At 65.5% G+C, this 115343-nt stretch carries 98 protein-coding genes, 1 tRNA gene and 1 riboswitch (1 of these 100 running past the window's edge); of the genes, 43 read left to right on the top strand and 56 right to left on the bottom strand.

Translation table 11 applies throughout. The features are described 5' to 3' along the window. The 6 genes from AB0O58_RS07450 to AB0O58_RS07475 all read right to left on the bottom strand — a co-directional run. On the bottom strand, positions 1-2387 hold a 2387-nt coding region (locus tag AB0O58_RS07450; protein ID WP_366238081.1), incomplete at its 3' end, for a condensation domain-containing protein. A 636-nt stretch (positions 2388-3023) separates the two neighbouring features. Then, positions 3024-4601: an apolipoprotein N-acyltransferase gene (gene lnt / locus AB0O58_RS07455; RefSeq protein WP_032365823.1), complete on the bottom strand. Its 1578-nt coding sequence runs from the start codon at positions 4599-4601 to the stop codon at positions 3024-3026. Continuing rightward, positions 4591-6186, bottom strand: a complete 1596-nt coding sequence (locus AB0O58_RS07460; RefSeq protein WP_032400741.1) for an amidohydrolase — start codon at positions 6184-6186, stop codon at positions 4591-4593. Before AB0O58_RS07460 ends, lnt begins: the two co-directional genes overlap by 11 nt. Before the next feature lie 17 nt (positions 6187-6203). Then, on the bottom strand, positions 6204-6740 hold the full coding sequence (locus tag AB0O58_RS07465; protein ID WP_032400742.1) for an FxsA family protein: 537 nt from the start codon (positions 6738-6740) through the stop codon (positions 6204-6206). A gap of 81 nt (positions 6741-6821) precedes the next feature. Next, positions 6822-7478: a response regulator transcription factor gene (locus AB0O58_RS07470; protein WP_027497113.1), complete on the bottom strand. Its 657-nt coding sequence runs from the start codon at positions 7476-7478 to the stop codon at positions 6822-6824. 16 nt (positions 7479-7494) lie between these two features. Next, entirely contained in the window at positions 7495-8655 is a 1161-nt protein-coding gene (locus AB0O58_RS07475) for a sensor histidine kinase (RefSeq protein WP_032400743.1), read from the bottom strand. A 17-nt stretch (positions 8656-8672) separates the two neighbouring features. Between AB0O58_RS07475 and AB0O58_RS07480 the strand changes: the two genes are divergently transcribed. The 3 genes from AB0O58_RS07480 to AB0O58_RS07490 are packed head-to-tail and all read left to right on the top strand — an operon-like array spanning position 8673 to position 12335. After that, positions 8673-9440, top strand: a complete 768-nt coding sequence (locus AB0O58_RS07480) for a TSUP family transporter (RefSeq protein ID WP_032370548.1) — start codon at positions 8673-8675, stop codon at positions 9438-9440. 10 nt (positions 9441-9450) lie between these two features. Continuing rightward, entirely contained in the window at positions 9451-10977 is a 1527-nt protein-coding gene (locus AB0O58_RS07485) for a TldD/PmbA family protein (RefSeq protein WP_032382028.1), read from the top strand. Further along, positions 10974-12335, top strand: coding sequence for a metallopeptidase TldD-related protein (locus AB0O58_RS07490; RefSeq protein WP_032372417.1), 1362 nt, complete (start codon positions 10974-10976; stop codon positions 12333-12335). The genes AB0O58_RS07485 and AB0O58_RS07490 overlap by 4 nt, the downstream gene beginning before the upstream one ends. Positions 12336-12374: 39 nt before the next feature. On the opposite strand, the gene AB0O58_RS07495 is transcribed toward AB0O58_RS07490, so the two are convergent. The 3 genes from AB0O58_RS07495 to cobN all read right to left on the bottom strand — a co-directional run bounded on the left by AB0O58_RS07495 (position 12375) and on the right by cobN (position 16893). Then, positions 12375-12800 (bottom strand): VOC family protein, encoded by a 426-nt coding sequence (locus AB0O58_RS07495; RefSeq protein WP_027497108.1) that lies wholly within the window; start codon positions 12798-12800, stop codon positions 12375-12377. Positions 12801-12888: 88 nt separating this feature from the next. Beyond that, positions 12889-13269, bottom strand: coding sequence for a PPOX class F420-dependent oxidoreductase (locus AB0O58_RS07500; RefSeq protein WP_027497107.1), 381 nt, complete (start codon positions 13267-13269; stop codon positions 12889-12891). 18 nt (positions 13270-13287) lie between these two features. Further along, positions 13288-16893, bottom strand: coding sequence for a cobaltochelatase subunit CobN (gene cobN, locus AB0O58_RS07505; RefSeq protein WP_032372418.1), 3606 nt, complete (start codon positions 16891-16893; stop codon positions 13288-13290). A gap of 67 nt (positions 16894-16960) precedes the next feature. Next, positions 16961-17092, bottom strand: a riboswitch (cobalamin riboswitch). Positions 17093-17174: 82 nt separating this feature from the next. Here cobN and cobG point away from each other — a divergent pair. Genes cobG through AB0O58_RS07520 form a run of 3 tightly spaced genes read left to right on the top strand, consistent with a single transcriptional unit; the run spans position 17175 to position 20476 of the window. Beyond that, positions 17175-18305 carry a precorrin-3B synthase gene (gene cobG, locus AB0O58_RS07510; RefSeq protein ID WP_045841901.1) on the top strand — a complete coding sequence of 377 codons (1131 nt, stop codon included), beginning with the start codon at positions 17175-17177 and terminating at the stop codon, positions 18303-18305. A 54-nt stretch (positions 18306-18359) separates the two neighbouring features. After that, positions 18360-18986, top strand: coding sequence for a precorrin-8X methylmutase (locus tag AB0O58_RS07515; RefSeq protein ID WP_032372419.1), 627 nt, complete (start codon positions 18360-18362; stop codon positions 18984-18986). After that, positions 18983-20476, top strand: coding sequence for a precorrin-2 C(20)-methyltransferase (locus tag AB0O58_RS07520; RefSeq protein ID WP_032372420.1), 1494 nt, complete (start codon positions 18983-18985; stop codon positions 20474-20476). The genes AB0O58_RS07515 and AB0O58_RS07520 overlap by 4 nt, the downstream gene beginning before the upstream one ends. On the opposite strand, the gene AB0O58_RS07525 is transcribed toward AB0O58_RS07520, so the two are convergent. From AB0O58_RS07525 to AB0O58_RS07535, 3 genes are read right to left on the bottom strand one after another with little or no spacing between them, the layout of a single operon-like run. Continuing rightward, a complete protein-coding gene (locus tag AB0O58_RS07525; RefSeq protein WP_366238082.1) occupies positions 20459-21205 on the bottom strand; it encodes a cobalt-precorrin-6A reductase in 747 nt (248 codons plus the stop codon). The genes AB0O58_RS07520 and AB0O58_RS07525 overlap by 18 nt on opposite strands. Continuing rightward, positions 21202-22494: a precorrin-6y C5,15-methyltransferase (decarboxylating) subunit CbiE gene (gene cbiE / locus AB0O58_RS07530; protein WP_230591942.1), complete on the bottom strand. Its 1293-nt coding sequence runs from the start codon at positions 22492-22494 to the stop codon at positions 21202-21204. The genes AB0O58_RS07525 and cbiE overlap by 4 nt, the downstream gene beginning before the upstream one ends. After that, positions 22467-23225 carry an SDR family NAD(P)-dependent oxidoreductase gene (locus tag AB0O58_RS07535; protein ID WP_094622160.1) on the bottom strand — a complete coding sequence of 253 codons (759 nt, stop codon included), beginning with the start codon at positions 23223-23225 and terminating at the stop codon, positions 22467-22469. The genes cbiE and AB0O58_RS07535 overlap by 28 nt, the downstream gene beginning before the upstream one ends. 64 nt (positions 23226-23289) lie before the next feature. Between AB0O58_RS07535 and AB0O58_RS07540 the strand changes: the two genes are divergently transcribed. After that, on the top strand, positions 23290-23703 hold the full coding sequence (locus tag AB0O58_RS07540) for a TIGR03618 family F420-dependent PPOX class oxidoreductase (RefSeq protein ID WP_032365855.1): 414 nt from the start codon (positions 23290-23292) through the stop codon (positions 23701-23703). Here the strand turns inward: AB0O58_RS07540 and AB0O58_RS07545 are convergent. Then, positions 23700-24287 carry a nucleotidyltransferase family protein gene (locus AB0O58_RS07545; RefSeq protein ID WP_094622159.1) on the bottom strand — a complete coding sequence of 196 codons (588 nt, stop codon included), beginning with the start codon at positions 24285-24287 and terminating at the stop codon, positions 23700-23702. The genes AB0O58_RS07540 and AB0O58_RS07545 overlap by 4 nt on opposite strands. Then, a complete protein-coding gene (locus AB0O58_RS07550) occupies positions 24284-25414 on the bottom strand; it encodes a Xaa-Pro peptidase family protein (RefSeq protein ID WP_032365810.1) in 1131 nt (376 codons plus the stop codon). The genes AB0O58_RS07545 and AB0O58_RS07550 overlap by 4 nt, the downstream gene beginning before the upstream one ends. A gap of 27 nt (positions 25415-25441) precedes the next feature. Between AB0O58_RS07550 and AB0O58_RS07555 the strand changes: the two genes are divergently transcribed. Next, a complete protein-coding gene (locus AB0O58_RS07555) occupies positions 25442-26419 on the top strand; it encodes a 5'-3' exonuclease (protein WP_032400843.1) in 978 nt (325 codons plus the stop codon). Between the two features lie 6 nt (positions 26420-26425). Here AB0O58_RS07555 and AB0O58_RS07560 read toward each other — a convergent pair whose 3' ends face one another. From AB0O58_RS07560 to pafA, 7 genes are all read right to left on the bottom strand, one after another. Next, positions 26426-27352 carry a DUF4333 domain-containing protein gene (locus tag AB0O58_RS07560; RefSeq protein ID WP_366238083.1) on the bottom strand — a complete coding sequence of 309 codons (927 nt, stop codon included), beginning with the start codon at positions 27350-27352 and terminating at the stop codon, positions 26426-26428. 122 nt (positions 27353-27474) lie between these two features. Next, the gene (locus tag AB0O58_RS07565; RefSeq protein ID WP_045841756.1) at positions 27475-30249 is read right to left on the bottom strand and encodes a DEAD/DEAH box helicase; all 2775 of its coding nucleotides are present in this window, start codon (positions 30247-30249) and stop codon (positions 27475-27477) included. A gap of 27 nt (positions 30250-30276) precedes the next feature. Further along, the gene (tatC, locus tag AB0O58_RS07570) at positions 30277-31248 is read right to left on the bottom strand and encodes a twin-arginine translocase subunit TatC (RefSeq protein WP_027497094.1); all 972 of its coding nucleotides are present in this window, start codon (positions 31246-31248) and stop codon (positions 30277-30279) included. 109 nt (positions 31249-31357) lie between these two features. Further along, entirely contained in the window at positions 31358-31624 is a 267-nt protein-coding gene (gene tatA, locus AB0O58_RS07575; protein WP_027497093.1) for a Sec-independent protein translocase subunit TatA, read from the bottom strand. Between the two features lie 85 nt (positions 31625-31709). Next, entirely contained in the window at positions 31710-32705 is a 996-nt protein-coding gene (locus tag AB0O58_RS07580) for a YafY family protein (RefSeq protein ID WP_032372425.1), read from the bottom strand. After that, complete coding sequence (locus tag AB0O58_RS07585) at positions 32702-33694, bottom strand: YafY family protein (RefSeq protein ID WP_032372426.1); 993 nt, start codon at positions 33692-33694, stop codon at positions 32702-32704. The genes AB0O58_RS07580 and AB0O58_RS07585 overlap by 4 nt, the downstream gene beginning before the upstream one ends. A 93-nt stretch (positions 33695-33787) precedes the next feature. Then, positions 33788-35146, bottom strand: coding sequence for a Pup--protein ligase (gene pafA / locus AB0O58_RS07590; RefSeq protein ID WP_174557245.1), 1359 nt, complete (start codon positions 35144-35146; stop codon positions 33788-33790). A 76-nt stretch (positions 35147-35222) separates the two neighbouring features. Between pafA and AB0O58_RS07595 the strand changes: the two genes are divergently transcribed. Next, positions 35223-36692 (top strand): phosphatase PAP2 family protein, encoded by a 1470-nt coding sequence (locus AB0O58_RS07595; protein WP_366238084.1) that lies wholly within the window; start codon positions 35223-35225, stop codon positions 36690-36692. Between the two features lie 37 nt (positions 36693-36729). Here AB0O58_RS07595 and prcA read toward each other — a convergent pair whose 3' ends face one another. The 5 genes from prcA to arc all read right to left on the bottom strand — a co-directional run bounded on the left by prcA (position 36730) and on the right by arc (position 42172). Next, on the bottom strand, positions 36730-37503 hold the full coding sequence (gene prcA, locus AB0O58_RS07600; protein ID WP_027497088.1) for a proteasome subunit alpha: 774 nt from the start codon (positions 37501-37503) through the stop codon (positions 36730-36732). After that, complete coding sequence (gene prcB / locus AB0O58_RS07605; protein ID WP_027497087.1) at positions 37500-38441, bottom strand: proteasome subunit beta; 942 nt, start codon at positions 38439-38441, stop codon at positions 37500-37502. Before prcB ends, prcA begins: the two co-directional genes overlap by 4 nt. After that, a complete protein-coding gene (locus tag AB0O58_RS07610; RefSeq protein ID WP_027497086.1) occupies positions 38438-38632 on the bottom strand; it encodes a ubiquitin-like protein Pup in 195 nt (64 codons plus the stop codon). Before AB0O58_RS07610 ends, prcB begins: the two co-directional genes overlap by 4 nt. 195 nt (positions 38633-38827) lie before the next feature. After that, positions 38828-40327 carry a depupylase/deamidase Dop gene (gene dop, locus AB0O58_RS07615; RefSeq protein ID WP_027497085.1) on the bottom strand — a complete coding sequence of 500 codons (1500 nt, stop codon included), beginning with the start codon at positions 40325-40327 and terminating at the stop codon, positions 38828-38830. 81 nt (positions 40328-40408) lie between these two features. Next, positions 40409-42172 carry a proteasome ATPase gene (gene arc, locus AB0O58_RS07620; protein WP_032365854.1) on the bottom strand — a complete coding sequence of 588 codons (1764 nt, stop codon included), beginning with the start codon at positions 42170-42172 and terminating at the stop codon, positions 40409-40411. Between the two features lie 184 nt (positions 42173-42356). Between arc and AB0O58_RS07625 the strand changes: the two genes are divergently transcribed. Next, on the top strand, positions 42357-42842 hold the full coding sequence (locus AB0O58_RS07625) for a hypothetical protein (protein WP_032365805.1): 486 nt from the start codon (positions 42357-42359) through the stop codon (positions 42840-42842). A gap of 22 nt (positions 42843-42864) precedes the next feature. Here the strand turns inward: AB0O58_RS07625 and AB0O58_RS07630 are convergent, their stop codons facing one another. Further along, the gene (locus AB0O58_RS07630) at positions 42865-43914 is read right to left on the bottom strand and encodes a tRNA (adenine-N1)-methyltransferase (RefSeq protein ID WP_268987767.1); all 1050 of its coding nucleotides are present in this window, start codon (positions 43912-43914) and stop codon (positions 42865-42867) included. A gap of 225 nt (positions 43915-44139) precedes the next feature. Between AB0O58_RS07630 and AB0O58_RS07635 the strand changes: the two genes are divergently transcribed. Both AB0O58_RS07635 and AB0O58_RS07640 read left to right on the top strand, forming a co-directional pair. Continuing rightward, complete coding sequence (locus AB0O58_RS07635) at positions 44140-44946, top strand: RecB family exonuclease (RefSeq protein ID WP_045841904.1); 807 nt, start codon at positions 44140-44142, stop codon at positions 44944-44946. A 53-nt stretch (positions 44947-44999) separates the two neighbouring features. Beyond that, complete coding sequence (locus AB0O58_RS07640) at positions 45000-45755, top strand: thioesterase family protein (protein ID WP_230591947.1); 756 nt, start codon at positions 45000-45002, stop codon at positions 45753-45755. Positions 45756-45788: 33 nt separating this feature from the next. Here the strand turns inward: AB0O58_RS07640 and hisG are convergent, their stop codons facing one another. From hisG to metH, 4 genes are read right to left on the bottom strand one after another with little or no spacing between them, the layout of a single operon-like run. Continuing rightward, positions 45789-46640 (bottom strand): ATP phosphoribosyltransferase, encoded by an 852-nt coding sequence (hisG, locus tag AB0O58_RS07645; RefSeq protein ID WP_032372777.1) that lies wholly within the window; start codon positions 46638-46640, stop codon positions 45789-45791. A gap of 48 nt (positions 46641-46688) precedes the next feature. Continuing rightward, the gene (locus AB0O58_RS07650) at positions 46689-46970 is read right to left on the bottom strand and encodes a phosphoribosyl-ATP diphosphatase (protein ID WP_197077479.1); all 282 of its coding nucleotides are present in this window, start codon (positions 46968-46970) and stop codon (positions 46689-46691) included. 41 nt (positions 46971-47011) lie between these two features. Continuing rightward, on the bottom strand, positions 47012-47680 hold the full coding sequence (locus AB0O58_RS07655) for an HAD family phosphatase (RefSeq protein WP_032365803.1): 669 nt from the start codon (positions 47678-47680) through the stop codon (positions 47012-47014). After that, a complete protein-coding gene (gene metH, locus AB0O58_RS07660) occupies positions 47673-51242 on the bottom strand; it encodes a methionine synthase (RefSeq protein WP_032365802.1) in 3570 nt (1189 codons plus the stop codon). The genes AB0O58_RS07655 and metH overlap by 8 nt, the downstream gene beginning before the upstream one ends. A gap of 104 nt (positions 51243-51346) precedes the next feature. Between metH and AB0O58_RS07665 the strand changes: the two genes are divergently transcribed. The 8 genes from AB0O58_RS07665 (at position 51347) to AB0O58_RS07700 (ending at position 64088) form a co-directional block, all read left to right on the top strand. After that, on the top strand, positions 51347-52327 hold the full coding sequence (locus AB0O58_RS07665) for a PAC2 family protein (protein ID WP_228139408.1): 981 nt from the start codon (positions 51347-51349) through the stop codon (positions 52325-52327). Positions 52328-52428: 101 nt separating this feature from the next. Next, positions 52429-52776 (top strand): hypothetical protein, encoded by a 348-nt coding sequence (locus tag AB0O58_RS07670; protein WP_032365800.1) that lies wholly within the window; start codon positions 52429-52431, stop codon positions 52774-52776. Continuing rightward, positions 52776-55265 (top strand): nitrite reductase large subunit NirB, encoded by a 2490-nt coding sequence (gene nirB, locus AB0O58_RS07675; protein ID WP_032365799.1) that lies wholly within the window; start codon positions 52776-52778, stop codon positions 55263-55265. The genes AB0O58_RS07670 and nirB overlap by 1 nt, the downstream gene beginning before the upstream one ends. Continuing rightward, a complete protein-coding gene (locus AB0O58_RS07680) occupies positions 55262-55561 on the top strand; it encodes a Rieske 2Fe-2S domain-containing protein (RefSeq protein ID WP_032365798.1) in 300 nt (99 codons plus the stop codon). The genes nirB and AB0O58_RS07680 overlap by 4 nt, the downstream gene beginning before the upstream one ends. 222 nt (positions 55562-55783) lie before the next feature. Then, positions 55784-57259, top strand: a complete 1476-nt coding sequence (locus AB0O58_RS07685; protein WP_308051208.1) for a TIGR02677 family protein — start codon at positions 55784-55786, stop codon at positions 57257-57259. After that, positions 57256-58671: a DUF2398 family protein gene (locus tag AB0O58_RS07690; protein WP_032370531.1), complete on the top strand. Its 1416-nt coding sequence runs from the start codon at positions 57256-57258 to the stop codon at positions 58669-58671. The genes AB0O58_RS07685 and AB0O58_RS07690 overlap by 4 nt, the downstream gene beginning before the upstream one ends. A gap of 4 nt (positions 58672-58675) precedes the next feature. After that, a complete protein-coding gene (locus AB0O58_RS07695) occupies positions 58676-62860 on the top strand; it encodes a TIGR02680 family protein (RefSeq protein WP_032400756.1) in 4185 nt (1394 codons plus the stop codon). Beyond that, the gene (locus AB0O58_RS07700) at positions 62850-64088 is read left to right on the top strand and encodes a DUF2399 domain-containing protein (protein WP_230593496.1); all 1239 of its coding nucleotides are present in this window, start codon (positions 62850-62852) and stop codon (positions 64086-64088) included. The genes AB0O58_RS07695 and AB0O58_RS07700 overlap by 11 nt, the downstream gene beginning before the upstream one ends. On the opposite strand, the gene mshC is transcribed toward AB0O58_RS07700, so the two are convergent. The 5 genes from mshC to AB0O58_RS07725 all read right to left on the bottom strand — a co-directional run bounded on the left by mshC (position 64085) and on the right by AB0O58_RS07725 (position 68470). After that, positions 64085-65326 (bottom strand): cysteine--1-D-myo-inosityl 2-amino-2-deoxy-alpha-D-glucopyranoside ligase, encoded by a 1242-nt coding sequence (gene mshC / locus AB0O58_RS07705; protein WP_032365793.1) that lies wholly within the window; start codon positions 65324-65326, stop codon positions 64085-64087. The two genes, AB0O58_RS07700 and mshC, sit on opposite strands and share 4 nt — an antisense overlap. A gap of 24 nt (positions 65327-65350) precedes the next feature. Further along, entirely contained in the window at positions 65351-66124 is a 774-nt protein-coding gene (locus AB0O58_RS07710; RefSeq protein WP_169879440.1) for an SCO1664 family protein, read from the bottom strand. A 35-nt stretch (positions 66125-66159) separates the two neighbouring features. Then, a complete protein-coding gene (locus AB0O58_RS07715; protein WP_027497067.1) occupies positions 66160-66750 on the bottom strand; it encodes a DUF3090 domain-containing protein in 591 nt (196 codons plus the stop codon). A gap of 135 nt (positions 66751-66885) precedes the next feature. Beyond that, positions 66886-67605: a histidine phosphatase family protein gene (locus tag AB0O58_RS07720; protein WP_027497066.1), complete on the bottom strand. Its 720-nt coding sequence runs from the start codon at positions 67603-67605 to the stop codon at positions 66886-66888. Between the two features lie 25 nt (positions 67606-67630). Further along, on the bottom strand, positions 67631-68470 hold the full coding sequence (locus AB0O58_RS07725) for an undecaprenyl-diphosphate phosphatase (RefSeq protein ID WP_176457082.1): 840 nt from the start codon (positions 68468-68470) through the stop codon (positions 67631-67633). A 235-nt stretch (positions 68471-68705) separates the two neighbouring features. Between AB0O58_RS07725 and AB0O58_RS07730 the strand changes: the two genes are divergently transcribed. The 4 genes from AB0O58_RS07730 to AB0O58_RS07745 are packed head-to-tail and all read left to right on the top strand — an operon-like array spanning position 68706 to position 72602. After that, positions 68706-69638: an aldo/keto reductase gene (locus AB0O58_RS07730; protein ID WP_032372436.1), complete on the top strand. Its 933-nt coding sequence runs from the start codon at positions 68706-68708 to the stop codon at positions 69636-69638. A gap of 56 nt (positions 69639-69694) precedes the next feature. Beyond that, positions 69695-70708, top strand: a complete 1014-nt coding sequence (locus AB0O58_RS07735) for an ABC transporter substrate-binding protein (protein ID WP_032372437.1) — start codon at positions 69695-69697, stop codon at positions 70706-70708. Further along, a complete protein-coding gene (locus tag AB0O58_RS07740) occupies positions 70705-71772 on the top strand; it encodes an iron ABC transporter permease (protein WP_032372438.1) in 1068 nt (355 codons plus the stop codon). Before AB0O58_RS07735 ends, AB0O58_RS07740 begins: the two co-directional genes overlap by 4 nt. Further along, positions 71769-72602 carry a heme ABC transporter ATP-binding protein gene (locus tag AB0O58_RS07745; RefSeq protein WP_032372439.1) on the top strand — a complete coding sequence of 278 codons (834 nt, stop codon included), beginning with the start codon at positions 71769-71771 and terminating at the stop codon, positions 72600-72602. The genes AB0O58_RS07740 and AB0O58_RS07745 overlap by 4 nt, the downstream gene beginning before the upstream one ends. A gap of 21 nt (positions 72603-72623) precedes the next feature. On the opposite strand, the gene AB0O58_RS07750 is transcribed toward AB0O58_RS07745, so the two are convergent. Beyond that, positions 72624-73157, bottom strand: coding sequence for a hypothetical protein (locus tag AB0O58_RS07750; RefSeq protein ID WP_228139215.1), 534 nt, complete (start codon positions 73155-73157; stop codon positions 72624-72626). On the opposite strand from AB0O58_RS07750, the gene AB0O58_RS07755 reads away from it, so the two are divergent. The 3 genes from AB0O58_RS07755 (at position 73156) to AB0O58_RS07765 (ending at position 75665) form a co-directional block, all read left to right on the top strand. Then, the gene (locus AB0O58_RS07755; RefSeq protein ID WP_032365788.1) at positions 73156-74181 is read left to right on the top strand and encodes a YncE family protein; all 1026 of its coding nucleotides are present in this window, start codon (positions 73156-73158) and stop codon (positions 74179-74181) included. The genes AB0O58_RS07750 and AB0O58_RS07755 overlap by 2 nt on opposite strands. 81 nt (positions 74182-74262) lie before the next feature. Next, positions 74263-74502 carry a DUF5703 family protein gene (locus AB0O58_RS07760; protein ID WP_027497059.1) on the top strand — a complete coding sequence of 80 codons (240 nt, stop codon included), beginning with the start codon at positions 74263-74265 and terminating at the stop codon, positions 74500-74502. Positions 74503-74594: 92 nt separating this feature from the next. After that, complete coding sequence (locus AB0O58_RS07765; RefSeq protein WP_032372778.1) at positions 74595-75665, top strand: quinone-dependent dihydroorotate dehydrogenase; 1071 nt, start codon at positions 74595-74597, stop codon at positions 75663-75665. Between the two features lie 57 nt (positions 75666-75722). Here AB0O58_RS07765 and AB0O58_RS07770 read toward each other — a convergent pair whose 3' ends face one another. Both AB0O58_RS07770 and AB0O58_RS07775 read right to left on the bottom strand, forming a co-directional pair. Beyond that, the gene (locus AB0O58_RS07770; RefSeq protein WP_027497057.1) at positions 75723-76250 is read right to left on the bottom strand and encodes a YbhB/YbcL family Raf kinase inhibitor-like protein; all 528 of its coding nucleotides are present in this window, start codon (positions 76248-76250) and stop codon (positions 75723-75725) included. A gap of 16 nt (positions 76251-76266) precedes the next feature. Continuing rightward, positions 76267-77625, bottom strand: a complete 1359-nt coding sequence (locus AB0O58_RS07775; RefSeq protein WP_080729261.1) for a M20/M25/M40 family metallo-hydrolase — start codon at positions 77623-77625, stop codon at positions 76267-76269. A 193-nt stretch (positions 77626-77818) separates the two neighbouring features. Here AB0O58_RS07775 and AB0O58_RS07780 point away from each other — a divergent pair. From AB0O58_RS07780 to AB0O58_RS07800, 5 genes are all read left to right on the top strand, one after another. Beyond that, a tRNA-Leu gene (locus AB0O58_RS07780) sits at positions 77819-77904 on the top strand. Between the two features lie 142 nt (positions 77905-78046). Next, positions 78047-79510 carry an SDR family NAD(P)-dependent oxidoreductase gene (locus AB0O58_RS07785; protein ID WP_032372440.1) on the top strand — a complete coding sequence of 488 codons (1464 nt, stop codon included), beginning with the start codon at positions 78047-78049 and terminating at the stop codon, positions 79508-79510. A gap of 134 nt (positions 79511-79644) precedes the next feature. Beyond that, positions 79645-81141, top strand: a complete 1497-nt coding sequence (locus AB0O58_RS07790) for a glutamate-cysteine ligase family protein (RefSeq protein WP_032372441.1) — start codon at positions 79645-79647, stop codon at positions 81139-81141. 38 nt (positions 81142-81179) lie between these two features. Then, positions 81180-82445, top strand: a complete 1266-nt coding sequence (locus AB0O58_RS07795; protein WP_037219349.1) for a saccharopine dehydrogenase NADP-binding domain-containing protein — start codon at positions 81180-81182, stop codon at positions 82443-82445. 5 nt (positions 82446-82450) lie between these two features. After that, entirely contained in the window at positions 82451-83779 is a 1329-nt protein-coding gene (locus AB0O58_RS07800; protein ID WP_283348091.1) for a CoA transferase, read from the top strand. Here AB0O58_RS07800 and proP read toward each other — a convergent pair. Then, positions 83768-85303, bottom strand: coding sequence for a glycine betaine/L-proline transporter ProP (gene proP, locus AB0O58_RS07805; RefSeq protein WP_366238085.1), 1536 nt, complete (start codon positions 85301-85303; stop codon positions 83768-83770). The genes AB0O58_RS07800 and proP overlap by 12 nt on opposite strands. A 201-nt stretch (positions 85304-85504) precedes the next feature. Between proP and AB0O58_RS07810 the strand changes: the two genes are divergently transcribed. Together AB0O58_RS07810 and AB0O58_RS07815 are read left to right on the top strand one after the other, a co-directional pair. Then, positions 85505-85975: an OsmC family protein gene (locus tag AB0O58_RS07810; protein WP_032372444.1), complete on the top strand. Its 471-nt coding sequence runs from the start codon at positions 85505-85507 to the stop codon at positions 85973-85975. Then, the gene (locus AB0O58_RS07815; protein ID WP_366238086.1) at positions 85972-87009 is read left to right on the top strand and encodes a nucleoside hydrolase; all 1038 of its coding nucleotides are present in this window, start codon (positions 85972-85974) and stop codon (positions 87007-87009) included. The genes AB0O58_RS07810 and AB0O58_RS07815 overlap by 4 nt, the downstream gene beginning before the upstream one ends. Positions 87010-87021: 12 nt before the next feature. Here AB0O58_RS07815 and meaB read toward each other — a convergent pair whose 3' ends face one another. Genes meaB through mutA form a run of 3 tightly spaced genes read right to left on the bottom strand, consistent with a single transcriptional unit; the run spans position 87022 to position 92170 of the window. After that, complete coding sequence (meaB, locus tag AB0O58_RS07820) at positions 87022-88020, bottom strand: methylmalonyl Co-A mutase-associated GTPase MeaB (RefSeq protein WP_032365780.1); 999 nt, start codon at positions 88018-88020, stop codon at positions 87022-87024. 2 nt (positions 88021-88022) lie between these two features. Next, positions 88023-90293 (bottom strand): methylmalonyl-CoA mutase, encoded by a 2271-nt coding sequence (gene scpA, locus AB0O58_RS07825; RefSeq protein WP_032365779.1) that lies wholly within the window; start codon positions 90291-90293, stop codon positions 88023-88025. Then, positions 90290-92170, bottom strand: a complete 1881-nt coding sequence (gene mutA / locus AB0O58_RS07830; RefSeq protein ID WP_366238087.1) for a methylmalonyl-CoA mutase small subunit — start codon at positions 92168-92170, stop codon at positions 90290-90292. The genes scpA and mutA overlap by 4 nt, the downstream gene beginning before the upstream one ends. Positions 92171-92370: 200 nt before the next feature. Here mutA and AB0O58_RS07835 point away from each other — a divergent pair, with 200 nt between their 5' ends. The 3 genes from AB0O58_RS07835 to AB0O58_RS07845 are packed head-to-tail and all read left to right on the top strand — an operon-like array spanning position 92371 to position 94224. After that, a complete protein-coding gene (locus AB0O58_RS07835) occupies positions 92371-93087 on the top strand; it encodes a TVP38/TMEM64 family protein (RefSeq protein ID WP_032400764.1) in 717 nt (238 codons plus the stop codon). Between the two features lie 31 nt (positions 93088-93118). Continuing rightward, complete coding sequence (locus AB0O58_RS07840) at positions 93119-93718, top strand: hypothetical protein (RefSeq protein WP_206497537.1); 600 nt, start codon at positions 93119-93121, stop codon at positions 93716-93718. Then, complete coding sequence (locus AB0O58_RS07845; RefSeq protein ID WP_094715397.1) at positions 93715-94224, top strand: hypothetical protein; 510 nt, start codon at positions 93715-93717, stop codon at positions 94222-94224. The genes AB0O58_RS07840 and AB0O58_RS07845 overlap by 4 nt, the downstream gene beginning before the upstream one ends. On the opposite strand, the gene AB0O58_RS07850 is transcribed toward AB0O58_RS07845, so the two are convergent. The 3 genes from AB0O58_RS07850 to AB0O58_RS07860 are packed head-to-tail and all read right to left on the bottom strand — an operon-like array spanning position 94225 to position 96709. Beyond that, positions 94225-95409, bottom strand: coding sequence for an SPFH domain-containing protein (locus tag AB0O58_RS07850; protein ID WP_366238088.1), 1185 nt, complete (start codon positions 95407-95409; stop codon positions 94225-94227). A 5-nt stretch (positions 95410-95414) separates the two neighbouring features. Next, positions 95415-95846: an NfeD family protein gene (locus tag AB0O58_RS07855; protein WP_027497041.1), complete on the bottom strand. Its 432-nt coding sequence runs from the start codon at positions 95844-95846 to the stop codon at positions 95415-95417. 56 nt (positions 95847-95902) lie between these two features. Beyond that, positions 95903-96709: a DUF3097 domain-containing protein gene (locus tag AB0O58_RS07860; RefSeq protein ID WP_032365846.1), complete on the bottom strand. Its 807-nt coding sequence runs from the start codon at positions 96707-96709 to the stop codon at positions 95903-95905. Between the two features lie 76 nt (positions 96710-96785). Between AB0O58_RS07860 and AB0O58_RS07865 the strand changes: the two genes are divergently transcribed. After that, the gene (locus tag AB0O58_RS07865; protein WP_027497039.1) at positions 96786-97619 is read left to right on the top strand and encodes a hypothetical protein; all 834 of its coding nucleotides are present in this window, start codon (positions 96786-96788) and stop codon (positions 97617-97619) included. 83 nt (positions 97620-97702) lie between these two features. Here the strand turns inward: AB0O58_RS07865 and AB0O58_RS07870 are convergent, their stop codons facing one another. The 8 genes from AB0O58_RS07870 to AB0O58_RS07905 all read right to left on the bottom strand — a co-directional run bounded on the left by AB0O58_RS07870 (position 97703) and on the right by AB0O58_RS07905 (position 106619). Continuing rightward, positions 97703-98782: a ferrochelatase gene (locus AB0O58_RS07870; protein WP_366238089.1), complete on the bottom strand. Its 1080-nt coding sequence runs from the start codon at positions 98780-98782 to the stop codon at positions 97703-97705. A 102-nt stretch (positions 98783-98884) separates the two neighbouring features. Continuing rightward, positions 98885-99709: an NADH-dependent enoyl-ACP reductase InhA gene (inhA, locus tag AB0O58_RS07875; protein ID WP_027497037.1), complete on the bottom strand. Its 825-nt coding sequence runs from the start codon at positions 99707-99709 to the stop codon at positions 98885-98887. Between the two features lie 60 nt (positions 99710-99769). Further along, positions 99770-100492: a 3-oxoacyl-ACP reductase FabG1 gene (gene fabG1 / locus AB0O58_RS07880; protein WP_032365773.1), complete on the bottom strand. Its 723-nt coding sequence runs from the start codon at positions 100490-100492 to the stop codon at positions 99770-99772. A 66-nt stretch (positions 100493-100558) separates the two neighbouring features. Then, positions 100559-101557: a VWA domain-containing protein gene (locus tag AB0O58_RS07885; RefSeq protein ID WP_027497035.1), complete on the bottom strand. Its 999-nt coding sequence runs from the start codon at positions 101555-101557 to the stop codon at positions 100559-100561. Beyond that, a complete protein-coding gene (locus AB0O58_RS07890) occupies positions 101554-102540 on the bottom strand; it encodes a DUF58 domain-containing protein (RefSeq protein WP_032388402.1) in 987 nt (328 codons plus the stop codon). The genes AB0O58_RS07885 and AB0O58_RS07890 overlap by 4 nt, the downstream gene beginning before the upstream one ends. Next, positions 102537-103856, bottom strand: a complete 1320-nt coding sequence (locus AB0O58_RS07895; protein WP_032391432.1) for a MoxR family ATPase — start codon at positions 103854-103856, stop codon at positions 102537-102539. Before AB0O58_RS07895 ends, AB0O58_RS07890 begins: the two co-directional genes overlap by 4 nt. A gap of 266 nt (positions 103857-104122) precedes the next feature. Beyond that, positions 104123-105550 (bottom strand): NlpC/P60 family protein, encoded by a 1428-nt coding sequence (locus tag AB0O58_RS07900; RefSeq protein ID WP_366238121.1) that lies wholly within the window; start codon positions 105548-105550, stop codon positions 104123-104125. Positions 105551-106076: 526 nt separating this feature from the next. Continuing rightward, a complete protein-coding gene (locus tag AB0O58_RS07905; RefSeq protein ID WP_057474701.1) occupies positions 106077-106619 on the bottom strand; it encodes a DUF6676 family protein in 543 nt (180 codons plus the stop codon). Between the two features lie 347 nt (positions 106620-106966). On the opposite strand from AB0O58_RS07905, the gene AB0O58_RS07910 reads away from it, so the two are divergent. After that, entirely contained in the window at positions 106967-109777 is a 2811-nt protein-coding gene (locus AB0O58_RS07910; protein WP_027497032.1) for an aconitate hydratase, read from the top strand. 117 nt (positions 109778-109894) lie between these two features. Beyond that, positions 109895-110476 (top strand): TetR/AcrR family transcriptional regulator, encoded by a 582-nt coding sequence (locus AB0O58_RS07915; RefSeq protein ID WP_027497031.1) that lies wholly within the window; start codon positions 109895-109897, stop codon positions 110474-110476. On the opposite strand, the gene AB0O58_RS07920 is transcribed toward AB0O58_RS07915, so the two are convergent. Continuing rightward, the gene (locus AB0O58_RS07920; protein WP_027497030.1) at positions 110464-112095 is read right to left on the bottom strand and encodes an ABC-F family ATP-binding cassette domain-containing protein; all 1632 of its coding nucleotides are present in this window, start codon (positions 112093-112095) and stop codon (positions 110464-110466) included. The two genes, AB0O58_RS07915 and AB0O58_RS07920, sit on opposite strands and share 13 nt — an antisense overlap. 156 nt (positions 112096-112251) lie before the next feature. Between AB0O58_RS07920 and AB0O58_RS07925 the strand changes: the two genes are divergently transcribed. The 3 genes from AB0O58_RS07925 to AB0O58_RS07935 are packed head-to-tail and all read left to right on the top strand — an operon-like array spanning position 112252 to position 115187. Then, on the top strand, positions 112252-113040 hold the full coding sequence (locus tag AB0O58_RS07925) for an SDR family oxidoreductase (protein ID WP_045841762.1): 789 nt from the start codon (positions 112252-112254) through the stop codon (positions 113038-113040). Next, positions 113037-114179 (top strand): lycopene cyclase family protein, encoded by a 1143-nt coding sequence (locus AB0O58_RS07930; protein WP_366238090.1) that lies wholly within the window; start codon positions 113037-113039, stop codon positions 114177-114179. The genes AB0O58_RS07925 and AB0O58_RS07930 overlap by 4 nt, the downstream gene beginning before the upstream one ends. 51 nt (positions 114180-114230) lie before the next feature. Then, entirely contained in the window at positions 114231-115187 is a 957-nt protein-coding gene (locus tag AB0O58_RS07935; protein ID WP_206497533.1) for a Ku protein, read from the top strand. 21 nt (positions 115188-115208) lie between these two features. On the opposite strand, the gene AB0O58_RS07940 is transcribed toward AB0O58_RS07935, so the two are convergent. Beyond that, on the bottom strand, positions 115209-115343 hold the final stretch of the coding sequence (locus AB0O58_RS07940; protein ID WP_027497026.1) for a metal-sulfur cluster assembly factor. 246 nt of this gene lie beyond the right edge of the window; only the last 135 of its 381 coding nucleotides appear in the window; the start codon falls outside the window, past its right edge; its stop codon occupies positions 115209-115211.

Genomic DNA, 115343 nt, shown 5'->3' on the forward strand with positions numbered 1-115343 from the left:
TCGACCAACATGTGCTCGATCCGATCCACCGGATAATTCGGATCCACCGGCAAGAACGCACCACCGGCCTTCGCCACCGCCCACACCGCCACCACAGACTCCACCGACCGCGACAACGCCAACGCCACGAACGACCCCGGACCCACACCACACGACATCAACACCCGCGCCACACGCGACGACGCCGCATCCAACTCCCCATACGAAAGCACCCGCGAACCCGACACCACCGCAACACCACCGACACCAGCAACACCGACCGCACCAGCCAACAACTCCGGCAACACCACACCCGCAACAGAACGCGGACCACGAACCGGAGCGAGACGCGCACGTTCGGCGGCGGAGAGCAACTCCACGTCACCGACGGCACGCTGTGGGTCATTCGTCAGTGCGTCGACGATGCGCACCAGACGACGACCGATCTGAGCAACACTGCCGGCATCGAACAGTTCTGTGGCGTAATCGATGACGACATGCGGAGATTCGGACTCGTGAACCGTGACGACGAGATCGAAATCTATTCCGTCGCGCGGAAGCGGAGACTCCCCGAAGCGGAGCGCGACCTGGGCGAGGGGGTTGTGCGAGCCGGTTTCGGCCGAGCCGAGTGCTCGGGCTATCTCGGCGAAGGTGGCATCGGCGTGGGCGGACGCATCGACGAACTCTGCCGCGGTGGTGCCGACGAAGTCCGAGAACGACTGGCGGCCGTCGGGGCGAGTGCGCAGAACAACCGTCTCGCCGCGGCCGGAGGGTACTGCGATCGAGACGTCATCGGTGGATGCGAGACGCGAAAGAAGAACGGCCACAGCGGATTCGAGCACGACGAACGGGGTGGTCGAGCTGTCGTCGGCGAGTCGGCTCACGGCATCCCACGCTGCGGACCCGAGGGCAACCTCGTGCGATGCGCGAACATGCCCGATGCGCGAAGGCCGGGGGCGGTCGGTCGGCAGAGCGAGCAGGTCCGGCGCATCGGCCAGTCGATCGACCCAGTGGGCTACGTGCGCCGCAGCGCGGCGGCGGCGACGACCTTCGAGGGCGCTGTCCGGATGAACTTGCAGGACGGGCACGTCCGGGCCGGAGGCGATGAATTCGGTCACCATGTCGACGAAACTGGAGTGATGCGTCGTCAGGTCGTTGTCGTCGTAGCGGTTGGGGTTTGCCCGGAAATCGACGAATGTTCTTGCAGGAGTGCCACTTTGGTAAACGTTGACGAGGAGGTCCTCGACCGGGCCGGACGTGACGATGTTGAATTCGCCGACGATCGAGCCGAGCTGAATCTGCTGATGGAACAGCATCATGTTGACCATCGGGCCGGCGAGTTGTTTGTCGCTTCCCGTGGCTGCCAACTCGCGCCGGATATCTTCGATGCTGAACCTCTGGTGCCGCAACGCACCCATCAGCTCGAGTTGTACCTGCTGTACGAGTTCACCGACGGTGGCCTTCTCGGAGACGCGCATCGGAATGGGTGCGACGTTGACCAACATTCCGCCGGATCGACGGAGGAGGGCCGTGGTGCGCGCGGACACGGGGATGTTGACCAGGACGTCTTCGCGCCCGGTCATGCGCGAGAGGTAACAGCCGAATGCAGCGATGAACACCGCGGCGGCCGTCCCGCCCTTCGTCGAGTCCGACGCTTCGAGTTCGGTGACGACGTCATCGGGCAGTGCGACACTGCGCAGCTTGCTGGCCGCGATGGTATGACCGGGTGTGTTGGACAGCGTGGCACCGTCGTGGATGCCCGCGGCCCTCGATGTCCAGTACTCCTTGTCCGTCTCGAAACGAGTGGACGTCCGGTACTCCTGATCGAGGTCGTACAGTCGCCGAAGTTCGGCTGCCTTGTTCGGCTCGGGTTCGACATTCTCGACCGCTGCGGTGTAGAGCGCGGCGGTGCGCTGGACCAGTGTCATGGCACCGTAGCCGTCGAGGGCGACGTGGTGGATCTTGCTGTACCAGAGGTTGCGTTCGTCCTCGACCTGAAGAATCCAGCTGTCGACGAGCGGATCGTTCTCCATGTCGACCGGTTTGACGTAGTTCTCGTCTATCCACGCCAGCGCCGACGCCATCGGATCGTCTTCGCCGCGAAGATCCAGGTAGTGCACCGACTGATCTATGCCGTGGTCGACCGTCTGAACCGGCTCCCCGTCGACCTGGGCCAGGCGCAGGTAGGCCGACTGGAACTCGTGCCCGGCGCGGGCCGACGCCTCCTGGAGAACCGCTATGTCAAGTGGTCCGCGCAGATCGACGTATTGGGCGATACAGACAGCGACGTCAGGCGCGAGTTGTTGCGCAAACCACATTCCGCGCTGCGCCGAGGACAGCGGGAAGGAATTGTCGAACCCTGTTCCGGTCGGCGGGACCTGAGAGCCACCGGTGGTCACTGCGCGCATTCACTTGCCTTTCGGCGGGACGGAGGCACCGGCAAAAGCCGACGTCGAACCCGTGGAATCGGAGCCTTCGGCCTGGTGAGAGATCTCCGGCCGCGGCGGCGTCTGCGCGCGATTGAGCAATTCTGGCGTCCGTTCTGGTCTGCGTTCGTATCGGTCCACACACACTCGATGGCGGTTGTGGGGCGGTTTGGATTCGTCGCCTGGAGCTTGTCGGATTGAAACAGGGAAGAACCCCGTTTTCACCGGGCGGGCTGCATCGCGGGAACCTCACGCGAAGTAGAGCCGATCGACGGTGTCCGTGAACTCAGGAACACGGTTCCCCCTCCCTGTCAGGCGCTCGATCCGGACGCGGCATCGATGCCGATTGTTCGCTCCCCTGACATCGTGACCGAGGCGGCATTCGGGGGTACGACGGCGGCCGCATCCTGGACCTCCAACACCTCCAGCGGCTTACAAAGATACAACATCGGCGAAGTTCTTTTGTGCGGTAGTCCTAGTGGGCATCGATTGTTCGGAGAAGCTTGTTACAGGATCGCTTGTGTGCGCCACCCGACCGCCGTTTTTACATCGAACGAATGATAGTGATTCGGACCGTCGATGCGCCGAATACCGACCCGAACAAACTTGACGATTGTTTCATTCACGAAGCCGTCGACGTCGGACGTCGACGAGCGTCGCGATCAACCCCACTGCCGCGGCCAGAATCAGCGCCAGCTCCGCGCCGAAACCGATGCGTGTTGCGGGTGTGAGCGAGCTCCGCAGTTCGACCGTCGATACCAGTACATCCGGCTCGAACAGCGGGGTTTGTTGCAGGACGTTCCCCTCGGGTCCGACTACGGCACTGACGCCGCTCGTCGCCGCAACCACGACGGTGCGTCCGTGTTCGACGGCTCGCACCCGCGACATCGCCAGCTGTTGATACGTCATTTCGGTATCGCCGAACGTGGCGTTGTTGGTAGGGATCGCGATGAATTGCGCACCCGAACGAACGGACTCGTCGAGGGCTCGATCGAATGCGACTTCGTAGCACGTGGCTATTCCGGCCGCTATTCCTGCAGCGTGTACGACACCGTTTCCATTTCCAGGAACGAAATAACCCGCTCGATCGGCGTATTCCGAAAACAGTCGAAAAAAACTTCGGTACGGCAAGTATTCGCCGAAGGGCTGAATGATCTTCTTGTCGTGCCGCTCCCCTGGTCCTTCCGCACCGTTCCACGCGATGACGGAATTGGTGTTCGTGTTGTTCGCGTTGACCAGGACGGTGCCCACGAGGATCGGCGCACCGACGGCAACCGACGCCTGCGTGATGAGCGTCGCAGCGTCGGAGTTGCGCAGCGGGTCGATATCCGATGCGTTCTCCGGCCACACGACGAGATCCGGCGCGGGTTGCCTGCCCGCGTCGACATCGGCGGCCAGCGCCATCGTCTCGCGCACGTGGTTGTCCAGTACCGCGCGTCGCTGCGCGTTGAAGTCCAGCCCCAGGCGAGGAACACTGCCCTGAATGGCAGCGATCGTCGCCGTGCGATCGCCGTCCCCGGTGTCGTTCGTGTGCAGAGTCGGGATCAGCGACACCGCAGTGATCGATGCGATCGCCGTGGTCACGACCGGTCCGACGAGCGATCGGGCGGTGACGCGACGCGTGAGTGTCAGCACCAGCGCGGCCAGTCCGGTACCGGTGAGCGCGACCCCGAAACTGAGCAGCGGTGCGCCTCCGATGCTCGCCAACGGAAGCAACCAGCCCTCGGGTTGTCCGAACGCCAGCCGGCCCCACGGAAACCCTCCGAAAGGAACGCTCGACCGAAGCCACTCGGCGGCGCTCCACATCAGGGCCATCGACAGCGGCCACCACGCGCTCCGCGCAACCAGCACGGCCGTCATACCGAACAGACCGAGGAACACCGATTCGGCTGCGGCCAGCGCGAGCCACGGCACCGGGCCGACGTAGACGCCGATCCACGGGAGCAGAGGAACGAAGAAGGCGAGGCCGGCCACGTAGCCGTATCCGAATCCGCCTTTCAGCGACACCGATCGGCGGCCGCCGAACCCCGTCAGAACCAGTGCCAGTACTGCGATGCCGATGGGTGCCAGAAACCAGAGCGTTCGCGGCGGAAAACTGGCGAAGACGAGCGCGCCGGCAACGGCAGCCAGGACGGTCGACAGCGCAGGTCCGTACAGCCGGGTCAGTCGCGCGGTCGAGGGGTTCTCACTGCTCATGAACGACCCGTCCACGGTGCACCGTCATCGAGCAGCGGGGACCGACGGACGACGCCTCGAGGCTGGGCAGCGGTGCCACGCCCGCACGGGGGTCGGTCGACCACCGTTGAACGCTGTCCTTCGGTGCTCGCACGACGAGCTCGTCCACGTCCCACACCGCAAAGGACGCGGGGGCTCCCGGCACCAGTGTTCCGGCCAAACCGTCGCGCACTCCCCCCGCCCGCCATGCACCGCGCGTCGCAGCCGAGAACGCAGCACGGGGCGACACCGAGCTCCCCGGAGTGCGGTGGTTCGCCGCAGCGCGGACCGTCGCCCACGGATCGAGGGACGTCACCGGCGCATCGGAGCCGAACGCCAGCGAGACTCCCGCAGACGCCAGGCGTGCGAACGGATGGAGTTCGGCAGCGCGCTCGGCACCCAGACGCGCGGCGTAGAGGCCGTCGGCTCCGCCCCACGCCGCGTCGAACGCCGGCTGCATGCTGGCGATGACGCCCCACGACGCCAACAGGTCGGCTTGCTGCGCGGACACCATTGCCACGTGCTCGAGCCGGTGTCCGCAGGACGCGACGGCGGGTGTGCCCAGATCGGCGACCACCCGGCCGAATGCAGTGACGGCGGCCGACACAGCGGCGTCGCCGATGACGTGGAAGCCGGCCTGAATTCCGGCCGTCGTGCAGGCGGCGATGTGTGCAGCTATGGCGTCGACATCTGCGTACGACACACCGGTTCCGGGACCATCGGCGTACGGCGAGCTCAACCATGCGGTGTGCGACCCGAGGGATCCGTCGACGAAGATATCGCCTGCCAATCCGTGGGCACCGGTCTCTTCGAGCAACTCACGGGCGCGTTCGGCGGTATCTGCCAGCTCGCCCCAGTAGCCGCGTATTTCGACGCCGTGCTCGGTGTTCATGAGTTCGCGGAAATCGTCGATGCCCGACACCACCGGTCCCGCACATTCGTGAACCGCGACGATCCCGTGCGCCGCGGCGTCGTCCAGCGCAGCAGCCCTTGCTCGGCGTCGGGTGTCGGCGGTGAGCAGCGAGCGAGCGGTCTGCCGAGCACGATGGTGCGCGTCTGCGGTCAGTGGAGACTGTTCGGAGTAGCCGGAAGTGGCGTCGGCAGCGGACGCGGCGAACCGCAACCGGGTGGATACGGCGGCAGAATGCGAGTCGACTCGGGTGAGGTACACCGCTCGTCCGGGAGCAGCCGCATCGAGTTCGGCGGTGGTGGGAGGACGTTGTTCGGACCAGGTCGACTCGTCCCAACCGTGACCCCAGAGCAGTTCGTCTTCCGAGGATGCCGCATGTTCTCGCACCATGCGCAGGCACTCTTCGATCGACGTGGACCGGCTCAGGTCCAGGCCGATCAGCGACAGTCCGAGGTCGGTCACGTGAACGTGCGTGTCCACGAACGCCGGAGCAACGAAAGAACCGGCCAGATCGGTGATGGGAACGCCGGGGTGCAAGGCTCTTCCGGTGCGATCCTCACCGATCCAGCTGATGATTCCGTCGGTCACGGCCATGGCGGTGGCATCGGGAGCCGAAGGACTGTAGATCCGTCCGCCGCAGAACAATTCGGTGGTCACGAGCGACCAGTCTGCCCCTACCGGTGGGGCTTGGGGAAATCCCCGGCAGCGGGATCGACGCGGCCCGGGTCGATCACCTCACCCTCGAGAACGAGCGACGGCCCGGTGGTTCGTGGTCCGCGATTCTCGTCGGCCGTACGGTCGTCGAGTACCTCACCGTCGATGACCGTGGGGCGCATGCGCCGAGTGGACGCCGCGACTCGGGGCAGCCACCGCGCGGCCGCCCACAGCACGGCAGGCCGGAGCAGCCAGCGAGTCGGTGGGATCAACAGCAACAGGCCTACCACCGTGGTCACCAGGCCGGGCACGAACATGGCCACCGACCCTGCAGCGAAGAGTGCGCCGTCGGCCACGGCTCCCTCGGCCGAGCGTTCACCCTGCGATGCGCGTCGCAGGCCGTCCAGTACCCGCCGGCCTTGCGAACGGACCAGCAACGAACCGACCAACGATCCGGCGATGAGCAGCACCACGGTCCACAGCACACCGAGTGCACTGCCCACAGCGACCAGGGCTGCAACCTCGACCACGACGTAGAGCACGAACAGAGCGAGCATGACGGTCCTTTCTTCGCTTGGTCCGTACAACGTCCGGCACAGTCGTTTTTCTCCCGATGCGTCCTGTTTGCCTGGAGATTCTCAGGATCCGGGTCTGACGAGGCCGGATTCGTAGGCGAGTACGACGGCTTGCACTCGGTCACGTACTCCCAGTTTGGTCAGTATTCGGCCGATGTGGGTCTTGATGGTCGCCTCGGACAGGTGCAACACCGTCGCGATCTCGGCATTGGACAGCCCGGTTGCCAGGTGCGCCATGACCTCTCGCTCACGCCCGGTCAGGCCGTCCAGTACCGATGGGTCGACGGCCGGCTCGGTGCGCTCGACGAACCGCGACAACAGCCTCTTCGTGACTTTCGGTGATACGACGGCGTCACCCGCAGCCACGCTCCGAATCGCGGATACCAGATCCTCGGGCGGTGTGTCCTTGAGCAGAAATCCACTGGCTCCTGCCCTGAGCGCACCGAGTACGTGCTCGTCGAGATCGAACGTCGTCATGACCAGAACCCTGGTGTCCGATCCCGATTCGGTGATCGCTCGAGTGGCGGAGACCCCGTCGATCCCGGGCATGCGGACGTCCATCAAGACCACGGCGGGCGCCAACCGTGCCACGGCTTCGATGGCACCGGAGCCGTCGGACGCTTCACCGATCACCTCGATGTCGTCCTGGGCTTCGAGCACCATGTTCAGGCCCATTCGCATCAGTTCCTGGTCGTCCACGACGACAACGGTGATCGGCACCGACACAACCTAACGCCTACTCGATCGGCAGTCTCGCCCGCACGAGCCAGGAGCCCTGGGGTGTTCGACCGACCTGCAACGTGCCCTGCAACACCGCGACTCGCTCCCGCATCCCCACCAGTCCGTGTCCTCCGCCACGGGTCGGTGGCGCCGCACTGCCGGTGCCGTTGTCGGAGATCTCGACGGTGACGGTGTCTGCTTCGCGTGCGACCCGCACGACGGCTCGTGGGGCATGGCCGGCGTGCCGAAGAACGTTCGTCAGCGATTCCTGGACGAGTCGGTGTACGCCGAGACTGATCGCCGGACTGATGTCGTCGAGATTGCCCGTCTGTTCCAACTCGACGTTCAGGCCCGCTCGACTCATCATTTCCACGACGCGGGCCAGACCGGCCGTGCCGTACTCGGGCATGTCGTCCGCGTCGGGGGTCGTTCGCAGCAGTGCGACCGTTCTACGCAGTTCGGCCAGCGCCTGCCGGCCCGTCGCCGAGATGTTGGCCACCGCCTGCTCGGCACGTTCGGGGTTGCGCCGGATGGCATACGACGCCCCGTCGGCCTGGACCACCATCACGCTCACCCCGTGGGCGACGACATCGTGCAGCTCGCGCGCGATGCGTGTTCTTTCCATGAGCACGGCCTCCTCGGCGCGGCGATCCCGGTCGTACTCGGCCACGATCAGTCGGGCCTCCATCGCCTCGTCGTATGCGCGTCGGGCACCGAGGAATTCGGCAGCGACCCACGACAGTGCGTACAGCAGAGCGCTGAACAGCAGCGTCGTGAACAACGGCTGGTGGAAGAGCAACAACGACGACACCGAGTAGGCGGCCACACCGGCGGCGTAGACGGCCCCCTGTGCGCGGCCGACGTAGGCCACCAGGGTGTAGAGCATGATCGGCAACGCCAGTGCGGCCGGATGGCCGTTGGAGGTATCCCCGACCATGGCTCCCCACACGTCGGCGACGAACGTCGACACGAGCGCCACGGCCGCCACGGACCTGGGGAACCGACGCCGCCACGCGACGGGAACGGTCAGGACCACCGAGAAGGCCAGAAACAACGGCCCGTTCAGGCCGTCGGCCGAACTCACGAAAACGAGAATCTCGATGACGAAAAGCCCACTGGCGAGCAGTGCGTCGGCCACGAACGGTTGGCCACGGAGCCACAGGCTGAATCGACGCATGTGATTGAGTTTGCCGTATGACTGTCGCGGACTGGGGATTGTTGATGGCCGCCGCGACGGCAGCAGGATGGGTCGACGCCGTGGTCGGCGGCGGCGGTCTCATTCTGTTGCCGGCGATCTTGCTCGTGGCACCGCAACTGACACAGCAGGCAGCCCTCGCGACCAACAAGGCGACCGCAGTCTTCGGAACAGTCGCCGCCGTCGTCACGTTCGCCCGCAAGGTCTCGCTCGACTGGAAGGTGCTCGTTCCTGCCGGCGCGATCGCGGCGACGACCTCGGCGGCGGGCGCTGCCGCGGTGTCGTTGATCGACCGCGACCTCTTCGTGCCGATCATCATGGTCGTGCTGGTCGGCGTTGCGGTACTGGTGACCTGCCGACCGACCATCGGTCGTACCGCGGCACCGTCGCCCCCGACCCATCGCAAAGTTCTGATCGTGATCGGTCTCGCCGCAGCCGGCATCGGGTTCTACGACGGCATTCTCGGACCCGGCACCGGCACCTTCCTCATCATCGTCTTCGCGACGATGCTGGGCACCGAATTCGTCCGCAGCGCCGCGATGGCAAAGGTGATCAACGTCGGCTCCAATGTCGGTGCGCTGACCTACTTCGCATTCACCGGCAGTGTGTACTGGCAACTCGGTGCTGCGATGGCCGCCTGCAATGTCGTCGGTGCGGTACTCGGTTCGAGGACGGCGGTCGCCAGGGGTGCAGGCTTCGTCAGGATCGTGTTGCTCGTCGTCGTGATCGGCATGGTCCTACGCCTCGGCTGGCAACAATTCGGCTAGCGTCACAGTCGTGACGACACCATCGGACCGGTCGGTCGACGCCGATTTCCTCGCCCTCCCCCTGCGAGAACTTGCCGACGCGGCCCTGAGCGCGGCGCGCACGGCCGGAGCCTCGCATGCGGACTTCCGGGTGCAGCGGCTGACGACCCAGTCGATTTCACTGCGCGACGGCTCGGTGCAATCCGCCGTCGACGCGGGGGAAATCGGGTTGGCGGTGCGCGTGGTCGTCGACGGCACCTGGGGTTTCGCCTCTCACGCCGAGCTGAGTACCGACGCGGCTGCCACCACGGCGCGGCGTGCGGCCGAGGTGGCGACGGCGTTACGCGTGCTCAACCGCGAACGGGTCGAACTCGCGCCCGAACCGGTGTACTCGGACGCGGTCTGGGTCTCGCAGTACGAGATCGACCCGTTCGACGTTCCCACCACCGACAAAGTGGCGCTGCTGGCCGAGTACTCGGCCAGGTTGTCCGCCTCCGACGGCGTCGACCACGTCACGGCGTCGGTGCTGCAGGTCAAGGAACAGTCGTTCTATGCCGATTCGGCGGGCAGCTCGATCACTCAGCAACGGGTACGACTACACCCTCAGTTCGAGGCCACTGCCGTGGACCGAGCGGCCGGTGCGTTCGATTCGATGCGGACATTGGCACCGCCGGTCGGACGCGGCTGGGAATACCTCGGTGAACACAGCACGTGGGACTGGGCGGACGAACTCGCGCGCATCCCGGAGTGGCTGGCCGAGAAGGTCAAGGCCCCGTCGGTGGTGGCAGGTCCGACGGATCTCGTCATCGATCCCACCAACCTGTGGCTCACCATCCACGAATCCATCGGACACGCAACGGAATACGACCGAGCGATCGGGTACGAGGCCGCCTACGCCGGGACGTCCTTCGCCACACCCGATCAGCTCGGAACCTTGCGTTACGGCTCACCCATCATGCACGTCACCGCAGACCGGACCGAGGTGAACGGTCTCGCCAGTATCGGCTACGACGACGACGGCGTGGCCGCGCAGAAGTGGGATCTGGTTCGCGACGGAACACTCGTCGGCTACCAACTCGATCGGGTCTTCGCCCCGAGGCTCGGACTGGAACGGTCCAACGGATGCTCCTACGCCGACTCCGCACATCACGTTCCGATCCAACGCATGGCGAACGTGTCGTTGCAGCCCGATCCCGACACCGACCGGTCGACCGAGGAGGTCATCGCCGCGGTCGAGGACGGTATCTACGTGGTCGGCGACAAATCGTGGTCGATCGATATGCAGCGGTACAACTTCCAGTTCACCGGACAACGCTTCTACCGGATTCGAAACGGTGTGCTCGACGGCCAGGTGCGCGACGTCGCCTATCAAGCGACGACGACGGATTTCTGGGGTTCGATGGAACTGCTCGGAGGTCGCTCCACCTGGAAACTCGGTGGGGCATTCAACTGCGGCAAGGCCCAACCCGGTCAGGTCGCCGCGGTCAGTCACGGTTGCCCGGTCGCACTGTTCCGCGGGGTCAACGTCCTCAACACCCGATCGGAGGCAGGTCGATGATCGAGCCGCAGCAGGTGATCGAACGTGCGTTGGCGTGTGCGAACGTCGACGACACCGTCGTCCTCGTCACCGACTCCAGCGACGCGACGCTTCGGTGGGCGGGCAATTCGATGACCACGAACGGCGTCTCCACTTCGAGGCAGTGGGTGGTGGTGTCCATCGTCCGGAACGGGGACGTGGCGCGGGTGGGTTCGGTGTCGTCCACCAGTGTCGATCCGAGCGAGATCGCGGACGTCGTGCGTGCCAGTGAAGCAGCGGCCCGCGCCGCCGAGCCTGCGGACGACGCGATGCCGCTGCTGACCCCCGATTCCGAGCCGGACGGCTGGGATCGACACGCGCAGGCCACGTCGATCGACGTGTTCGGTTCGCTGGCAACGGAACTGAACGTCGGATTCGACGGCCGAGACACGTTGTACGGATTCGCCGAGCATCGCGTCGACAACGTGTGGCTCGGAACCTCGACCGGAGTGCGACGCACGTTCACACAGCCGACCGGGTCGATCGAAGTCAACGGAAAGCGGTCCGGGGCGAGTGCCTGGGTGGGAAAAGGTACAGCCGATTTTCGCGACGTGTCGGCGGCATCGATGCTCGGAGAATTGTCCACCAGGCTGGGCTGGGCGCAGAACACCGTGGAGCGTCCCGCCGGTCGGTACGACACGGTGTTGCCGCCCTCCGCCGTGGCCGATCTGATGATCTACCTGATGTGGACCATGGAGGGGCGCGGGGCCCAGGAGGGGCGCACCGCACTCTCGCGGGCCGGTGGCACCCGAGTCGGCGAGAAGCTCACCGAGCTGCCGCTGACGCTGCACTCCGACCCGCGCGAGCCCGGTCTCGGGTACGCGCCGTTCGTCGCGGCGGGCTCCTCCAGTGATGCGGTGTCGGTGTTCGACAACGGTCTCGGCATCGACCGGGTCGATTGGATCCGGGACGGCGCGATCGCAGCACTGGCCTATACACGCGCCGGAGCCCGGAAGTTCGAGGTACCCGTTGCCGTCCCCGGGGAGAATCTGATCCTCACCGGCGGCAGCGACACCGGGATCGACGCGATGGTCGCGTCGACCGAGCGCGGGCTGTTACTGACGACACTGTGGTACATCCGAGAGGTCGATCCGACCTCGTTGCTGCTCACGGGTCTCACCCGCGACGGTGTCTACGCCATCGAGGACGGCCGGATCATCGGAGCCGTCAACAACTTCCGGTTCAACGAGAGTCCTCTGGATCTGTTGCGACGTGTCACCGAGGCCGGACGGACCGAGGCGACACTGCCGCGCGAGTGGAAGGACTGGTTCACTCGCACGGCAATGCCGCCGCTGCGCATTCCGGACTTTCACATGTCCTCGGTCAGCGCCGCGCAATAGGGTCTGCGGGGTCGTTCCCGCAGGCCCTGCGTCCGACCGTTACTTGTCGGGTCCGGACAACTCGAGAGCGATGTTGTCGGGGTCGCGGAACTCCACGATGGACAGTCCGGGCCCTGCGTCCTTGATGCCCTCGTGCGCGATGCCGAGCTCATCGAGCGTCTTGACTGCATCCTCGAGCGCGGCACGGGTATCGACGGTGAAGCTGAGGTGGTCCAGCCCACAACGATCTTCGGCGAAGGTGTCGTCGCTCGGCGCGACCGGGCGCAGACCGAGCAAACCCCCGCCGAACTTGTAGATCACGCCGCCGAAGAGGAACCACAGGGCTTTCTTGGTCTCCTCGTCCGCGTCGGGATCCCAGGCGTAGGCCACCTCGAAGCCGAACACCGAGTCGTAGAACGATCGGGATCGGTCGATGTCACTGACGGTGAGTCGGACATGGTTGTAATCGGTCACTGCAATAGGCACGTGGTGCTCCGTTCCGGCAGCAGGGGAAGCCGCCTCATGAAGCATTCGGAACTGCGCATACCAACGATGGTGTCGTCGTGCAGACCGGTTACGCGGGAGTGATCGCGAGCCCGACCGAGCCGCTCTTGCCCCTTCGAAGAACGCTGCCCTTCACGGTGAGCCAGCCCAGGATGCCGTACTTCGACACTATCGCCGCGCGCGCTTTCTCGGTGCCGGCTGCATCGAGGATCTCGGCTGTCGCGTCGACCGCGTCGCCCTGGGGTTTGCCGCGCATGTCGCACGGTGCGAGCAGAACCTTCGAGTTACGGCGAATGCGCTTGACCTTCCACGAATCCGACACCGTCCACACGAGCAGACGATCACCGTCGAGCGCACCCCAGAGCGGGGTCGGTACGGCGGTGCCGTCCTTCTTGAACGTCGTCAGCAGTACGTACTTGCCCTTGGCAATGTCCTCGAAGGTGGCAGTCATACCGAGAAGGGTACGTCGCTACTCCCCCTCGAGCTCACCTTCGGTTTCCAGGTACACCTGGCGCAAGCCGTCGAGAACCTGCTTGTCCGGCTCGGCCCACATCTTGCGCTCCGCGGCCTCGAGCAGTCGTTCGGCAATACCGTGCAGTGCCCAGGGATTGGACTGTTGCATGAACTTCTGGTTCTGCTCGTCGAGCACATAGGTCTCGGCCAACTTCTCGTACATCCAGTCCTGCACCACATCGGTGGTGGCGTCGTAACCGAACAGGTAGTCCACGGTCGCCGCCATCTCGAACGCACCCTTGTAGCCGTGCCTGCGCATGGCTTCGAGCCACCGAGGGTTGACGACCCGAGCGCGGAAGACGCGGGCGGTTTCTTCCGAGAGTGTGCGCGTGCGAACCGATTCCGGCCGCGTGCTGTCACCGATGTATGCCTCGGGCGACTTTCCGGTCAGCGCGCGCACCGTCGCGACCATGCCTCCGTGGTACTGGAAGTAGTCGTCGGAATCGGCGATGTCGTGCTCACGTGTATCGGTGTTCTTGGCGGCCACGGCAATACGCTTGTACGCAGTGCGCATGTCGTCCGACGCGGGTACTCCGTCGAGTCCGCGGCCGTAGGCGAAGCCGCCCCAGGTGGTGTACACCTGAGCGAGGTCGTCGTCGCTGCGCCACGTCTTGCTGTCGATCAGCTGAAGCAACCCGGCGCCGTACGTTCCTGGCTTCGACCCGAAAATGCGTGTCGTAGAACGTCGTTCGTCACCGTGTTCGGCCAGATCGGCCTGCGCGTGTGCACGGACGTAGTTCTGCTCGGGCTCCTCGTCCAACGCAGCCACCATCCGAACCGCGTCGTCGAGAAGGGCGAGCACGTGCGGAAACGCGTCACGGAAGAATCCACTGATCCGAACCGTCACATCGATGCGAGGGCGGCCGAGCTCGTCGAGGTCGATCACCTCGAGGCGCGTCACCCGGCGCGAGGCCTCGTCCCACACCGGGGAGACTCCGAGCAGAGCGAACACCTCGGCGATGTCGTCGCCCGAGGTGCGCATGGCCGAGGTGCCCCACACCGAGAGACCGACGGATTTCGGCCACTCGCCGTGATCCTGGCGGTAGCGTGCGAGCAGGGATTCTGCCATCGCCTGACCGGTCTCCCACGCCAGTTTCGACGGCACGGCCTTCGGGTCGACCGAGTAGAAATTGCGGCCGGTAGGAAGCACGTTGATCAGGCCGCGCAGCGGTGAACCGCTCGGACCCGCCGCGATGAACCCGCCGTCGAGAGCGTGCAACACCTGCTCGATCTCGCGGGAAGTTCCGCGTAGACGCGGTACCACCTCGGCGGCGGCGAACCTCAGAATCTCTGCGACCACGTCACCGTGTTCGCCCGCAACCCGCTCGGCCTCGGCCGGTTTCCACTGCGTCGCTTGCATTGCCGCGACCAGTCCGTGCGCGACGGCCTCGATGCTGTCGACGCGCGTGCGTTCCTCGTCGCCGTCCTCGCTGAGCCCGAGAGCTTCGCGTAGACCGGGCACCGTCTGCTCGCCGCCCCACATCTGCCGAGCGCGCAGCATCGCCAGCACCAACTCGACCTCGGCATCGCCGACGGGCTCCTGGCCCAGGATGTGCAGCCCGTCGCGGATCTGCACGTCCTTGATCTCGCACAGCCATCCGTCGACGTGCAGCAGCATGTCGTCGAACACTTCCTCGTCGGGACGCTCGTCGAGTCCGAGGTCCTTGTGCATCTGTGCCGCGGTCATCAGTGTCCAGATCTGCTGGCGAATGGCCGGTAGCTTGGCCGGATCGAGAGCCGAAATGTTCGCGTGTTCGTCCAGCAGCTGTTCGAGCCGAGAGATGTCTCCGTAGCTCTCCGCTCGCGCCATCGGCGGGATGAGGTGATCGACGAGAGTGGCGTGGGCTCGCCGCTTGGCCTGTGTGCCCTCCCCCGGATCGTTGACCAGGAAGGGATAGATCAGCGGCAAGTCGCCCAATGCAGCGTCGGTGCCGCAGGAGGCGGACATGCCGAGGGTCTTGCCGGGGAGCCATTCCAGGTTTCCGTGCTTACCGAGATGAACCATCGCGTCGGCCCCGAAGCCGCCGTCCTCGCGGGCTGCGGAGATCCACCGGTAGGCGGCCAAATAGTGATGGCTCGGCGGCAGATCCGGGTCGTGATAGATCGCAACGGGCTTCTCACCGAATCCGCGCGGCGGCTGAACCATGATGACCACATTGCCGAATTGCATTGCTGCGATGACGATCTCACCGTCGGGATCAGCGGAACGATCGACGTAGAGATCACCCGGTGCCGGTCCCCAATGTTCGATCACACCCTCGCGAAGGTCGTCGGGAAGCTGCTCGAACCAGGTTCGATACCGGGCCGCCGAAATACGAATGGGATTGCCCTCGAGCTGGGCGTCGGTGAGCCAGTTGGGGTCCTGACCGCCACGGGCGATCAGGGCGTGGATCAGTGCGTCGCCGTCTCGGGCCGCCAGACCGGGCACCGAATCCGGGCCCTCGAGCGGTCCGAGGTCGTAGCCTGCCTCACGCATGTCCGACATCAACGCGATCGCGCTGGCGGGAGTGTCGAGGCCGACGGCATTGCCGATGCGGGCATGTTTGGTGGGATACGCCGAGAACATCAGGGCGATTCGGCGGTCGGCGGCCGGGATGTGTCGGAGCCGCGCATGGCGGACGGCGATGCCGGCAACGCGTGCTGCTCGCTCGTGGTCCGGAACGTAGGTGGTCAGGCCGTCGTCGTCGATCTCCTTGAACGAGAACGGAACCGTGATGAGGCGGCCGTCGAATTCCGGGACCGCGACCTGCGTGGCCACGTCGAGTGGGGAGAGTCCGTCGTCGTTCTCGGACCACGTCGCGCGGGAACTCGTCAGGCACAGACCCTGCAGGATCGGAACGTCGAGGGCGGCGAGTTCGGCGACATCCCAGGCTTCGTCGTCGCCGCCTGCCGAAGCACCGGCGGGTTTGGTGCCGCCCGCAGCCAGCACGGTCACGATCAAGGCATCCGCCGACTTCAGCGTCTCCAGCAAGTCGGCTTCCGCCGTGCGCAGTGACGCACAGTAGATCGGCAGTGCGTTCGCCCCGGCGTTCTCGACTGCGGCGGCGAGGGCATCGATGTAGGTGGTATTTCCGGCGAGATGCTGAGCGCGGTAGTACAGAATCGCCACGGTCGGGCCGTCGGAGTGCTGGGCGGAGTTCCGCTCGAGGTGGCCCCACGTCGGCAGGTGTCGAGGTGCGTCGAAACCGTGACCGGTGAGCAGCACTGTGTCGGACAGAAAGTTGTACAGCTGCCGCAGATTGCCCGAGCCGCCCTCGGCCAGATAGTTGTGCGCTTGGGCGGCGACGTTGGCGGGCACCGTGGAGATCTCCATCAGATCCGCATCCGGGGCCTGCTCGCCGCCCAGCACGACCACGGGCAAACCGGTGGCCAGGACGGCCTCGATTCCCGACTCCCACGAGCGACGCGATCCGAGAATGCGGACGATGATCAGCTCGGCCGATTCGGCCATCGACGGGATGTCTTCCGCCAGCAGGCGGGACGGGTTGCCCCACGTGAAATCGGCCCCACTGGCGCGGGCACTGAGCAGATCGGTGTCCGATGTGGACAGCAACAGAAACACGGGTAACGCCCTCCTCGGGGTTTCGCGCCCCTGGATCGGTGAATCGTCCGAGCTCGTCGGTGAGAGGGTCCGACTCCCGCCCCGTCCCGAAGGCACGATCCTCGAGAACAGGTCCCATGAACCATTCCCGACGGGCTGCTCTCGACGAACTACAGGGCGGTCACGGTGGCGCGACCGTACCGGGATTTCACCGGTTTCCTCTCGGCCGGAGCCGTGAACATCGAATGCTACCGGTGCCGGGACGAGATCGGGCCACCCGTGGCACTTGTAGCCTGGTGAACATGAGTTCGCCCAGTAGGTCCGTGCCCGACGGCTGCCCCGGAGCTCTGTCGACGCACCGAGCGGCGGACGGTCCGTTGGCCAGAATCCGGCTCCCGGGCGGCCTCGTGCTGCCGGAGCAGATGCAGGTCCTGGCCGAGGCCGCGGCCGAGCTCGGTGACGGCTCGCTCGAACTCACGTCGAGGGGCAACATCCAGGTTCGTGCGGTCTCGGACCCGGACGAGCTCGCGAACAGGTTGGCCGCGGCCGGGTTGCTGCCGTCTCCGACGCACGAGCGCGTGCGCAACATCCTCGCCTCGCCGCTGTCGGGCCGGGTCGGCGGACTCACCGACGTCCGCAGTCTCGTCGGCGAGCTCGACGCTGCCGTGTGCGCTCGCCCCGAGCTCGCCGAACTACCCGGCCGAACATTGTTCGCCCTGGACGACGGCCGTGGGGATCTGTGCGGACTCGAACCCGACTTCGGGGTGTACGCCCAGGCCGACGGGTCGTTTGCAGTGCTGTTGGCAGGACGCGACAGCGGTGTACGCGTCGACCGCGAGCACGTGGTCTCGACTCTGCTCGACTGCGCGGATGCCTTCGTCCGGTTGCGCCACAAGGAATGGCGACTGGCGGAACTGGACGGCGGTGCCGCGCGCATCGTCGACGTGCTCGGGTTGCAGGCCGGACCGGTACTGGCCATGCCCGCGCCGGTCGAGGTGCCACCGATCGGCTGGCTCGATCAGGACGACGGCCACGTTGCGCTCGGCGCAGGTCTGGCCAACGGCGTCCTCGGCGCGCGGTTGGCCGAATTCCTCGCGGCCGTCGATCGTCCGCTGATCGTGACGCCGTGGCGATCGCTGATCGTGGGTGATCTGGACGAGGAACCGGCCGAACAGGTCGTTCGAGTTCTCGCACCCATGGGCCTGATCTTCGACGCCGCGTCACCGTGGATCCGAGTCAGTGCCTGTACCGGATCGCCCGGCTGCGAGAAGTCCCTCGCCGACGTCCGAGCCGACCTCGCGGCCGCGGTCGACGCGCGGATGACGCCACGGGACGAGCGGCAGCATTGGTCCGGTTGCGAGCGTCGATGCGGCCGACCCAAAGGCGAGGTGACCGACGTCATTGCGACGGGAATCGGCTACCAGGTGTCCTGAGCACCTGGAGACCGGCTTCCGGCTGAGGGGTCCCTCTCCCCTATCGTGACACGCATGCACGACTACATCCGTGACGGCGCGGAGATCTACCGCCAGTCTTTCGCAACCATCCGTGCCGAAGCGGATCTGTCTCGGTTCACCCCGGACGTCGCCCAGGTCGTCGTGCGCATGATTCACGCTGTCGGTGAGATCGACCTGACCGAGACGATCGGCTTCACGCCCGACGTGGTGGAGTCCGCCCGAACTGCTCTGCGCGCAGGGGCACCCGTGTTGTGCGACGCCAACATGGTTGCCGCCGGTATCACTCGTCGCCGTCTGCCGGCCGACAACGAGGTGCTGTGCACCCTGTCCGATCCTCGGGTACCGGATTTGGCTCGGAGTATGGGCACCACGAGAACCGCTGCAGCGCTGGAGTTGTGGGGTGACAAGCTGGGCGGTGCCGTCGTCGCGATCGGAAACGCGCCGACCGCCCTGTTCCACCTCATGGAAATGCTCGCGGCCGGGGCTCCGAAGCCCGCAGCCATCGTCGGCGGCCCGGTCGGATTCATCGGCGCGGCGGAGTCGAAGGAAGATCTGATCGCCGCCGAACTCGGCGTGGAGTATCTGGTCGTCCGGGGCAGACGCGGTGGCAGCCCCATCACCGTCGCCGCGGTCAATGCCATTGCGAGCGAACAAGAATGAGCTCCAGCGGAAAGTTGTGGGGAGTGGGCGTCGGCCCGGGCGACCCGGAGTTGTTGACCGTCAAGGCCGCTCGCGTGATCGGCGAGGCCGACGTCGTCGCCTTCCACAGTGCTCGGCACGGTCGCAGCATCTCGCGCGCCCTCGCGGCCGGTTACATGCGCGACGGGCAGATCGAGGAACACCTGGTGTATCCGGTGACCACGGAGGCGACGGCTCATCCCGGTGGGTATCAGGGGGCCATCGACGAGTTCTACGAGTCCGCTGCCGCACGGCTCGCCGCTCATCTCGACGCCGGCCGATCGGTTGTGCTTCTGGCCGAGGGCGATCCACTGTTCTACAGCTCGTACATGCACATGCACAAACGCCTGGCACACCGGTTCGAGGTCGAGGTGGTTCCCGGCGTGACCTCGGTGAGTGCTGCATCGGCCGCCCTGGCGACTCCACTGGTGGAGCGCGACGAGGTTTTCACCGTCCTCCCCGGCACCTTGCCGGTGAACGAGCTCACTCGCCGACTCCGCGGCACCGACGCCGCGGTCATCATGAAACTCGGTCGAACCTATCCGACCGTGCTCGATGCACTGGAACGATCCGGCAGGCTCGACGAAGCGCGGTACGTCGAGCGGGCCAGTACAGCCGAGCAACGCGTCCTCGATGCCGCCGACGCGGACAACGTGCCGTACTTCTCGATGATCGTCGTGCCGAGTCCGTCGAATCGAACCGAACTTCCCACCAGTACGGGCGAAGTGGTCGTGGTCGGTCTCGGTCCGGGCGACGACGTGTGGACGACGGACGAAGTGCGAGCCGAACTCGCGGCAGCAACCGATCTGGTCGGATACATCACCTACATCGATCGAGTTCCTCAGCGACCCGGCCAGATTCGGCATGCGAGCGACAACAAGGTCGAATCCGAGCGCGCGGCATTCGCCCTCGACCTCGCCAAACAGGGTCGCCGCGTCGCTGTGGTGTCCTCGGGTGATCCGGGTGTGTTCGCGATGGCGACAGCGGTCATCGAGGTTGCAGCCGAACAGCAGTGGAGTTCGGTACCGGTACGCGTGGTCCCGGGAATGACGGCAGCCAATGCTGTTGCCAGCCGCGTCGGCGCGCCGCTCGGGCACGATTACGCCGTCATCTCCCTCTCCGACCGCCTCAAGCCCTGGGACGTGGTGGCCCGACGGCTCTCGGCAGTGGCCGAAGCCGACATGGCGATCGCGATCTACAACCCCGCCTCGAAGACTCGCACCTGGCAGGTCGCGGCCATGAAAGATGTTCTGCTCGAACATCGTTCACCGGAGACGCCGGTGGTGATCGGGCGCGCGGTAGGCAGTGCGCAGGAATCGGTGCGCACCGTGACCCTCGGCGAACTCGATCCCGAGTCGATCGATATGCGATGCCTGCTCATTGTCGGCTCCTCGATGACGACGGTGGTGGAGACCGGAAGCGGTCCGAGAGTGTTCACGTCGCGGCGCTACCCGTCAGGGAGTGACGCGTAGGCGTTCGATCAACCACCGAGCGGCGGCATCGACCTCGTCGACCGTCGACGCCGAGGTGTCGGCGGTGGGTCGCGAGATCATCAGCACGGGAATCGAGGCCGATCGCGCCGCGTCGACCTTGGCGCGGGTCATCGTGCCGCCGCTGTTCTTGGTGACCAGCACGTCTATCCGGTTGTCGGCGAGCATTGCCGACTCGTGCGCGAGGTCGAACGGCCCGCGGCCCAGTTCCAGGGTGGCGCGAGGGGGAACGGCACCGGTCGGTGGATCTATCGAACGAATCAGGAACCACGCATCGGCGACTCCGGCGAAATGGTGAACGCCTTGCCTGCCGATGGTGAGGAACACCCGACTACCCGGTTCTATCGATGCGGCCGCCTCGGGTAGGGATGCCACGGTGGTCCACTGGTCGTCCGCCGACGCGATCCACGGTGGCCGGGTCAGCACGAGATGAGCGACACCGGTTGTCCGAGCAGCGTAGTCGGCATGCGCGGTGATGGTGGCGGCAAACGGGTGCGTCGCGTCGACCAGTGCATCGACGGCGTTGTCTCGAATCCACTGTGCCAATGCGTCGGCACCGCCGAAACCGCCGATCCTGGTATGGCCCGACACCGGCGCCGGCTCGGCGACGCGCCCGGCCAGCGAGGTGATCAACTCGATCCCGGGCACGCCCGCCACGGCGGCGGCGAGTTGCCTGGATTCGGACGTGCCGCCCAGGAGTAGGACCTTCACTGCTCGTCCGCATCCGCCCCGTCGGGCGCACCCCAGGGTTTCGTCACGCACCACTGGGTGACCGGCAGTTGTGGTCGCCAGGTGGTGAAGGACCCCAACGGCTCACCCCGGTAGATCTGGAACCGGCGCAGCCTACCGCCGTATCGTGCAGCTGCCGAGAGCAGCAGTGAATCCGATTCTGCGGTCACCGAATTGGCGACCAATCGGCCACCGGGACGCACGGCCGCCCAGCACCGCTCGATCATGCCCGGCTCGGTCGCCCCGCCGCCGACGAACACCGCGTCCGGAACGCCTGCACTGCCGGGGACCTCTTCGAAAGCCCCGGGCGCAGTGCCGAGCACGGCCAGCCCGGGCACCCCGAGCCGTTGTGCGTTGGTCGTGATCTGGTGTCGACGATCCCCGGACGACTCGAATGTCACTGCGCGACACGATGGATCGGTGCGCATCCATTCGATGGCGATCGTCCCCGAGCCTCCGCCGACGTCCCACAGGACCTCGCCGGCTCCGGGCGCCAACGCGCACAGCGTCAGTGCGCGCACTTCCTGCTTGGTCATCTGACCGTCGCCGGTGTACTGCGAATCGGGCAGGCCCGGAACGCGAGTGAGTCTGGTGGCGCCGCGATCTCGAACGCATTCGAGCGCGACAACGTTGAGCGGGTCGGCGTCGGCGAACGTCGAGTCCGTCGCCGTCCCCCGGGTGACGCGTTCGGCCGGGCCGCCGAGTTGTTCGAGCACGCTCACCGTACTGGCACCGAAACCGTTGTCACGCAAGAGCGCACACACGTCACTCGGTGTCGAGCTGCCTCGGCTCAGTACGAGAAGTCGACGACCGTGGCCGAGTTCCGGGAGGACGGTCTCGACCGGGCTGTTCACCAGCGACACCGTCGTGGTGTGCGCGAGCGACCAGCCCAGACGCGCACAGGCAAGCGAAACCGACGACGGTGCGGGATACACCCTCAGACGTTCGGCACCGAATTCGCGAGCCAGGCTCACACCGATACCGTGAAACATCGGGTCGCCACTGGCCAACACACACACGGTCCGGCCGTCACAGGAGTCGATCATCGGCCGCAGGCTCGGCAGCAACGGACTGGGCCACGCGCGGGCGTCGGCGCACCTGTCCCCCACGCCGGCAAGCTGCCTCGCCGACCCGAAGACGACATCTGCCTGCTCGACCACGACACGTGCGACAGCAGACAGTCCGTCCCAACCGTCCGCGCCGATTCCCACCACTGCGATGGGATGAGGGTTGGGCTCCGCCATCAGCGCGGCATCCTGCGCCACAGCCATTGCGGAAGCAGTCGCATCGCGAAGAACACCGGCCGAAGAGTGCCGGGGATCCACACCGTCGACTTCCGGCTGCGCAGCGCAGCCACCACCGCGGCGGCCACCTGATCGGGTGTGCTGGACATCGGCGCCGGGTCCATGCCCTCGGTCATCGAACCGATGACGAACCCCGGGCGCGCGAGCAACAAATGAACGCCGCTGCCGTGCAGGGAATCGCTCAGTCCGCTGGCGAAGCCGTCCAGACCCGCTTTGGCCGAGCCGTAGACGTAGTTGGCCCGCCTCACCCGGACACCCGCGACGGACGAAAAGACCACCAGATCGCCGCTCTTCTGCGCCCGCAGTACCTTCGCGGCGTGGGTGAGGACGGAAACCTGGGCCAGGAAGTCGGTCGTGATCACCTCCAGCGCATGCCCGGCGTCGTCCTCGGCGCGCGTCTGATCCCCCAGAATCCCGAACGCCAACACCACGATTCCGATGGGTCCGTGCCGTTCCACGACGGAGCGCAGGAGTTCCTCGTGGGTGTCCATGGCGTTCGCGTCGAACTCGACCGCATCGACGGTCGTCGCGCCTGCCTGCAGCACACGTGACCGTTGCGTCGCCAGGTCGGAACTGCGTCGAGCGGCCAGTACGACGGTTCGTCCCGGTGCCAGCCGAGTGGCGACCTCGAGACCGATCTCGCTTCGGCCGCCGAGCAACAACAACGTTCCCGAGGCGGGTTCAGATCGTCTGCTCACGCCGAACAGTCTCTCCGATCGAGCCCCGCTCGTGGCAGTCGGGGCACGTCACTACAGTCGAGTCATGGCCGCTACCCCCGCTGACGCGACTGCCCTCACCGACGAGGCGATCGAATTCCTCACCGAACGGCACCTCGCCACGCTGACGACGTTGCGTCCGGACGGCACGCCCCATGTCGTCGCCGTCGGGTTCACCTACGACGCGGACGCCCACGTCGCCCGTGTCATCACCAACAACGTGTCGCAGAAGGCGATCAACGCCGGCCGCGGTGCCTACGCCGCCGTCACCCAGATCGACGGTGCCCGCTGGCTGACGTTGGAGGGTCCGGCCACCGTTCGTGACGACCACGAGTCGGTCGCCGATGCGGAGAACCGCTATGCCCGACGCTATCGAGTGCCGCGGGAGAATCCGACCCGCGTCGTCGTCGAGATAGCGGTGCGGCGGGTACTGGGCAGCCGCTCGCTGCTGCGACGCTAGTCGTCCGTCGGCCAGGGTAGAACGGTCAGGTTCGGCCATTCGGTGGTCCACCGCGCGGCCTTCGCCTCGTAGACGTGCCGCATCGGTAATCGCGGATTCGGCCGGACGATCCCGGCGAACAGGTCTTCGAAGCCGTGTGGGGCATAGACGCGGTCCATACCGTGGGAGTCCACGGTGATCCCGAAACAGCACGTGGTCGACACGAAGTGGTCGATGGCATCCTCGGAGCTTCGGTACGGAGCCAACGTCGCTCCGAAATGCTGCTCGTACCACAGGTGTACACGCGCTTGATTACGCACTTCGACGTCGACCCCGAGGCCGGCGAACACGTCGGCCGCGGTCTCGATCACGTCGTTCTCGGCGGCGTACGACAGATCCGTGTCGTCGAAGTAGAAGAAGTCGTAGTCGCGAATTCCGGCCCCGAGATCTCGGTCGGCGAGGTGATTCCACACGGTTTGGAACAGACCGCCCGCCGTCAGGTACCAATTCGAAAGCCTGAGCTGCGGCGCACGCCGAAGTACCTCGGCCACAATCGGATTCGTCCTGACGACGGAGACGAACTCGGCTCGGCGGCCGTCGGTCACACCGGCAGCACGGCGAGACCGTGGGGGCGGAGGTTGACCGATTCGCACCCGTCCGCCGTCACGACGACGATGTCCTCGATCCTGGCACCCCACTGCCCACGGAAATAGATGCCCGGTTCGATGCTGAACGCCATTCCCTCGGTGAGAGTGATGTCGTTACCCGCCACGATGTACGGCTCCTCGTGCACCGACAGGCCGATACCGTGTCCGGTGCGGTGCAGGAACGCCTCTCCCAGACCGGCTTCGACCAACACCTCGCGTGCGGCTGCGTCGATGGACTCCGCGCTGGCTCCCGGCGACACAGCGTCGACTGCGGCCTGCTGAGCTCGCTCCAGTACCGCGTACCGGGTAGCGACCTCGGCCGAAGGCTCGCCGAGACTGTAGGTGCGAGTGGAGTCCGAGTTGTATCCCGGCGCAACGGGTCCACCGATGTCGACGACGACCACGTCGCCGGCCTCGACGACACGATCGGAGACCTCGTGGTGCGGATCGGCACCGTGCGGACCGGAGCCGACAATGATGAATTCCGGTGCGGTATGGCCTTCCTCGACGATCGCCGTCGCGATGTCTGCCGCGATCTGGGCTTCGGTTCGGCCCACTCGGAGCCACTCGCCCATCCGGGCGTGAACCCGGTCGATGGCATGACCGGCTCGACGCAGAGCATCGATCTCGGCGTCGTCCTTGATCATCCGCAGCTGGCGCAGAACGTCTGTCGCCAGCACCGGCACGGTCCCGAAAATCGTTGCCAGCGGCACGAAGTGCAGGGCGGGCATCGCGTCGGCGACAGCGGTCTTGCTACCGGCCGGCACGGTCGCAGCCACGAGCGCGTACGGATCGACGCCGTCCACCCAATCGACGAGCGTCAGTGACAGGTCCTCGGCGGCGGAGTCACCCAGCGCGGCGAGTTCGAGCCGCGGCACGACGATGCTGGGAGTGCTGCCGTCGGCCGGCACCACCAACGCGATGAGACGCTCGAACGAGCTGGCCGTGGACCCGATCAGATACTGCAGATCCGGGCCCGGAGTGATCAGCAGGGCGTCCAAGCCTGCGTCCGACGTCAGGCGGGCCGCGCGCGCGAGCCTGGAGGCGTAGACATCGCTGGGAAAACGAGAAGAATCGACACTCATACCTCCAGGCTAGTGCCGTACGGCAAGATGAGCCCCATGACCACCCCCGGAAAGTCGCCGTTGCTGCTCCTCGACGGCGCGAGCCTGTGGTTCAGGGCCTACTACGCTCTGCCCGAGTCGATTACGGCGCCCGACGGCCGTCCCGTCAATGCCGTGCGAGGTTTCCTCGACATGATCTCGGCCCTGATCACGCGAACCGAACCGAGCCGATTGGCTGTATGCCTCGACCTCGACTGGCGTCCACAGTTCCGAGTGGACCTCGTTCCCTCGTACAAGGCTCACCGGGTTGCCGACGCCGCGCCGGATGTGGCCGAGAGCGAAGAGGTTCCCGAGACCCTGACGCCACAGGTGGACATGATCATGGACGTCCTGGCGGCGTTGGGAATTGCCACCGCGGGGGCCGCCGGCCTCGAGGCCGACGACGTGCTCGGAACCTTGGCTGCACAGGAACGACGCGATCCCGTCGTCGTGGTCAGCGGCGACCGAGATCTGTTGCAGGTGGCGGCGGACGAACCGAACGAGGTACGGGTGCTGTACGTGGGTCGAGGCTTGGCCAAGGCAGAACTCTTCGGCCCGGTCGAGGTGGCCGAGCGGTACGGCGTCCCGTTGCACCGCGCGGGAGCGGCCTACGCGGAATTGGCGCTTCTGCGCGGCGATGCGTCGGACGGGCTACCGGGTGTCAAGGGTGTCGGTGAGAAGACGGCCTCCACACTCATGCTGCAGTACGAGTCCGTCGCGGCCCTGCGTGCGGCGGCACTCGATCCGGAGTCGGATATGGCCAAGGGAATTCGGGCGAAGCTGGCCAACGCCAGCGACTACCTCGATGCGGCACTCCCAGTGGTGCGGGTCGTCACCGATGCCGACGTCGTCCTGTCGAGGTCGGACGAGATTCCGGCGGAACCGGCAGATCTCGAGGCACTCGACACGCTCGCGGAGACCCTGGGAATCAGAAACGCCGTGGACCGCCTCGTCTCGGCGATGGCGGCCACGGCGTCGCAGAATTGACCGGGGCTATTTCGGGAGTGAGACCTCGTAGTCGGCGTCGTCGTTGAGGAACGTCAACGTCACCTTCTTGAACGCCCCGTCGACCGTCAGCGTGCAATCGACGCTGGTGCCGGCCTTGACTTCGATGTTCTGCGGGCACGACACCCCCGAGACGTTCGTGGCACCGTAGGACTCGGTCAACACCGTGCGAATACCGTCCTGAGCAGCCGTCGTATCGAGGGTGGTCGTGCGCCCGAACGCGAAGTACAGCACTGCCGCGACCACGGCCACGACGGCGATGACGGAGCCCGCGATGATCAGCGGCTTCTTGGACTGCGCGCCACTGCGACCGGGACCTGGCTGCTGGCCCGGGAACTGGCCGGGGTACTGGCCCGGATACTGCAGTCCGGGATAGTGCTGACCGGGATACTGCTGATTCGGATTCTGCCCGCCCGCGAAGGGAGGCTGCTGACCGTACTGGCCGGCACCGTACTGCCCACTGCCACCGAATTGTTGTGGTGCGTAGGGGTTTTGGTAGGCGGCGTCACCGGCAGGCTGCTGTCCGGTCCCCGGATACGGTGCCCCGTACGGCTGTCCCGCCGGGTATTGCGCGGTCGGATTCTGTGCGGTGGGATTCTGTGCGGTCGGATTCTGCGGGTTGTAGCCCTGGGGGTATTGCCCCTGGGGATACGCGCCCTGAGGGTATTGCCCCGGGGGAGTTTGCCCCTGGGGAGACTGGCCGTACGCGCCTCCGGAAGGTTCGCCGTACTGCGTGGTCGGGGTGCCGGTGGGCGGCGCGTACTGTCCCCACGCCGACGGAGTCGGAGTCTGCGATTCGGATGTCGCCGCAGCTTCGCCGGTGGAAGCTTCCTGCCCGTCCTTCGCGGCACCGTCCTGGTCCGGCGTTCGTGACCAACTGTTGTCGGGGTCGGTCGGACCGTATGGGCCGCTCATCTCGCCTCCACTGAAATCTCGAATCCGTCGGGGGTACAGTATCCCGCTTGTCGCTGCGTCCGCTGTACCGACCCGGCAGTCCGGTTTCGGCCCGTCACGCAGCGCCGGTCACGCAGCATCGGTCACGCGGCATCGACGGCCACCACTCCTTGTCGCAGCGCGGCGACGGCACGGGCGGCGGTTCGCGACAGCTCGGGTTCGGGAGCGGCGAGCCGGACCTGGTCGAGCAGGTCGATGACCTGCCGACACCATCGGACGAAGTCGCCACCGGACAGCGCCTTGCCGTTGTCGCCTGCCGCGACCAGTGCGTCGACGAGCGAATGGTCGGAAGCCCACTTGTAGATCGCTTTCACGAAGCCCATGTCCGGCTCTCTGGTCGGTGGCAGTTTGTGCCGAACCTCGTCGGCCCGCAGCTCGTGCCACACCCGCACGGTCTCGGTCAACGCGTGCCTGATGGGTCCGGTCGGGCCGTGCGGGGTGATGTCTCCCTCGGAGCGGGACTCGTAGACCACGGCCGAGACCACTGCGGCCAACTCTGCGGCCGACAATCCCTGCCACAGTCCGCCTCGCAGGCATTCCGCGACCAGAAGATCGGATTCGGAATAGATCCGGCTCAATCGCGCACCGTCGTCGGTCACCTTGGGATCCTTGCCCGGGGTCACGTAACCGCGGTCCGCCAGCAAAGCCAGAATGCGGTCGAACGTTCGGGCCAACGAGTTCGTCGTGGCCGACACCTTCTGCCGCATCGACTCGGTCTCCCGGGCCAGCCGGTTGTAGCGTTCGCCGGTTCGAGAGAGTTCCTCACGATCCGGCCGGCTGTGCACCGGATGCGAGCGGATGGCCCGCCGCAGGGTTGCCAACTCCTTGTCGTCGGCGGCGGTCGACTTTCGTCCCACGCGATCGGAGGGCTGGGATATGCCGCGGGTGACCAACGCCGCCGCCAGATCCCGACGGGTCTTGGCGGTGCGGTGATCGACGAACCGTGGCAATCGCATGGAGCCGAGAGGCGTTGCCGGCGTAGGGAAATCGGCAGCGGACAGACGACCGGCCCATTTGTCCTCGGTCAGCACGAGCGGCCGCGGATCGCCGCGATCGTCGTCCGGTTCGAGTACCACTGCCAGTCCGCTGCGCCGTCCGGACGGCACCGAGATCACGTCGCCGCGGCGCAACGCACGCAACGAGTCGACGGCTTTGTCCCGCCGATCGGACCTGTTCTGACGCTCGAGGGTCTTCTCTCGATCCTTCAGACGCTCGCGCAGTCGCGCGTACTCGAAGTACTCCCCGTCGGGGCCACCGAGCGTTGCGCCGAGCGCCTCCAACGTCTTCATGTTCTTCTCGATACCGCGGACCATGCCGACGACGGACCGGTCGGCCTGGAACTGAGCGAAGGACCGCTCGAGCAACTGCCGTGAATCCGCTGCCCCGAACTGTTCGATCAGATTGATCGACATGTTGTAGGCGGGCGCGAAGGAGCTCCGGAGGGGAAACGTTCGCGTCGACGCGAGTCCGGCCACCTCGGTCGGTTCGGTACCGGGCTGCCACAGCACAACCGCGTGACCCTCGACGTCGATGCCGCGTCGCCCGGCCCGGCCGGTCAGCTGGGTGTACTCCCCCGGTGTCAGCTCCGCGTGCGTCTCACCGTTGAACTTGACCAGCTTTTCGAGCACCACGGTTCGGGCAGGCATATTGATTCCGAGAGCCAGAGTTTCGGTGGCGAACACCGCTCTGACCAATCCCTTGACGAACAGCTCCTCGACGGTGTGACGGAAGACCGGCAGCATTCCGGCGTGGTGCGCGGCGAACCCGCGTTCGAGCGCATCTCGCCATTCCCAGAAGCCGAGCACTTCCAGATCCTCGCGCGGGAGTTCGGAGGTGTGCTTTTCGACGATGTACCTGATCTCCTCGGCCTGCTCCGGCGTCGTCAGAACCAGCCGTGAACGCATGCACTGAGTCAGGGCCCCGTCACAGCCTGCACGACTGAAGATGAACGTGATGGCCGGGAGCAGACCTTCCTCGTCCAGCTTGGCGATCACATCGGGACGAGCCAGCGGACGGTTGGCACCTCCGCCTCCCTGGTGGCCGCCGCGTCCGCCGCCCCCGCTTCGACCTCCGCGTCCTCGACTGTGCGGTGCGTGCCACCGATCCATGGAGTCCAGCGACTGACGCTGCTTGACGTGCCGCACCAGGTCTCGGTCCACGACGACCTTCTGGTGGCCGTCCGGTGACTGTGCTCGGGTGTCGAAGAGATCGAACAACCGATGGCCCACCATGATGTGCTGCGAGAGGGGAACGGGACGGTTCTCGTCCACGACCACCGAGGTGTCGCCGCGAACGGTACTCATCCACGCGCCGAACTCCTCGGCGTTGCTGACCGTTGCGGACAGGCTCACCAGACGCACGTCGTCGGACAGGTGCAGGATCACTTCTTCCCAGACCGCACCTCGGAACCGATCCGCCAGGTAGTGCACCTCGTCCATCACCACGTGCGAGAGCCCGCGCAGTGCGTCGGAGGATGCGTAGAGCATGTTGCGGAGCACCTCGGTCGTCATGATGACGATGGGTGCATCCGGATTGATGGACGAATCACCGGTCAACAGACCGACCGTCTCGCGTCCGTATCGCGCAGTCAACTCTGCGAACTTCTGATTGCTCAGCGCCTTGATGGGGGTGGTGTAGAAGCATTTGCGACCGGCAGCGAGGGCCAGGTGCACCGCGAACTCGCCGATCACCGTCTTGCCCGCACCGGTCGGGGCGCAGACCAACACCCCGTGACCGTTCTCCAACGCAGTGCACGCATCCACCTGGAAGCGGTCCAACGGAAAGCTCAACTCCGCGGAAAATCGTTGCAGTTCAGTGGGTTCTGGCCTGGACCGGGTGTCGACAACAGCCTCGCTCATGGTCGCGCCCCGACGCTGGGACTCACATCAGATCGTGTCGTCGTACTGGGCCTGTGTTCGGGTCGCAGTGCCGATACCGCCCACCGGCGGTGTCGGTGCGACAGCGTGTGGGGCCTGGATAGAACTTGCGCCTTCGATGCGTGTTGCTTCGTCATCTGACACATCACCCCATTCGTCTCTTCTCTTGCGCAACTTACGCTTGTCGTGAATCCGCGCAATCTGCACTGCCATCTCGAAGAGCACCGTCAGAGCCAACGCCAAGGCCAGCATCGAGAAGGGATCCTGTCCGGGCGTCGCGATCGCCGCGAACACGAACAGTCCGAAGATCAACCCGCGACGCCACGCCTTCAGGCGTTCGTAGGTGAGAACACCGACGAAGTTCAACCCGACGACCAGCAGCGGTATTTCGAAGCTGACACCGAAGATGATCAGAAGATTGATCAGAAAACCGAAGTACTGATCGCCGCTCAGTGCCGTGATCTGGACGTTGTCGCCGATCGACAGCAGAAAGTGCAAGCCCTTGGCGACGACGAAGTAGGCCAGAATCGCTCCGGTCACGAACAGCGCAGCGGCACCGGTGACGAAGGAGACTGCGTAACGGCGTTCGTTGGCGTACAGGCCGGGAGTGATGAACGCCCAGATCTGGTACAGCCAGATGGGGCAGGCGAGCACGACGCCTGCGGTGAACGCCACCTTGAAGCGCAACAGGAACTGGTCGAACGGGCCGGTGGCGAGCAGGCGGCACTGATCGTCGTTGCTCAGATCCGCACGCAGGCTCGGGTCCAGGGTGCAGTACGGGCCTCGGAGCAGATCGCCCAGGCTTTCGACGCCGAAGATCGTGTGTGAGTACCAGAAGAATCCGAATGCAGTGGTCACCGCGATGGCCAGCAGCGACCAGAGCAGCCGGGTTCGCAGCTCGTACAGGTGATCGACCAACGACATCGTGCCGTCGGGATTGACTCGACGCTTACTGCGCCGTGGATCGAACGGAATGCGCATGGTGTTCTACGGTCAGCCTTCTTCGGTCGGCAGGCGGCACGAGGCCGTCACCGACAGCAGTGAACCTTCGGTGCCGACGCGGCACCGAAGGTGTGCTGAGCGGCGTCGCTCAGGCAGACTTCGCGTCGTGCTGGGGTGTGGTCTCGGTCTGCGCCACGGGTGCCGGGGAGGGCAGCTGAGCGGGTGCGGCCGGCTGCTGTGCAGTCGCGGTATCGGTGTCGGATTTGCCGTCGTTCTGCATCTCCTTGACCTCGCTCTTGAAGATGCGCAACGAGCGTCCGAGTCCACGCGCAGCCTCGGGCAGCTTCTTGGAACCGAACAGAATGATGACGACCACCGCAACGATGGCCCAGTGCCAGGGACTGGTGAATCCCATGTGAACCTCCTGAGATCAGATGAATCGAGCGTACCCGACGGCGGGCGGTGCGCTCGGCAACGGAGCGCACCGCTTCACCTCACGTTCATGTTGCGACGCCGCCGCCGGTGTCGGTGGCGTCGAGCTCCGCGTAGGCAATCAGGGCGGATCGCGCGCGATCGCGGACGGAATTCACCAAGGATTCAGGTCCCAGTACTGTTACGCCACCGCCGAACCCGAGGGTCAACCGGGTCATCCACTGCAGCGTCGCGAAACGCATGGTCACCTCGATGGACCCGTCCGAATCGGCGGCTACCTGCGTCATCGGGTAGTAGTCCAGAATCCAGGTGAACGCAGGTGAGACGCGTAACCGCGCTTGGGACAGAGAGGGGTCGTCGTTGAAGATCTCGAACGCGTCCTCGTCCTGCACCGATTCCGGCGGAGACGACGGTTCGTCGAGTTCGGTGGCCGAATCGATGCGATCGAATCTGAACAGCCGAACGCCCTCGGCACCGCGACACCATGCCTGCAGATAGCTGTTGTCGTCGACCACCACGGTCCTGATCGGATCGACGATGCGCTCGGTGAGCACGTCTCGCGACGCCGAGTAGTAGGTGAGTTCGAGTGCGTGCCGGGCTCGGAGCGCAGACCGTACGGTGCTCGACACCGGACCCTCCTCCGCGTCGGCCGTGTCGTGGTCGGACGAGAGCGGCACGTTCGCCGCCGCCGACCCGGCCGCGGTCTCGATCTTCGCGATCGCCCGCTGAGCGGCCGACGGATCGACCATCCCCGGCATCGAGGTCAACGACCGAAGTGCGACCAACAGTGCGGTGGCCTCGGTGGACGTCAACCGCAGCGGCCGGTCGATCCCGGCGGAGAAAGTGACGTCGATGCTCTCCTCCGAGAACGACAGATCGATGAGGTCACCCGGTCCGTATCCGGGCAGACCGCACATCCAGAGCTGATTGAGATCGGCCATCAGCGTCGCGGTGGTCACGCCCAGTTCCCGAGCGGCCTCCTCGGCGCTCAACCCCGGATTGGCCATGAAGAAGGGCACCATGTTGAGCAGGCGGGCCAACCGCACCGACAGACGCGCGCTCATCGTTCGTTCTCCAGTTCGGCTGCAGTCTGCAATGTCGAGATGACATCGGCCCTCAGCTCTGGCGGGGCCAACACCATCGCGTCGGGACCGTGACCGGCGATGAGCCGCGAAATCCAATCCCAGGACCGTACCGGAACCTCGACGACAGTTCCGGTACGCGACCCCACCGTCTGCTCCCCCACCACGGTGCCCATCCTCCGCAGCTCCGTCGCCCGACCGTCCTGGAGCCACACTCGCGCGGTACCCGACACCGAGGACGTGCCCGCGACGCGGCGGACGATGTCCTGAAGATCGATACCGTCGGGCTTGCGGACACTCTGAGGTGATCCGAAGGCTTTGACGTCGTCGCCGATCCGGGACAGTCGGAAGGTTCGGGTGTCGTCTCGGTCCACGTCGTGTCCAACGAGGTACCACCGTCCCCGGAACGTCACAACGCCCCACGGCTGGACGGTTCGGGTGACGAACGGCTCGGTCAACGAGGGTCGATGTTCGAACCGCACCGACTTACCCTCGTCGATCGCCGCGAGCAGGGCGCCCAGTGCGGGCTCGGACCCGCGGGTTCGGGCCGGAACGGCCGTGACGGCAGCGGCCGACTCGTTCTGGTCGACCTGAATACCTGCGGCGCGCAGTTTCAGCAGCGCACTCTGGGCCGCGGAGGTCAGTTCCGGTGATTCCCACAGTTTGACGGCCACCGCGACCGCAGCCGATTCCTCGCTGGTGAGATCGATGTCCGGCAGCTCGTAGGCATCTCGGTTGATGCGATAACCCTCGACACCACCGAACCGCGTAGCGATGCCGGTCTCGAGGGGCACCCCGAGATCGCGCAGTTCGTTCTTGTCACGCTCGAACATCCTGCTGAACGCTTCGAGGCTCGTCGAGTCGTCGTACCCGGCAACGCTCTCGCGGATCCACTCCGCGGTCAGGAACTGACGCGTCGACAACAGACAGATGACCAGGTTCATCAGGCGTTCGACTTTGGTGGTGGCCACGACAGTCGAGCCTAGTTGTTCACCGCCCGCCGGAGCTGTAGCGACCCGAGTTGCCTGGATCGCTACCCGACCTCCAGCCGAGTCGCGTCCGGACTACATCGATGCGATGAGTCGCTCGACGCGCTCGTCGACCGAACGGAACGGGTCCTTGCACAACACCGTTCGCTGCGCCTGATCGTTGAGTTTCAGGTGTACCCAGTCGACGGTGAAGTCGCGTCCGGCTTCCTGGGCCGCGGTGATGAACTCACCGCGCAGCTTCGCGCGTGTCGTCTGCGGCGGCAGATTCACCGCTTCGTCGATCTGCTCGTCCTCGGTGACTCGCTTGACCAGACCCTTGCGCTGCAGCACGTCGAACACTCCCCGTCCACGCTTGATGTCGTGGTACGCAAGATCGAGCTGAGCGATCTTGGGATCGGAAAGTTCCATCGAGTAGCGGTCCTGATACCGCTCGAACAGCTTGCGTTTGATGACCCAGTCGATTTCGGTGTCCACCTTGGCGAAGTCCTGCGACTCGATGGCATCGAGTGTGCGTCCCCACAGGTCCACCACCTGGGTCACCTGAGCATTGGGCTCCCGCGTCTGGAGATGCTCGACGGCCCGGGAGTAGTACTCACGCTGGATTTCGAGTGCACTGGCCTGGCGGCCACCGGCGAGGCGGACCGGCCTGCGACCGGTCAGATCGTGGCTGACCTCGCGAATGGCTCGAATCGGATTGTCCAGCGCGAAGTCTCGGAACGAGACGCCTGCCTCGATCATCTCGAGTACGAGTGCGGCCGTCCCCACCTTGAGCATGGTCGAGGTCTCGGCCATGTTGGAATCGCCGACGATGACGTGGAGCCGGCGATACTTCTCGGCATCGGCGTGCGGTTCGTCGCGGGTGTTGATGATCGGCCGCGAACGAGTGGTGGCCGACGACACGCCTTCCCAGATGTGCTCGGCGCGCTGCGAGAGGCAGAACGTCGCGGCCTTGGGTGTCTGCAGCACCTTGCCTGCGCCACAGATCAATTGGCGGGTGACCAGGAACGGTAGGAGTACATCCGAGATGCGCGAGAATTCGCCCGCTCGCTGGACGAGGAAATTCTCGTGGCAACCGTAGGAGTTGCCCGCCGAATCGGTGTTGTTCTTGAACAGGTATATGTCTCCGCCGATGCCCTCCTCGGCGAGACGCTGCTCGGCGTCGATCAGCAAATCCTCGAGTACTCGCTCGCCTGCGCGATCATGGGTGACCAATTGCAGCAGGCTGTCGCATTCGGCAGTGGCGTACTCGGGATGCGAACCGACGTCGAGATAGAGGCGAGCGCCGTTGCGGAGGAACACATTCGAGCTGCGGCCCCACGAGACCACGCGACGGAAGAGGTAGCGGGCCACCTCGTCCGGACTCAGGCGTCGGTGTCCGTGAAAGGTACATGTGACACCGAACTCGGTCTCGATGCCCATAATTCGTCGCTGCACACTTCGACACTACAACGCAAGCCACCGATGGATGTGTCGGAGCGCCTCGATGGCGTCCATGCCTAGGCTGGGCCCTATGACTTCCACGCCAACGTCTGTTGCGGCCTCGGTTCACGCGTGGGACCTGTCCCTGGTTTCACGAAGCGCGGCATTGCGCTCGAGCAGGGCGGATGCAGGGCTCCGCGCGTTGAGCACGGCCGCCGATCACAGTCGCCTGTGGCTCGGAGCTGCCGCACTTCTCGGCGCGGCCGGTGGCTCGGCCCGACGCGGCGGCGTGCGGGGGCTGATCGCCGTGGCGGGTGCGAGCGCCGTGGCGAACGGTCTGCTCAAGCCGGTGTTCCCGAGGTCGAGGCCGGATACCGAGCTGGTTCCCGTACTGCGCCGGGTGCTCGCCCCGCCGGTGTCCTCGTCGTTTCCCTCCGGTCACTCGGCGTCCGCGGCCGCCTTCGTCACCGCGGTCGCCATCGAATCACCGAAGGCAGGATTGCTGTTGGCTCCGGTCGCCGCAGCAGTCTGCTATTCCCGGGTTCACGTCGGCGTCCACTGGCCCACCGATGTCGTCGCCGGAGCGGCGCTCGGTTCGGCGGTCGCGCTGTCGACCCGCCGCTGGTGGGCCGTGCGTTCGGCGAAGCCCGCCGATCTCGGCTCGCCGGTCGAGGTCGAGGCACTGCCGGGCGGACGGGGACTGTTGGTGCTGGTCAATCCCGGATCCGGTGACGGTTCGGAGGCGGTACCGGACGCCATCCGTCGCGAGCTCCCCGACGCCGACCTCTTCGTACCCGATCCCGAGAGGGACTTCAACGAGCAACTGGAAGAGAGAATTCGGAACACGACGCCGCGTGCTGTCGGAGTGTGTGGAGGCGACGGCACGGTCGTCAGCGTCGCCGCCTCGGCCGCCCGTAACGGCCTGCCACTCGCCGCGTTTCCGGGTGGCACTCTCAACCACTTCGCTCGCGACACCGGTCTGACCGCAGTCGAGGACACCGCCGCCGCCGTCGAGGCGGGCACCGCCGAACTGGTCGATATCGCCGAGGTGGACGTCGACGGCCGCAGTGTGTCGTTCGTCAACACCGCGACGTTCGGGGGTTACCCCGACTCGGTGCGGTTACGGCAGAAGCTGCAGAAGCGAATCGGTAAGTGGCCGGCCGCTGCGGTTGCGATGACACGAGTGCTCGCGGCTGCAGAGCCACTGAACATTCGACTCGACGGGGTGCCGCACTCGGTGTGGATGCTCTTCGTCGGCAACGGTACCTACGATCCGATCGATCAAGTTCCCATGTCGCGCAGCAGCATTCATACCGGCACCCTCGATGTTCGCTTTCTCCCGTCGGAACCCAAGGCATCGAGAACACGACTGCTGTGGGCGACGATCACAGGAACGCTCGGCTCGTCGCCTGCCTACGTGCGCAGTGTGGCGCAACGCTTGACCGTCGAGGTGGACGGTGCCCCGGTTGCCCTCGCGGCTGACGGCGAGGTCGTCGGAGACGGCACGACATTCCAGTTCAGCAGCGACAAGAACGGCCTCGTGCTCTACCGGAAGCGATAGAGCACGAGGCCGTCGACCTCGATCCGAAGTGTGGGGACTACTGCGGAGTCTCCGGCTCCGAGGAGCCGTCGCCGGTCGCGGACGGTGCCGATGCGGGCAACATATCCGCCAGAGCAGCTCCGGCGATACGCCGGAACGCTCGACGCGGTCGCCCCTGATCCAGGACGGCCACCTCCAGGGCCGACACCTCGAGAACCTTCTTCTCGGGCTCGGCACCGGCAGTCGCAGGCGACGTCGGACCGGCGGTGAGCGCGTCGACGGCGATACGAACTGCGTCCGCCAACCCGAGGCCGGACCGGTACGTATCCTTCAGCGCGGCCACGATGGGCTCGGTGGTACCGCCCATGACGACGAAATCCTGTTCGTCGACGATGGAGCCGTCGTACGTGATGCGGTACAGCTGCGTGGCCATCGGCTCGTCCTGATGGGACACCTCGGCGACGCAGATCTCGACCTCGTACGGCTTGAGCTGCTCGGTGAAGATGGTGCCCAGTGCCTGGGCGTAGGTCTTCGCCAACGACCGGCCGGTGACATCGCGTCGATCGTAGGTGTATCCCTTGATGTCTGCGTGCTGGATGCCGGCCTTGCGTAGGTTCTCGAACTCGTTGTACTTGCCGACGGCAGCGAAACCGATGCGGTCGTAGAGCTCACTGACCTTGTGCAGCGCGGTCGAGCGATTCTCGGCGACGAACAGGACCCCGTCGGCATACGCCAGCACGATGACGCTGCGGCCGCGGCCGATTCCCTTGCGCGCCAATTCCGAACGATCGCGCATGATCTGTTCGGCAGATGCGTAATACGGCATCGTCATAGCGCGCTACCCCCTTCGCTGACTTCCTGGCCTGCTCGGGTGTGGTGGTCCGTGCCGCCGGTGTGTGCTGCGCTCTCGGTTCGTTCTGCCAGAACCGATCGGGCCGCAGCCGATATGCGATCGTGCGCGACGTCGTCCGCACCGACGCTCGTGATGGCAACTGCCGTCGGGTAGATGCCGCGGGTGACATCGGGACCACCGGTGGCCGAGTCGTCGTCGGCGGCGTCGTACAGCGACTCGACTGCAGCCCGAAGCGCCTCGTCCTCGGACATTCCGGGGCGGTACAACTTCTTGAGCGCGGATTTGGCGAACAACGAGCCCGAACCCACTGCGTGATAGCCCGACCGCTCCTCGTAACGCCCGCCGACCACGTCGTACGACACGATGCGTCCGGCTCTGTCGGGATCGGAGATGTCGATGTCGAATCCGACCAGCAACGGCACCGCAGCCAGTCCCTGCATCGCCGCACCCAGATTGCTCCGAACCATCGACGACAACTTGTTGGCCTTGCCGTTGAAGGTGAGCGGCACGCCCTCGATCTTCTCGTAGTGCTCGAGTTCGACAGCGAACAGACGAACCAATTCGATTGCGATACCCGCAGTTCCGGCAATGCCCGCAGCGGAGTACTCGTCGGTGACGTAGACCTTCTGCATGTCACGGTTGGCGATCAGATTGCCCTGAGTGGCGCGCCGATCACCGGCGATCAGCACCCCGCCCGCGTAGGTGAGGGCGACGATCGTCGTACCGTGCGGAGCGATGCCGGACTTGTCGGTGGTGCCGTTGGCGGCGTGGGACGCCAGGTCCGCGGCGAGGCCGCTCTCCGGCAGCAGGTGCGGGGCGTGCTGACGGAGGTAGTCGGAGAAGGACGAGCTACTGGACCCCAGCGGAATCGCCGGTCCGTCGCCTGCCGACCGTGGGTCCGAACGATCCACCGTCACTGGCCGCCCTTCTGAACGTAGGCGCGGACGAAGTCCTCGGCATTCTCCTCGAGAACGTCGTCGATCTCGTCGAGAAGATCGTCGGTCTCCTCGGCCAACTTCTCGCGCCGTTCCTGGCCACCGGCCCCCGTGTCGCCTGGGACCTCGTCGTCGCCGCCGCCGCCCGAGCGCCGTGTCTGCTCCTGAGCCATAGTCGCCGACCTCCTCTGTGTATCGAGAAAACAGATCTACTGCACGGTCGCCGGGTCATCCGAGGCGCACCGGCGTGGATGTGCAAGTGCTACCGAACGTTCCGCCGAAAGTGCACGGACCTTTACCCTACCGACAGTCCGACCTCGCCGGTTGGCAAGACACCGCCGAACGACCCATTCGAATGCCCTGGACGATCAGGTGGTGAGCTGGTCGACCAGTTCCGCTGCACTGTCCACGGACTCCAGCAGGGCACCGACGTGGGATTTCGTTCCCCGCAACGGCTCGAGCGTCGGAATCCGTACCAACGAATCGCCACCGAGATCGAAGATGACCGAGTCCCAGCTCGCCGCGGCGATGTCGGCACCGAATTTGCGCAGGCATTCGCCGCGGAAGTAGGCCCTCGTGTCGTCGGGCGGTGTGCCGACCGCATCGAGAACTTGCTGCTCGGTGACGAGACGATCCATCGAACCGCGGGCGACCAACCTGTTGTAGAGCCCCTTGTCGAGGCGAACATCGGAATACTGCAGGTCCACCAGGTGCAGCCGCGGAGCGGACCAGCCGAGGCCCTCACGCTGTCGGAACCCTTCGAGCAGTCGCAATTTCGCCGGCCAGTCCAGCAGATGCGCGCACTCCATGGGATCGCGCTCGAGCAGGTCCAGCACCATCGCCCACTTGTCGAGCACGTCCAGTGCTCGTGCGTCGTCGCTGCCCTCGGCAGCCACGAACTTCGCCGCCCGCTGGTGGTAGATCCGCTGCAGCGCAAGGCCCGTCAGTTCGCGGCCGTCGGCGAGTGCCACGGCCTTGCGCAGGGTGGGATCGTGGCTGATCTGATGGACAGCCGTGACCGGCCTGGCCAGCTGCAGATCCGACAGGTCGACGCCCGCCTCGATGAGGTCGAGCACGAGGGCCGTGGTTCCCACCTTGAGGTAGGTCGACATCTCCGCCAGGTTGGCGTCGCCGATGATGCAGTGCAGACGTCGGTACTTGTCTGCGTCTGCGTGCGGTTCGTCCCTGGTGTTGATGATGCCGCGCTTGAGGGTGGTCTCCAGTCCGACCTCCACCTCGATGTAGTCCGCTCGCTGCGAGAGCTGGAACCCGGCCTCGTCGCCCGACTGGCCGATACCGACTCGCCCGGAGCCGGTGATGACTTGCCTGGAGGCGAAGAACGGCGAGAGCCCCGCGATCACCGCCGAGAACGGTGTCTCACGCGACATCAGATAGTTCTCGTGCGTGCCGTACGACGCGCCCTTGCCGTCGACGTTGTTCTTGTACAGCTGCAGGCGCGGAGCCCCTGGGACGCTCGACGCGTGCCGTGCGGCCGCTTCCATGACGCGTTCGCCTGCCTTGTCCCAGATCACCGCGTCCAGTGGGTCCCGCACCTCCGGGGCCGAGTACTCGGGGTGCGCGTGATCGACGTACAGGCGGGCACCGTTGGTGAGAATCATGTTCGCCGCACCGATTTCGTCGGCATCGATGACCGGAGCCGGTCCGCTGAACCGTCCGAGATCGAAGCCTCGTGCATCGCGCAGCGGTGATTCCACCTCGTAGTCCCAGCGGGTGCGCTTGGCGCGGGGCACTCCTGCGGCTGCCGCGTACGCCAACACCGCCTGGGTGGACGTCAGGATCGGGTTGGCGGTGGGTTCGGTCGGTGAAGAAATGCCGTACTCGACCTCGATACCGATGATGCGCTGCATAAGTCGAGCCTAGACGGCCGACGGATGCAGTTCGGGGCGCGCCCTGTGCGGACGCGCCCCGAAAACTGCCCAGCGGTGGATCTACAGGTACTGACCGGTATTGGCCTCGGTGTCGATCGCCCGGCTCGCGCTGGCGTTCTTGCCGGTGACCAACGTGCGAATGTAGACGATTCGCTCGCCCTTCTTGCCCGAGATCCGAGCCCAGTCGTCCGGATTCGTGGTGTTCGGCAGATCTTCGTTCTCCGCGAACTCGTCGACGATGGAATCGAAAAGGTGCTGAATCCGCAGTCCGGCGTTTCCGGTTTCGAGAACCGACTTGATGGCGTACTTCTTTGCCCGGTCGACGATGTTCTGGATCATGGCCCCGGAGTTGAAGTCCTTGAAATACAGAACTTCCTTGTCCCCGTTGGCGTAGGTGACCTCGAGGAACCGATTGTCGTCACTCTCGGCGTACATGCGCTCGACGACGCGATCGATCATGCCCCGGATGCACGCCGCGCGATCGCCGCCGAACTCGGCGACGTCGTCGGCGTTGACCGGAAGCGAATCGGTCAGGTACTTCGAGAAGATGTCCTGTGCCGATTCGGCGTCGGGACGCTCGATCTTGATCTTCACGTCGAGTCGGCCGGGTCGCAGGATCGCCGGGTCGATCATGTCCTCGCGATTGGACGCACCGATCACGATGACGTTCTCTAGGCCTTCGACACCGTCGATCTCGGCGAGCAGCTGCGGAACGACCGTCGTCTCCACGTCGGACGAGACGCCGGAGCCGCGGGTACGGAAGATCGAGTCCATCTCGTCGAAGAACACGATGACCGGGGTGCCCTCGGACGCCTTCTCTCGTGCCCGCTGAAAGATCATGCGGATGTGACGCTCGGTCTCACCGACGAACTTGTTGAGCAGCTCGGGGCCCTTGATGTTGAGGAAGAACGACTTCGCCTCCCGCGCATCCTGGCCACGTGCCTCGGCGATCTTCTTGGCCAGCGAGTTGGCAACGGCCTTGGCGATCAACGTCTTTCCACACCCGGGAGGGCCGTACAGCAGCACGCCCTTCGGCGGACGCAGTGAGTACTCTCGGAACAGATCCTTGTGCAGGAACGGCAGCTCTACGGCGTCCCGAATCTGCTCGATCTGTCGACCGAGACCGCCGATGTCCTCGTATCCGACGTCCGGAACCTCCTCGAGAACGAGATCCTCCACCTCGGCCTTGGGAACGCGCTCGAACGCGTAGCCGGCCTTGGTGTCGACCAGCAGCGAATCCCCGGGACGGAGCTTCCGTGACGGCTCGTCCGGGTCGACCGGTCCGTCGTCGTTGACCATGTCGATCAACGGTTTGGCCAGCCAGACCACCCGTTCCTCGTCGGCATGTCCGACGACGAGAGCGCGCGATCCATCCCCCAGAAGCTCTCGGAGAGTGCTGATCTCGCCGACCTGATCGAAGGTGCACGCCTCGACGATGGTCAACGCCTCGTTCAACCGCACGGTCTGTCCCGGAGCGAGCGTGTCGGCCTCGATGTTGGGTGAGCACGTCAGTCGCATCTTCCGACCGGACGTGAACACGTCGACTGTGCCGTCCTCGAACACGCTCAGCAGGACGCCGTATCCGCTCGGCGGTTGACCGAGACGGTCCACCTCCTCGCGCAGCGCGATGAGCTGTTGTCGGGCCTCCTTGAGAGTGTCGAGCAACTTCGTGTTGCGCAGCGACAAGGAATCGACCCGGCCCTCGAGCTCGCGTACCTGCTCGGGGGACTCCCCCAGTTGGCGCCGTAGCGACGCGACTTCGGCTCGCACGGCGTCCAGTTCGGCTCTGGCCGCGGCCACATCCGGATTGTCTGTTGAGCTCATGAGCGACTCCTCCCAGTGACGATCTATCAACGCTACCGGCAGCGGCGCGGAGATGCGGACCGACACCTCGAACGGGGTCGGCATCCACTCTGCTCGGCGGCCTCGAAAGGCCATCCCAGTTCATGTTAGCCTCACCTGACCAATCGATCGACAGACGACGGAATCAGGGGCCTCACCAGTGAAAATGCGTATTCTCTCGGCAAGCGTCGCAGTAGCCGCGGTGGCTCTGGTGGGTGCAGGATGCAGTTCGAGCGATGAATCCGATCACGCCGATCACAATTCCGCGTCGACCAGCGACTCCATGCCGACGACCACCGCCGGGCCGGCTGTCACAGCACCTACCGTCGCCGAATTGCAGACCTCGCTGCAGCAGCTGGTCGCACCGGACGTGGACGCAGCGACCAAGGCTGCGGCAGTGGAGAACGGTCAGGCGCGCCTGACGAACCTGGAGACGATGACCGCCGCACTGGCGAACTACGGAGCGATCACCTTCGAGGTGTCGGAACCGACCGTCGCCGGTGAGACGTCCACCGCGGACGTCGCCATCGCCACTCCACGCGGGACCGCGGCTCCGGCACCGCAGACCTGGGTGCTGATCGATGGCACCTGGAAGCTGTCGGACGCCAGCACGTGCCAGATCCTGGCCATGGGCCAGGCACCCTGCGTCTGAGTCGGCAGCCGAGCCTGCAGCGTCAGCCCTTACCGGAACGACGCTGCGGTTTCGGGGTCACGGTGCCCTCGGCGAGGCGTCGAACGCTGACGAGGAATGCCGTGTGTCCCTGCATGCGGTGCTCGGGGCGAACCGCGAGACCCACCACGTGCCAGCCGCGAACCATCGACTCCCACGATCGAGGTTCGGTCCAGCACTCCTGTGCGCGTAGCGCCTCGACGACCTTGGACAGCTGCGTCACCGTGGCCACGTAGACCAGCAGCACCCCACCGGGGACGAGGGCCTTGGACACCGCGGGCAACGCGTCCCACGGCGCGAGCATGTCCAGGACCACCCGATCGACCTGCTCACCCGGACGATCGACACCGAACTGGTCGACGTCTGCCACGGTCAGGTGCCAGTTCGACGGGCGCTCGCCGAAGAACGTCTCGACGTTCTTCACGGCATAGTCGGCGTGGTCCTGCCGGATCTCGTAGGAGATGACCGTTCCTGCTGTACCGACTGCACGCAGCAGTGAGCACGTCAGAGCGCCGGATCCTGCACCGGCCTCGAGCACCCGTGCGCCGGGGAACATGTCACCCTCGTGCACGATCTGCGCCGCGTCCTTGGGGTAGATCACCTGGGCACCGCGGGGCATCGAGAGCACGTAGTCGGTCAGCAGCGGCCGCAGCGCGAGGTAGGGGGTGCCGTTGACGGAGGTGACGACGCTGCCCTCGTCGGCACCGAGCAGTTTGTCGTGAGTGATGCCGCCGCGGTGAGTATGGAATTCCTTACCGGCTTCCAGTACCACCGTGTAGTGACGACCCTTGCCGTCGGTGAGCTGAACTCGATCGCCCACTCGAAACGGCCCACTGCGGGCGGGACCGGTCTCCGCCGGTGCGTCTGCAGCTGTGGCGTCGGCAGCTGGAGTGGCCTCCGCGCCGGACGTGACATTCGGGTCGAGTTCGATCTCGTCGGTCGTGGCAGTGACCACGTCGTCCGCACTGGGCAGCGATGCGTCGACCGTGGCGTCGAACGCGGCGTCGGCCTCGAATCCGTCGGTCGACGCGGATGTGGAATCACCGGAGGACACAGCGGACCTGCTTTCGTTGCGATGTGACGCTCGGCCTCGATCGGCGGGCGTCGGGGGACGACTCGACGTGCCAGACTACGGCCTTCACCGAAGATGTCGGACCAGCGGCATAGTCTCGCAGTCGTGAGTATTTCCGTGTCGAGCCCCATCGACTTACCTCTTCTCGATGTCGGTGACAGCGCCGACGTACCGCGTTCGAGGTCCGGCAACCGCAGTACCCCGGCTCTGTCTCCTTCTCGCGCAGGTGATTTCAAGCAGTGCCCACTGTTGTATCGCTTCCGTGCCGTGGACCGGCTTCCCGAGGTCTCCACCGAGGCACAGGTGAAGGGAACTGTGGTGCATGCCGCACTCGAGGCCCTGTACGCACTCCCTGCCCGCGATCGAGTGCCCACCACTGCGCGCGACCTGGTGGACCCGGCCTGGGATCGGGTCGTGGCCGAGTCACCCGACATCGCGTCGCTGGTTCCGGCGGACGACCGTCCGGCGTTTCTCGACCGGGCTCGTGCCCTGGTGGACGGGTACTACGAACTCGAAGATCCCACGCACTTCGATCCCGAGTCCTGCGAACAGCGCGTCGAGATCGCGTTGGACGACGGAACGCCGCTGCGCGGATTCATCGACCGGATCGACGTCGCACCCAACGGAATGATTCGCGTCGTCGATTACAAGACCGGACGTGCGCCGCGTGAGTTCACCGAATCCAAGGCTCTGTTCCAGATGAAATTCTATGCGCTGATGATCATGCGCATGCGCGGAGTCGTTCCCGCGCAACTGAAGTTGATGTACCTCGCCGACAAGCAGGAGCTGACATACGCACCGGACGAGGGTGAGCTGCTGCGCTTCGAGCGCATGCTCTCGGCCATCTGGAAGGCGATTCTGGCGGCCGGTGAGACCGGCGACTTCCGCGCCAAGAAAGGCGCACTGTGCAAGTGGTGCGATCACCGGGCACTGTGCCCCGAGTTCGGCGGCACTCCCCCGCCGTACCCCGGTTGGCCGCAGGCGGCTGCGGAGCAGGAGGAGACGGAGCTGTGACGAGTCCGGACGCCTTCTTCGTTCCTGCCGGTGTCGACGACGACGGTTACGAGATCGTCACCGCGACCGAGCACACCGTCAGCCTGTGGGCACCGACGATGCAGCACGGCGCTCCGCCGTCCGCGTTGTTGGTCCGCGCACTCGAGCGGGTCGACGCCAGACCCGATACTCGAATCAGCCGGGTGGTCGTCGACATTCTCGGACCTGTTCCGGTGTCGGACATCACGATTCGCGCATGGACGGCGCGGCCGGGCGCTAATGTCGAACTCGTCGTCGCCGAACTGTGGGCTCGAGGATCAGCGGGGCCGGCGCGAGCGGTGGCGCGGGGCAGCGCATGGCGTATGCGTACCGAGCCCACCGACGACGTCGTGCACGTGGGAGATTCGGTGATGCGACCGGTGAGCGCCGGCGTCGACAGCACCTTCGGCGGACTCTGGACCTCCGGATACCTCGACGCGGTCGAGTTCAAGTTTCTCACCGAGCTCGGCGCAGCGGGGCCCGGTGAAGTGTGGGCGAAGCCGACTCCCGTTCTGGTGCAGGGTGAGTCGATGACGCCACTGGAACGGCTGTTCTCGATTGCCGACATCGCCAACGGTGTGGGTGCGAAATTGCCGATCGAGCAGTGGACGTTCCTGAACACCGATCTGACGGTGCACGTCTTCCGCGAACCCCAGGGTGACTGGATCGGAGTGTCGGCCGAGACGTCGACGGGTCCGGACGGCATCGCCATGTGCGCAGGCACCCTCAGTGACGAACTGGGGCCGGTCGGGCGCATCGCGCAAACAGTGCTGGTTCGCCGACGCGCGTGATCGTGGCGGAACGACGGGCGTTCCGCCACGCACTCAGAACGCTCGGCAGGACCTGATGTCGGAGGCGAGAATGGCTTTCGCGCCCAGTTCCGCGAGCTCGTCCATCACGTTGTTGTGGACCTTGCGAGAGACCATGGCGCGCACGGCAACCCAGTTGTCGTCGACCATCGGTGCGAGCGTAGGTGATTCGATGCCGGGGGTGATCTTGACGGCTTCGTCGAGGATCGACTTGGGGCAGTCGTAATCGAGCATCAGGTACTGCTGGGCGAAGACGACGCCCTGTACGCGAGCGATCAACTGCTTGCGTGCGGAGTCGGTGCCCGGCGTGCCTGCGCGCTCGATGAGAACACCCTCGGAATCGCACAAAGATTCGCCGAACGCGACGAGATTGTTCTGGCGCAGTGAGCGACCCGACTCGACCACGTCCGCGATGGCGTCGGCGACACCGAGTTGAATGGAAATCTCCACGGCCCCGTCGAGACGGATCACCGTGGCCTCCAAGCCGCGCTCGGCCAGGTCCTTACGCACGAGATTGGGGTACGAGGTGGCGATGCGCAGTCCGCCCAAGTCCTCGGGTGCCCATTCCTTGCCCGCGGGTGCCGCGTAGCGGAACGTCGACCGGCCGAATCCGAGCGCCAGGCGCTCTTCGACCGCTGCCCCGGAATCGAGAGCCAGGTCTCGTCCGGTGATGCCCAGATCGAGCTGGCCCGACCCGACGTAGATGGCAATGTCCTTGGGACGGAGAAAGAAGAATTCGACCCCGTTGGCCGGGTCGAGGACGGTCAGATCCTTGGAGTCGCTCCGACGCCGGTAGCCGGCCTCGCTGAGGATCTCGGCGGCGGATTCGGACAACGCGCCCTTGTTGGGTACGGCTACACGCAGCATGGAGTTTTCCTTCATCGGTGAGTTCACAGGAGACGTTCGGGCCTTGCCTCACAGATGTCGGTAGACGTCCTCGAGCTCGATTCCCCTACCCACCATCATGACCTGAACCCAGTACAGCAGCTGCGAAATTTCTTCGGCGAGTGCAGCGTCGCTCTCGTGTTCGGCGGCGATCCACACCTCGCCGGCCTCTTCGAGGACCTTCTTTCCCTGGAAATGAACACCTGCGTCCAACGCAGCGACGGTGCCCGAGCCCTCGGGGCGGGTCTTCGCGCGGTCGGTGAGCTCGGCGAACAGGGAATCGAAAGTCTTCACGGATTCGTATTCTTTCACGTCGGTATCCAGCGGAATCAATTCGGTCGAGATTCGAGGAGTCAGGCCGCCCAGGCCCGCCGGACGTCGTCGGCGGTCAGTCCGACCAGACCGTCGCGGATGGTGTATCCCGGCGCTGCCGGAACAGCCACCTCAGACGGGACGACCAGTACCGGGCAGCCTGCAGTATGTGCGGACAGGGAACCTGTCGGAGAATCCTCCACTGCAAGGCAGGCACCGACGTCGACGCCGAGCAGCGCGGCACCCCGCAGGTACGGCGCCGGGTGCGGTTTCCCGAACTCGACCTCGTCGCCGCTGACGGTGATGTCGAAGTAGTCGCGCCCGAGTGTCTCCAGTGCACGCTCGACGAGCCCACGTTCGGTGTTGGTGACCAATCCGGTCGCCAGGCCCATGTCGCGTACGAGTGCAAGAGCATCCTTGGCACCGGGCCGCCACGGAATACCTTCGGCGAACATGTCGCCGACGCGCGTGGTCAACCACTCGCGGCCCTCGGCCAGGTTGTCGTCGGTGACCGCAACCGATGCATTGGCCAGCACTTTGCGCAAGGCGTCTCGCATCGAATTGCCGAGGGTGCTCTCGCGTACTTCCGCGCTGAGTTCGGTTCCCAGTGTGCGGGAGTACTCACCGATGGCCACGTCCCAGATCTTCTCCGAGTCGAGCAGGGTGCCGTCCATGTCCCACAGGACACCGTGCAGGTGGGTTCTAGACATTGAAGTACTTGGCCTCCGGGTGGTGAAGTACGAACGCATCGGTCGACTGTTCGGGGTGCAGCTGCAGTTCCTCGGAGAGCTTGACGCCGATTCGCTCGGGTTCGAGGAGTGCGGCGAGCTTGATCCGGTCCTCGAGATCGGGGCATGCCCCGTAGCCGAACGAGTAACGAGCTCCGCGGTATTCGAGTTTGAAGTACCCCTCGGCCTCGGTGGGATCCTCCGCGGCGACCGATTTGCCGTCGGACAGTTTCAGTTCCTCGCGCACTCGGCGATGCCAGTATTCGGCGAGAGCCTCGGTCAGCTGAACTCCGATCCCGTGCACCTCGAGGTAGTCGCGGTACGCGTCGGCTGCGAACAATTCGTTCGCGAAGTCCGCGATGGGCTGCCCCATGGTGACCAGGTTCATCGGCAGCACGTCGACTTGCCCGGATTCCCTTGCCGCAGTGCGTGATCGGACGAAGTCCGCGATGCAGAGGAAGCGGTCGCGGTGCTGACGCGGGAACGTGAACCGAAAGCGTTCGGGCGCATCGGGTTCGGGCTCGGTGAGCACGACGACGTCGTCGCCCTCCGAAACGGCCGGGAAGTATCCGTACACCAATGCGGCGTGCGCGAGAATGCCGTCCGTACTGAGCCGATCCAGCCAATACCGAAGGCGCGGTTTGCCTTCCGACTCCACCAGATCCTCGTAGGTCGCGCCCTCGCCCTTGCGGGCTCCTCGCAGCCCCCACTGCCCCAGGAACAGGGCACGTTCGTCGAGCAGGCCCGAGTAGTCGGCGAGGGACACGCCTCGGACGATGCGGGTGCCCCAGAACGGCGGTACCGGAATGTCGATGTCCGCGGCGACGTCGGATCGCTCGGGTACCACGACCGGAGCCTCGGCGGCCTTGCGCTTCTCCGCGATGCGCTTCGACCGTTCGTGGCGCTCTTTGCGTTCGGCAGCCTTGGCTTTCGCGGCGAGCGCCTCGGGGCTGTCGGGGGCCGGACCGCCGCCGCGCTTGGTGGTCATGATGGTGTCCATCAAACGCAGGCCTTCGAACGCGTCCCGCGCATAGTGCACGTCGCCTTCGTACACGTCCTGCAGATCGTTCTCGACGTACGACCGCGTCAAAGCAGCGCCGCCGAGGAGCACCGGAAATTGCTCCGCCACGCCGCGGGAGTTGAGCTCGATCAGGTTGTCCTTCATGACCACCGTCGACTTCACCAGCAACCCGGACATGCCGATCACGTCTGCGCGTTTGTCCAACGCGGCTTCGAGAATGGTCGAAATCGGCTGCTTGATACCGAGATTGACCACCTCGTAGCCGTTGTTGCTCAGGATGATGTCGACGAGGTTCTTGCCGATGTCGTGCACATCGCCCTTGACGGTACCGAGCACGATTCGACCCTTGCCGTCGTCGTCGGTGGCCTCCATGTGTGGCTCCAAGTACGCCACGGCAGCCTTCATCACCTCGGCGGACGCGAGCACGAACGGCAACTGCATCTGGCCGGAACCGAACAGCTCGCCGACGGTCTTCATGCCCGACAGCAACGTCTCGTTGATGATCTCGAGAGGCGGCTTCTCGGCCATCGCGGCGTCCAGATCTGTGTCGAGGCCGTTGCGTTCGCCGTCGACGATGCGGCGTTCGAGCCGCTCGAACAACGGCAGCCGACCCAGTTCCTCGGCGCGCGATTCCCGGGCCGATGCTGCCGAGACGCCCTCGAACAGCTGCATGAGCTTCTGCAACGGGTCGTAGCCTTCACGGCGGCGGTCGTACACCAGATCCAGAGCGGTCTCGCGTTGCTCGTCGGGAATCTTGTTCATCGGCAGGATCTTCGACGCGTGCACGATGGCGGTGTCGAGGCCGGCCTGGGTGCACTCGTGCAGAAAGACCGAGTTGAGCACCTGCCGGGCAGCAGGATTGAGGCCGAACGAGATGTTCGACAACCCGAGGGTGGTGTGCACCTTCGGATACTTCTCCTTGAGCTGCCGGATCGCCTCGATGGTCTCGATGCCGTCGCGTCGAACCTCTTCCTGGCCGGTGGAGATCGGGAAGGTGAGGGTGTCGACGATGATGTCCTCGTGGCGCAGGCCCCAGTTCTCGGTGATGTCGGTGATCAGGCGATCGGCGACACGCACCTTCCATTCGGCAGTACGCGCCTGCCCCTCCTCGTCGATGGTCAGAGCGACGACGGCGGCACCGTGTTCCTTGACCAGACGCATGATCTTCTGGAACCGCGAGTCGGGCCCGTCGCCGTCCTCGTAGTTGACCGAGTTGACGGCGCTACGTCCGCCGAGGTGCTCGAGGCCGGCCTCGAGCACGGCCGGTTCGGTGGAGTCGAGCATGATCGGCAGCGTCGACGCAGTCGCCAATCTGCTGGCGAGTGCGGCCATGTCGGCGGCACCGTCGCGGCCGACGTAGTCGACGTTGAGGTCCAACATGTGCGCGCCGTCGCGGGTCTGATCCTTGGCGATGTCGAGGCACTTCTCGTAGTCCTCGGCGAGCATCGCGTCACGAAATGCCTTGGAGCCGTTGGAGTTGGTGCGCTCACCGATCATCAGGATGCTGGCGTCCTGCTCGAACGGCACGGCGGTGTAGAGCGAGGAGACGCCTGGCTCCGGGGCCGGCTGCCGTTCCAGCTTCGTCGCCCCGTGCACCATGTCGGCAACCTGACGAATGTGCTCGGGGGTGGTGCCGCAGCATCCGCCGACGAGTGCCAGCCCGTACTCGCGGACGAAACCGCTCAGAGCGTCGGCCAATTCGGGGGCGGTCAGTGGGTATTCGGCACCCTTCGCGCCCAACGTCGGCAGTCCGGCATTGGGCATCACCGATACCGGAAGACGGGAATGCTTGGACAGGTGGCGCAGGTGTTCGCTCATCTCGGCGGGGCCGGTGGCGCAGTTCAGTCCGATCATGTCGATGCCCAGCGGTTCGAGCGCGGTGAGGGCTGCACCGATCTCGCTGCCGACCAGCATTGCGCCCGTCGTCTCGACCGTCACATGGGTGATGATCGGGATTCGGACGCCGAGCTTGTCCATGGCGTGCTGGCTACCGATGATCGCGGCCTTGACCTGCAGTAGGTCCTGGCACGTCTCGACCAGAATGGCGTCGGCACCGCCGTCGATCATTCCGAGCGCAGCCTCCGTATACGCATCGCGCAGCCGTGCGAACGGGGCGTGGCCGAGTGTGGGGAGCTTGGTTCCGGGGCCCATGGAACCCAGGACGTACCGATCCATCCCGTCGCGGCCGGGTCCCATTTCGTCCGCAGTCTCGCGGGCGAGCCGGGTGCCTTTCTCGGCCAACTCGCGGATTCGATCCTCGATGTCGTAATCGGCCAGGTTGGGCAGGTTGCATCCGAACGTGTTCGTTTCCACGGCGTCTGCGCCGGCCGCGAAGTACTCGCGATGAATCTCGCGCAGCACGTCGGGCCTGGTGTGGTTCAGAATCTCGTTGCATCCCTCGAGGCCGAGAAAGTCGTCGAGAGTGAGGTCGGCGTCCTGGAGCATCGTGCCCATTGCTCCGTCGCCGATGACAACGCGACGTGAAATCGCATCGAGCAGACCGGGCTTGTGTTGATCGGGCATCACTACAGAGTAGTGGGCACCACGGTTACCTCGAGTCGTAGGCTGTCGTGGTGAGTCCCCGAAACCTCGATGATCAGTCCCCGCCCGACGACGGTACCGACAAAATGGACAAATCAGGTGCCGACGCGGACATCCCCTTGGACGCCGCGCTGATCGAGGCCGTGCAGGATGCTGTGGCGAACGCCACAGACGCCGACGCCGATTACGACGAGGACGATCTGGACGACGACATTCCCGAGCTGCGCTCCCCCATACTGGTCGCCGCTTTTGAGGGCTGGAACGACGCAGGCGATGCGGCGAGCGGCGCGGTCGAACATCTGGAGCTGATCTGGGACGCCAGCCCACTGGCCGAGCTGGACTCCGAGGACTACTACGACTACCAGGTCAATCGGCCGACCGTTCGTCAGGTCGACGGGGTCACCCGCGAGATCGAGTGGCCGTCGACTCGATTGTCGGTGTGTTCACCGCCCGGCAGCGACCGTGACGTGGTCCTGTTGCGCGGTATCGAGCCCAACATGCGGTGGCGCAGCTTCTGCGACGACCTGCTCGAGTTCGTCGAGCAGCTGGGCGTCGAAACCGTCGTCATTCTCGGCGCGCTGCTGGCGGACACCCCGCACACCAGGCCCGTCCCGGTCACCGGCACTGCCTACAGCACCGAGTCGGCCGAACAGTTCAACCTCGAGCAGACCCGCTACGAGGGGCCCACCGGTATCACCGGCGTTCTGCAGGACGAATGTGTCAAGGCAGGTGTGCCGGCCGTGTCGTTCTGGGCTGCTGTCCCCCATTACGTGTCGCAGCCACCGAATCCGAAGGCCACCGTGGCGTTGCTGCAGCGGGTCGAAGACGTACTCGACATCGAGGTGCCGCTCGGAGAGCTGCCCACGCAGGCCGAGGAGTGGGAGGAGGCGGTCAACGAGATGACCAAAGAGGACGAGGAGATCAGCGAATACGTGCGCAGCCTCGAGGAGCGTGGTGACGCCGAGGTGGACATGTCCGATGCGATCGCCAAGATCGACGGCGACGCCATCGCCGCCGAGTTCGAGAAGTACCTCCGGCGGCGCGGCCCGGGCAACTTCGGTCTCTGACCCGAACGCACACGAGGAGCCGGGAGCCGGTGAGGTCTTTCTGATGCCGACGTAACGTCACCGCAGCGGTGGCGTCACCCCGACACCGGAGCCTCGTGGGTATGGCCAGCACACCGCGATTTCTGCAAGGCGTCTTCTCCTTCACCGGCAACGGTCTGGACAAGCCCGAGTTGATCGATCCCAGCCTGAGTTTCGTCGTCCCCGAGGGGGTGACGGCTCAGCCGCTGTACTTCCGGGGCGGTAATTCGAGCGATGAACTGGTGGTCGTGACCTTGCTGCGCGACGGCAGCCCGATGCGTATGTTCCCGATGGGGGCCAAGAGCGGCGTCAACATTCCGTTGCGGGTCGTCGAGGACGTCGATCCCGATACCGTGCTCGAGCTGGTGATCGCGGCCCCCGCCGGAACCAACGGAGAGGTCGTCGTCGACTTCGGTCTGGTGCTGGTCTGATGACTGCGGGAAGACAGCGATTGCTGGTGATCGGCAACGGAATGGCCGGTGCCCGGACGGTCGAACAGATCCTCGAGCGAGACGGCAGCTCGCTGTTCGAGATCACGATGATCGGCGACGAACCGTACGGCAATTACAACCGCATCATGCTCTCCCACGTGCTGTCCGGTGAGGCCACCGTCGACGACGAGGATCTCGTTCTCAACCCCATGAGTTGGTACAGCGAGAACGGCGTGACGTTGCACGTGGGCGATCGAGCGGTGTCGCTCGACCGGTTCTCCAAAACAGTTGTCTGCGAAAGCGGTCGGTCCGTCGACTACGACGTACTGATCATTGCCACCGGTAGCAACACGTTCTTCCCGAACATGGACGGTCTGCGCGAGTCCGACGGCAGACTGGCACGTGGGGTGTTCGGATTCCGCACGATCGCCGACACCAACGGCATGTTGCAGATGGCGCAGTCGCGCGACGACGTGTCGGCGGTGGTGATCGGCGGCGGACTGCTCGGTCTCGAAGCAGCGTACGGACTGCGGACGCAGGGGCTGGACGTGAACGTGGTGCACTCCCCCGGGCACCTGATGAACCAGCAGCTCGACGAGCGAGGTGGACGGGTGTTGCGCAACAAGATCGAGTCGCTCGGCGTCGGTGTCCACACCTCGAAGAGAACCACCTCGGTGTTGCGGTCGGACGACGGTACCGTCATCGGCGTCGGTTTCAACGACGGCACCTCGCTGGACGCCGACATGGTCGTCGTGACCGCCGGAATTCGGCCCAGTGTCGATTTCGCCCGCGCCGGCGGCCTGGTCATCGAACGCGGAATCGTCGTCGACGACCAATTACGTTGCGAGGACGAGGGTTCCATCTATGCCGTCGGCGAATGCTGTCAGCACCGCGGTGAGGTGTACGGCCTCGTCGCGCCCCTCTGGGAGCAGGCCGCTGTCCTGGCCGATGTACTCACCGGTGCCGATCCCGCTGCCGCGTATCACGGTTCGCGTCTGACGACCAAGCTCAAGGTGGCCGGCGTCGACGTCGCGTCGATGGGGATCACCGCGCCCGAGCGCGACGACGACGAATTCGTTCAGTTCTACGAACCACGCAGTGGCACGTACAAATCGGTCATCGTGCGGAACAACAAGCTCGTCGGCGCCACTCTGCTGGGCGACATCTCCAAGGCCAACTTTCTCACCCAGGCGTTCGACGAGAAGGTGCCGCTGCCCGACGAGCGCATCAGCATGCTCTTCGACATGGGAACGCCCTCTGCGGCAACAGGAGCCGCGGAGCTGGCAGACGACGTTCAGGTGTGCAACTGCAACGGCGTCACCAAGGGCGCCATCGTGGCCTGCGTGCACGCCGGTGCCAAGAATCTGAGCGATGTGACCGCGAAGACCCGAGCAGGCAAGGGATGTGGGTCCTGCAAGGGGTTGGTGAAAGACATCATCGCGTGCGCATCCGGTGGCGCGGTCGAAGCGGACCCCACCGCAGACCGGTACGTGCCGTGTATCCCGATGACGAAGCCGGAACTGATCGAAGCAATCAGATCGCGGGACCTCCGGGCAGTCTCGCAGGTGTTCACGGCGCTTGCGACCGACGGCGTCGAGGACGCCGCCGCCAAGATGCCGCTGGCGTCACTGCTGCGCACCGTCTGGGGTCCGGATTGGGTGGACGAGCGCGGCGCACTGTTCATCAACGACCGGGTGCACGCCAACATTCAGCGGGACGGCACGTTCTCGGTGGTACCGCAGATGAAGGGTGGCGTCACTACCCCGGATCAACTGCGCAAGATCGCCGACGTCGCCGACAAGTACAACGTGCCGCTGGTCAAGGTCACCGGCGGACAGCGCATCGACCTCCTCGGGATCAAGAAGGAAGACCTACCCAAGGTGTGGGGCGATCTGGACATGCCCTCCGGCTTCGCCTACGGCAAGAGCATGCGCACGGTGAAAACCTGTGTGGGCAGCGACTTCTGCCGCTTCGGTCTCGGCGACTCGACGGCTCTCGGCATCGCGCTCGAAGAGCGGTTCCAAGGCTTGGAGACTCCCGCGAAACTCAAACTCGCGGTCGCCGGCTGCCCGCGCAACTGCTCGGAGGCGCTGTGCAAGGACTTCGGCGTGGTCTCGGTCGGCGAGGACAGGTGGGAGATCTACGTCGGCGGCGCGGCCGGGGCTCACATCCGCAAGGGAGATCTGTTGGCCACCGTGACGGGAGCCGAGGAGGTGATGACAGTGGCAGGCAGATTCATCCAGCACTATCGGGAGAACGCGCAGTGGCTCGAACGGACGTACGCCTGGGTTCCGCGCGTCGGCTTGGAGGAACTGCAGAGCGTTCTGATCGACGACCGTGACGGCATCGTCGCCGGACTCGACGAGCGACTGCAAACATCGGTCGACGGCTACGTGGACCCATGGCAGGACCGCACGGCACCCAAATCGCCTGCGCAGTTCGCACCCTCGCTGCCACTGCTCCCGCTGCCACAGGTGCCGGTCCGATGAGCGTCCCGGTGGGAGCGTTGGAAGACCTGACTCCCGGCGAGGGACGGGCCTACGTCGTGGATGGCAAACAGGTCGCGGTGTTCCTGCTAAGTGACGGCTCGGTGCGGGCGATGGACGCCGTCTGTCCGCACCGGGGCGGACCACTGGCCGACGGCCAGATCGACGGGTCCGTAGTCGTCTGCCCACTTCATCAATACGCCTTCTCTCTCGACGACGGCACCTGCCCGAGCGGCATCGACCCGGTGCGCACCTACCCCGCGGCCGTGGTGGACGGAAAAGTGACCGTGGAGCTGTAACCGGCACGGTCGAACAATTGGCACTCCTACCCCCCGGGTCATTCCGCAGGCTCCCCTCCTCCCACCAGGGTCATTCCGCAGGCTCCACTCCTCCCACCAGGGTCATTCCGCAGGCTCCACTCCTCCCACCAGGGTCATTCCGCAGGCTCCACTCCTACCCCCTACCCTGTTCCAGTGACCGAATCAGGCGAGGACGCACGGCTGGGTGCCGCGAATGCGTTCGTGGAGGAAGACCGTCTCGGTCTCTTCTCGTTCGCCGTCGCCGAGAAAAGATCCGAATACCTGGCAGTACTGCGGGCGTTCGACACCGCTCGCGCGAACTACGTGGTGTTGCTGCACTCGGGCGAGGTCGCCGATCTCATCGCTCGTAGCCCCGGGCGTCACGACGCGCTGACCACACTGGACATCGCACCCCTGCTCGATCAACTCCACACCTGGGGTCTGCTCGAACGCAGCTACGACGGCACCCGCGCCGCGACCCTCGCCGAATACCGCAACCGGCACTTCGTCTACCAGTTCGGTCAGGCCGGCTACAAGGCCTACCGCGCGGTCGAGGACGTGCTCGGTGCGCGCCTGGACGACGCCTCGCTGTCCCGGCTGGTGCTGCCCGAGCTGCTGGCCGACATGCACGAGCTGGCCGAGGCGAACCGTCAGGCCGACGGCGACCGCATCTACCGCAAGCTCAGCAGACTCGATTCGACGTTGTCGGAGATGGCGACCCGCGCCGCCCACTTCTATCTGGTGCTGGGCGACCTGGTGCGCACCACCGAGATCACGCCCGAATCGTTCTTGGCGCACAAGGATGCACTGCTCACGCACATGCGTGAGTTCAGCTCCGATCTCACCCGCTATGCCCCCAAGTTGGCGGAAGCGATCGCACTCGTCGAGAGCACCGGCATCGAGGAACTCGTCGACCGTGCCGCGATCAGCGACGAACGAGTCTTTCTCTCCGTCGACGAACGGCGAGCGGACTGGACCGACCGATGGGCCGGGTTGTCGCACTGGTTCGTCGCGGCCGAATCCGAGCTCAGCGAATCCGAGCGCCTCCGCGAGGGCACGATGAGCGCGATCGCTGCTGTGCTGTCACTGCTGCGGCGCGTCACCGAAACTCGGAAGGGCGGTGTGAGTCGCGAGAGCCAACTGCGTCACCTCGCCGGCTGGTTCGCTGCTGCTCCCACCGAGGACAGCGCACATGCTCTGTTTCACGCCGTGTTCGGCCTCGGCCGACCCCGGCACCTGTCGATGGTCCATCCCGACGCCGACATCATCCCCATGTCCCGATCATGGTGGGAGGCACCGCCGGTCGAGATCTCGCGCACGCTGGCCGAGACCGGACGCACTCCGACTCCCGGCGTTCCAGGGCGGGTACAGCGCAACGACGGCGGCATCAGACGACTGCGCGAGCAGCAACTCGAGTCGCAGCGATCACGCAGTGCCGCGGCGCAGTCGCTCGCCTCGGCCGGAATCCACGACCGCATTCTGAACGAGCAGGAAACCGAAGTGTTGCTGAGCCTGCTCAACGCCGCGTTGACTGCCCGGGTACGCGTGAGCGGACGCACCTCGGACTCGTCCGGATCGGACAGTGGCGTGCGCCTGACGCTGAGCGACAGCGACCGTTCGACGATCGTGCGCACCAGCCGTGGCCGATTGCATCTGGACCGCCTCGCCCTCGACGTCAGTGAGGTGGCCCGCCGGTGAGAGCACGTGAAATCTCCTCGCTCGCTCTGGATTCCTACCAGCGGGCTGCCCGAGTCGCGTTGTCCAACCACCTGGTCACCGCGACGTACCCCGATCGAATCGCGTTACCGCTGCTGCGCAGGTGGGCAACCGAACTGCGTGAGGATCTCCTGGAGCTGTTCGGCTACCGCTTCGAGGTCACCGAGACGACCGCGCGTCTGTTCCCCGTGATCGATCGTCTCGACGACAGTCAACCCGCGCGAACGCCGTCCGAGCGGGTGTTCGACCGCCGCAGGTACGCGTATCTGGCGCTGGCGCTTGCCGCGCTCGGTCGGGCCGGAAACCAGATCACTCTGTCCGAACTCGCCGATCACGTGGCGACGGAGTCGAGTCAGGTGGACGGCGTCGAACTCACGACCGACCGCGCGAGCGACCGAGACGCATTCGTCGACGCGATCGGATGGCTGGCCACGCGTGGTGCGATCTCGCTGGCCGACGGCGACGCCACGGGCTGGGCGAACAATCCGACGGCCGGTGAGGCCCTGTACGACATCGACCGATCGGTGGTCGTCGCGATGTTTCGGCCGCCGCGTGCCGTGCAGCACCTGCGTTCGATTCGTGGCCTGCTGGCCGGCTCGGATGCCCCGATCGATCCCGAGGATTCCGATCTCGGACACATCGAGTCCGGGCGTGAGGCAGACCCGAAGGAAACGCTGCGTGCGGTACGCCGAGCGTTGGTCGAACACCCCGTCGTCTATCTCGACGATCTCGACGGAGACGCACGCACCGCCCTGACCGCCTCGCGCACCGTCGCCGACGTCGAGTTGCTCACCGGTCTCGTTGCCGAGCGTCGCGCCGAGGGCGTGGCCCTCATCGACACCTCGGGACGGTTGTCCGACCACCGCTTTCCCAGCACCGGAACGATCGCTCAGGTGGCGTTGCTCATCGCGGGAGAAATCTCCGATCGGGTCGTGGATCCCGACGCTCCGGCGCTCACAACGCATCCGCTACCTGCGAGCGACCTACTCGTCGAACAGCTGGACGACGCGATCCCCGGCGGCGGAATCTTCGGCGACCTGGCCGATTTCGGATTTCCCGCCGATCCGACGACGGTCGAGAACTCGGCTGAGCGCACACAGTACCCGCTGATCGAGGACAGTTGGCTGGTCTCGGTCGTCGACGATCTCGTGGACCGATTCGGTCGCACGTTCGCGGCGCAGTGGCAGACCGACCGGGATGGTCTGCGCATACGAGCGATCGCGCTGTTGCATCGACTTCGGTTGATACACAGCGTGTCCGGCGGCGTGCTGGTACTGCCGGTGATCGCTCGGTACCGAGACGTGATGGTCAGCGTGCGTGACCGAGCCCCGCAGGACTCGCTGTTCGGCACCGAACAAGCCCCCAGTACCGATCCATCCGAAGTAGAGGCTTGAGCAGATGACCGCACACTCGAATCGCTTTCGGCCCACGCGCGCCGGAATCGTCAACCTGTGGGACTACCGGGATCAGGAGTTCTCCTTCGCCGACGGTCGATTGGTACTGCGCGGACCCAACGGATCCGGCAAGACCAAAGCGCTCGAAGTGCTGTTTCCCTTCGTCCTCGACGGCCGGATCGAACCGCGCCGGCTCAATCCGTTCGCCGGTGAAGAACGAACGATGAAGTCCAACCTGCTCTACCGAGGGCAGGAAAGCGCGCACTCGTACGTGTGGATGGAGTTCGGCCGCGGCTCGCGCGAGGACCCCGAATCGGTGACGGTCGGAATCGGTATGCGGGCGAGCCGTCACAACGACAAGGTGACCCGCTGGTACTTCGTGGCCGACGGCCGAGTGGGCGTCGACTTCTCGTTGTTGGGCTCCGACGACCGGCCGCTCACGAAGAAGCAGTTGGCCGAACAACTCGGCAGCGATGCACTGACCGATCGTCCGGTCGACTACCGCGCCGCGATCGATGCCCGGATGTTCGGGCTCGGCGCGCAACGGTACGACCAGTTGATCAATTTGATTCTGACACTTCGCCGTCCGCAGTTGGCCAAGAATCTCGATCCGAAAGGGTTGTCCCAGGCGCTGACCGACGGTCTGCGTCCCCTCGACGAGCAACTGGTGCTCGAGGCAGCACGTTCCTTCAGCGACATGGAGGAAGTCGGACGCGCGCTGGAGGGACTGGCCCAAGCCGATCAGGCGGCCAGGAACTTCGTGTCGGTCTACTCCAAATACCTTTGCGTACAAACCCGTTCGGACGTCGAACAAGTCTCGCGTCGGCTCGAAGCCGTGACGCACGCGACCACCGCACACTTCGCCGCCGCCGCCCTGAAGGACCGGCGTCTGCTGGAACGGGCGGCCGCAGAGACTCGATTCGACGAGGCCGAGCGTGCGCTCGATCAGGCCGTCGCGGACCGGGAGACCCTGCAGCGCTCGAGCGCGTACGAGGGCAAGCAGCAACTGGACGATCTCGCCGAATCCGCTGCGAAGCTGGAGGTCTCGACGGCGCAGCAGGCCGATCGCGCACGCAAAGCGCAAGCAGAACTGGAGCAGCGCACGGCCGAGGCGGCCCGGGCGGATTCGGCACTCCGGGACTCCGTTGCCGGAGTGACTCGCGCAGAGGACGAGCTGCAGACTGCGGCCGAGGACGCGGGCATCGTGTGGACACCGCTGCCCGGCACGGCGCGCAGTGATCAGATCAGTACCGCGCTTCGTGGGCACGCCGAGGAACGGGACGGCGACGTACGTGCAGTGCGTGAGGCGCTGGCCACCGTCGAGAAGGCGTCGACGGAACGCGCTCGCGCGGAGAAGGCCGCAACGAAGGCGCGCGAGTTGCTCGAAGCAGCCGCGGCTGCCGTCACCGAGGCCGAGGCGACGGTGGACCTGGAGAAGGCGCAGTTCGCTTCGGGCCTGCGGGCCTGGTGGTCGAGCAACTCGTCGCTCTACTCCTCCGCGGGCATCACCTCCGCTGTGTTCGAGGCCCTCGACGCAGCCCTGGCAGGCATCGGCGACGACGACGCCCCGAGCCTGGAATCCGTGCTCGCCGAGCAGACCTCGGACGGTATCGACGCGATTCGCGCCCGGCAGGCACAGGCACGCGTCGACGTGGCCGCGCGCGAGGCCGAGGTGAAGGCGCTGCGGGGCGAACTGTCCCTGGTACGAGCCGAACACGACGATGCCCCACCACCGTTCGCAGCGCGCACCGACAGCCGAGCAGATCTCCCGGGCGCACCGCTGTGGCAACTGGTTCGGTTTGCCGATGCGGTCTCCTCTGCCGACGCGGCGGGGATCGAATCCGCACTGCAGGCCGCGAACCTGCTCGACGGGTGGATCCACCCGACCGCAGACTCCCCCGTCGACGCGACGTCGGAGCAATATCTGTCGCCGCTACCGGTGGCCGCGAGGCCGACCGGGTCGACGCTCGCGTCCGTGCTGGAACCCGAGCCCGGTACTGCCGTCCAGGAATCGCGAATTCTCGATGTACTGAATTCGATTGCATTGCAGCAGGATCGAAACGACCCCTCGGACAGTTCTGTCTCGATAGGCGTCGACGGTCGGTACTGGCAGGGAGTGCAGCAGGGTCGCCACGCAAAACCGGATGCCGAGTACATCGGTGCCACGGCGCGGGCGCGTCGGCGAGAGCAGCGCATCGCCGAGCTCGGTGCTGCGATCGATTCCGCGACAGCCGAACTCGCGACCGCGACCGCCGCCGAGCTGGCGGCACGCGAGCTGGTGCAGGCGTTGAACGCGGCCGCCAAGCAGCTCCCCCGAGTCTCGGCCATCGTGAAGGCGCAACGTGCCGTCACGGCAGCCGCAGGCGCGCTGCGCACCTCGAAAGATGCGTCTGCAGCGGCAGACAGAGAATTCGACCAGGCGATCGCCGACCTGTCCGCGAAAGAGAAACAACTGCGCTCCGTCGCCGTGGCCCATCGCACCCCATACCTGGGCCGCGATGTCGATGCCCTCGCCGCAGCGATTCGCCATTTCGAGCATCAGGGCGCAGCGGTCATCCGTAAACGCAGCGACCACGCACGCGAGACCGAGCGGGCGCGCGAGGCCACCAACCGCCTCGAGGAGGCCACCGGACTGGCCGAGGAACTCGCCGAGGAAGCCGCGATAGCCGACGAGAGCTATCGGCAACAGCTGCAGCGTCTGGAATTGCTGAGCGAGAAACTCGGTGCCACGGCCGAACAGATCAACACCGATCTCGACAACGCGCGCGATCGCATCGAGAAGTGCCGAGCCGAGCAGCGAGCAGCCCGAAAGGCGGACAAGGAAGCCGGCGAGGCGATCGGCAAGGCCGAGGGTGCATGCAACACGGCGCTCGAGAGCCTGCGCGCTGCCGTGACCGAGACCCTGGGTGATGCCGTCCGACTGGCACCGTACGCCCGCAAGGATCTGCTGCACATCCTCGGCGTGCACGAGACGTACACGTGGCCGGCCAGCGACTCGGCGTGGCTGACGGTCGAACAGATCCTGTATCGGGTTCAGCAGGCCGCCGGCCCCGACGACGACGTCCCGGTACTTCCACCGGTGGTGCTCGCGCTGCATTCGGCTCTCGACACGGCGACGGCGTCGGTGAAAGTGAGCGACTCGAGCCGGAAGTCGACACGAACGGCGCTGACGAGCGCACTGCAGGAGTTCGACTCGCAACTGGCCGCTTCCGGTCAGGACTACCGCCTGCAGTGGGACGCACCGGACGGGTTGACGGTGGTACGCGTGCAGGACGAGCAGGGCTATTCCTCGGTCGGAGACTTCGCCGACCGCATCGGTGCCGCCAGGGCCGACCAGGAACTGCTCTTGACCGAGCAGGAACGCCGAATTCTCGAAGACGCGCTGCTGACCGGGTTGGCACAGCAGATTCACGAGCGCACCGTCGACGCACGCGAGCTGATCGCCCAGATGTCCGCCGAGATGAAGCAACGCCGTATGTCCTCGGGCAACACGATCGGCGTGCACTGGGTGCTCGCGGACAACCTCGACGACGGGGCGCGGGCAGTGTCCAAGCTGCTCGACCGCGATGCCTCGGCGCTGAGCCAGGACGATCTGGCCGCGATGCGCGCACACTTCGCATCGGAGATCAGGATCGCTCGTGCGGCACATCCGGAACGGTCGTATCCCGAGATCCTGTCCGCGACACTGGACTATCGCCGCTGGCGGGTGTTCGCGTTCACGCTCATCAGCGGCGACGGCAACGAGGATCGTCTGACCGTCGCTCGTCACAGTGCACTCTCGGGCGGTGAGCAATCGGTGTCGCTGCATTTGCCGCTGTTCGCCGCGGCGCACGTGATGCTCTCGTCCGCCGATCCGCATTCACCGCGGCTGCTGGCGCTGGACGAGGCGTTCGCCGGTGTCGACGACAACGGTCGTAGCGAATTGCTCGGACTGAGTGTGCAATTCGACCTGGATCTGTTCATGACCGGTTACGACCTGTGGATCACCTACGCGGACGTCCCCGGTTGCGCACACTACGATTTGGCGCACTCGACCGCCGAGAACACCGTCAGCGCAGCACTTCTGGTGTGGGAGAACGGTGAATTGTTCGCCGAACACGACGGCACCGACCTCGCAGCCGCCCTCGGATCACCGTTGACCCGCCGGGTGCCGACCCGAACCGAAGGTGGGCTGGAGTTTGGCCGGTAACAGTGAGTGGCGAGGCAGCGTCGAATTGGCGGCGCTGTTGGACGCTGCGCGAAAGAAGTTGGAGTCCAACTGGCTTCGTGTCGGCGGCAACATCACCGTCGACCTGAGTGATGCGCCGGAACTGTGGCGTCTGTGCAGTGCCATCTCGAAGTCCAACTCCAGCCTGCACTCTCGGGCACGGAGCACCCGGCTCGATCTCGAGCGGTTCGACGCGTGGTTGAGCCATCCGCTCAACGGCGGTATCGGTCTGATCGACACCCTTGCCGGTCAGGCACCACTGCAGGACAAGAAGCGCATTGCGGCCGACAAGGCTCAGGTGCGCGCCGATGCGCTCGATCGGGCGCGTGAGGCGCTCGGCGGTGGTACCGATCGCGAGTGGATCGAGCACTGGATCGCGTCGTTGCTCAATCAGGACGGCACCCTCGGTGGCCGCGTCGCCGTCGACGCGCTCGGGGTCGCAACGCAAGTCCTGGCGCTGCTCCCGGTGGACGGGATGTCGCTCACCGAGCTGGCGGAACTGGCCACCGGTGATACCAAGGCCCTCACGGGCGGCGGTGCCGCGAAACTCGTCCTCGATGCATTGTCGTTGCGCGAGAACGTGCCTCGACCCGTCGATCCAGTGGGGATCAGAGCGCTGTGGGAAACGGCCGGGGTGTCGGTCGACGCCGTGTCGAGCCGGGTACTGGTTCTCGGCTACCGCGTCGTAGAGACCCACACGGTGGCTCGCTGGCTCAACGAAGCAGCCGACGAGGGCGTGCCCTTTCCCGTCACCGTGGACATGCTCGCGCGCGGCCCTCTCACCAACAGCTCGTCGACCGTGTTCGTGTGCGAGAACGTCGCTGTGCTCGCGGCCGCAGCCCGCTCTCTCGGCTCGAACTGTGCCAGCTTGATCTGCACCGACGGTCAGCCCTCGGCCGCAGTGCATCGGCTGCTGGCTGCGCGCGCCCCCGGCACCACGATCGAATGGCGTGCCGACTTCGACTGGGCCGGAATGCACATGGTGACCCGCGCACTCACCCGGTACGACGCGGTGCCGTGGCGAATGGACGTCGACTCGTACCGCCGCGCACTGGACGCGCGCAACTCGGAACCACTGAAGGGGCATCCCACGGACACTCCGTGGGACCCGGAACTGGCTGCTGCACTGCGGGATTCGGGACGAGCGGTCATGGAAGAACGCCTGATCCCGGATCTGCTGGCGGATCTACGCCTGGGGCCCGCGGACTAACGCAGCGGAACTCCGAGCAGCGCATCGACCGCATCGGCGAAAGTGCCGGGTGCGGTCGCATCCGATCCACCGCGCTCGACTGCGAAACTCGCCCACGCGTCGAGGGCGTCGAGAGCCTTGGGCGTGTCGAGGTCATCGGCCAGATGCTGACGCAGGCGGTTGACGACGTCGTCGGCCGACGCTGCGGACTCGAGCGCCGCTGCTCGACGCCACAGCGCGAGGCGGGTGTGGGCTCGCTCGAGGACCTCGTCGGACCACGGCCGATCCTGCCGGTAGTGGCCCGCGAGCAGGCCCAGCCGCACCGCGGCCGGATCGACGTTCTCTGCGCGGAGCTTCGAGACGAACACCAGGTTGCCGCGGCTCTTCGACATCTTCTCGCCGTCGAGACCGATCATTCCCGTGTGCACGTAGTGCCGGGCGAACCGAGGGTCACCGGTTGCCGCCTCGGCGTGTGCCGCCGAGAACTCGTGGTGCGGGAAGATGAGATCGCTTCCGCCGCCCTGGATGTCGAAACCGGTTCCGATGCGGTTCAATGCAATGGCAGCGCATTCGATGTGCCAGCCCGGTCGGCCGGGGCCCCACGGCGACGGCCACGACGGTTCGCCCGGACGTACCGAGCGCCACAGCAGCGCATCGAGTGAATCGCGCTTGCCCGCACGATCGGGATCTCCGCCGCGTTCGGCGAAGAACGTGTCCATGGTGGGACGGTCGTAGCCGGATTCGTAGCCGAACTGCTCGGTGGCGTCGGCACGGAAGTACACGTCGGGGTACTCGGCGTCGTCGACGACGTAGGCAGCGCCGGACGCCACCAGCTTCTCCACCAGTTCGACAACTTCCTCCACCGACTCGACGGCACCGATGTAGTCGTGCGGAGGCACGACCCGCAGAGCCTCCATGTCGGCGCGGAACAGCTCGATCTCGCGCGCACCGAGATCGCGCCAATCCTCACCGTCACGATTCGCGCGCTCGAACAGCGGATCGTCGACATCGGTGACGTTCTGCACGTAGTGCACGTCGATACCCGCATCACGCCACAAGCGGTTGATCAGATCGAACGTCAGATACGTTGCCGCATGTCCCAGGTGGGTGGCGTCGTACGGGGTGATTCCGCAGACGTACATGCGAGCGGTCGAACCGGGGGTGACCGGACGGACCTGGCGATCTGCGGTATCGAACAACCGAAGCGCTGGACCCTGTCCTGGGATTGTCGGGATCTCCGGGCTGGACCAAGAATGCATGCAGCCGAGCCTATCCGAGCCCGTTCAGAAGGCGGGCCACGGTATCGGTCTGCTCGATCGAGGTTCCGGCATGACCGGGCGCGCGATCAGCTGCTGGGCCCGATCCAACACCGCAACGGTTTCGGCCAGCGTTATCTTGTCGACCAGCCGTGGAGCGATGACGGTGTCGAAGGTCTCGACGAACCGCACGACGTCGGCCATCAGAGCATCGTCGACCGCCTGGCCTGCCCACCCCCAGAGAACCGTGCGCAGCTTGTTCTCGGCGTGCAGGCAGATGCCGTGATCCACCCCGTAGACATAACCGTCGAGACCTTCGAGGGCATGCCCACCCTTGCGATCTGCATTGTTGAGAATGACGTCGAGAACCGCCATCCGCTGCAGGCGTGGATCGTCGGCATGGATCAGAGCGATCTCTTCCCCATCGCCGTCGTAGGCCTGCAACACCGGAATCCAGCCCGCCGGAACGAGATCGGGACGGCAGATGTCGACCAGGTCCACGCGGCCCTCGACCCGCTCCTCGGGAGTATCTATCCACTTCTGCACCATGCCGGGACCGAACGGACCGTCGCGCAGCACCGTGGGCGGAATCACGCCCCACCCGAGCGCCTCGGAGATCTCGTACGACGCCACCTCCCGCCCGGCGAGGGTGCCGTCGGGAAAGTCCCAGAGCGGCACCTCTCCGCGCACGGGTTTGTACACGCACCGCACTGCCGAGTCGCCGTCGCCCGCCTCGCACACGAGGGTGGCGTTGGACGCCGAAACCACCCGGCCGACCACAGTCAGCTCGCCGGTCTCCATGGTCTCGCGGCCCTCGAAGGGAGGTAGTTCGACGGTCAAGACTCGTCGACCTCTGTCACCGGACCGAAGGTGGCACCGCGGCGGTAGCCGTTCGTCCTGATGCAGACGTGTCCCTCGGGGGCGAGCGGCAGGCCGCACAGCGGGCACGGCGCTCGGCCGGCCGCCACGACCAGCTCGGACCGCGCTGCGAACTCGCGAGCCTGAACGGGTGTCAGAAACACTCGAACCGCGTCGGGGCCCTCGTCGGTGTCGTCGAGCACGACGGATTCGTCGACCTCGACCTCACTGACGGCCAACAACTCCACCACGACGGCATTGGCATCGGCGTCCCAACCCAACCCCATCGTGCCGACTCTGAATTCGGTGTCGATCGGTGTCACCAACGGGCTGGTGTCGAGTGTCTCGGCCTCCTCGGTCGGCACATCGGTACCGAAGCGACGCTGCACCTCCTCGAGCAGCAGTCCCATTCGATCGGCCAGCACCTGTACCTGCTGCTTCTCCAACGCGACCGAGACCACTCGGGCATCGTGCACCGCCTGGAGAAAGAACGTTCGGTCACCCGGCTCACCTACGGTCCCGGCGACGAAACGATCAGGGGTGCGAAAAACGTGTATGGCGCGCGGCATTGCACCTCCTAACGACTCGAAAAGCTCCGCGAAACGAATCGCGAACTTCCATTATCGGCCACAGATCGACCGTGGACGGTATTGCTCGCCCTCCAGCCTGCCACCGATCGGGAGATCGGCGGCGAACCGGCATCTCTAGGTGCCCGCGCCGCCGCCCACCACTGCATCGGACGAGTCTGCAACGTCGGGTTTCGCGCCTGCTTCGTCGGACGTCGGCTCTTCCGCCTTCGGCACGAACACGCTCAAGTCGGATCCGGTGTCGTTGGTCCGCAACACGAACGGCCGAGTCGAGGTGTAGCGCACGACGCTGATCGACGCCGGATCGGCAACGATCCGCTGGAAAGAATCGAGATGGGCACCCATCGCATCGGACAGCACCGACTTGATCACATCCCCGTGAGAGCAGGCCACCCACAGCACATCCCGGCCGTGGTGGGCGGCCAGCCGCGCATCGTGCTCCCGTATCGCCTGGACCGCGCGTTGCTGCACCGTAGCCAAGCCTTCGCCTTCGGGGAACACCGCCGCGGACGGATGCTGCTGAACGACCTTCCACAGCGGCTCGGCCAGCAGCTCCTTGATGGTTCGACCGGTCCATTGTCCGTAGTCGACCTCGACGATCCTGTCCTCGACCATCGGAGTCAGCCCCAACCGAGTGGCCAGCGGTTCCACGGTCTGCTCGCACCGCAACAACGGAGAGCGCACGATCTCCACGACCGGGAGGACCCCCAGCCGTTCGGCAACCGCCTGTGCCTGCTCTCGGCCCCGGTCGTCGAGCTCCACCCCTTCGCTCCGACCTGCGAGCGTGCCCGCAGTGTTCGACGTCGAACGTCCATGGCGAAGCAAGATGACTGTCATTGCTCCGAGCCTAACGAGGAACGGTTCACGTAGCCGAGACAACCCCGCCGGCCAGCAGACCCAGCACAACCACACCGAGCACGATGCGGTAACCGACGAACCAGTACAGCGAATGGTTCGCGACGAACTTGAGCAGCCAGGCGATCGAGGCATAACCCAGGCCGAACGCGATGATCGTGGCCACCAGCAGCTGTGGTCCCGACGCGGCGAGGCCGGAGCCGACCGGCTCGAAGGCGTCGGGCAGCGAGAACAAGCCGGACGCCGTGACGGCCGGGATGGCAAGCAGGAACGAAAAGCGCACTGCAGCTTCGCGTTCGAGTCCGAGAAACAGGCCGGCGCTGGTGGTGGCTCCGGAGCGGGACACTCCGGGAATCAGCGCCAGGCATTGAGCGAGGCCCATGACGATGCCGTCCCTGGTGGTGAGTTTCTCGATCGGCCGTTCCTTGCGACCCAGCCTCTCCGCGACGGCGATTACCACGGCGAAAGCGATCAGCATGAACGCGATGAGATACAGATTGCGCGCACCGGTGCGGATCTGATCCTTGAACAACAGACCCAGAATGCCGATCGGGATGGTGGCGATGATCACGTACCACCCCATGCGGTAATCGAGACCCCGTTCTTCTTTCCTGCGCAATCCGACGAACCAGGCCTTGATGATTCTGACGATGTCACGCCAGAAGAAGAGCAAAACAGCGGCTTCGGTACCCAGCTGCGTCACCGCGGTGAACGACGCGCCGGCGTCCTCGTTCCAGAACACCCCCGACACGATTCGCAGATGACCGGAAGAGGAAATGGGAAGGAATTCCGTCAGTCCCTGGACTGCGCCGAGGATGATCGCCTGCAGCCACGTCATGTCGATCATGCGGCGCCCCGTCCCAGCGTCGAAGCGGACGATTCGATTGTTGCCGGCGCGTGGACGAGTGCCCGCCCCCTGGATTCGCGATTCACGGGGACGACCGTACCCGGCGCGGCACTTGCGCACCGAGCACAGCGAAGCGGCGCGGCACTTTCACACCGAGCGGCGCGGCGCACTACTGTGCACTGGCGGCAGGCCAGTACGAACCCGACGATCACAGGCAAAAGGACATTCGGCACATATGAAGCAGAGATCGGTCGGCACCAGCGGACTTCGGGTGTCGAGGCTCGGCCTCGGCACTCTCGGGTGGGGCAGCGGGACCGATGGGGACGACGCTGCGGCGCAGTTGTCGGCGTTCGCCGAGGCGGGCGGCACCTTGGTCGATACGTCTCCGGCGTACGGCGACGGTCGAGCTCAGCGAGTACTCGCGGAGTTGCTCGACGATGTGGTTCCTCGGCAGGACTTGGTGATCAGCAGTGCCGCGGGGGTCGGTTCGCGGTACGGCCGGTATCACGTCGATTGCTCGAGGCGCGGACTGCTCGGTCAGTTGGACGCAACGCTGCGTGAGCTCGGTACCGACTATCTCGACCTGTGGCAGGTAGCCACGTGGGATCCGATGACCCCGGTCGACGAGGTGGCGGCGACACTCGACTACGCCGTCTCGAGTGGACGGGTTCGCTACACCGGTGCCCGCGGGTATCTGGGCTGGCAGTTGGCTACGGCTGCGGGTTCGGCCGGTGTCGGACGGATCGTGTCGACGCAGGCGGAGTACTCACTGTTGGCCCGCGGGATCGAGGACGAACTGGTTCCCGCCGCTGTTCACCACGGCATCGGAATCCTCGCGGCGGTTCCACTGGCCGGTGGGGTCCTGACGGGTAAGTACCGCAACGGGATTCCGGCCGATTCTCGCGGGGCCGACGAGCTACACGCCGACGCGGTGAATGCATATCTGACCGATTCGGCGGTAGGCGTCGTCGATGCGGCGGTCACGGCCGCCGATGGCCTTGCCACCTCTCCCCTGGTCGTCGCACTTGCGTGGGCTCGTGATCGTCCCGGGGTGAGCAGTGCGATCGTCGGTGCCCGCGATCTGGCCCAGTTGATGGGTGCTCTGATGGCCGAGGAGCTCGAACTGCCGGCTGCCATCACGTCGGCCCTGGACGACGTCAGCGGTTGATCGCAGGTGCTGCTCGGCCTGGGGTGAGGTCAACCGAAGGTCGGGCAGGCTAACCTATGGTCGTGATCGTCAAACGCCTCGCCGCCGCGCTGCTGACGGCCGGACTGCTGGTGTCGTGTTCGGTGAACAACTCCGCGGCCCCGGACTCCGGCACGATCGGCCCCCGCACCGCCGTCGTCGACGACCCTGATCCGACGCCCATCGCTGTCGATCCGGTTGCCGAACTCCCGGTCACCGTCACCGGTTTCGACGGCGTGCCCGTCACCATTTCGGACAACAGCAGGATCGTGGCGGCCGACCAGTACGGCACCCTCGCCGAAACGGTGTTCGCGCTCGGACTCGGTGACAATCTCGTCGGGCGCGACACCTCGGCGTCGTTTCCCGCGGCAGCAGACGTACCCGACGTCACCCCTACCGGCCACTCGCTCAGTGCCGAAGGCATTCTCGCGCTGTCGCCGACGGTCGTCCTGACCGACACCAGTATCGGCCCGCGCGCTGTCCAGGATCAGATTCGGGCCGCGGGAATTCCGGTCGTCTACTTCGACCCCGCTCGAACTCTGGCCGGGGTAGCAGGACAGATCGACGCTGTCGCGGGGGCTCTCGGGGTTCCCGACGCCGGTTCCGCACTGGCGCAACGGGCAACCGAAGAGATTGCCGCCGCGACACAGAACGCGCCCCGATCCGACGAGCCGCTGAAGGTTGCGTTCTTGTACATGCGTGGACCGGCGATCAAGATGCTCGCCGGTCCGGGTTCCGGAGCGGACGCTCTCATCGAGGCGATCGGTGCTCGGGATGCAGGGGTCGAATCGGGTCTGACCGAACAGTTCGTCCCGGTGACCAGTGAGGCACTCATCGCTGCGGCACCCGACGTGATTCTCATGATGACCAAGGGGCTGCAATCGATCGGCGGGATCGACGGGCTCGAGCAGATACCCGGTATCGCGCAGACGCCCGCCGGCCAGCAGCGTCGGGTGGTCGACATGGACGACGGCACCGTTCTCAGTTTCGGTCCGAACACCGGAAAGGTGCTGGCTGCATTGTCGAAGGCCGTCTACGAACCTGCCTCATGAGCGACGTGTCGTCTGCACGGTCGCGATCGGGTACGACGCGAGTGGTCTCGACGTTCGTCGCGCTGGCGGTCGCGCTGATGGTCCTGGCCTTGGTGTCGGCGGTCGTCGGGCAGGTACCGACGACTCCGGCGGAAGTGTTGGGGAGTCTGACGCATCGGGTGGGCCTCGACATCGGCCCGATGCCCGCTCATCCCAGCGGCGAGGTGACCCTCTGGCAGGTCCGGTTTCCGCGGCTGACCCTCGCGATGCTCGTCGGCGCCTGTCTGGGATGCGCGGGTGCACTGCTCCAGGGTGTGTTCGCCAACCCTCTCGCCGAACCCGGTGTCGTCGGCGTGTCGTCGGGCGCGGCTGTCGGTGCGAGCTCGGTCTTCGTCCTGGGCGGCAGCTTTGCCGGGGTCTGGACCGTTGCGCTCGCAGCCTTCGTGGGCGGACTCGTCACCACGATTGCGGTCTACTTCCTGGCTCGCAATGCCGGCCGAACCGAGGTGGTGACCCTCATCCTCACCGGAGTCGCCGTCAATGCGTTCGCCGGCGGCGTGATCGCGTTCTTCACGTTCGTCGCCAGCCCGGCCGCTCGCGACCAGATCGTCTTCTGGCAGTTGGGATCCCTTGCCGGTGCCACGTGGCAGTCGGTCGCGGTGGTCGGTCCGCTGGCCTTGGTCGGGATCGGAGCGTCGTCGATGATCGCCCGCCGACTGGACCTGCTCGCACTCGGTGAGAACGTGGCGCGCCATCTCGGCGTGAACGTCGAGCGCCTGCGACAGTTCGCCATCGTGGTCGTCGCAGTGCTCGTCGCGTCCGGCGTGGCGTTCACCGGGATCATCCTGTTCGTGGGTCTGGTGGTGCCCCACGCCATGCGCATGGTGCTCGGTCCGGCGCACCGGGTACTCATCCCTGCCAGCGCACTCGCGGGAGGCGTGGTCCTCCTCGGGGCCGATCTCGTCACGCGGACGCTCGTGGCGAACGTCGACCTTCCGCTCGGGATGGTGACCTCGTTGGCGGGCGCACCGTTCTTCTTCTGGCTGCTGCGCCGCACCCGGGCTCGTCAGGGCGGCTGGGCATGATCGGGAAATTCGGTGGACACCGTTCCGACATTCCTGCCGACCCGACACCGGGTTCACGCACCCTGGTCGCCGTGGGGGTCGGCGCACACCGCGGTGACCGGGCCGTTCTGAACGACGTGTATCTCGAGGTCGTCGTCGGAGAGATTCTTGCTCTCGTGGGCCCGAACGGGGCGGGTAAGTCCACGTTGCTGTCGGTCCTGTCCGGAGACACCGAGCCCAGTTCCGGATCGGTACTGCTCGGCGAGAGAGCACTGTCCCGCTTCCGGCCGGTCGACCTCGCGCGACGACGCGCCGTGCTCCCGCAACAGCACGCGATCGGGTTCGCATTCACCGCCGAGCAGATCGTGCGGATGGGCCGAGCTCCGTGGACCGGAACGTCGGCGGTACGCGAGGACGACGCGCAGGTGGCCGCCGCCATGGCCGCCTGCGACGTGTCCGAATTCGCCGGACGTCCGTTCGGTTCCCTGTCCGGCGGCGAGCAGTCCCGAGTCGCGTTGGCCCGTGTCATGGCACAGCGCACCGCCACGATCATGCTCGACGAACCCACCGCGGCGCTCGATGTTGGACACCAGGAGTCGGTGATGTCCGTGGTGCGTTCACTGGCCACGTCCGGTCGTGCCGTGGTTGTCGTACTGCACGATCTGGGGCTTGCTGCGGCCTACGCCGATCGGGTCGCGATTCTCGACGCAGGCGAGCTGGTGGCTACGGGACCGCCCCGGGAGGTTCTCACCGCCGAGCGGCTCGGCCGGATCTACCGACACCCGGTCGATGTCTTCGACCACCCCGTCACCGGTGAGCAACTGGTGATCCCGAAGCGGGGTCAGGAGTGAAGCCTGCGGAACGACCAGGGTTCAGAAACCCTCGAGCGCAGAGTTGACGCGATTGAAGAAGGCCCGGACTGCCGTGTCTCGCAGTGACACATCCGACAGCTGCTGAGCGTGAGCGACTGCGTCACGAACCACCCCGATGATGCTGCGTTCGTCGGTCAGATCGATCTCGGTGACCGAGTGCTCGGCGACGGCGTCCACTTCGGTTCGATCCGGCACGGCCGACACGACATCGGCCCGATAGATCTTCACGTAGAGCGTGCTGCGCTGCACTCTGAACGCGAACGCGCGTCCGTCGTCTGTTCTGCCGAAGCCGTTGGCGTGCGTACCCGCATTCACTTCCTCCACCACGAAGTGCGTTCCTTCGGATCCCACATCCGCTCCCATGTCGTGCTCGTTCACGAATTCGATGCCGATCGAACACGCTACCGTCTCCGCGCCCCCGACGAACGGCACCGAGTCCCGGGCTGTCGATTTCGCCGAGGTCGACGCGCGCTGGTACAGATGTGGCAGCGCCTTACCAGGGGCAGTCACCACAGGAAGTAGGTTCGGTTCCATGCGAACACCGTCGGCACGTACGGCCAGGACGGCAGTGGCGTCCGCGCTCGCCGTCGTCACACTCGTCGGTTTGGGTGGCTGCTCGAGCGAGGACGAGAACGCCGACGAGATCTCCGTCGAGCCGCAGCCGCCTGCCTTGTCCCCCGCGACTGCAGTGGCTCCGGCCGGAGTCGTCCGCGCCTTCGCTCCAGTGGACGCACTGACTTTCGATTCTGCAACGCGCACTCTGGTTGCCCTGACCGACGCGTCGACCACCGTGAGCCTGGTGGACGGGGAGGCGTCGAGCGAGCCCCGCGTGGTGGATCTGGGCGGATCCGCTGCAGAGCTGGTCGCCGGACGCGACTCGAGTGTCTTGGTTCCGATGGACGGAGTTCTCTCGAGGATCACCGTGGCAGACGCTCAGCGCACCGATACTCCGGTCGAAGGCCGGACTCTGTCGGCTGCCGATCTACCCGACGGCACCACGGCGGTGGGTGACGCCACCGGGCGTATCCGCATTCTCGACGCCGCCGGACAGGTGACGAGCACGGTCTCAGGACCGGGCGTGACCTCGGCCGACGCGTTGGCCAGCACACCGGACGGTGTCTCGGTACTCGATCGCCGCCAGACCTCGATCACCGATCTGAACCTCGACGACGACACCCTCGGTGTGGCCCTGCGCGCCGGCGAAGGCGCCGCCGAGATGACCAGCGACGAGTACGGACGACTTCTGGTCACCGACTCGACCGGCACCGAGCTGCTGGTCTTCACCTCGCACGATCTGCTGATGCGGCAACGGTTTCCGGTCGGGTCCGCGCCCTGGGCGATCGCCTACGATGAACAATCCGGTATTGCATGGGTCACCTTGCCTGCTCGCAACGAGGTGGTCGGGTACACACTCGACACCGGAATTCCGGTCGAGGCGCAACGGTTGCCCACTGTGCGACAGCCGAACTCGGTTGCCGTCGACGCGGATACCGGCGATCTGTACGTGGGATCGGCGACCGGGGACGGGCTGCAGCGCATCCCCGCCGCGGGCCGTTGACCTGCTGAATCGGCAGGAGACGGTACCCGCAGGAACGACCCTCGAGAATGGTGGAGGCACGTGAACGCACACGAGAATTCGATGCCGGGCCGAGCGAAGATGCCCGTCGGGTGGGAGGTGTCCCCGTCCGACGACTGGGAGTACGTCCCTCTCCGGTTGCCACCGGACGTCACTCGCGTGACCGCATCGATGCGGCTCGCGATTCAGGCCGAATTCGGCGGCTGGGAGCTGTCTCGGGTACGTCTGTACACCGACGGAAGTCGCCGCGTGTTGCTCAAGCGCAAGAAAACCGCCCATCATGTGCCGGAGCCCGGAATCTGAACGGCTCGACGACAGCATCGATCGACCCCGAACAACGACCCTGAAGTACCGACCCTGAAGTACCGACCGGAAAGAAGACCGTGGGAGACCGTCTGTACCGCGTCCTGTTGCGCCTGATGTTCCTCGTATCACCGGAGAGGATTCATCACCTCGCGTTCGGTGTTCTCAGGGCTGTTGCGGCGCTTCCTCCGCTTCGCAAGCTGGCAAGTGCACTGTTCGTCGTCGACGATCCGCGGTTGCGTTCGACGGCATTCGGAATCGAATTTCCGGCACCCCTCGGGCTTGCGGCCGGGTTCGACAAGAATGCCGATGGCATCGATGCGTGGGCCCCGCTGGGGTTCGGGTTCGCCGAGATCGGCACCGTGACTGCGCAGGGGCAACCCGGCAACCCGACGCCTCGTCTGTTCCGGCTGCCTCTCGACCGCGCGATCATCAATCGGATGGGCTTCAACAACCACGGTGCGGAGTACGCGGCCGCGAAACTGCGGTCGCGCAGAACGCGGATTCCCATCGGTGCGAACATCGGCAAGACGAAGATCGTCGAGCCGGCGGATGCCGCCGCCGATTACACCACCAGCGCCCGCTTGCTAGGCCCTCTGGCAGATTTTGTCGTCGTCAATGTCAGCTCCCCCAACACGCCGGGTCTACGGGATCTGCAGGCCGTCGAGTCGTTGCGGCCGATTCTGGTTGCCGTGCAGTCGGTGGTGTCGGTACCGGTTCTAGTCAAGATTGCGCCGGACCTGTCCGACGAGGACATCGACGCCGTCGCTGATCTGGCTGTCGAACTGGGCCTCGACGGCATCGTGGCGACCAACACGACTGTCTCTCGCGAGGGACTCCGTACCGACGCCGAGGCGGTCGCGGCCATCGGTGCAGGCGGGCTGTCCGGTGCTCCACTGCAGGCTCGCTCGCTGGACGTCATCCGGCGCCTCTACCGCCGGGTCGGGACTCAGCTGACGCTGATCTCGGTGGGAGGAATCGAAACGGAAGAGCAGGCCTGGGAGCGCATCGTTGCCGGTGCGTCCCTGGTGCAGGGATACACCGGGTTCATCTACGGCGGACCGCTGTGGATCAGGAACATCAACCGTGGTCTGCTGTCCCGACTCGAGCAGCACGGATTCGCTCGTCTGGCCGACGCAGTGGGTTCGGAGAACAAAATGTGACAGCGTGCGCGTTGTGCGGAGCTCGCGCTCCGCACAACGCGCACGACGGGATCGCGATCAGGCCTCGTAGGTGCCCGTGATCACTGCACGTCCGATGGCGTGCGAGAACAGGTTGAACCCGAGGTACGCCGGGGTCGCCGTCTCGTCGACCTCGAGCCGATCGACGTCCACGGCGTGCACCGCGATGAAGTAGCGGTGTGGGCCGTGGCCTGCGGGCGGGGCAGCACCGATGTACCGGAACAGGCCCGCGTCGTTCTTCAGCGTCACGGCCGTACTGGGCACCCCGGTTCCACCGTCGTCGCCTGCTCCCGAGACCAGCGACGTCGTCTCGACCGGAATGTTCGCCACGGCCCAATGCCAGAACCCCGAGGCGGTCGGTGCGTCGGGATCGTAGACCGTCACCGCGAAGCTCTTGGTGCCCTCGGGAAATCCGGACCAGGACAGCTGCGGGGAGTTGTCGTGTCCACCGGCTCCCATGATTCCGCTGACCTGCTGGGCCTTCAGGGGCTTGCCGTCCTGCACATCCTCGGACGTCAACTCGAAGGACGGTAGGTCCGGAAGCGAGTCGTATGGGTTGTACGCCACGATGGTTCCTTTCGTATCAGCTGTGCATCAAGAAGTGCTCGAGCACCTGTGTGCCGAACTCCAACGACTCCACGGGTACTCGTTCGTCGATGCCGTGAAACAACGCCGCGAAATCGAGTTCGGGCGGAAGCTTGAGCGGAGCGAACCCGAAACAACGAATTCCGATGCGCGCGAACGCCTTTGCGTCGGTACCGCCGGACAACATGTACGGCACGGTGCGCCCGTTGGGGTCGTGCGCGAGGACGGCGTCGTTCATCGCGTCGACGAGATCCCCGTCGAACGTGGTCTCGTACGGTTCGAGCTTGGTGATCCACTCGCGTTCGACATTCGGGCCGATCAGTTCGTCGACCTCCTTCTCGAAGGCCGCCTGGCGGCCGGGCAACACGCGGCAATCCACCACGGCTGTCGCGGTCTGCGGGATCACGTTGGCCTTGTAGCCGGCCGAGAGCATCGTGGGGTTCGCCGTGTCACGCAGGGTCGCGCCGACGATGCGGGCGATGCTGCCGAGTTTGAGCAGCGTGCCGTCGATGTCCGGTGACGTCGGATCGAAGTCGAGTCCGGATTCCTCGGAGACCGCCTGCAAGAACTGCGATACCGACTCGGTGAGCACCAGGGGAAATGTGTGATTGCCCAGTTTCGCCACGGCCTCGGCCAGGTAGGTCACGGCGTTGTCGTCGTGCAGGAACGATCCGTGTCCGGCCCGCGCCTTCGCGGTCAGCCGCATCCACGCCAGACTCTTCTCGGCGGTTTCGACCATGTACAGCCGCTTCTCGGTGCCGTCCGGTCGAGCGACCGTCAGAGAGAACCCGCCGACTTCGCCGACTGCCTCCGTCACGCCCTCGAACAAATCCGGTCGGTTGTCGACCAGCCAGTGCGATCCGTACTTGCCGCCCGCCTCCTCGTCGGCGAGGAACGCGAACAGGATGTCGCGGGGCGGAACCGTGCCGTTCGACTTGAACTGGCGGGCCAGCGCCAGTGCCATCCCGACCATGTCCTTCATGTCCACGGCACCTCGACCCCAGACGTAGCCGTCTTCGACGGCTCCGGAGAACGGGTGCACACTCCAGTCGGCCGGCTCGGCCGGGACGACGTCGAGGTGTCCGTGTACGAGCAGAGCTCCACGGGACGAGTCGGCGCCGCGCAGCCAGGCGAAGACGTTGCCGCGTCCGGGGGCACCGGATTCGACGTACTCGGTCTCGTACCCCACCTCTTCGAGCTTGCTCGCCACCCATTCGGCGCATTCCTTCTCGCCGACCGTGGTGTCGAGTTCGCCGGTGTTCGAGGTGTCGAACCTGATCAGAGAGCTGACCAGCTCCACCACTTCGTCGAGAGCGACGGTGGGAGCGCGTTCTCCTCGGCTTCGGGCATTGCTCACTTCGGGATCGTTCGAATCGTTTGCCACATCGTCGTTCCTACCATCACCGAGGTGTCGGGGCACCACCGAAAACCGCTCGACGCATGAACTGACGTGGGGATTTGGGTTATCGGGAACCCGTCGGATAATCTTACGCAGCGCACAGCGACCAGCTGTGAGAGCAACAAGAGAATATGCGGCAACGGTCGCACATGTCCGAGTGGCGGAATGGCAGACGCGCTAGCTTGAGGTGCTAGTGTCCTATTAACGGACGTGGGGGTTCAAGTCCCCCCTCGGACACCGTCTGAATGTTGTTCACAGACAAAGATTTTCAAAGATCTGAGTTGAGACAGACGAAACTGACCCTGATTCTTCGGAATCGGGGTCTTTTTCGTTGTTCTCACGTCGACGGCTCGACCGGGCCGATGCTAGGAGACTGAAGATGGACTCGATCGACCCCACCGATCTCGACACGTGTCTGCGGGTGCTCGCACAAGCCGCCGAGCTGGACAAGAATCATCCGGATTCCATCGCCGTCCAGCGGGCGTCCGGTGCCATGTTCAAAGATCTCAAGCGTGCTCGACGCGTTGCCGCACGGAACGCCGTCAGCGCAGCCGACCGGGCCGTCGTGGCGGCCACGGCGACCGGATCCCCGGATCGTATCGACGACGAGACCGCAGGTCTGTCCCTCACCTCGCGCGCCGAGGGTGAGATCGCGGGCACCTTGATCAGGGCGCGCCCGTGCTACATCTGCAAGCAGCGCTACACCGATGTCGATTCGTTCTACCACCAGCTGTGTCCCGAGTGCGCGGCGCTCAACCGCGGCAAACGCAACGCACGAACCGACCTGTCCGGCCGGCGAGCACTGCTGACCGGCGGTCGGGCGAAGATCGGCATGTACATCGCCCTCCGGCTGCTCCGCGACGGCGCACACACGACGATCACCACGCGTTTTCCCAACGATGCCGTGCGCCGGTTCGCTGCGATGGACGACAGCGATCAGTGGTTGCACCGCCTGCGCGTCGTCGGTATCGATCTACGAGACCCCGCTCAGGTTGTGGCACTTGCCGATTCGGTCGCCGCCGAGGGACCGCTCGACATCCTGATCAACAACGCTGCGCAGACGGTCAAGCGCTCCCCCGGCTCGTACAGCGCGCTGGCCGACGCCGAAGCGGAACCGTTGCCCGCGGCACTGACCGACGGTGCCGGGCCGGAACGGATCACGTTCGGCAAGACCAGCGACGCCCACCCTGCGTCGTTGGCCAGCTCGTTGCCGGCCACGGCGATCGGCGGTCAGCAGGTCTCGGCGACTCTGAGCGCAGACGACGTTGCGTCTCTGGCGATGGTGGCGGGTTCGGTGACAGCGGAGCGCATCGAGAACGGACTGGCGATCGACGCGGGCGGCCTGGTGCCCGACCTCGCCGAGACCAACAGCTGGATTCACACCGTCGAGCAGGTCGATCCGGTCGAGTTGCTCGAAGTGCAGCTGTGCAATTCCGTGGCACCGTTCATCCTCGTCTCACGCCTGCGCGCGTCGATGGAGGCGTCGCAGGCTCGACGCAAGTACGTGGTCAACGTTTCTGCCATGGAGGGTCAGTTCGGTCGGGCATACAAGGGCCCGGGGCATCCGCACACCAACATGGCCAAGGCGGCACTGAACATGCTGACCCGCACCAGCGCCAAGGAGATGGTGGAGAGCGGCATCCTGATGACCGCCGTCGACACCGGATGGATCACCGACGAGCGCCCGCACCCCACCAAGATGCGGCTGGCCGACGAGGGCTTCCACGCGCCGCTGGATCTGGTCGACGGTGCTGCGCGGGTGTACGACCCCATCGTGCAGGGCGAACTCGGAATCGATCTGTACGGCTCGTTCCTCAAGGATTACCAGCCCTCGCCCTGGTGACGATCGGCCCCGGGGTCGTTCCTCCGGGCGATTCTGCACGTGGATGCCCCGGAGCAACCCCGGGCTGCGATACTCGGAAACGACGCCGTCTCGCGTGAGCGAACGGCACCGAGACACAGCGTTAGGCGGTCACCATGGGCGAGGATGTCGAACGCCGAAAGTTCACCAGACAGGACCGACACCAGTTTCGGCAGAAGGTTCAGGACTGTCTCGACGCGTTGGCCATCATGTTGGCCGACGAGACGTTCCAGGTCGGCGAACCCCAGATCGGCATGGAGATCGAGCTCAACCTCGTAGACGAGGACATGGCACCGTCGATGGCCAATGCCGAAGTACTCGACGCCATCGCCGATCCTGATTATCAGACCGAGCTGGGCCAGTTCAACATCGAGATCAACGTCGATCCTCGACCGCTGCGGGGCTCGTCGATCGCCGAGTTGGAGACGGATCTGCGGCGATCGCTGAATGCTGCCGACGAGCGGGCCCGTGGCTCGGGTAGTCGACTTGCCATGATCGGCATGCTCCCGACTCTGACGAAGGAACACTTCGAGCATCGGTGGCTGTCGGCGAATCCGCGATACGACCTACTGAACCAGCAGATCTTCGCCGCCCGTGGTGAGGACATCGAACTGAAGATCGCGGGCGTGCGTCTGCCCGGGTCTGCGGCCGCCGAGAACCTCGATATCGTGACCGACACGATTCTGCCCGAGGCGGCCTGCACGTCCGTCCAACTGCATCTGCAAGTCGCCCCTGACGAGTTCGCGTCGTATTGGAATGCCGCACAGGCGTTGTCGGGTGTTCAGGTCGCGCTCGCCGCGAACTCGCCGTTCCTCGCCGGGCGTGCACTGTGGCACGAGACCCGCATACCGTTGTTCGAGCAGGCCACCGATACGAGGCCGCAGGAGCTCAAGAACCAGGGAGTTCGCCCGCGAGTGTGGTTCGGGGAGCGATGGATCACCTCGATCTTCGACCTGTTCGAGGAGAACTCGCGCTACTTCCCCGCCCTGCTCCCGGTGAGCAGCGAAGAGGACCCCAAAGCCGCTCTGGCCCGAGGTGACACACCGTCGCTGTCGGAACTGCGGATGCACAACGGAACCGTGTACCGGTGGAACCGGCCGATTTACGATCGGTCCGGCGACGGGCACCACATCCGGCTCGAGAACCGCGTTCTGCCTGCCGGACCGACAGTCGTCGACACCCTCGCCGATGCCGCGTTCTACTACGGCACCGTACGGGCTCTCGCGGATGCCGATCGGCCCCTGTGGTCGCAGATGTCGTTCGATGCCGCCGAGGAGAACGTGCACTCCGCGGCGCGCGGCGGGTTCGATTCGATGCTCTACTGGCCCGAGGTCGGCTGGGTGAGTCCGCAGGAGCTGGTACTGCGCCGATTGCTTCCGATGGCCGAGGCCGGTCTCGCCGCGTACGGCGTCGACTCTGCCGTACGTGACCGCTATCTCGGCATTATCGAAGCGCGGTGCCTGGCCAAGCAGTCGGGTTCGGGGTGGCAGCGAGCCGCCGTCGTCGCGCGCGAACGGGCCGGCGATACTCGGGAGCAGGCTCTCGCGGGGATGTTGGGAGATTACGTGGACAGGATGGACACGGGAGAACCCGTGCACACCTGGACCCACTAGCCGACGCTGCCGGCGGCGTTCGCGTTAGTGTCGTAACCATGACTACGTCCGACTCGGATTTCACCTCAGGCCCCGACCGCACCCACGACATCGTCGTCTACGGCGTCACCGGATTCGTAGGAAAGCTGACGGCGAAGTACCTCGCCGAACACGCGCCTGCCGACACCCGTATCGCGCTGGCAGGCAGGTCCACCGGACGCATCGAGGCAGCGCGAAAGGAACTGGGACCCACCGCCCAGAACTGGCCCGTCATCGAAGCCGACGCCGCCGACACCGCTGCGCTGCGATCCATGGTCGAATCGACCCGAGTCGTCATCACGACGGTCGGCCCGTATGCCAAGTACGGCATGCCACTGGCAACTGCGTGCGCCGAGGCCGGAACCGACTACGTCGACCTCACCGGCGAGGTGCTCTTCGCTCGCGAGAGCATCGACACCAACCACGAGATCGCACAACGTACCGGTGCCAGGATCGTCCACTCGTGCGGGTTCGACTCGGTTCCGTCCGACATCGGTGTCCACGCTCTGTACGAGGCCGTCACGGCCGACAATGCGGGCGAACTCACCGACACCACGCTCGTGGTCACCTCGATGTCGGGCGGGGTCAGTGGCGGTACCGTCGACTCGCTCCGTGGTCAGATCGAGGCCATGAAGAAGGACAAGCGGGCCAGACGCATCGCGGCCCGTCCGTATTCGCTGAGCCCCGATCGAAGCCTCGAGCCCCAGCTCGGCCGCCAACTCGATACCGTGCTCATCGACGGAAAGAAGATCGATCCGAGCCTGCGCGGGTGGAAGGCTCCGTTCGTGATGGCCTCGTACAACACACGAGTCGTGCGGCGTACCAATGCACTTCGAGACTGGGCCTACGGAAAGCAGTTCCGGTACAGCGAGGTGATGAGCGTCGGCTCGTCCGTCGTCAGCCCGGTGCTCGCCGGTGCACTGTCGGCAGGACTGTTCGTCGGAGTGTCGGCCATGACGGTACTGCCGGGCAAGGTGCTCGATCGCATCCTGCCCAAGCCCGGTAGCGGCCCCAGTGAAAAGGCCCGAGAGAAGGGCCATTTCACGGTCGATCTATACACCCTGACGACGTCCGGGGCGCGATACCGGGCCCGGGTCAAAGCGTCCGGCGACCCCGGCTACAAGGCGACGGCGGTCATGCTCGCCGAGTCCGCACTCGCGCTGGTTCTCGGTGGAGACGCACTGCCGAAAGCCAGCGGAGTTCTCACTCCCGCGACGGCCATGGGCGACGTTCTGGTGGACCGTCTGAATGCGGCCGGTATGGAGATCTGGGCCAAGCGGAACTGATTGCGGTGCAGGGAACGTCGGGCACGACTGGATATCTCGCATCGACACTTCCGGTCGCGGCGCTCGCCGCCGAGTCGGTCGGTGCCCTCGGCACCGCCGTCGCCCAGTTGCAAAGCGCGCTGGGATCGGTGACGACGGATTCCGAGACGGTGACGCCGACAGCGTCCATGGCGCGTATCACCGCGTCGTTCATGGGCGACACCGTGTTGCGGATCGACGGCGAGCCGGTGCAGGGTTTCGCCGATCTGTCCGGCTTCTTCCCGGTGTCCGACGGTTGGGTGAGAACCCACGCCAACTACCCACACCACCGAGAGGCATTGCTCGGTGTGGTGGGCCTCGGTGGCGCCGGCTCGGCGGAGTCGATCGACGTGTTCGGCGATCGACTCCGTGGAATGTCCGGGTTCGAGCTCGAAGAGCTGTGCGCGGCGTCGGGCGCTCTGGCCGTGCGGGTCCGCACGGAAGATCAATGGTCCGCTCACCCCGCTGGTATTGCCGCGAGCTCCGGTCCGGTCGTTACACGAAGTGCGGCCGATCCGGCTGCCCGAGTGCGCATTCCGTCGTTCCGGCTGCTTTCGTCGCTTTGGCCACACGGTGCCGAATACCCGTTGGCGGGTATCCGGGTGCTCGATCTGACGCGGGTGATTGCCGGTCCTGTCGCTACGCGCGCTCTCGCACTTCTCGGTGCCGACGTGCTCCGTGTCGATTCGCCCCGGCACCCGGAGTTGCCCTGGCAGCATCTGGAGAACGGCCAGGGCAAGCGGTCGGCCCTGCTGGACCTGGACACGGCGGAGGGACTCGATCGGATGCTCGGGCTCCTCGACTCGGCCGACGTGCTCGTCACCGGGTATCGGCCGGGGGCCCTCGATCGTTTCGGCCTCGAACACCGGGCGGACCTCGTCCACGGGCGCATCAGCGCATGGGGCACAGAGGGTCCCTGGTCGCGGCGGCGGGGCTTCGACAGCCTCGTTCAGGCTGCGAGCGGTATCTCTGTTCTGGAAGGCCGTGACGGTCGGCCCGGTCGGCTTCCGGCTCAGGCGCTCGATCATGCGAGCGGTTATCTGCTGGCTGCCGGAATCGTCTCGGAACTGGCGGCGCGCGTAGAAGGGTCGGGCGCTGCGGCACCGGTCGACGTAGCGCTCGCAGCAACGGCGGCGTGGCTGACCGGTCTTCCCGGGCGCGACCCCGAACACGGCCCCGCCGCGCTACCGCCACCCGAGTGCGTGGTCACGCACGGCTCGGTGACGGCAGCGCGACCGGTGTTCGACTGCTACTCCGACTACGCGTACCCGGCTCACGTCTGGGGTAGCGACGAGGCCGGTTGGTTACCGCGCTGACCGGTCTGCGGAGCTACTCCCGGTCAGTGCAGAAGCCTCGGTGTACAGATCCTTGGCCTCCTCGGTCGAATCCACCTGGGGCGGAGAACCATCGAGCGGCTGAGTAGCCGACTCGCGGAGGAAACCGACGGCGATCAGACCGATGACGCCGCTGATGATCAGGTAGTAGGCCGGGATCATGGTGCTGCCGGTGGAACTGACCAGGGCCGAGGTGACCAGCGGTGTGGTGCCGCCGAAGATCGACACCGACAGGTTGAATCCGATCGACAGTGCGGCGTAGCGCACGCGCGTCGGGAACAGTGCAGGCAAGGTGGAGGCGCTGGGTGCGGCGAAGCACGCCAACACCACTCCCAGCAGCAGGCACGCAATCAGAGGCCCGATCCATCCGCTGCGCTGAATCAGCAGAAAGCACGGGATGGCCAGGACTATCTGTCCGATGGCACCGAACACGAACACCGGCTTGCGGCCGATTCGGTCGGTCAGCCGACCGACGGCCACGATGATGGACACGACCACGACCATCGCGGACAGGACCAACAGATCGGCGCTGAGCTGGCTGCGACCGACGACCTCGGTGAAGTACGTGGGCAGGTACGAGGTCACCATGTAGTTGGTGACGTTGTACAGCAACACGATTCCCATGCAGATGAGCAGTGCTTTCCAATGGACCGTGAAGATCTTTCCGATCGAGCTGCGTCCGGTCTCCTGCGCCTTGACCTTGGAGTCGTGCTCGTCGAGTTGCTTGCGGAACGCGGGGGTGTCCTCGAGCTTGAGGCGCAGGTACAAACCGATGATGCCCATCGGTCCGGCAATGAAGAACGGTATGCGCCAGCCCCATTCGATCATGGTGGCGTCGCCCAGTACCGCATTGAGAATCGTCACCAATCCGGACCCCATCGCGTATCCGACGAAAGTGCCGAAGTCGGGCCAACTGCCGAGAAAACCACGTCTTTTGTCGGGTGAGTATTCGGCGATGAAGGTCGTGGCACCGCCGTATTCACCACCGGTCGAGAATCCCTGAACCAGGCGGGCGACGAGCAGCAGGATGGGAGCCCAGATTCCGATCGAGTCGTAGCTGGGAATCAGGCCGACGGCCAACGTACCGATCGACATCATGATCATGGTGGCGGCCAGGACCTTCTGGCGTCCGATGCGGTCGCCGAGAGGGCCGAAGAAGAGTCCACCGAGTGGCCGTACTACGAACGCGGCCGCGAACGTGGCGAAGGTCGACAGCAACTGGACTGCGGGTGACGCGTCCGGGTAGAACACCTTGCCCAGTGTCGCGGCCAGATAGCCGTACACACCGAAGTCGAACCATTCCATCGTGTTGCCCAGTGCCGCTGCAGACACGGCCCGCTTGAGCATGGGCTGGTCCACGACTGTGATGCTCTCTTCCGACATCGCCGGCTTGCGACGCATACGTTTGAAGAATGCGTCACGCCGCAGACGCTGTACGTGGCGCTGGCCCCATTTCGGGATCTGGGGTGACGACTCGGGCGATTCTGGACCTTGCGCAACCGTCATTGCAGCAACGTTAGCGAGCGCAATGACCAGCAGACAAACGCCGAAACGGACATCGGCACGCACGAGCGTATATTCCCCCAGGTAGAGGACGGTCGATCGAATCTTGGCCACTACCTTGACAATTGGCGCATTGATCGCAATACGGACAGGTCTCCTCGGCGTGCGTGACGACGGTGGACGGCGGCCTGGCACGATGGACCCATGCCCACCCATGACTACGCCCTGGCCGTGAGCTGGACCGGCAATCTCGGACACGGGACGGCGAATGCAGCCGCATACGACCGCGATCATTTGGTCACGGCACCCGGAAAACCCGATCTCTCGGCCAGTTCCGATCCGAGCTTTCGAGGCAATCCCGAGCGGTGGAATCCAGAGGAGCTACTCGTGGCGTCGCTGTCGAGCTGCCACATGCTGTGGTACCTCGGGTTGGCCGCCGCGTCGCACGTGACCGTCACCGACTACGTCGACTCCCCCACCGGGGTCATGACCGAGCAATCCGACGGCTCGGGGCAGTTCGTCGAGGTGACCCTGGCTCCGGTAGTGACGGTCGCCGAGTCCTCGATGGTGACCCGTGCGGAGGAACTGCACGCCGAGGCCGCAGCCAAGTGCTTCATCGCCCGATCGGTCAACTTCCCGGTCCGCCACAACCCGACGACTCGGGTGAACGCATGACCGTACCGATGATCGTCGACGTCGACACCGGGATCGACGACTCGCTCGCACTGCTCTACCTGTTGGCCACCGACGAGGCCGAGATCCTCGGCATAGCGTCCACCGCCGGTAACGTGCCGGTGAACCAGGTCGCCGCGAACAACCTGGCCTGGCTCGACCTGTGCCGCGCGGCCGATATCGAAGTGTCGCTCGGTGCGCAGGTGCCGTTGGTGGCACCTTTGATGACCACCGAGGACACTCACGGACCGCAGGGCATCGGATATGCGGAGCTGCCGGTGTCGAGTCGGGACCTGTCCGCACGCGATGCCACCACGATGTGGATCGAGTTGGTTCGCTCGCGACCGGGTGAGATCACCGGTCTCGTCACCGGTCCGCTGACCAATCTCGCGCTGGCGGTCCGCCGAGACCCCGAGTTGCCTCGGCTTTTGAAGCGATTGGTGCTGATGGGTGGTGCTTTTCAGCATCAGGGCAACACGACGCCGACGAGCGAGTGGAACATCGCGGTGGACCCCGAGGCTGCAGCGGAGGTCTTCGCCGCTTTCTCCGGACTACCCGAGGACCGGCGTCCGATCGTGTGCGCACTCGACATCACCGAGACCATCGAGATGACACCCGAGCACATTCGCCTTCTCGGTGAACGCGCCGGAAGCGTTCCGGCCGAGCTGATCTCGTCGACCGATGCGCCGGGGACGCGATCGACGGCCTCGAACCCGATCGTGCGCCATTTCTCGGACGCGGTCCGCTTCTACTTCGAATTCCATCGCGATCACGAGCAGGGCTTTCTGGCCCACATGCACGATCCGTTCGCCGCTGCAGTGGCGGTGCAACCGGATATCGCCACCTACCGGCACGCGACCGTGGACGTGGAGCTGGTCGGAACCCTCACTCGCGGAACGACGGTGGCGGATTGGCGCGGAATGTGGTGCAAGCCTCCGAACGCAGCCATCGCCACCCACGCCGATCCTCAGGCGTTCTTCGATCAGCTCGTCGAACGCGTCGGCGAGCTGGCGGCGACTCTGTACCCCGCCCAGTAGGGACAGCAGACGTCAGGAATCGAAGGCGTCGAGTAGTTCCTGAGCGGCCAATGCGGCCGTGAGCGACCCGTCGCGCACGCGAGATTCCACGTCGTCTCGAATTGCCTTCACCGACGGGCTCTGAGCCAACCGGCGCAGTAGCTGATCGTTGACCATCGTCCACGTCCAGTCCACCTGCTGCTTGCGACGCTTCTCGGCGAACTCGCCTGCGTCACGGAGCACCTGCTGGTGGCGGAGCACCGTGTTCCAGAACTCGTCGAGGCCGGTGCCTTCGATGGCGCTCATCGTCAACACCGGGGGCTTCCAGATCGCATCGTGCGGATAGATCAGCCGCAGCGCACCCGCCAACTCTCGCGCCGCGTTCTTCGCGTCGGTCGCGTGCTTGCCGTCGGCCTTGTTGACGGCCACCAGATCTGCGAGTTCGAGAACGCCCTTCTTGATGCCCTGCAACTGATCCCCGGTACGCGCAAGCGTGAGGAACGTGAAGCAGTCGACCATGTTCGCGACGGTCACCTCGGACTGGCCCACGCCCACGGTCTCGACCAGGATCACGTCGAACCCTGCGGCTTCGAGCAAGACGATGGTCTCTCGAGTCGCGCGGGCCACTCCGCCCAACGTTCCCGAGGTCGGCGACGGCCTGATGTATGCGTTCTCCTGCACCGCCAAGCGCGACATACGGGTCTTGTCACCCAGGATGGAACCACCGGTCCGCGTCGACGACGGATCGACGGCCAGCACCGCGACCCGGTGGCCCTGTTCGATCAACCGCATTCCGAGCGCATCGATGAACGTCGACTTCCCGACCCCCGGAACCCCGGTGATGCCCACCCGGTGCGATCCGCCGGCGTCGGGCAGTACCCGGAGGAGCAACTGCTGCGCCAAGTCGCGATGGTCCGCGCGGGTCGACTCGACCAACGTGATCGCCCGCGCGAGGCCGGATCGTTCGTTCGCTCGGACCGACTCGGCCACCGCATCGATGTCGATGACGCGGCCCTTGTTCGGAGAGTTCATATTCAGGCGTTGGCCTCGCGTGGTGCATGCCCGAGCGCAACGGACAGCTTCTCCACCAGGCCGATCGCCGCGTCGGCGATGACGGTGCCCGGAGGGAAGATCGCCGCGGCACCCGCCGCGTAGAGCTCGTCGAAATCGCCCGGGGGGATGACGCCACCGACGACGATCATGATGTCCTCGCGCCCGACGTCGGCCAAGGCCTGTCGCAAGGCAGGCACCAGCGTCAGATGGCCCGCCGCCAGCGACGACACTCCGACGACATGGACGTCGTTGTCCGCCGCCTGCCGGGCCACCTCCTCGGGCGTCTGGAACAACGGACCGACGTCGACGTCGAAGCCGATGTCGGCGAACGCCGTGGCAATGACCTTCTGGCCTCGGTCGTGTCCGTCCTGCCCCATCTTGCACACCAGAACACGAGGACGACGGCCCTCGTCCTCGGCGAACTGTTCGACCAACGCGGTGGCACGGGTGATGTTCTCGGATTTGCCTGCCTCGTCGCGGTACACACCACTGATTGTCCGGATTTCGGCCTGGTGGCGCCCGTAGACCTTCTCCAAGGCGTCGGAAATCTCACCGACGGTGGCCATCTTGCGGGCGGCATCGATGGCGAGAGCCAGTAGATTGTTCTCCATGCCCGGCTGATCCGACGCTGCGGCCCGAGTCAGGTTCGCCAATGCCGCCTCGACCTCGGCGGTGTCCCGCTCGGCACGAAGACGCTCGAGCTTCTCGATCTGTTCTTTTCTCACCTTCGAGTTCTCGACCTTGAGTACCTCGATGGTGTCGGGCTCGTCGGGCACGTACTTGTTGACGCCCACCAGCGGTTGGCGCCCGGAGTCGATGCGCGCCTGGGTACGAGCCGCCGCCTCCTCGATGCGCAACTTCGGAATGCCTTCGCCGATGGCCTGCGCCATGCCGCCCGCTTCCTCGACCTCCGCGATGTGTGCGCGAGCCCGATTCGCCAGCTGATGGGTGAGCCACTCGACGTAGTGCGACCCGCCCCACGGATCGATCGGCCGAACGGTGTTGGATTCCTGCGCGATGAGTAGCTGAGTGTTGCGGGCGATACGGGCCGAGAAGTCGGTCGGCAACGCCAGTGCCTCGTCGAGCGCGTTGGTGTGCAGGGACTGCGTATGGCCCTGGGTCGCGGCCATGGCTTCGACACAGGTGCGGGCGACGTTGTTGAACACGTCCTGTGCGGTCAGCGACCAACCCGACGTCTGCGAATGAGTGCGCAGGGAACGGGATTTGGCACTCTTGGGCTCGAATTGTTGGACGAGCTCGGCCCACAGAAGCCGCCCGGCGCGGAGCTTGGCAACCTCCATGAAGAAGTTCATTCCGATGGCCCAGAAGAACGACAACCGCGGCGCGAACGTATCGATGTCCATGCCGGCATCCAGGCCGGCTCGGATGTACTCGACACCGTCCGCGAGGGTGTAGGCGAGTTCGAGATCGGCTGTGGCACCGGCTTCTTGGATGTGGTAGCCGGAGATGGAGATCGAGTTGTACTTCGGCATCTTCTCGCTGGTGTACGCAAAGATATCCGAGATGATGCGCATCGACGGCTTCGGCGGATAGATGTAGGTGTTGCGCACCATGAACTCTTTGAGGATGTCGTTCTGGATGGTGCCGGCGAGTTTCTCCGGCCCGACGCCCTGCTCCTCCGCGGCGGCGACGTACAGCGCCAGAATCGGCAGCACCGCTCCGTTCATCGTCATCGACACCGAGACGCTACCGAGGTCGATACCGTCGAACAGCTGACGCATGTCGTAAATGGAATCGATTGCCACACCGGCCATTCCGACGTCACCCTGCACTCGCGGGTGATCGGAGTCGTAGCCCCGGTGCGTGGCCAGATCGAACGCCACCGACAGGCCTTTCTGCCCGGCCGCGAGGTTGCGGCGGTAGAAGGCGTTGGACTCGGCCGCGGTGGAGAATCCGGCGTACTGACGAATGGTCCACGGCTGGTTGACGTACATCGTGGGATACGGCCCGCGGAGGAACGGCGGGGCACCCGGATAGCTGTGCAACGGGTAGCCCTCGGCCTCGGCGGCGTCCCGGTCTGCCTCGGTGTACACCGGCTTGACGTCGATGCCCTCGGGAGTGGACCACACCACCTGCTCGGGGGTGTAGAAGTTCGCCTTGGCACCGTTCTTCACGTGTGTGGCCACGTCCTCCGCGGACGGCGGCGACGGCGTCGGCTCGTCGGGATCGACCAGCGGTACGTCGGCGAAACTGCCGATGGTGTGCGAGATTCGGTTCTCGTCGGTACTCACTTCGAGGCTCCCAGCGTGTCGAGAAGTTCGGTCAGCACGGCGACGGCGTCGACCTTGGCGGTCAGGAATCCGTCGGGACGGGACGGGCCGTCGACGCCGGCGAAGATCTTTTCCGGGCCGGCGAGCAAGACCCGCGAGACCCCAGCCGCACGCAGAGCATCCACGGCAGTAGCGGCTTCGTCGCCGTAGCGCTTGTCGGTTCCGCACACCACAGCGATCGAGGCTCCCGACGCTTCGACAGCACCGGCGACAGCGTCCACGCCCAGGGGGCCGGGGTTGACCGCTTCGATTCCCCCCGACGCCAACAGATTGGACGCGAAGGTCGTCCGGACGTTGTGCTCGGCGACGGTCCCCAACGGGACCAGTAGCACCTGGGGCCGCGAATCATGTTGGGCCAGATAAGAATCCGATCGATCTCGGAGCGACTCGAATGCCCGGCCGTACCGATACACGGGTGCCGAGCCGGCAGGCTGCGTCTGCTCGGGAGTCAGGGGGGCCTCGGCCAGATTGGGAAACTCGTTGACACCGGTCAGCGGAGTGATGCGATGCGCGATGTCGGAATCGCGCTCTGCACGGGTCTTCTCGATGTCGGCGACCAGCGAACCGTCCGCGGTTGCTGCAGCGAATCCGCCCGACGCTTCGATGGTCTGGAAGCAGTCCCACGCCGTCGCGGCAACCGCAGCCGTGAGTTCCTCGATGTACCACGAGCCCGAACCCGGATCCAGAACCCGACCCAGATGGGCTTCCTCCAGCAGGAGCAACTGAGTGTTTCGCGCGATACGGGCAGCGAACGTCTTGGACACTCCGGCGGCGCCACCGTTCAGTGCCGCGTCGAACGGCAGCACCGTCACCGAATCCGCACCACCCACTCCGGCGCCGAACGACGCAAGAGTGGTACGCAGCATGTTCACCCACGGATCGCGCTGCGACATCATCGCTTCCGACGTCACCGCATGCTGAGGAGCATCACCGGCGTCGGGCGCACCGCACACCTGCGCAATCCGTGCCCACAGAATGCGAGCAGCGCGAAACTTGGCAATGGTCTGGAACTGGTCGTCGGTTGCCGCGAATCGAAACTCGATCTGGCGCAAAGCATCCGAGACGGCCACACCGTTCTCGGTCATCGAACGGACGTACTCGAGTCCGGCCGCGATCGACGCACCCAGTTCCTGCGCATCCGACGCACCGAGATTGTGGAACACGGTGCCGTCGACGGTGATGGCACGCATCGACTCGGCGCGGTCGATGCACGCGCGAGCCAGTTCGAGTGCCTCGGCCATCGCTATGGATTCCGTGCCTGCCACTGCAGCAGTGAGAGTGTCCACTCCGAGCCTGACGTCGACGGCGGCGCGATCGTCGATCTCTGCCGCATCGAGAACGTCGAACAGTGCCGTCGCTGCCGCGCGAACATCCCTGCGGGCATCGATCGTCAACGGGGCCAGCTCGAGCAGCACACCACGGAGAGCCTCCGACAGATCCGACGGATCCAACCCACGCGACCCCACCGTCAACCAGAGCGCAGTGGTGCCGTTGGCGAGCGAATCGAGGATCTGACCGTTCAGCGCGGGCACACCGTCACGAACGTCGGAACCGTGACGCATGCACACCTTCCAGCCCGCGTTGACGTCCCGATGCGGATCACGCCCCCGCAGGTACGGAAACTGCCCCGGCAACGGACCCTCGGGGCGCTCGTCGAACGCGGTGTACAGCGGAGACACCGTGATTCCGTCGTACGTCGTGGAATCGAGAAGATGTTCGGGATCGGCAGGCAGATCGGCCACATCGACCCGGCGAGACTTGGCCAGGACCCCGGCCACCGCCTGCTGCCAGGCCGCGTGGGCACTGCGTGCGGCATCTTCGTGCGACGCGATGGACACGTGTGCTGCTCCCTCGGTTCGGCGGGCAGTCCTACACCCGACTTGAAGTGATGCTAACCCCACCTACATGCAGGCTATCGTGAGGATCACCTCACGTTCGGTGACCCACGCCGCAGGCTCCGCTCCCGCCCCTTTTCGGTCACTCCGCAGGCTCCGCTCCCGAACCGTTCTGTCATCTCACGCCGGTACTCTTGCCTCTCGTGACCCGGCACCTGCGCGACCTTCGTCTGATCGCGCTACTGGCGGTGATCGTCGTCCTGGCTGTCGTTGCGGTGTTCGCCCCGCATCCGAGCGTCGAGCAGATGCGCCAGTGGGGCACCTCGGTCGGTCCTGCGTTTCCGCTCGTGTTCTTCGCCGTCCATGCACTGGTGACCATTGCACCCATTCCCAGAACCCTGTTCACATTGAGCGCCGGAGTGCTGTTCGGGCCATTCACCGGTCTGGCGGTGACGATCGGTGCCTCTACGGTCAGCGCTGTCCTCGCCCTGCTGTTGGTTCGGGCGATCGGGCGAGAAGCCGTGGCGTCGCGGATGTCGCATTCGGCTCTCGACTCTGTCGACGAGAGCCTGCGCCGACGAGGGTGGCTCGCGGTCGGCTCTCTGCGATTGATCGCCCCGGTGCCTTTCTCTCTGGTGAACTACGCCTGCGGTGTGTCGGCGGTTCGACTCGTACCCTTCGCTCTGGCCACTGCCGCCGGCATGCTGCCCGGCACCCTCGGGATCGTGGTGATCGGTGGAGCAATCGGCGGGCAGACCCATCCCGCACTGCTGGTGCTGTCCGGGATCTGCATTGCGATCGGCGTGAGCGGGTTGTTCGTCGACTGGCGGTTGTCGCGGACTCGTGAGGCCGCGTCGGCACCGGAGAACAGGCGTCAGGGTGAGAACCTTGATTCGGGACAATCAAGCCTGGAAGCTTGACTTGATCCAATCAACGCTCTAGCCTTGTCGAATGTTCGTCATGACCGTCGACCAGCGTCGCAGCAGACGCGACATCGATCGCGTGCCCGATCTACTGGACCGCTATCGAGATTTCGATCTGATCCGCCCGTTCGAACGCACCGCAGGCGACGAGGTCCAGGCCGTCTGCGAGGACGCAGCAACCGTCGTCGCGATCGCCCTCGACCTGGTGGCGACGCCGCATTGGAGCGTGGGAATCGGCGTCGGTTCGGTCGAGCTTCCGTTACCCGACACGACGCGCGCCGGCCGGGGCCAGGCATTCGAGGCTGCCCGAGACGCCGTCACCAGAGCGAAGAACGCGCCTGCTGCGCTCGCCGTCACCGGACCCGAGCCGGAAGCGGCCGAGGACGCCGAAACCGCATCGACCTTGGTTGCCATACTCGTCGCTCGTCGCTCGGACCAGGGCCGAGAAGCGGTTGCGCTCATGGCAGAGGGAATGTCGCAGACCGACGCGGCCGAAAGGCTCGACATCAGCAAACAGGCTATGTCGCAACGACTTTCCGTCGCCGGCTGGCACGTCGAAAACGCCGGCCGCACCCTTGCCGCGAGGTTGTTGAACGCGGCGAACACGACAGGAAGCCACACGTCATGATCGTCGTCGCCCTCGTTCTACTGGCTCTGACGGCAGGTGTCGCCCTCGTCCCGGCCGGTGACCGCGTCAGGCTGTGGGTCCCCACCGCGGCTGCCTCGACTCTGCTCACCGCAGCCGCTGTGCTTGCCACGCTCGCCGGGCCGGCACACGGCGTCGGTCATGCAGTCGGAGTCGTCCTGAGCGTTGCCGTGGCCGCCGTCGGCGGCACCGCCGTGGTGCCGAGCGTCTTTCGCGTCGCCAGACGACAGAACGACTCGACCGACGACGAGCCGGTCGAGCCGCTGCGTGGAGGGTTGACGATAGGAATTCTCGAACGTGTTGCCGTTGCGGTATCCATTCTCACCGGCTGGCCCGAGGGAATCGCCATCGTACTGGCGGTCAAAGGACTTGCGCGCTACCCCGAACTGCGCGAATCCCACGCCTCCGAACAGTTCATCATCGGCACCTTCGCCAGCGTTCTGTGGGCACTGGCAGCAGCGGGCGTGGGATTCGCGATCAATTCGTGATCAGCGCGCTTCCGGTTCTGCCTCGGGAGATGCCGACAGGGCACCGATATCCAGACCCTTGGACAGCTCCGGAGATGCGGCCAACGACGTGTCCACCGGCTTACGGGCCACCGCCTCGGCGGCCTTGACGGCTTCGGCGACAGCCGGATCGGTCTTTGTCTCGAACCACTCCGCAACCTCGTCCGAGTCGTCCTCGGGCTTCGGCTCGTTGCCCGCGGACTCGTTGGGCTCGTATCGGAACACCCCGTCCTCGCCTGGGGCTCCGAGGGTCTTGGCGAACCCTTTGAGAGCGTCGCCGAAATCGCTCGGGATCATCCACACCTTGTTCGCGTCGCCCTGCGCCATCTGAGGCAACGTCTGCATGTACTGGTAGGCCAACAGTTCTGGAGTGGGCTTACCGGCCTTGATGGCACCGAAGACCTTCTCGATGGCCTTCGCCTGCCCCTGAGCCTCGAGGTACTTCGCGGCGCGATCACCCTGAGCCCGCAGAATTCTGGACTGACGCTCACCCTCGGCAGTGAGGATGGCCGCCTGCTTACCGCCCTCGGCTGCGAGGATTCGGCTCTGCTTGTCGCCCTCGGCTGTCTTGATCGCCGATTCACGGTGCCCCTCGGCCGTGAGAATGGTCGCGCGCTTCTCGCGGTCGGCCTTCATCTGCTTCTCCATCGATTCCTGAATCGAGGGTGGCGGATCGATGCTCTTGAGCTCGACGCGGGCGACTCGAAGACCCCACCGACCGGTGGCCTCGTCCAGCACCACTCGGAGCTGACCGTTGATCGAATCACGGGACGTCAGAGTCTCTTCCAACGTCATTCCGCCGACGACGTTACGCAGCGTGGTCGTGGTCAACTGCTCGACACCGACGATGTAGTTGTTGATCTCGTACACGGCCGACTGTGCATTGGTCACCTGAAAATAGACGACGGTGTCGATCGACACCGTCAGGTTGTCCTTGGTGATGACCGGCTGCGGCGGGAACGAGACGACCCGTTCTCGCAGATCGACTTTCGCACGGATGCGATCGACGAACGGGACGAGGAACGTGAGCTGACCGGACACGGTACGCGTGTACCGACCGAGTCTTTCGATCACTGCTGCCTCGGCTTGCGGGACGATCGAGATGGACTTGGCCATCAACACGGCGACGAACGCAACGATGACGGCCAGTGCTATGAGTGCTTCCACTGGCTTTACGGTCCCTTCCATACGACGGCGGTGGCACCGTCGATTTCCATCACGGTCACGGTGGTACCGGGGGCGTAGACCTCTGTCTCGTCCAACGGACGCGCGGTCCACACCTCGCCACCGAGTTTGATCTGGCCTTCGTGCGCAGTGACCTGTTCGAGCACGACTGCACTCTTACCGGTGAGAGCCGCAACCCCCATCGGGGTGTCCGGCGGATGTGCGAAGCGCCGCAACAAGATCGGACGCAGACCCAGAACCAACGCCAACGACAACACGCCGAAAACGATTGCGTCTGCCCATACCGGGAAGTCGGTCAACGCCGACACCCCGGCGGTACCGAGCGCACCGCCGGCGATCATCAGTAGGAAGAAGTCCCCCGTCAGTGCTTCGGCACCGGCAAGCACAACCGCCGCTATGAGCCACAAGATCGCTGCCACAAGCTCCATCCTGGCACGAATCGGACATCCGCCGACGGATCAGCTGGTCGTAACAGCTACTCGGTGACGAAATCGACCAACTGTTCGACGGCACCGATCAGTGGAGCCTCCAGATCTCGGAAGCTCGACACCGACGAGTACACCCGCCGCCATCCTTCTTGCGGAGTTCCCCAGCCCAGCTCTCGACAGATTCCGGTCTTCCAGTCCTGACCGCGCGGAATCTTCGGCCACGCCGCAATGCCGACCGCCGACGGCTTGACGGCCTCCCACACGTCGATGAACGGATGGCCGGTGACGAGAACGTGTTCGCCCAACGATCTGGTCATCTTCGATTCCTTGGACCCGGTCACCAGGTGGTCGACCAGGACCCCGACGCGACGGCCCGGGCCGGGGCCGAAATCGGCCAACCGCTCCCCCAGATTGTCCAGGCCCTCGAGATGTTCGACGACCACGCCCTCCACTCGAAGGTCGTGTCCCCACACGCTTTCCACCAGGGCCGCGTCGTGCACACCCTCGACCCAGATACGGCTGGCACGAGCCGTCCGGGCTCGCAGGCCCTCGACCTTGGTGGATCCGGACGCCGATCTGGTCGGTTTGGCCGCGGTCGCGGGCTTCGGGCGGACCAGCGTCACCCGGCGGCCGTCGATCAGAAATGCGGCCTCGCGCAGGGCGAACAGTCGCGTCGTTCGGGCGCCGTCCTCGAGTCGGACGAAATCTCCGTCGTATGTGCGCTCGAAGCCGACCACAGCACCGCAATAACCCGAACCTGCGTCCTCGACCACCATGCCGCGCTCGGCCGGCACCTCCGGTGCCGGAACCTTCCGCATGCGACTGTGCCCTTTGAGAATGTCTCCGCCGTACATGTCGTTCACGGCGACCAACGCTAGCGATACCGGCGTCCCGAGCACGGTTCGCCACGCCGACCTATGCTCGTGAGTCGTGTGTTCTCCGAGTGCAAGTCTTGCCCTGTGGGCCGGTTCCTGGCTGGCCGGTGCCGGTTCGCCGGACGACGTCATCGACGCGATGTCCGAGTGGGCACCGATGCATCTGGTCGGTGCCGGTGACAACGAAGCAGCAACGACGTACGGGCTGCGCTTTCCGGGCTACGCAGAGGGCATCGCCGGGGCGCTCGCCGCGGTCCGAACCGCCGCGAACGCAGGACCCTCACCCGCAGCCGGGGAGGAACGGATACGTCTGGTGCTGCCCGCAGCGGGTGCGGTGGCCGAACTGCCGGCCCGGACAGAATTCTCTCGTGCAGCGATCGGTGCCGAGCAGGCGGTGATGATCGGTACCCCGGGCTCCGCCGGAATCGGGGTGGTACCCGTCGTCGAGGGCCCCGACGTGCTGCGCTGGACCGTGTATTCGATCGACGTTCCCTCTCACGCCCACCGAGATCGAGGTCTCGGTGAGGCCGAGTACGAGATGCGCGAGGCCGTGCGCGGCGCGGCGGATGCACTCGCACAGATGCAATCGCTCCCCACCCGCACTCTCGAGGCCGACCCGCGCACTCGCATCGCCGAGCTGATCGCCGACGCTGCACGGCACCGCTATCCCCCCGAGATGTCCGAACGCGCCTTCCGAGTGCTCGAATCGGCCGATCGGGTCGCGGCCATCCTCACCGTCGCCGCCGGATCGGCTCCCTCGGAGGCACCGACTGCTGCCGCAGCGGCCGCCCGAGAAGAACTCGTCCGGCCGCTGTGGGCCGCCGTGCGCACGGCCCGGACCATCGCCGTGGCGACGAGCATCGGTGCCTCGATGCAGTCGGCCCGATGACCGACAGGACCGACACGTAGCGGTCCTGTCGGGGCTGGGCCGCGAGACAGGCAAGAGGCCACCCGTCAGGCAGGAGCCGCCAGTCAGGCAGGTGCCGTCGCAGTCCGCGATGGACGCGTCGGCTGCTCGCAACATCCGACGGCACATCGATTGCCGTCGAGGGTGGATCCGTAGCCGGGAACGCTGCCGAGTCCTCGGCACGTCCCGCCGACGCGATACTCGTCCACCAGCTCCCTGATCATCTTCGGGAATCGAGCATCGGAACCGGGCGTACCCGCGCGAGCGAACGCCATCCCGAGTTCACGGGCCTTCTCCTCGGCTTCGGTGTCGAGATCCCACACCACTTCGAGGTGGTCGGACACGAAACCGATCGGGCACACGATCACCGCGTCGACGGACTTCTCGGACAGTGCTTCGAGATGATCGCAGATGTCGGGGTCGAGCCACGGAACCTGCGGTGGTCCGGAACGAGACTGCCACACCAGATCGTATTCGGTGCTGCCGGATGCGGCCGCGACCAGACGCGACGCCTCCGCAACCTGCCGGCTGTACAGATGGCCACCATCCGCGGGTGGGCCTGCATTGGCGTCGGCTGCCGACGGAATGGAATGCGCAGTGAACACCAGCCGCGCTCCTGCCCGATGCTCCTCTGGCAGAGACCTGCGCGCGGCATCGACGGCCTCGGCGAACGCCTCGACCATCAACGGGTGGTCGTAGTACTGACGGATCTTGAGCAAATGCGGGGCGTCGTCCCCCACCGATGCACGGGCCCTGGCGATGTCCTCGTGGTACTGCCTGCACCCGGAATACCCGCCCCACGCGGAAGTCGGGAAGACGAGCGCGGAGCGGACGCCGTCCGCCTTCATCGTCGCAACGGTGTCCTCGACCATCGGATGCCAATTGCGATTACCGAAGTAGATCGGCAATTCGATTCCGGCCGAATCGAACTCGGCCTGCAGTGCGGCGATGATGTCGCGATTGAGTTCGTTGATCGGTGACACGCCACCGAAGTGCATGTAGTGCTCGACGACGGCGTCGAGACGCTCGGGCGGCACACCACGTCCGCGAGTGACGTTCTCGAGAAACGGGCGAACGTCGGCGGGCTTTTCCGGTCCGCCGAACGAGAGCACCAACAGTGCGTCGAAATCTCCAGGGGTGGTCATGAATCCATTGTGCCCCTGTCGCAGCAGGGCTGCGGCAGGGGCACAATCGGTCGACGAAACCTACGGTGAGCGAGCCCACGTCGGACTCCGCTCACCGACGTGTCACATGTTTTCGGGCAGGTACGTGTTGTGGCTCGCTCCGCCGTCGACGTACACGATCGACCCGGTGGTTCCGGGCAGCCAATCCGACAGCAACGCGACGATCGACTTGGCGACGACGGTCGGATCGTTGACGTCCCATCCAATGGGAGCGGCGCCGTCCCAGTACACGTTCAGCTGGTCCATCTTGGCCGCATCGCCGGTCGCGGTGCCCGCAATCGCCTTGGCGGCAAGAGTCCTGATCGGTCCTGCTGCAACGAGATTGGAGCGGATACGCTTGGCTGCGCCCACTTCCCGTGCCACGTAACGATTCACCGACTCGAGAGCAGCCTTGGCCACGCCCATCCAGTTGTAGTACGGCATCGACGTCCGCGGATCGAAGTCCATTCCGACGATCGAGCCACCCTCGTTCATGACCGGGAGCACGGCACGCGCGAGAGATGCGTAGCTCCACGCCGAGATCTCGAATGCCCTCGCCGCGTCGGGGCCGGGGCCGTCGAGGAACGGCTTGGCATCCGGGCCCATCAGGGTGCGAGGTGCGAATGCGATGGAGTGCAGAACTCCGTCGATACCCTCCGGCGCTACTTCACGAATTCGGTCCGCCAGCGCGGCGAGGTGCTCCTCGTTGGTGGCGTCGAGCTCGATCGCCGGGGGCACCTCCTTGGGCAGCCGCTGCGCGATGCGGTCGATGAGCCGCAGCCGATCGAACCCGGTGATGATCACCTTGGCACCCTGCTCCTGCGCCATGGCCGCGGCGTGGAACGCGATCGACGCGTCGGTGATGATGCCGGTGATGAGAATGGTCTTGCCTTCGAGCAATCCGCCCATAATGCTACGTCCTTAATTCGGAGGTGAGTATCTATCGAAATCGTTGTGCGAGAGGGTTTCTCAGTGCCCCATGCCCATGCCGCCGTCGACGGGAATGACAGCACCGGACACGTACGACGAGTCCGGACCCGCAAGGAAACTCACGACTGCTGCAACGTCCTCGGGCTGACCGAGACGCTGAAGTGGAATGTATTCCTTCGCCTTGCCGCGCAAGTCGTCCGACAACTCTGCGGTCATGTCGGTTTCGATGAATCCCGGTGAGACGACGTTCGCCGTGATGGACCGCGAACCCAACTCCCTCGTGATCGACCGGGCCATGCCGATGACTCCGGCCTTGGACGCCGCGTAATTGATCTGCCCCGGCCCGCCGGCCATCGCGACAACGGAACTGAGGAAGATCATCCGACCCCAGCGCGCGCGCAGCATGGCCCGGTTGGCGCGCTTGGCGACTCGGAAGGCTCCGGTCAGGTTCGCATCGATGACCCGCTGGAACTGCTCCTCGGTCATACGCATCAGCAGGGTGTCGTCGGTGATGCCCGCGTTGGCGACGAGTACCTCGACGGGTCCGTGCTTCTCCTCGACCTCCTTGAAGGCCGCGTCGACCGAATCGGAGTCGGTGACGTCGCAGACGACCCCGAGCAATCCGTCGGGTGCCCCGGATCCGCGGTGGGTGACGGCCACCTTGTGCCCGTCGGCACTGAGCCGTTGGGCGATGGCCAGACCGATACCCCGGTTACCTCCGGTGACGAGTACCGATCGCGCGATGAAGTCAGGTGTGGACATGCCTAGCAACCTATCTGTTCGTCCTGGAATGACAAAGCGAAACTTACTGGTGAGTAATAACAGCGATCACGGCAATCGTTGCCGCATCACCAACGCCGAACCGAGCCCGGCGGAGATGCACAGGACACCGAGGATCAACCAGGGTCGCGATGCGTCCCCGCGGGTGATCTCGAAGCCGATCTGCTCCTCCAGGGTGTCGTAGACGTCTCGGAGGCCCTCGAGCGAGGAAGCCGTGAAGAAACTCCCTCCGGACAGAGTCGCGATCTCGCGCAACGACGGGTCGTCGACCGGAACGGGCACGCGCTCGACCCCGCCTCCACCTTCGTCTTCGATCTCGACCGACCCGTAGCTGGTGCCGAACGAGATCGTCGAGATCGGCACTCCCTTGTCCTTGGCTGCGCGCGCTGCGGTGTAGCCGCCTCGTGGATCGTCGAGGTTCTGGGGAACGGTTTGCTTACCGTCGGAGAGCAGCACGATGCGGGCCGGCGGTGCCGCGTCGCCACCCCCGAGGATCGCGCCGAGAGTGTCGATCGACTGCAGCGAGGTGAAGATTGCTTCACCGGTGGCCGTACGCTCGCTGAGCTGCAGTTTGTCGATTGCCGACTTGGTGGCGTCGCGGTTGGCCGTGGGTGAGACCAATACCGAGGCAGTGCCGGCGAATGCGACGAGACCGAGGTTGATGCCGGGTGTGAGGCCATCGGCGAACGACTTCGCTGCTTCTTGGGCCGCAGCCAGCCGAGTGGGTTCGACGTCCGTCGCTTCCATGGACAGCGACACATCGATGACGAGCATGACCGTCGCGCGGTTGCGTGGAACACGTTGATCGGCAGTGGGGCCTGCCAACGCGACGGTCAGGAACATCAGCCCGACCAGTACCAGTGCGGTCGGGAGATGACGCAGACGATTGGGCCGGTTCGGCGCGACCGACTCGAGCAACTCCATGTTGGAGAAACGCAGCACGTGCTTCTGCTTGCGGCGTTGAATCCAGACGTACCCCGCCGTCAGGGCGAGGACGACGACGAGAAACGCAAGCCACCACGGCGCAGAGAAATCGGTGAGGCTCATCGCGAACCTGCCCTCGCGGTATTGGTGAAACCGGAGCCGATGGTGTGCCTGCGAGCAGTGACGAAGCGGACGACATCGGCGATCCAGTCACCGTCGGTGCGCAGAGTCAAACGCGGTGCCCCGCATCGGCGCAACGCTTTCTCCACGTCGTCGCGGTGTGCTGCGGCTGCTCGCGCGAAGTCGGCGCGGAGCCTGGGCGTCGCGGCGAACTCCCGAGTGCGGCCGGACTCCGGGTCGTGCAGAACCACGTCTCCCACATCCGGAAGTTCGAGGTCTCGCGGATCGAGTACCTCGACGGCCAGTACGTCGTGTCTGGCAGAGATCGCCCGCAGTGATCGCTCCCAGTCGATCGGGCCGAGGAAGTCGCTGATCACCACGGCCAGACCGCGACGGCGTTCGGGACGCCGCAGCGCCTCGACGGCATCGCGAAGATCTCCTCGGACGCCATCCGCGGCGGACGGTGTCGTAGCGATCGTCCGCAGCATCGACTGGCTGTGTACCCGCCCACCGCGCGCCGGGATTCGCGTCGTCGTCGCGCCGGTGGCCACGACAGCTCCGATGCGATTACCACCGCCGCCGGTCAGGTGGGTGATGGCAGCCGAGGCCGCGACCGCGAGATCGCGCTTCTCGCACCCCGCGGTTCCGAAGTCGAGGCTGGCCGACAGATCGACGACAAGCCACGTTTCCAGTTCGCGATCGGCCACCGACTGCCGCACGTGTGGGTGTGTCGTCCGGGCAGTGACCGACCAGTCCATCTGCCGAACGTCGTCACCGGGCTGATACTCGCGCGCGTCCCCCGGTTCGGATCCCGGGCCGGGTATCAGGCCGAGGTGGTCGCCGTGTAGAACGCCGTCGAGACGCCTCCGCACCGTTATCTCGAGCGTGCGCAGCGCAGCGGCCAACTTCGGATCACGCAGTTCGCCGGACCGAAACGACGGCGGACGTGAGACCGCACCTCGGCCGGCACTGTCGGCTGCGCTCACTGACCCGGCGAACCGGTCGACGATGCATCACCCGACGGCTTGTGCAGCGACGGAGCGGGTTCGCCGGCCGGACCGCCCGGTGGGCGCTGCTCGGGTCCGGGCTGGGGTGCCGAGCCGGGCCCTTGCCCGGGGAACTGCGGCTGACCCGGGTACTGCCCCTGGGTCGGGCTCTGTCCCTGCCCCGGATTCTGTCCCTGCCCCGGGTACTGCCCCTGGGCCGGATACGGTCCCTGAGCCGGATACTGCGGCCCCGCTCCCGGGAACTGCGGTGTGCCCTGTTGACCACCGAAGGGCTGACCGGGTGCGGTGCCGTTGTCCTGCGACATCGGAACCGCCTGCGGCGACACCTGCGGTAGTCCGACGGTCTGCAGAATGCGGGAGATCACGGTCTCGGGCGTCACTTCGTCGGCGAGGGCATCGTAGGAGAGCACCAGCCGATGCCGGAGCACGTCGGGAATCACCTCGAGCACGTCCTGAGGAACGACGTAGTCGCGGCCTCGCAGCAGGGCGAGGGCGCGGGACGCAGCGATGATGCCGAGGGTCGCACGCGGGGAGGCCCCGTATGCGATCCAGCTGCCGACATCGTCCAACCCGAACTGTTCGGGCGTGCGGGTGGCGGCGATGACCCGAACCACGTAGTCGACGAGCGCGTGGTGCACGAACACCGAACTGGCCAGGTTCTGCAGACGGACCAACTCGACAGGGTCGAGTATCTGCTTGGGCTCGGGGGCCTTGATCCCCATGCGGTAGACGATCTCGCGTTCTTCTTCCACCGTCGGATAGTCGACGACGATTTTGAACAGGAAGCGGTCGCGCTGGGCTTCCGGGAGCGGGTACACGCCTTCGTTCTCGATGGGGTTCTGCGTCGCCATCACCAGGAACGGATCGGGCATGGGGAACGTCCTGCCACCGATGGTCACGTGCCGCTCGGCCATGACTTCGAGCAGCGCCGACTGGACCTTCGCCGGTGCTCGGTTGATCTCGTCGGCAAGGACGAAGTTCGCGACGACCGGGCCGAGTTCGGTGTCGAACTCTTCGCGGCCCTGACGGTAGATGCGGGTTCCGACCAGGTCGGTGGGTACCAGGTCCGGGGTGAACTGGACGCGGGAGAACGAGCCACCGACAACGCGGGCGAACGTCTCCACTGCGAGGGTCTTCGCCACGCCGGGAACGCCTTCCAGCAGCACGTGCCCACGGGCCAACAAGCCGACCAGAATGCGCTCGACCAGACGATCCTGACCGACGATCACCCTTTTGACCTCGTACACGGCCTTCTCGAGAAGCCGAACGTCGTCGGCGAGATCGGGACTGTCCACCCGCTCCGGCTCCCCACCCTGCGGATTCGGACTCGAAGACCCGATCTGTGTCGGCTCCTCGTCGTTCGAAATCCGGCCGTCACGTGATGTCACCAAGAATTCACCGCTTTCAGTCGATCATCGTCGGGCACGTTCCATACCGCCGAGATCAACTATTCCAGGTGATGCTCGCGCGCGCCGAAACCCACCCCTGACCCGCGCGCCGGAGTGGAGCCTGCGGAACGACGCAGAAGTACCGAACAGCGACCTCGGGAGCGACAGCGAGCTCAGGACACCATGCGCACGGCGTACGGCGTCATACCGCTGTATCTGACGTCGGAGACCTTGACCACCGATCCGGATTGCGGAGCCTCGAGCATCTTCCCGTCGCCGAGGTAGAGCGCGACGTGCTGACTGGCGTTCGGTCCGTAGAAGATCATGTCGCCACGCTTCATCTGCGACGACGGAACCTGCTTGCCTGCCGTGTACTGGTAGCCGGTGTAGTGGGGCAGAGAGATGCCCAGACCTGCGAATGCGTAGATCATGAGGCCGGAGCAGTCGAAGCCGACCTTGTTGTAGTCGCCGTAACTGTCTGCGACTCCGCCGTCTCGGATTCCCTTGGTCGGCCCGTTCTCGTCGCCGCCGCCCCAGGAATACGGAACACCGAGCTGGCTCATCCCGCGGTCGATCGCCAATTCCACGGCAGCACTGCCCGTGACCGACGGTGTGGTCGAGGGCTTGGGCTTGCTGGGTGTGGGCTTGCTGGGTGTGGGCTGGGTCGGAGTCGTGGTTCCGCTCGAACTGTCGGAGTCGGTAAACGAACTCGAGTCGTCGTCGACATCGACGTGCGAGCGTTGGCCCTCGGCGATCGCAGCGGCTCGCTGTTGTGCGGCCAGGTTGGCCGACACCCGGGCCGCCGCCTGAACCGCGGCCTCGCGAGCGGCAGCTGCGGCTGCTGCTATTGCTGCGTCCTCTGCTGCCTTCTGCGCCTCCCAGTCGCTGTATGCGGCTCGTTGACCCTGGAGGCCGGCCACATTGCTGCGGGCTGCGTCGAGCTCGGTCTGAGCGGCGTCTCGCTGGGACTCGATGGCGGCTTTCTGATCGGCCTCGGCTTGCAACGCTGCCTGCGCTGCAGCGATGGCCTGCTCGGCCTCGGCTTTCTTCGATTCGGCTTCGGACGCTGCCGCGTCCGCCTGCTGCTTGGATTCGCGGGCGGCCGAGTCCCGGTTCGCCTGCTCGGTCCGGGCCCGCTGGAGGCTGTCGAGCACGGCATTCTGGCTGTTGGACAGCACCTTCAGGACCTGGGCGCGGTCGAGAACGTCGTCCGGTCCGCTCGAACCGAGGAACGACGCCATCGAGGCGACGCCCGAGCCCTGGGTGTAGCTCGATTTGGCGAATTCGTCGAACTTGCGCTGGGCTGCCTGAATCTGTGTGCCTGCATCGGCGAGCGCCTGCTGCGCTGCTCCCACGACTGCTGCGGCCACGTCAGCGGCGTCCCGGGCGTTCTGCAGGTCGACCAGGGCTTTGTTGACGCCTTCTCGCTTCACGGCAACCTCGTCGTCGAGCTGTGCGAGTTGCTGGTTGGCGGATGCGATCGCGTCGATCAGCTGTCCGACCTGCCCCAGGCGTGAGTCGACGGCGCTGCCGGCCGCGGCGATGTCGGTATCGGACGGGTTGGGCGGGGGTGGCGGTACCGCGGCGGCGACTCCGGGCATGGTCGCGGTCAGCGCGAGAACCAGACCGGCACCTGCCAGTACGAATCGGGTACGGACGAGCGCTCTGCGGCGCGTGCCGCGAACTGGACGTCGGCTCACAAATGTCTCCCTCGGGTCCGGCATTCACTCGGGTCCCGAGAGGACCGTCGTGCCGTCGAGGCGTTCCCCGTTCCCACCCCGATCGCAGGTGACGGTGAACATGTTCGCCGGGCGGGAAAGTGGCGCGCAGCGACACGACAGGTGCGAACCACGTCAGTCACACCCGAAGCAGTGGCCTCCCGAGTTCCCCACGGATGACACCTGCCTTCTGCGACACTCCTTCCCCAGCAGTGCCAATGGCACCGTACGACACTTCGCACACTAAAGAAACTCCAGTCACAAATGACACATTTGTAATTCCACCAGGCACAATGCCGTGAACTCGGTGTTTGCCCGAAACAATTTTTCGGACTTTTTCCGGACCGCCGTCCGGTGGCGCGATCACGCGTCGGTGTCGGTCGGTCGAATGACGAATGTGCGCGCTACGTCAGCGCTCGACGGGCTGCGCTTCGTGCGGGTCGGCAGTGGCCGACCGCGCGCGGTATCGCCGGACCTTCACAGCGGCTGTCAACGCGGCTACCGCGGCGACGATCACCACCAGCCCACCCGTCAGCAAGCCCCACGGAGTCTGGTCCTCGACGAGGGTGTCGACGAAGTTGTCGGCGGCGACGACGTGATTTCCGGTGTAGGTGCGATCCTGCCCGGCTTCGAGTGTCACTCGGCTGATCGAGTCGCTGAAGGTTCCGACCTGCCCCGGGCTCAGCACCAACACCGTTCCGCCCTCGCGGGCACCGACCGCAGTGGCGAGGTCGCGTAGCTGCGAATCGTGGCGCGGTTCGTCGGGGACGATCACGATGCTCAGATCGATTCCGTGGTCCTCGGCTCGGTTCACGGCGGCCGTCAGTCCGTCCTGCTCGCCCGCAGGAGCGCTGACTCCCGACTCGCGGACCGTGGCGACGATGCTGTCGACGTCCAGACCTGCCGGGATATCGGTGGCAAGTGGGGAAACAGCGTGGATCGGCTCAGTCATCTCTCGTCCAGTCGGTAGGAACCAGTCGCGTGGAACCCTACGTCACGGTGCCGTGGATTCTCGGGAGGCAGGTATGCCCGACGCGGCAACTGAGGCCGCCCTTCATTGCGTCGCACGAAGCACTACGTGAGGATTGTGACGTGGGTCGTTCTCTCGGTGTCCACCGCGAAACGGACCCGCACGTTTTCACAGGACAAGCGTACTGTTAGACTTCCATCGAGACACTGCCCGAGGGTCCGCAAGCAATCCGCACGCCGGATGCCATGCCGAGACACACGGTCAGCGCCTCGCTTCAACCGTCGACACAGCCCCGTCGGCGGTGTGCCTCATAGACGAGTGGAGCTGAAGTGACCGCAAGTAACAATTCATTCGGTGCAAAGGGCACCCTCGAAGTCGGAGAGAACTCGTACGAGATCTTTCGGCTGTCGGCCTTGCCCGGTGCCGAGAAACTGCCCTATGCACTGAAGGTCCTCGCGGAGAACCTCCTTCGCACCGAGGACGGTGCCAACATCACCGCCGACCATATTCGCTCGATCGCGTCGTGGGATCCCTCGGCCGACCCGAGTATCGAAATCCAGTTCACCCCTGCACGAGTCATCATGCAGGACTTCACCGGCGTTCCGTGTGTCGTGGACCTCGCCACCATGCGTGAGGCCGTGACCACCCTCGGCGGCGACCCCAACAAGGTCAACCCCCTCTCCCCCGCCGACATGGTCATCGACCACTCGGTCATCCTCGACGTGTTCGGCCGCGCCGATGCACTCGAGCGCAACGTCGACCTCGAGTACGAGCGCAACGGCGAGCGTTACCAGTTCCTGCGTTGGGGCCAGGGCGCCTTCGACGACTTCAAGGTCGTCCCGCCCGGCATGGGCATCGTGCACCAGGTCAACATCGAGTACCTCGCACCGACCGTCATGACCCGCAAGGGCCAGGCGTACCCCGACACCTGCGTCGGAACCGACTCGCACACGACGATGGTCAACGGCCTCGGCGTGCTCGGCTGGGGCGTCGGCGGAATCGAAGCCGAAGCTGCCATGCTCGGCCAGCCCGTGTCGATGCTGATCCCGCGTGTCGTCGGCTTCAAGCTCTCGGGCGAGATTCAGCCGGGCGTCACGGCCACCGACGTCGTTCTGACCGCCACCGAGATGCTGCGCAAGCACGGCGTCGTCGGAAAGTTCGTGGAGTTCTACGGCGAAGGTGTGGCCGAGGTTCCCCTCGCCAACCGCGCCACCCTCGGCAACATGAGCCCCGAATTCGGCTCCACCGCAGCCATTTTCCCGATCGACGAAGAGACGATCAACTACCTGCGCCTCACCGGCCGCAGCGACGAGCAGCTCGCTCTCGTCGAGGCGTACGCCAAGGAACAGGGCATGTGGCACGACCCGAAGAACGAAGCCGTGTACTCCGAGTACATCGAGCTCGACCTCAACACGGTCGTCCCGTCCATCGCAGGCCCGAAGCGCCCGCAGGACCGAATCCTGTTGTCGGAGTCCAAGGTTGCGTTCCGCAAGGACATCCACAACTACGTGGAGGAGAACCACCCGGCGCACGAGGGTGACAGCAAGCTGGACGAGGCCCTCAACGAGTCGTTCCCGGCCAGCGATCCCGCGTCGCTGAGCTTCGCGGAAGACGATGCAGTCGACGTGCGGTCCGCCGCATACGGCTCCGAAGGTCGCCCGAGCAAGCCGGTTCGTGTCATCACCGACGAAGCAGGCGAATTCGTTCTCGACCATGGCGCCGTCGTGGTGGCAGGTATCACCTCCTGCACCAACACCTCCAACCCGTCGGTCATGCTGGGCGCAGCACTGCTCGCTCGCAACGCCGTCGAAAAGGGTCTGTCCACCAAGCCGTGGGTCAAGACCAACATGGCACCCGGTTCGCAGGTCGTGACCGACTACTACGAGAAGGCCGGCCTGTGGCCGTACCTCGAGAAGCTCGGCTACTTCCTGGGTGGCTACGGCTGCACCACGTGCATCGGTAACACGGGCCCGTTGCTCGAGCCGATCTCGAAGGCGATCAACGACAACGATCTTTCGGTGACCGCTGTGCTGTCGGGCAACCGCAACTTCGAGGGTCGCATCTCCCCCGACGTCAAGATGAACTACCTGGCGTCTCCGCCGCTGGTCATCGCTTACGGCCTCGCGGGCACGATGGACTTCGACTTCGAGACCGACGCGCTCGGTAACGACCACGAGGGCAACCCGGTGTACCTCAAGGACATCTGGCCGTCGTCGCAGGAGATCGAGGACACGATCAAGTCCTCGATCAGCCGGGACATGTTCAGCAAGTCCTACGAGACGATCTTCGCCGGTGACAGCCGCTGGCAGAACCTGTCGACCCCCGAGGGCGACACGTTCGAGTGGGATCCCAACTCGACGTACGTGCGGAAGCCTCCGTACTTCGACGGCATGACGATGGACCCGGCTCCGGTCGAGGACATCAAGGGTGCCCGCGTGCTGGCCCTGCTCGGCGATTCGGTCACCACCGACCACATCAGCCCGGCAGGACCCATCAAGGCCGGTACGCCTGCCGCTCAGTACCTCGATTCGCACGGCGTGGAGCGCAAGGATTACAACTCGCTCGGATCGCGTCGCGGCAACCACGAGGTCATGATTCGCGGAACGTTCGCGAACATCCGTCTGAAGAACCAGCTGCTCGACGACGTCTCGGGTGGCTACACCCGCGACTTCACCCAGGACGGTGGCCCGCAGTCGTTCATCTACGATGCGTCGCAGAACTACCAGAAGGCCGGCATCCCGCTGGTCGTGCTGGGCGGCAAGGAGTACGGCTCCGGAAGCTCCCGTGACTGGGCGGCCAAGGGCACCTCGCTCCTGGGCGTCAAGGCGGTCATCACCGAGTCGTTCGAGCGCATCCACCGCTCCAACCTCATCGGCATGGGCGTCGTTCCGCTGCAGTTCCCGGCAGGCGAGAGCGCAGCGTCGCTCAAGCTCGACGGCACCGAGACGTTCGACATCATCGGCGTCGAGAAGCTGAACGAGGGCACCACCCCGAAGACGATGGCGGTGACCGCGACCAAGGAAGACGGAACCAAGGTCGAGTTCGACGCCGTGGTCCGTATCGATACCCCCGGTGAAGCGGACTACTACCGCAACGGCGGAATCCTGCAGTACGTCCTGCGCAACATGATCAGAGGCTAGTCACACGGCACTGTAGACAGACGCCACGCACAGCGATGGGCCCGGAACTCGATACGTGTTTCGGGCCCATCGCCGTATCGGTACGGGCCCCTTCATCGGAAAGTAGGAGTTTCACACGTGCCCAAGGTCAGTGAAGACCACCTGGCGGCCCGCCGCAGCGAAATTCTCGACGGCGCGCGTAAATGCTTCGGAGAGTTCGGCTACGAGGGCGCGACCGTGCGACGCCTCGAGGAGGCGACGGGCCTCTCCCGCGGAGCCATCTTCCACCACTTCAAGGACAAGGACGGTCTCTTCCTCGCGTTGGCGCAGGAGGACGCCCGGCGCATGGCAGAAGTCGCTGCGACGCAGGGTCTGGTTCAGGTGATGCGAGACATGCTGGCTCAGCCGGAGCAGTTCGAGTGGCTCGGAACGCGGCTCGAGATCACCCGACGACTACGAACCGACGCCGACTTCCGAACCAGCTGGGCGGAGCGTTCGGCCGAACTGACCGATGCGACGCTCGGCCGACTCGAGCGCCAGAAGACGGCAGGAAAACTACGGGACGACGTGCCGAACGATGTTCTGGCCGACTACCTGGACCTCGTTCTCGACGGTCTGGTCGCCAGAATCGCGTCGGGCAACGGCGGGTCGAACCTGTCGGCCATTCTGGATCTGGTCGAAGAATCGGTGCGCAGGCGCGACCCTGGTCAGGCCAGCTGAATCAGTTCCAGGTAGTCCTGCGACCAGTGGTCCTCGGTGCCGTCGGGAAGGAGGATGACACGTTCTGGTGAGAGCGCCTCGGCGGCACCCGGATCGTGAGTCACCAGCACGACAGCACCTTTGTAACTGCGCAGTGCGTCGAGAACCTGCTCACGTGAGATCGGATCGAGGTTGTTGGTCGGTTCGTCGAGCAGCAGCACGTTCGCAGCCGAAGACACCAGTCCGGCCAGCGCCAGACGCGTCTTCTCACCGCCGGACAGTGTTCCTGCCGGCTGCTCGAGCTGGGGTCCGGTGAACATGAAGGCACCGAGTAGCGATCTGAGCTCCTGCTCGCCGGTGTCGGGTGCCGCATGCCGGATGTTCTCCCACACCGACGCCATGTCGTCGAGGGTGTCGTGCTCCTGGGCGAAGTAACCCACGCGCATGCCGTGGCCGGGTTCGATCTCTCCGGTGTCTGCCTTCTCGGTTCCGGCCAGAATGCGCAGCAGTGTCGTCTTACCGGCACCGTTGAGCCCGAGCACCACCACGCGGCTCCCCCGGTCGATCGCCAGATCGACGCCGGCAAAGATCTCCAGCGACCCGTACATCTTGGTCAGGTTCTTGGCCATCAACGGTGTCTTGCCGCAGGGAGCAGGCTCAGGGAAGCGAATGTGCGCAACCTTGTCCGATACGCGCTCCGCATCGAGGTTGGCCATCAGCTTGTCTGCGCGCTTCGCCATGTTCTGTGCCGCAACGGCTTTGGTTGCCTTGGCACCCATCTTGGCGGCCTGGACGCGCAGCGCACCCGCCTTCTTCTCCGCGTTCGCGCGTTCGCGACGGCGCCGTTGCTCGTCCGTGGCGCGTGCGTCGAGGTACTTCTTCCAGTTCATGTTGTAGATGTCGGCCTCACCGCGCACTGCATCGAGGAACCACACCCTGTTCACGACATCACCGAGCAGTTCGACATCGTGACTGATCACGATGAGTCCGCCCTCGTGGTTCTGCAGGAAACTGCGCAACCAGGTGATGGAATCGGCGTCGAGGTGGTTGGTGGGCTCGTCGAGCAGCAATGTGGTGTTCGAGCGTCCGCCACTGCCGTCGGACGCGGCGAACAGAATGCGAGCGAGTTCGACGCGTCGACGTTGACCGCCGGACAGGGTCCGCAGCGGTTGACCGAGGATGCGATCGGCCAAGCCGAGGCTGTTGCAGATGCGAGCCGCTTCGCTCTCGGCTTCGTAGCCGCCGAGGGACGCGAACCGCTCTTCCAGCTCGCCGTACTTACGGACGGCTTTGTCGAGCAATGTCTCGTCGGCAACCTCGGCCATCAGAGCCTGCTGCTTCTCCATACTGTGCAGGAGGGTGTCCAGCCCGCGGGCCGACAGCACCCGGTCCTTGGCCAGCACGTCCAGGTCGCCCTCTTTGGGATCCTGCGGGAGGTAGCCGAGATCTCCGGTGCGTACAACCTCGCCGGCATACGGTTCGCCCTCGCCCGCCAGGATGCGCAGCGTGGTGGTCTTTCCGGCACCGTTGCGGCCGACCAGCCCGATGCGGTCACCTGCCTGCACGCGGAGCGCGGGCCCCTCGGTGGACAGAAGGGTCCGCACACCGGCACGAACTTCGAGGTCGGTGGCGGTGATCACGCGTGAGCTCCTAGCGATTGCCGAACAAGATGAGTGCTCGTCGACCGACGAGCGAGCAATGAAAGCGCCGTAGGTCGGCACAGCAAACCCCCATTTTAGCTCAGCATTCACGTGCCTCCACCCAGGAACGCAGGTGACCCCGGTAACGTCTGAGCGATGACCGACGTCACCGAAACGGCCACTGCCCGCCCAGCCCTGCCCCTCGACCTCACCGGACGGACCGCACTGGTCACCGGGGGTAGTCGAGGCATCGGCCGCGCGATCGCCGCAGAACTGCTCGCGCGCGGTGCCAACGTGGCCATCACTGCGCGTAAGCGGGAACCGTTGCTGGCCGTCGCGGCGGAACTCGGCGACTCCGTACTCGCGCTGGACGGTAACGCGGGCGACCCGGAACACCGGCGCACCGCAGTGGACCGCACCGTCGAGACCTTCGGTTCGCTGGACATCCTGGTCAACAACACCGGTATCAACCCCGTCTACGGCTCGCTGATGGATGCCGACCTCGTCGGTGTCAGCAAGATCTTCGACACCAACGTCGTCGGCACGCTCGGCTTCGTGCAGAACGCGTTCCATGCGTGGATGGGAGAGCACGGCGGTGCGGTCGTCAACATCGCCAGCGTCGCAGGCATCCGCTCCACCGGAGTCATTGCCGCGTACGGCGCATCCAAAGCTGCGTTGATTCGGCTCACCGAGGAGCTGGCATGGCAGCTCGGTCCGAAGATCCGCGTCAACGCGGTGGCGCCGGGCGTGGTGAAGACCAAGTTCGCCGAGGCGTTGTTCGCCGGCGGTGAAGAAGCAGCAGCGGCCGGCTACCCGATGAAGCGACTCGGTACCCCCGAGGACGTGGCATCGCTCGTCGCGTTCCTGGTCTCGGACGCGTCCTCGTGGATCACCGGCGAGACGGTGCGCGTCGACGGTGGCCTGCTCGCCACCGGCGGAATGTGAGCAACCTGTCGGCCGACGTCGCCGTGGTCGGGCTGGGACCGGCGGGTCGCGCGATCGCCCACCGCTGCGCGGCCGCGGGTATGGACGTTCTCGCACTCGATCCGCACCCGTCCAGAACCTGGACGCCGACCTACTCGGCATGGGCGGACGAATTGCCGTCATGGCTCTCGGAGTCCGCAATCGCCTCGACTGCACACAGGCCCGCAGTGTGGACCGATCGGCATCGCGTCATCGACCGGACGTACTGCGTGCTCGACACCCATGCCCTGCAAGCCTCGCTGGCTCTCGACCTCGTACGAGTGCACGCGGGCACCGCAGTCGACGTCACCGGCACCCGCGTCACCACCGTCGACGGGACGGTCGTCACGGCTCGCCACGTCGTCGATGCGCGAGGAACGCTCGACTCGCGCGATCTGGCGCAACAAACCGCATACGGAATCGTCGTCGAGCGGGAACGCGCCGAGCCCATTCTGGAAGGCTCCGACGCCTGGTTCATGGATTGGCGTACCGACAACGGGGTACGACCCGGTGACGTTCCGAGTTTTCTCTATGCCGTCGCACTCGACGACCACCGCGTTCTGCTCGAAGAAACGTGCCTGGTCGGCAGGCCTGCCCTCCACCTCGATGTACTCCGGACTCGTCTGCATCATCGTCTCGCCCGACGCGATCTCGTGCCGACCGGGACCGAGGACATCGAGCGGGTGCGCTTTTCGGTCGAACCTCCGCCGCGCTCACGGCTGCACACCCCACGAAGCGGGCCCGTCTTGTTCGGGTCGCGGTCGAATCTGATGCATCCGGCGACGGGATACAGCGTCGCCGCGTCGTTGGCGTCTGCCGATCACCTGGTCGACGGACTTCGCACCGGCAAGCCGGGGAGCCGACGTGCACTCCACACCTGGACGGTGCAGAAGCTACGCAATCTGGGGCTGCGCACTGCGTTGAGCCTCGAGCCGGAGATGGTGCCGCAGTTCTTCGCCAGCTTCTTCTCGCTGCCGGTCGAACTCCAACGCTCGTACCTGTCCGGTCACGACGACGCCATGGGGACCATGACCGCAATGCTGAGAATGTTCCCTACGCTTCCGGTCTCGGCCAGGCTCGCCATCGCGCGCACCGTCGTCCACGCTCCGAGACGCGGCTGAGTTTCTCGGCAACGGTCGACACACAGGCGCCCGGTCGGCGATCATGAACACATGCGCAGCATTTGGAAAGGCTCGATCGCCTTCGGACTCGTCAACGTTCCGGTGAAGGTCTACTCGGCCACCGAGCAACACGACATCCGGTTTCATCAAGTGCACGCAAAGGACGGCGGACGAATCAAGTACGACCGCATCTGCCAGGAATGCGGAAAATCGGTCCAGTTCGCCGACATCGACAAGGCGTACGACTCGCCCGACGGCGAGCGCGTGATCCTCACCGACGACGACTTCGACAAACTCCCCGCTGCCGAGAAGCACGAGATCCCCGTTCTCGAATTCGTTCCGACCGAGCAGATCGATCCGATCCTCTACGACAAGAGTTACTTCCTGGAGCCCGACTCGTCGTCGCCCAAGGCGTACGTACTGCTGCGAGAGACGCTGGAAGAAACCGAACGCACCGCGCTCGTCCATTTCACGCTGCGACAGAAGACGCGGCTGGCCGCCTTGAGGGTCCGTGACAACGTGCTGGTCATCCAGACTCTGCTGTGGCCGGACGAGGTACGAGCCGCAGAATTCCCGTCGCTCGACGACGCCCCGTCGGCGCGCCCGCAAGAAGTAAAGATGGCGACGTCGCTCGTCGAGAGCATGTCCTCGGAATTCGATCCGACGGAGTACACCGACGACTACCAGATCGAACTGCGCAAACTGATCGACGAGACACTGGCGAACGGTGGCGAGAAGGTCATCCACACCGAGGCCGAATCACAGGACGACGGCGAGGACGCAGAGGTCGTGGATCTGGTCGCCGCCCTCCAGCGCAGCGTCGAGGCCGCGGGAAAGAACGCGAAGTCGGGGTCCGATTCGTCGACATCATCATCGTCGAAATCTTCGTCGTCGAAGACACCGGCCAAGAAGACCACCGCGCGAAAGACGCCGGCAAAGAAGGCTCCGGCCAAGAAGGCCGCAGCGAAGAAGGCTGCCCCGTCCACCGACGAGGCGAAGGGTGCGTGACGGGGCAGCCGGACCGGACCGTCAGACGGTGAAGCCGAGGGCCCGAAGCTGCTCGCGTCCGTCGTCGGTGATCTTGTCCGGTCCCCACGGCGGCATCCAGACCCAGTTGATCTTGAGGTCGGCGGCGAGCCCACTGCGCACGAGCGCACCACGGGC

Source organism: Rhodococcus sp. NPDC080181, from assembly GCF_040702225.1.
Classification (GTDB): Bacteria; Actinomycetota; Actinomycetes; order Mycobacteriales; family Mycobacteriaceae; genus Rhodococcoides; species Rhodococcoides fascians.

Bases quoted from the DNA above. Each gene is read 5' to 3' on its own strand.
- lnt (WP_032365823.1), bottom strand. From the start codon at position 4,601: ATGAGCAGTGAGAACCCCTCGACCGCGCGACTGACCCGGCTGTACGGA.
- AB0O58_RS07465 (WP_032400742.1), bottom strand. From the start codon at position 6,740: ATGCTCGCTCTGTTCGTGCTCTACGTCGTGGTCGAGGTTGCAGCCCTG.
- AB0O58_RS07475 (WP_032400743.1), bottom strand. From the start codon at position 8,655: ATGCGTCGATTCAGCCTGTGGCTCCGTGGCCAACCGTTCGTGGCCGAC.
- AB0O58_RS07480 (WP_032370548.1), top strand. From the start codon at position 8,673: ATGACTGTCGCGGACTGGGGATTGTTGATGGCCGCCGCGACGGCAGCA.
- AB0O58_RS07490 (WP_032372417.1), top strand. From the start codon at position 10,974: ATGATCGAGCCGCAGCAGGTGATCGAACGTGCGTTGGCGTGTGCGAAC.
- AB0O58_RS07500 (WP_027497107.1), bottom strand. From the start codon at position 13,269: ATGACTGCCACCTTCGAGGACATTGCCAAGGGCAAGTACGTACTGCTG.
- cobG (WP_045841901.1), top strand. From the start codon at position 17,175: ATGAGTTCGCCCAGTAGGTCCGTGCCCGACGGCTGCCCCGGAGCTCTG.
- AB0O58_RS07515 (WP_032372419.1), top strand. From the start codon at position 18,360: ATGCACGACTACATCCGTGACGGCGCGGAGATCTACCGCCAGTCTTTC.
- AB0O58_RS07520 (WP_032372420.1), top strand. From the start codon at position 18,983: ATGAGCTCCAGCGGAAAGTTGTGGGGAGTGGGCGTCGGCCCGGGCGAC.
- cbiE (WP_230591942.1), bottom strand. From the start codon at position 22,494: ATGGCTGTGGCGCAGGATGCCGCGCTGATGGCGGAGCCCAACCCTCAT.
- AB0O58_RS07540 (WP_032365855.1), top strand. From the start codon at position 23,290: ATGGCCGCTACCCCCGCTGACGCGACTGCCCTCACCGACGAGGCGATC.
- AB0O58_RS07550 (WP_032365810.1), bottom strand. From the start codon at position 25,414: ATGAGTGTCGATTCTTCTCGTTTTCCCAGCGATGTCTACGCCTCCAGG.
- AB0O58_RS07555 (WP_032400843.1), top strand. From the start codon at position 25,442: ATGAGCCCCATGACCACCCCCGGAAAGTCGCCGTTGCTGCTCCTCGAC.
- AB0O58_RS07560 (WP_366238083.1), bottom strand. From the start codon at position 27,352: ATGAGCGGCCCATACGGTCCGACCGACCCCGACAACAGTTGGTCACGA.
- AB0O58_RS07565 (WP_045841756.1), bottom strand. From the start codon at position 30,249: ATGAGCGAGGCTGTTGTCGACACCCGGTCCAGGCCAGAACCCACTGAA.
- tatC (WP_027497094.1), bottom strand. From the start codon at position 31,248: ATGCGCATTCCGTTCGATCCACGGCGCAGTAAGCGTCGAGTCAATCCC.
- tatA (WP_027497093.1), bottom strand. From the start codon at position 31,624: ATGGGATTCACCAGTCCCTGGCACTGGGCCATCGTTGCGGTGGTCGTC.
- AB0O58_RS07580 (WP_032372425.1), bottom strand. From the start codon at position 32,705: ATGAGCGCGCGTCTGTCGGTGCGGTTGGCCCGCCTGCTCAACATGGTG.
- AB0O58_RS07595 (WP_366238084.1), top strand. From the start codon at position 35,223: ATGACTTCCACGCCAACGTCTGTTGCGGCCTCGGTTCACGCGTGGGAC.
- prcA (WP_027497088.1), bottom strand. From the start codon at position 37,503: ATGACGATGCCGTATTACGCATCTGCCGAACAGATCATGCGCGATCGT.
- AB0O58_RS07610 (WP_027497086.1), bottom strand. From the start codon at position 38,632: ATGGCTCAGGAGCAGACACGGCGCTCGGGCGGCGGCGGCGACGACGAG.
- dop (WP_027497085.1), bottom strand. From the start codon at position 40,327: ATGCAGCGCATCATCGGTATCGAGGTCGAGTACGGCATTTCTTCACCG.
- arc (WP_032365854.1), bottom strand. From the start codon at position 42,172: ATGAGCTCAACAGACAATCCGGATGTGGCCGCGGCCAGAGCCGAACTG.
- AB0O58_RS07625 (WP_032365805.1), top strand. From the start codon at position 42,357: ATGCGTATTCTCTCGGCAAGCGTCGCAGTAGCCGCGGTGGCTCTGGTG.
- hisG (WP_032372777.1), bottom strand. From the start codon at position 46,640: ATGCTGCGTGTAGCCGTACCCAACAAGGGCGCGTTGTCCGAATCCGCC.
- AB0O58_RS07655 (WP_032365803.1), bottom strand. From the start codon at position 47,680: ATGTCTAGAACCCACCTGCACGGTGTCCTGTGGGACATGGACGGCACC.
- metH (WP_032365802.1), bottom strand. From the start codon at position 51,242: ATGCCCGATCAACACAAGCCCGGTCTGCTCGATGCGATTTCACGTCGC.
- AB0O58_RS07665 (WP_228139408.1), top strand. From the start codon at position 51,347: ATGGACAAATCAGGTGCCGACGCGGACATCCCCTTGGACGCCGCGCTG.
- AB0O58_RS07670 (WP_032365800.1), top strand. From the start codon at position 52,429: ATGGCCAGCACACCGCGATTTCTGCAAGGCGTCTTCTCCTTCACCGGC.
- nirB (WP_032365799.1), top strand. From the start codon at position 52,776: ATGACTGCGGGAAGACAGCGATTGCTGGTGATCGGCAACGGAATGGCC.
- AB0O58_RS07680 (WP_032365798.1), top strand. From the start codon at position 55,262: ATGAGCGTCCCGGTGGGAGCGTTGGAAGACCTGACTCCCGGCGAGGGA.
- AB0O58_RS07695 (WP_032400756.1), top strand. From the start codon at position 58,676: ATGACCGCACACTCGAATCGCTTTCGGCCCACGCGCGCCGGAATCGTC.
- mshC (WP_032365793.1), bottom strand. From the start codon at position 65,326: ATGCATTCTTGGTCCAGCCCGGAGATCCCGACAATCCCAGGACAGGGT.
- AB0O58_RS07710 (WP_169879440.1), bottom strand. From the start codon at position 66,124: ATGGAGACCGGCGAGCTGACTGTGGTCGGCCGGGTGGTTTCGGCGTCC.
- AB0O58_RS07715 (WP_027497067.1), bottom strand. From the start codon at position 66,750: ATGCCGCGCGCCATACACGTTTTTCGCACCCCTGATCGTTTCGTCGCC.
- AB0O58_RS07720 (WP_027497066.1), bottom strand. From the start codon at position 67,605: ATGACAGTCATCTTGCTTCGCCATGGACGTTCGACGTCGAACACTGCG.
- AB0O58_RS07725 (WP_176457082.1), bottom strand. From the start codon at position 68,470: ATGATCGACATGACGTGGCTGCAGGCGATCATCCTCGGCGCAGTCCAG.
- AB0O58_RS07730 (WP_032372436.1), top strand. From the start codon at position 68,706: ATGAAGCAGAGATCGGTCGGCACCAGCGGACTTCGGGTGTCGAGGCTC.
- AB0O58_RS07735 (WP_032372437.1), top strand. From the start codon at position 69,695: ATGGTCGTGATCGTCAAACGCCTCGCCGCCGCGCTGCTGACGGCCGGA.
- AB0O58_RS07740 (WP_032372438.1), top strand. From the start codon at position 70,705: ATGAGCGACGTGTCGTCTGCACGGTCGCGATCGGGTACGACGCGAGTG.
- AB0O58_RS07745 (WP_032372439.1), top strand. From the start codon at position 71,769: ATGATCGGGAAATTCGGTGGACACCGTTCCGACATTCCTGCCGACCCG.
- AB0O58_RS07755 (WP_032365788.1), top strand. From the start codon at position 73,156: ATGCGAACACCGTCGGCACGTACGGCCAGGACGGCAGTGGCGTCCGCG.
- AB0O58_RS07750 (WP_228139215.1), bottom strand. From the start codon at position 73,157: ATGGAACCGAACCTACTTCCTGTGGTGACTGCCCCTGGTAAGGCGCTG.
- AB0O58_RS07760 (WP_027497059.1), top strand. From the start codon at position 74,263: ATGCCGGGCCGAGCGAAGATGCCCGTCGGGTGGGAGGTGTCCCCGTCC.
- AB0O58_RS07785 (WP_032372440.1), top strand. From the start codon at position 78,047: ATGGACTCGATCGACCCCACCGATCTCGACACGTGTCTGCGGGTGCTC.
- AB0O58_RS07790 (WP_032372441.1), top strand. From the start codon at position 79,645: ATGGGCGAGGATGTCGAACGCCGAAAGTTCACCAGACAGGACCGACAC.
- AB0O58_RS07795 (WP_037219349.1), top strand. From the start codon at position 81,180: ATGACTACGTCCGACTCGGATTTCACCTCAGGCCCCGACCGCACCCAC.
- proP (WP_366238085.1), bottom strand. From the start codon at position 85,303: ATGACGGTTGCGCAAGGTCCAGAATCGCCCGAGTCGTCACCCCAGATC.
- AB0O58_RS07810 (WP_032372444.1), top strand. From the start codon at position 85,505: ATGCCCACCCATGACTACGCCCTGGCCGTGAGCTGGACCGGCAATCTC.
- AB0O58_RS07815 (WP_366238086.1), top strand. From the start codon at position 85,972: ATGACCGTACCGATGATCGTCGACGTCGACACCGGGATCGACGACTCG.
- meaB (WP_032365780.1), bottom strand. From the start codon at position 88,020: ATGAACTCTCCGAACAAGGGCCGCGTCATCGACATCGATGCGGTGGCC.
- AB0O58_RS07840 (WP_206497537.1), top strand. From the start codon at position 93,119: ATGTTCGTCATGACCGTCGACCAGCGTCGCAGCAGACGCGACATCGAT.
- AB0O58_RS07845 (WP_094715397.1), top strand. From the start codon at position 93,715: ATGATCGTCGTCGCCCTCGTTCTACTGGCTCTGACGGCAGGTGTCGCC.
- AB0O58_RS07860 (WP_032365846.1), bottom strand. From the start codon at position 96,709: ATGTACGGCGGAGACATTCTCAAAGGGCACAGTCGCATGCGGAAGGTT.
- AB0O58_RS07870 (WP_366238089.1), bottom strand. From the start codon at position 98,782: ATGACCACCCCTGGAGATTTCGACGCACTGTTGGTGCTCTCGTTCGGC.
- inhA (WP_027497037.1), bottom strand. From the start codon at position 99,709: ATGGGCGGATTGCTCGAAGGCAAGACCATTCTCATCACCGGCATCATC.
- fabG1 (WP_032365773.1), bottom strand. From the start codon at position 100,492: ATGTCCACACCTGACTTCATCGCGCGATCGGTACTCGTCACCGGAGGT.
- AB0O58_RS07885 (WP_027497035.1), bottom strand. From the start codon at position 101,557: ATGAGCCTCACCGATTTCTCTGCGCCGTGGTGGCTTGCGTTTCTCGTC.
- AB0O58_RS07900 (WP_366238121.1), bottom strand. From the start codon at position 105,550: ATGCCCGGAGTCGCCGCCGCGGTACCGCCACCCCCGCCCAACCCGTCC.
- AB0O58_RS07905 (WP_057474701.1), bottom strand. From the start codon at position 106,619: ATGACTGAGCCGATCCACGCTGTTTCCCCACTTGCCACCGATATCCCG.
- AB0O58_RS07925 (WP_045841762.1), top strand. From the start codon at position 112,252: ATGACCGACGTCACCGAAACGGCCACTGCCCGCCCAGCCCTGCCCCTC.
- AB0O58_RS07935 (WP_206497533.1), top strand. From the start codon at position 114,231: ATGCGCAGCATTTGGAAAGGCTCGATCGCCTTCGGACTCGTCAACGTT.